101 protein-coding genes and 6 pseudogenes (2 of these 107 only partly in view) are annotated in these 114,563 nt (G+C 69.8%); 51 read left to right on the top strand and 56 right to left on the bottom strand.

The annotated features are described in order from the left end of the window. From ACFY3I_RS36630 to ACFY3I_RS36610, 5 genes are all read left to right on the top strand, one after another. Positions 1–609, top strand: the 3' portion of a protein-coding gene (locus tag ACFY3I_RS36630; protein ID WP_390865309.1) for an ROK family protein. Its footprint begins 330 nt before the window's first position; only the last 609 of its 939 coding nucleotides appear in the window; its start codon lies beyond the left edge, outside the window; the stop codon is at positions 607–609. A gap of 59 nt (positions 610–668) precedes the next feature. Continuing rightward, entirely contained in the window at positions 669–1,712 is a 1,044-nt protein-coding gene (locus tag ACFY3I_RS36625; protein ID WP_390865308.1) for a LacI family DNA-binding transcriptional regulator, read from the top strand. 131 nt (positions 1,713–1,843) lie between these two features. Then, positions 1,844–2,242, top strand: a complete 399-nt coding sequence (locus ACFY3I_RS36620; RefSeq protein ID WP_390865307.1) for a nuclear transport factor 2 family protein — start codon at positions 1,844–1,846, stop codon at positions 2,240–2,242. 442 nt (positions 2,243–2,684) lie between these two features. Beyond that, positions 2,685–3,095, top strand: a complete 411-nt coding sequence (locus ACFY3I_RS36615) for a hypothetical protein (protein WP_390865306.1) — start codon at positions 2,685–2,687, stop codon at positions 3,093–3,095. Between the two features lie 6 nt (positions 3,096–3,101). Then, a complete protein-coding gene (locus tag ACFY3I_RS36610; protein ID WP_390865305.1) occupies positions 3,102–4,046 on the top strand; it encodes a hypothetical protein in 945 nt (314 codons plus the stop codon). Positions 4,047–4,060: 14 nt separating this feature from the next. Here the strand turns inward: ACFY3I_RS36610 and ACFY3I_RS36605 are convergent, their stop codons facing one another. From ACFY3I_RS36605 to ACFY3I_RS36595, 3 genes are all read right to left on the bottom strand, one after another. Further along, positions 4,061–7,432: a CHAT domain-containing protein gene (locus tag ACFY3I_RS36605; RefSeq protein ID WP_390865304.1), complete on the bottom strand. Its 3,372-nt coding sequence runs from the start codon at positions 7,430–7,432 to the stop codon at positions 4,061–4,063. Between the two features lie 5 nt (positions 7,433–7,437). Then, entirely contained in the window at positions 7,438–7,998 is a 561-nt protein-coding gene (locus ACFY3I_RS36600) for a hypothetical protein (protein WP_390865303.1), read from the bottom strand. Between the two features lie 313 nt (positions 7,999–8,311). Beyond that, positions 8,312–9,931: an FAD-binding oxidoreductase gene (locus tag ACFY3I_RS36595; protein WP_390865302.1), complete on the bottom strand. Its 1,620-nt coding sequence runs from the start codon at positions 9,929–9,931 to the stop codon at positions 8,312–8,314. Between the two features lie 65 nt (positions 9,932–9,996). Between ACFY3I_RS36595 and ACFY3I_RS36590 the strand changes: the two genes are divergently transcribed. Continuing rightward, a complete protein-coding gene (locus ACFY3I_RS36590) occupies positions 9,997–10,647 on the top strand; it encodes a TetR/AcrR family transcriptional regulator (RefSeq protein ID WP_390865301.1) in 651 nt (216 codons plus the stop codon). A 70-nt stretch (positions 10,648–10,717) separates the two neighbouring features. On the opposite strand, the gene ACFY3I_RS36585 is transcribed toward ACFY3I_RS36590, so the two are convergent. Continuing rightward, complete coding sequence (locus tag ACFY3I_RS36585; protein WP_390865300.1) at positions 10,718–12,802, bottom strand: SpoIIE family protein phosphatase; 2,085 nt, start codon at positions 12,800–12,802, stop codon at positions 10,718–10,720. Between the two features lie 1,698 nt (positions 12,803–14,500). Here ACFY3I_RS36585 and ACFY3I_RS36580 point away from each other — a divergent pair. The 8 genes and pseudogenes from ACFY3I_RS36580 to ACFY3I_RS36545 all read left to right on the top strand — a co-directional run. Beyond that, entirely contained in the window at positions 14,501–15,790 is a 1,290-nt protein-coding gene (locus tag ACFY3I_RS36580) for an MFS transporter (protein WP_390865299.1), read from the top strand. Beyond that, positions 15,729–19,487 (top strand): amino acid adenylation domain-containing protein, encoded by a 3,759-nt coding sequence (locus ACFY3I_RS36575; protein ID WP_390865298.1) that lies wholly within the window; start codon positions 15,729–15,731, stop codon positions 19,485–19,487. The genes ACFY3I_RS36580 and ACFY3I_RS36575 overlap by 62 nt, the downstream gene beginning before the upstream one ends. Before the next feature lie 53 nt (positions 19,488–19,540). Next, positions 19,541–24,562 carry an amino acid adenylation domain-containing protein gene (locus ACFY3I_RS36570; protein ID WP_390865297.1) on the top strand — a complete coding sequence of 1,674 codons (5,022 nt, stop codon included), beginning with the start codon at positions 19,541–19,543 and terminating at the stop codon, positions 24,560–24,562. A 1-nt stretch (position 24,563) separates the two neighbouring features. Next, positions 24,564–25,277, top strand: a complete 714-nt coding sequence (locus ACFY3I_RS36565; RefSeq protein WP_390865296.1) for a thioesterase II family protein — start codon at positions 24,564–24,566, stop codon at positions 25,275–25,277. Next, on the top strand, positions 25,274–26,143 hold the full coding sequence (locus tag ACFY3I_RS36560) for an SDR family oxidoreductase (protein WP_390865295.1): 870 nt from the start codon (positions 25,274–25,276) through the stop codon (positions 26,141–26,143). Before ACFY3I_RS36565 ends, ACFY3I_RS36560 begins: the two co-directional genes overlap by 4 nt. 32 nt (positions 26,144–26,175) lie before the next feature. Beyond that, positions 26,176–28,944 (top strand): amino acid adenylation domain-containing protein, encoded by a 2,769-nt coding sequence (locus ACFY3I_RS36555; RefSeq protein WP_390865294.1) that lies wholly within the window; start codon positions 26,176–26,178, stop codon positions 28,942–28,944. Further along, complete coding sequence (locus ACFY3I_RS36550; protein ID WP_390865293.1) at positions 28,941–30,152, top strand: acetyl-CoA carboxylase biotin carboxylase subunit family protein; 1,212 nt, start codon at positions 28,941–28,943, stop codon at positions 30,150–30,152. The genes ACFY3I_RS36555 and ACFY3I_RS36550 overlap by 4 nt, the downstream gene beginning before the upstream one ends. A gap of 190 nt (positions 30,153–30,342) precedes the next feature. After that, positions 30,343–30,480, top strand: a pseudogene (locus ACFY3I_RS36545) (fibronectin type III-like domain-contianing protein); the annotation flags it as partial. A gap of 38 nt (positions 30,481–30,518) precedes the next feature. On the opposite strand, the gene ACFY3I_RS36540 reads toward ACFY3I_RS36545, so the two are convergent. After that, positions 30,519–31,706, bottom strand: a complete 1,188-nt coding sequence (locus ACFY3I_RS36540) for a fumarylacetoacetate hydrolase family protein (protein ID WP_390865292.1) — start codon at positions 31,704–31,706, stop codon at positions 30,519–30,521. A gap of 47 nt (positions 31,707–31,753) precedes the next feature. After that, positions 31,754–33,490 (bottom strand): IlvD/Edd family dehydratase, encoded by a 1,737-nt coding sequence (locus ACFY3I_RS36535; RefSeq protein WP_390865291.1) that lies wholly within the window; start codon positions 33,488–33,490, stop codon positions 31,754–31,756. Positions 33,491–33,593: 103 nt separating this feature from the next. Between ACFY3I_RS36535 and ACFY3I_RS36530 the strand changes: the two genes are divergently transcribed. The 4 genes from ACFY3I_RS36530 (at position 33,594) to ACFY3I_RS36515 (ending at position 36,129) form a co-directional block, all read left to right on the top strand. Next, positions 33,594–34,349 (top strand): FadR/GntR family transcriptional regulator, encoded by a 756-nt coding sequence (locus ACFY3I_RS36530; protein ID WP_390865290.1) that lies wholly within the window; start codon positions 33,594–33,596, stop codon positions 34,347–34,349. 161 nt (positions 34,350–34,510) lie between these two features. Further along, positions 34,511–35,200 (top strand): HAD family hydrolase, encoded by a 690-nt coding sequence (locus ACFY3I_RS36525; protein ID WP_390865289.1) that lies wholly within the window; start codon positions 34,511–34,513, stop codon positions 35,198–35,200. 13 nt (positions 35,201–35,213) lie between these two features. Then, on the top strand, positions 35,214–35,498 hold the full coding sequence (locus tag ACFY3I_RS36520) for a hypothetical protein (RefSeq protein WP_390865288.1): 285 nt from the start codon (positions 35,214–35,216) through the stop codon (positions 35,496–35,498). A 151-nt stretch (positions 35,499–35,649) separates the two neighbouring features. Further along, positions 35,650–36,129 carry a PLD nuclease N-terminal domain-containing protein gene (locus ACFY3I_RS36515; RefSeq protein ID WP_390865287.1) on the top strand — a complete coding sequence of 160 codons (480 nt, stop codon included), beginning with the start codon at positions 35,650–35,652 and terminating at the stop codon, positions 36,127–36,129. Positions 36,130–36,227: 98 nt separating this feature from the next. On the opposite strand, the gene ACFY3I_RS36510 is transcribed toward ACFY3I_RS36515, so the two are convergent. Both ACFY3I_RS36510 and ACFY3I_RS36505 read right to left on the bottom strand, forming a co-directional pair. Beyond that, positions 36,228–36,584, bottom strand: coding sequence for a hypothetical protein (locus tag ACFY3I_RS36510; protein WP_390865286.1), 357 nt, complete (start codon positions 36,582–36,584; stop codon positions 36,228–36,230). Positions 36,585–36,600: 16 nt separating this feature from the next. Further along, complete coding sequence (locus ACFY3I_RS36505; protein WP_390865285.1) at positions 36,601–38,418, bottom strand: helix-turn-helix domain-containing protein; 1,818 nt, start codon at positions 38,416–38,418, stop codon at positions 36,601–36,603. Positions 38,419–38,588: 170 nt separating this feature from the next. Here ACFY3I_RS36505 and ACFY3I_RS36500 point away from each other — a divergent pair, with 170 nt between their 5' ends. Then, positions 38,589–39,971 (top strand): MFS transporter, encoded by a 1,383-nt coding sequence (locus ACFY3I_RS36500; protein WP_390865284.1) that lies wholly within the window; start codon positions 38,589–38,591, stop codon positions 39,969–39,971. Between the two features lie 115 nt (positions 39,972–40,086). After that, positions 40,087–41,559 (top strand): AMP-binding protein, encoded by a 1,473-nt coding sequence (locus ACFY3I_RS36495; protein ID WP_390865283.1) that lies wholly within the window; start codon positions 40,087–40,089, stop codon positions 41,557–41,559. Between the two features lie 110 nt (positions 41,560–41,669). On the opposite strand, the gene ACFY3I_RS36490 is transcribed toward ACFY3I_RS36495, so the two are convergent. The 3 genes from ACFY3I_RS36490 to ACFY3I_RS36480 form a co-directional block, all read right to left on the bottom strand. Next, a complete protein-coding gene (locus tag ACFY3I_RS36490) occupies positions 41,670–42,242 on the bottom strand; it encodes a GNAT family N-acetyltransferase (RefSeq protein WP_390865282.1) in 573 nt (190 codons plus the stop codon). A 125-nt stretch (positions 42,243–42,367) separates the two neighbouring features. After that, positions 42,368–43,189: a transferase gene (locus tag ACFY3I_RS36485; protein WP_390865281.1), complete on the bottom strand. Its 822-nt coding sequence runs from the start codon at positions 43,187–43,189 to the stop codon at positions 42,368–42,370. Continuing rightward, positions 43,186–44,451, bottom strand: coding sequence for a glycosyltransferase family 4 protein (locus ACFY3I_RS36480; RefSeq protein WP_390865280.1), 1,266 nt, complete (start codon positions 44,449–44,451; stop codon positions 43,186–43,188). The genes ACFY3I_RS36485 and ACFY3I_RS36480 overlap by 4 nt, the downstream gene beginning before the upstream one ends. A 415-nt stretch (positions 44,452–44,866) precedes the next feature. Between ACFY3I_RS36480 and ACFY3I_RS36475 the strand changes: the two genes are divergently transcribed. Both ACFY3I_RS36475 and ACFY3I_RS36470 read left to right on the top strand, forming a co-directional pair. Beyond that, entirely contained in the window at positions 44,867–46,885 is a 2,019-nt protein-coding gene (locus tag ACFY3I_RS36475) for an RICIN domain-containing protein (protein WP_390865279.1), read from the top strand. A 298-nt stretch (positions 46,886–47,183) separates the two neighbouring features. Beyond that, positions 47,184–48,101 carry an endo-beta-N-acetylglucosaminidase H gene (locus ACFY3I_RS36470; RefSeq protein ID WP_390865278.1) on the top strand — a complete coding sequence of 306 codons (918 nt, stop codon included), beginning with the start codon at positions 47,184–47,186 and terminating at the stop codon, positions 48,099–48,101. Between the two features lie 264 nt (positions 48,102–48,365). On the opposite strand, the gene ACFY3I_RS36465 is transcribed toward ACFY3I_RS36470, so the two are convergent. Beyond that, positions 48,366–49,244 carry an aldo/keto reductase family oxidoreductase gene (locus ACFY3I_RS36465; RefSeq protein WP_390865277.1) on the bottom strand — a complete coding sequence of 293 codons (879 nt, stop codon included), beginning with the start codon at positions 49,242–49,244 and terminating at the stop codon, positions 48,366–48,368. 131 nt (positions 49,245–49,375) lie between these two features. Between ACFY3I_RS36465 and ACFY3I_RS36460 the strand changes: the two genes are divergently transcribed. Further along, positions 49,376–49,789 carry a winged helix-turn-helix transcriptional regulator gene (locus ACFY3I_RS36460; protein WP_390865276.1) on the top strand — a complete coding sequence of 138 codons (414 nt, stop codon included), beginning with the start codon at positions 49,376–49,378 and terminating at the stop codon, positions 49,787–49,789. Between the two features lie 207 nt (positions 49,790–49,996). Further along, entirely contained in the window at positions 49,997–50,182 is a 186-nt protein-coding gene (locus ACFY3I_RS36455; protein ID WP_390865275.1) for a hypothetical protein, read from the top strand. A 178-nt stretch (positions 50,183–50,360) separates the two neighbouring features. Here ACFY3I_RS36455 and ACFY3I_RS36450 read toward each other — a convergent pair whose 3' ends face one another. Next, on the bottom strand, positions 50,361–50,705 hold the full coding sequence (locus tag ACFY3I_RS36450) for a hypothetical protein (RefSeq protein ID WP_390865274.1): 345 nt from the start codon (positions 50,703–50,705) through the stop codon (positions 50,361–50,363). Positions 50,706–51,040: 335 nt separating this feature from the next. On the opposite strand from ACFY3I_RS36450, the gene ACFY3I_RS36445 reads away from it, so the two are divergent. After that, positions 51,041–51,511 carry a peptidoglycan-binding protein gene (locus tag ACFY3I_RS36445; RefSeq protein ID WP_390865273.1) on the top strand — a complete coding sequence of 157 codons (471 nt, stop codon included), beginning with the start codon at positions 51,041–51,043 and terminating at the stop codon, positions 51,509–51,511. Positions 51,512–51,796: 285 nt separating this feature from the next. Here the strand turns inward: ACFY3I_RS36445 and ACFY3I_RS36440 are convergent, their stop codons facing one another. Then, positions 51,797–52,300 carry an NUDIX hydrolase gene (locus ACFY3I_RS36440; protein ID WP_390865331.1) on the bottom strand — a complete coding sequence of 168 codons (504 nt, stop codon included), beginning with the start codon at positions 52,298–52,300 and terminating at the stop codon, positions 51,797–51,799. 694 nt (positions 52,301–52,994) lie between these two features. Here ACFY3I_RS36440 and ACFY3I_RS36435 point away from each other — a divergent pair. The 4 genes from ACFY3I_RS36435 (at position 52,995) to ACFY3I_RS36420 (ending at position 55,150) form a co-directional block, all read left to right on the top strand. Beyond that, positions 52,995–53,135: a hypothetical protein gene (locus ACFY3I_RS36435; protein WP_390865272.1), complete on the top strand. Its 141-nt coding sequence runs from the start codon at positions 52,995–52,997 to the stop codon at positions 53,133–53,135. A gap of 223 nt (positions 53,136–53,358) precedes the next feature. Further along, entirely contained in the window at positions 53,359–54,120 is a 762-nt protein-coding gene (locus tag ACFY3I_RS36430) for a hypothetical protein (protein WP_390865271.1), read from the top strand. Positions 54,121–54,391: 271 nt separating this feature from the next. After that, the gene (locus ACFY3I_RS36425; protein ID WP_365292392.1) at positions 54,392–54,523 is read left to right on the top strand and encodes a hypothetical protein; all 132 of its coding nucleotides are present in this window, start codon (positions 54,392–54,394) and stop codon (positions 54,521–54,523) included. A 48-nt stretch (positions 54,524–54,571) separates the two neighbouring features. Next, the gene (locus tag ACFY3I_RS36420; RefSeq protein ID WP_390865270.1) at positions 54,572–55,150 is read left to right on the top strand and encodes a suppressor of fused domain protein; all 579 of its coding nucleotides are present in this window, start codon (positions 54,572–54,574) and stop codon (positions 55,148–55,150) included. An 84-nt stretch (positions 55,151–55,234) separates the two neighbouring features. Here the strand turns inward: ACFY3I_RS36420 and ACFY3I_RS36415 are convergent, their stop codons facing one another. Genes ACFY3I_RS36415 through ACFY3I_RS36395 form a run of 5 tightly spaced genes read right to left on the bottom strand, consistent with a single transcriptional unit; the run spans position 55,235 to position 60,388 of the window. After that, positions 55,235–56,095 (bottom strand): STM4011 family radical SAM protein, encoded by an 861-nt coding sequence (locus ACFY3I_RS36415; RefSeq protein ID WP_390865269.1) that lies wholly within the window; start codon positions 56,093–56,095, stop codon positions 55,235–55,237. Positions 56,096–56,105: 10 nt separating this feature from the next. Beyond that, entirely contained in the window at positions 56,106–57,443 is a 1,338-nt protein-coding gene (locus ACFY3I_RS36410; RefSeq protein WP_390865268.1) for an STM4012 family radical SAM protein, read from the bottom strand. Continuing rightward, the gene (locus tag ACFY3I_RS36405; RefSeq protein ID WP_390865330.1) at positions 57,440–58,255 is read right to left on the bottom strand and encodes an STM4013/SEN3800 family hydrolase; all 816 of its coding nucleotides are present in this window, start codon (positions 58,253–58,255) and stop codon (positions 57,440–57,442) included. Before ACFY3I_RS36405 ends, ACFY3I_RS36410 begins: the two co-directional genes overlap by 4 nt. 7 nt (positions 58,256–58,262) lie before the next feature. Then, positions 58,263–59,432: an STM4014 family protein gene (locus ACFY3I_RS36400; protein WP_390865267.1), complete on the bottom strand. Its 1,170-nt coding sequence runs from the start codon at positions 59,430–59,432 to the stop codon at positions 58,263–58,265. After that, positions 59,429–60,388, bottom strand: coding sequence for an STM4015 family protein (locus ACFY3I_RS36395; protein ID WP_390865266.1), 960 nt, complete (start codon positions 60,386–60,388; stop codon positions 59,429–59,431). Before ACFY3I_RS36395 ends, ACFY3I_RS36400 begins: the two co-directional genes overlap by 4 nt. Positions 60,389–60,789: 401 nt before the next feature. On the opposite strand from ACFY3I_RS36395, the gene ACFY3I_RS36390 reads away from it, so the two are divergent. From ACFY3I_RS36390 to ACFY3I_RS36375, 4 genes and pseudogenes are all read left to right on the top strand, one after another. Next, a complete protein-coding gene (locus ACFY3I_RS36390) occupies positions 60,790–62,076 on the top strand; it encodes an MFS transporter (protein WP_390865265.1) in 1,287 nt (428 codons plus the stop codon). Between the two features lie 274 nt (positions 62,077–62,350). Beyond that, positions 62,351–63,142 carry an enoyl-CoA hydratase/isomerase family protein gene (locus ACFY3I_RS36385; protein WP_390865264.1) on the top strand — a complete coding sequence of 264 codons (792 nt, stop codon included), beginning with the start codon at positions 62,351–62,353 and terminating at the stop codon, positions 63,140–63,142. A 125-nt stretch (positions 63,143–63,267) separates the two neighbouring features. Next, positions 63,268–63,684 (top strand): annotated as a pseudogene (locus ACFY3I_RS36380) (MIP/aquaporin family protein); the annotation flags it as partial. Next, positions 63,684–63,824, top strand: coding sequence for a hypothetical protein (locus ACFY3I_RS36375; RefSeq protein ID WP_390865263.1), 141 nt, complete (start codon positions 63,684–63,686; stop codon positions 63,822–63,824). The pseudogene ACFY3I_RS36380 and the gene ACFY3I_RS36375, both read left to right, overlap by 1 nt. Before the next feature lie 97 nt (positions 63,825–63,921). On the opposite strand, the gene ACFY3I_RS36370 is transcribed toward ACFY3I_RS36375, so the two are convergent. The 4 genes and pseudogenes from ACFY3I_RS36370 to ACFY3I_RS36355 form a co-directional block, all read right to left on the bottom strand. Next, positions 63,922–64,629: a lysophospholipid acyltransferase family protein gene (locus ACFY3I_RS36370; protein WP_390865329.1), complete on the bottom strand. Its 708-nt coding sequence runs from the start codon at positions 64,627–64,629 to the stop codon at positions 63,922–63,924. 291 nt (positions 64,630–64,920) lie between these two features. Beyond that, positions 64,921–65,565, bottom strand: a complete 645-nt coding sequence (locus ACFY3I_RS36365; protein ID WP_390865262.1) for a DsbA family oxidoreductase — start codon at positions 65,563–65,565, stop codon at positions 64,921–64,923. An 82-nt stretch (positions 65,566–65,647) separates the two neighbouring features. After that, positions 65,648–65,791 carry a Bax inhibitor-1/YccA family protein gene (locus ACFY3I_RS36360; RefSeq protein WP_390865261.1) on the bottom strand — a complete coding sequence of 48 codons (144 nt, stop codon included), beginning with the start codon at positions 65,789–65,791 and terminating at the stop codon, positions 65,648–65,650. A gap of 13 nt (positions 65,792–65,804) precedes the next feature. Further along, positions 65,805–66,173, bottom strand: a pseudogene (locus ACFY3I_RS36355) (Bax inhibitor-1/YccA family protein); the annotation flags it as partial. Between the two features lie 487 nt (positions 66,174–66,660). Here ACFY3I_RS36355 and ACFY3I_RS36350 point away from each other — a divergent pair. After that, the gene (locus tag ACFY3I_RS36350) at positions 66,661–67,278 is read left to right on the top strand and encodes a TetR/AcrR family transcriptional regulator (RefSeq protein WP_390865260.1); all 618 of its coding nucleotides are present in this window, start codon (positions 66,661–66,663) and stop codon (positions 67,276–67,278) included. 40 nt (positions 67,279–67,318) lie between these two features. Here the strand turns inward: ACFY3I_RS36350 and ACFY3I_RS36345 are convergent, their stop codons facing one another. Then, complete coding sequence (locus tag ACFY3I_RS36345) at positions 67,319–68,164, bottom strand: prephenate dehydratase (RefSeq protein ID WP_365292368.1); 846 nt, start codon at positions 68,162–68,164, stop codon at positions 67,319–67,321. Between the two features lie 675 nt (positions 68,165–68,839). Between ACFY3I_RS36345 and ACFY3I_RS36340 the strand changes: the two genes are divergently transcribed. Next, positions 68,840–69,010, top strand: coding sequence for a hypothetical protein (locus ACFY3I_RS36340; RefSeq protein WP_390865332.1), 171 nt, complete (start codon positions 68,840–68,842; stop codon positions 69,008–69,010). 124 nt (positions 69,011–69,134) lie between these two features. Here ACFY3I_RS36340 and ACFY3I_RS36335 read toward each other — a convergent pair. Together ACFY3I_RS36335 and ACFY3I_RS36330 are read right to left on the bottom strand one after the other, a co-directional pair. Then, positions 69,135–69,416, bottom strand: a pseudogene (locus ACFY3I_RS36335) (RNA polymerase sigma factor); the annotation flags it as partial. Between the two features lie 335 nt (positions 69,417–69,751). Further along, complete coding sequence (locus ACFY3I_RS36330) at positions 69,752–70,150, bottom strand: 6-pyruvoyl tetrahydropterin synthase family protein (protein WP_390865259.1); 399 nt, start codon at positions 70,148–70,150, stop codon at positions 69,752–69,754. A gap of 354 nt (positions 70,151–70,504) precedes the next feature. On the opposite strand from ACFY3I_RS36330, the gene ACFY3I_RS36325 reads away from it, so the two are divergent. Next, the gene (locus ACFY3I_RS36325) at positions 70,505–71,050 is read left to right on the top strand and encodes a hypothetical protein (RefSeq protein ID WP_390865258.1); all 546 of its coding nucleotides are present in this window, start codon (positions 70,505–70,507) and stop codon (positions 71,048–71,050) included. 278 nt (positions 71,051–71,328) lie between these two features. Here the strand turns inward: ACFY3I_RS36325 and ACFY3I_RS36320 are convergent, their stop codons facing one another. Together ACFY3I_RS36320 and ACFY3I_RS36315 are read right to left on the bottom strand one after the other, a co-directional pair. Further along, complete coding sequence (locus ACFY3I_RS36320; RefSeq protein ID WP_390865257.1) at positions 71,329–72,105, bottom strand: alpha/beta fold hydrolase; 777 nt, start codon at positions 72,103–72,105, stop codon at positions 71,329–71,331. A 170-nt stretch (positions 72,106–72,275) separates the two neighbouring features. Next, positions 72,276–72,698: pseudogene (locus tag ACFY3I_RS36315) on the bottom strand (alpha/beta fold hydrolase); the annotation flags it as partial. 77 nt (positions 72,699–72,775) lie between these two features. Between ACFY3I_RS36315 and ACFY3I_RS36310 the strand changes: the two are divergent. Beyond that, complete coding sequence (locus ACFY3I_RS36310; protein WP_390865256.1) at positions 72,776–73,381, top strand: serine hydrolase; 606 nt, start codon at positions 72,776–72,778, stop codon at positions 73,379–73,381. Between the two features lie 73 nt (positions 73,382–73,454). Here ACFY3I_RS36310 and ACFY3I_RS36305 read toward each other — a convergent pair whose 3' ends face one another. Further along, positions 73,455–74,198, bottom strand: a complete 744-nt coding sequence (locus tag ACFY3I_RS36305; protein ID WP_390865255.1) for a TetR/AcrR family transcriptional regulator — start codon at positions 74,196–74,198, stop codon at positions 73,455–73,457. Positions 74,199–74,319: 121 nt separating this feature from the next. On the opposite strand from ACFY3I_RS36305, the gene ACFY3I_RS36300 reads away from it, so the two are divergent. Next, positions 74,320–74,760, top strand: coding sequence for a GMC oxidoreductase (locus ACFY3I_RS36300; RefSeq protein ID WP_390865254.1), 441 nt, complete (start codon positions 74,320–74,322; stop codon positions 74,758–74,760). Between the two features lie 96 nt (positions 74,761–74,856). Here the strand turns inward: ACFY3I_RS36300 and ACFY3I_RS36295 are convergent, their stop codons facing one another. The 4 genes from ACFY3I_RS36295 to ACFY3I_RS36280 form a co-directional block, all read right to left on the bottom strand. Further along, complete coding sequence (locus ACFY3I_RS36295) at positions 74,857–75,168, bottom strand: hypothetical protein (protein ID WP_390865253.1); 312 nt, start codon at positions 75,166–75,168, stop codon at positions 74,857–74,859. A gap of 131 nt (positions 75,169–75,299) precedes the next feature. Next, positions 75,300–75,620 carry a hypothetical protein gene (locus ACFY3I_RS36290; RefSeq protein ID WP_390865252.1) on the bottom strand — a complete coding sequence of 107 codons (321 nt, stop codon included), beginning with the start codon at positions 75,618–75,620 and terminating at the stop codon, positions 75,300–75,302. A 219-nt stretch (positions 75,621–75,839) separates the two neighbouring features. Further along, positions 75,840–77,780, bottom strand: a complete 1,941-nt coding sequence (locus ACFY3I_RS36285; protein WP_390865251.1) for an N-acetylmuramoyl-L-alanine amidase — start codon at positions 77,778–77,780, stop codon at positions 75,840–75,842. A 505-nt stretch (positions 77,781–78,285) separates the two neighbouring features. After that, the gene (locus tag ACFY3I_RS36280; RefSeq protein ID WP_390865250.1) at positions 78,286–78,459 is read right to left on the bottom strand and encodes a hypothetical protein; all 174 of its coding nucleotides are present in this window, start codon (positions 78,457–78,459) and stop codon (positions 78,286–78,288) included. A 96-nt stretch (positions 78,460–78,555) separates the two neighbouring features. Between ACFY3I_RS36280 and ACFY3I_RS36275 the strand changes: the two genes are divergently transcribed. After that, positions 78,556–80,508 (top strand): LamG-like jellyroll fold domain-containing protein, encoded by a 1,953-nt coding sequence (locus ACFY3I_RS36275; protein WP_390865249.1) that lies wholly within the window; start codon positions 78,556–78,558, stop codon positions 80,506–80,508. A gap of 371 nt (positions 80,509–80,879) precedes the next feature. Here ACFY3I_RS36275 and ACFY3I_RS36270 read toward each other — a convergent pair whose 3' ends face one another. From ACFY3I_RS36270 to ACFY3I_RS36220, 11 genes are all read right to left on the bottom strand, one after another. Beyond that, complete coding sequence (locus ACFY3I_RS36270; protein WP_390865248.1) at positions 80,880–82,025, bottom strand: glycosyltransferase; 1,146 nt, start codon at positions 82,023–82,025, stop codon at positions 80,880–80,882. 402 nt (positions 82,026–82,427) lie between these two features. Next, positions 82,428–82,913 (bottom strand): DUF427 domain-containing protein, encoded by a 486-nt coding sequence (locus ACFY3I_RS36265; RefSeq protein WP_390865247.1) that lies wholly within the window; start codon positions 82,911–82,913, stop codon positions 82,428–82,430. Between the two features lie 193 nt (positions 82,914–83,106). After that, complete coding sequence (locus ACFY3I_RS36260; RefSeq protein WP_390865246.1) at positions 83,107–83,832, bottom strand: class I SAM-dependent methyltransferase; 726 nt, start codon at positions 83,830–83,832, stop codon at positions 83,107–83,109. Between the two features lie 34 nt (positions 83,833–83,866). Further along, positions 83,867–85,237: an MFS transporter gene (locus ACFY3I_RS36255; RefSeq protein ID WP_390865245.1), complete on the bottom strand. Its 1,371-nt coding sequence runs from the start codon at positions 85,235–85,237 to the stop codon at positions 83,867–83,869. After that, a complete protein-coding gene (locus ACFY3I_RS36250; RefSeq protein WP_390865244.1) occupies positions 85,234–85,842 on the bottom strand; it encodes an ArsR/SmtB family transcription factor in 609 nt (202 codons plus the stop codon). Before ACFY3I_RS36250 ends, ACFY3I_RS36255 begins: the two co-directional genes overlap by 4 nt. Positions 85,843–86,116: 274 nt before the next feature. Then, positions 86,117–86,998, bottom strand: coding sequence for an SDR family oxidoreductase (locus tag ACFY3I_RS36245; RefSeq protein WP_390865243.1), 882 nt, complete (start codon positions 86,996–86,998; stop codon positions 86,117–86,119). 852 nt (positions 86,999–87,850) lie between these two features. Next, positions 87,851–88,792 carry an NADP-dependent oxidoreductase gene (locus ACFY3I_RS36240; RefSeq protein WP_390865242.1) on the bottom strand — a complete coding sequence of 314 codons (942 nt, stop codon included), beginning with the start codon at positions 88,790–88,792 and terminating at the stop codon, positions 87,851–87,853. Positions 88,793–89,046: 254 nt separating this feature from the next. Continuing rightward, positions 89,047–89,946 carry an NADP-dependent oxidoreductase gene (locus ACFY3I_RS36235; protein WP_390865241.1) on the bottom strand — a complete coding sequence of 300 codons (900 nt, stop codon included), beginning with the start codon at positions 89,944–89,946 and terminating at the stop codon, positions 89,047–89,049. A gap of 416 nt (positions 89,947–90,362) precedes the next feature. Further along, positions 90,363–91,010 carry a nitroreductase family protein gene (locus ACFY3I_RS36230; protein WP_390865240.1) on the bottom strand — a complete coding sequence of 216 codons (648 nt, stop codon included), beginning with the start codon at positions 91,008–91,010 and terminating at the stop codon, positions 90,363–90,365. A gap of 59 nt (positions 91,011–91,069) precedes the next feature. Then, on the bottom strand, positions 91,070–91,894 hold the full coding sequence (locus ACFY3I_RS36225; protein ID WP_390865239.1) for an isocitrate lyase/phosphoenolpyruvate mutase family protein: 825 nt from the start codon (positions 91,892–91,894) through the stop codon (positions 91,070–91,072). A 232-nt stretch (positions 91,895–92,126) separates the two neighbouring features. After that, complete coding sequence (locus tag ACFY3I_RS36220) at positions 92,127–92,681, bottom strand: carboxymuconolactone decarboxylase family protein (RefSeq protein WP_390865238.1); 555 nt, start codon at positions 92,679–92,681, stop codon at positions 92,127–92,129. Positions 92,682–93,078: 397 nt separating this feature from the next. Here ACFY3I_RS36220 and ACFY3I_RS36215 point away from each other — a divergent pair, with 397 nt between their 5' ends. The 4 genes from ACFY3I_RS36215 (at position 93,079) to ACFY3I_RS36200 (ending at position 96,094) form a co-directional block, all read left to right on the top strand. Next, the gene (locus ACFY3I_RS36215; protein WP_390865237.1) at positions 93,079–93,588 is read left to right on the top strand and encodes a hypothetical protein; all 510 of its coding nucleotides are present in this window, start codon (positions 93,079–93,081) and stop codon (positions 93,586–93,588) included. 23 nt (positions 93,589–93,611) lie between these two features. After that, positions 93,612–94,229: a TetR/AcrR family transcriptional regulator gene (locus tag ACFY3I_RS36210; RefSeq protein ID WP_390865236.1), complete on the top strand. Its 618-nt coding sequence runs from the start codon at positions 93,612–93,614 to the stop codon at positions 94,227–94,229. Positions 94,230–94,351: 122 nt separating this feature from the next. Beyond that, positions 94,352–95,023 carry a TetR/AcrR family transcriptional regulator gene (locus tag ACFY3I_RS36205; RefSeq protein ID WP_390865235.1) on the top strand — a complete coding sequence of 224 codons (672 nt, stop codon included), beginning with the start codon at positions 94,352–94,354 and terminating at the stop codon, positions 95,021–95,023. A gap of 693 nt (positions 95,024–95,716) precedes the next feature. Then, positions 95,717–96,094 (top strand): MmcQ/YjbR family DNA-binding protein, encoded by a 378-nt coding sequence (locus ACFY3I_RS36200; RefSeq protein WP_390865234.1) that lies wholly within the window; start codon positions 95,717–95,719, stop codon positions 96,092–96,094. Between the two features lie 91 nt (positions 96,095–96,185). On the opposite strand, the gene ACFY3I_RS36195 is transcribed toward ACFY3I_RS36200, so the two are convergent. Further along, on the bottom strand, positions 96,186–96,626 hold the full coding sequence (locus ACFY3I_RS36195) for a GNAT family N-acetyltransferase (RefSeq protein ID WP_390865233.1): 441 nt from the start codon (positions 96,624–96,626) through the stop codon (positions 96,186–96,188). A 465-nt stretch (positions 96,627–97,091) separates the two neighbouring features. Between ACFY3I_RS36195 and ACFY3I_RS36190 the strand changes: the two genes are divergently transcribed. Then, positions 97,092–98,348, top strand: a complete 1,257-nt coding sequence (locus ACFY3I_RS36190) for an MFS transporter (protein ID WP_390865232.1) — start codon at positions 97,092–97,094, stop codon at positions 98,346–98,348. Between the two features lie 298 nt (positions 98,349–98,646). Here ACFY3I_RS36190 and ACFY3I_RS36185 read toward each other — a convergent pair whose 3' ends face one another. From ACFY3I_RS36185 to sigJ, 4 genes are all read right to left on the bottom strand, one after another. Continuing rightward, positions 98,647–99,105 carry a carboxymuconolactone decarboxylase family protein gene (locus ACFY3I_RS36185; protein WP_390865231.1) on the bottom strand — a complete coding sequence of 153 codons (459 nt, stop codon included), beginning with the start codon at positions 99,103–99,105 and terminating at the stop codon, positions 98,647–98,649. 126 nt (positions 99,106–99,231) lie between these two features. Further along, the gene (locus tag ACFY3I_RS36180) at positions 99,232–99,696 is read right to left on the bottom strand and encodes a cupin domain-containing protein (RefSeq protein ID WP_390865230.1); all 465 of its coding nucleotides are present in this window, start codon (positions 99,694–99,696) and stop codon (positions 99,232–99,234) included. A 13-nt stretch (positions 99,697–99,709) separates the two neighbouring features. Then, on the bottom strand, positions 99,710–100,630 hold the full coding sequence (locus ACFY3I_RS36175) for an NADP-dependent oxidoreductase (protein ID WP_390865229.1): 921 nt from the start codon (positions 100,628–100,630) through the stop codon (positions 99,710–99,712). 191 nt (positions 100,631–100,821) lie between these two features. Then, complete coding sequence (gene sigJ, locus ACFY3I_RS36170) at positions 100,822–101,712, bottom strand: RNA polymerase sigma factor SigJ (RefSeq protein WP_390865228.1); 891 nt, start codon at positions 101,710–101,712, stop codon at positions 100,822–100,824. Between the two features lie 741 nt (positions 101,713–102,453). Between sigJ and ACFY3I_RS36165 the strand changes: the two genes are divergently transcribed. Further along, complete coding sequence (locus tag ACFY3I_RS36165) at positions 102,454–103,119, top strand: hypothetical protein (RefSeq protein WP_390865227.1); 666 nt, start codon at positions 102,454–102,456, stop codon at positions 103,117–103,119. 229 nt (positions 103,120–103,348) lie between these two features. On the opposite strand, the gene ACFY3I_RS36160 is transcribed toward ACFY3I_RS36165, so the two are convergent. Next, entirely contained in the window at positions 103,349–104,230 is an 882-nt protein-coding gene (locus tag ACFY3I_RS36160; protein ID WP_390865226.1) for an NADP-dependent oxidoreductase, read from the bottom strand. A gap of 148 nt (positions 104,231–104,378) precedes the next feature. Then, complete coding sequence (locus ACFY3I_RS36155) at positions 104,379–104,774, bottom strand: MerR family transcriptional regulator (RefSeq protein ID WP_390865225.1); 396 nt, start codon at positions 104,772–104,774, stop codon at positions 104,379–104,381. A 684-nt stretch (positions 104,775–105,458) separates the two neighbouring features. Here ACFY3I_RS36155 and ACFY3I_RS36150 point away from each other — a divergent pair. Further along, positions 105,459–106,172, top strand: coding sequence for an SDR family oxidoreductase (locus ACFY3I_RS36150; RefSeq protein ID WP_390865224.1), 714 nt, complete (start codon positions 105,459–105,461; stop codon positions 106,170–106,172). A gap of 256 nt (positions 106,173–106,428) precedes the next feature. Here ACFY3I_RS36150 and ACFY3I_RS36145 read toward each other — a convergent pair whose 3' ends face one another. Both ACFY3I_RS36145 and ACFY3I_RS36140 read right to left on the bottom strand, forming a co-directional pair. Then, positions 106,429–106,830 (bottom strand): hypothetical protein, encoded by a 402-nt coding sequence (locus ACFY3I_RS36145; RefSeq protein ID WP_390865223.1) that lies wholly within the window; start codon positions 106,828–106,830, stop codon positions 106,429–106,431. Positions 106,831–106,955: 125 nt separating this feature from the next. Then, complete coding sequence (locus ACFY3I_RS36140) at positions 106,956–107,156, bottom strand: hypothetical protein (protein ID WP_390865222.1); 201 nt, start codon at positions 107,154–107,156, stop codon at positions 106,956–106,958. Positions 107,157–107,227: 71 nt separating this feature from the next. On the opposite strand from ACFY3I_RS36140, the pseudogene ACFY3I_RS36135 reads away from it, so the two are divergent. After that, positions 107,228–107,528 (top strand): annotated as a pseudogene (locus ACFY3I_RS36135) (transposase family protein); the annotation flags it as partial. A 299-nt stretch (positions 107,529–107,827) separates the two neighbouring features. On the opposite strand, the gene ACFY3I_RS36130 reads toward ACFY3I_RS36135, so the two are convergent. After that, positions 107,828–108,241, bottom strand: a complete 414-nt coding sequence (locus tag ACFY3I_RS36130) for a hypothetical protein (RefSeq protein WP_390865221.1) — start codon at positions 108,239–108,241, stop codon at positions 107,828–107,830. A gap of 130 nt (positions 108,242–108,371) precedes the next feature. Between ACFY3I_RS36130 and ACFY3I_RS36125 the strand changes: the two genes are divergently transcribed. Then, positions 108,372–109,220 (top strand): SDR family oxidoreductase, encoded by an 849-nt coding sequence (locus ACFY3I_RS36125; RefSeq protein ID WP_390865220.1) that lies wholly within the window; start codon positions 108,372–108,374, stop codon positions 109,218–109,220. A 185-nt stretch (positions 109,221–109,405) separates the two neighbouring features. On the opposite strand, the gene wrbA is transcribed toward ACFY3I_RS36125, so the two are convergent. Beyond that, the gene (gene wrbA / locus ACFY3I_RS36120) at positions 109,406–110,008 is read right to left on the bottom strand and encodes an NAD(P)H:quinone oxidoreductase (RefSeq protein WP_390865219.1); all 603 of its coding nucleotides are present in this window, start codon (positions 110,006–110,008) and stop codon (positions 109,406–109,408) included. 555 nt (positions 110,009–110,563) lie between these two features. Between wrbA and ACFY3I_RS36115 the strand changes: the two genes are divergently transcribed. Next, positions 110,564–111,775 (top strand): alkaline phosphatase, encoded by a 1,212-nt coding sequence (locus tag ACFY3I_RS36115; RefSeq protein ID WP_390865328.1) that lies wholly within the window; start codon positions 110,564–110,566, stop codon positions 111,773–111,775. 312 nt (positions 111,776–112,087) lie between these two features. On the opposite strand, the gene ACFY3I_RS36110 is transcribed toward ACFY3I_RS36115, so the two are convergent. Continuing rightward, on the bottom strand, positions 112,088–112,705 hold the full coding sequence (locus tag ACFY3I_RS36110; protein ID WP_390865218.1) for an NUDIX hydrolase: 618 nt from the start codon (positions 112,703–112,705) through the stop codon (positions 112,088–112,090). 345 nt (positions 112,706–113,050) lie between these two features. On the opposite strand from ACFY3I_RS36110, the gene ACFY3I_RS36105 reads away from it, so the two are divergent. Together ACFY3I_RS36105 and ACFY3I_RS36100 are read left to right on the top strand one after the other, a co-directional pair. Continuing rightward, positions 113,051–113,515, top strand: a complete 465-nt coding sequence (locus tag ACFY3I_RS36105) for a hypothetical protein (protein ID WP_390865327.1) — start codon at positions 113,051–113,053, stop codon at positions 113,513–113,515. A gap of 807 nt (positions 113,516–114,322) precedes the next feature. Beyond that, positions 114,323–114,563, top strand: partial view of an FG-GAP repeat domain-containing protein gene (locus ACFY3I_RS36100; RefSeq protein WP_390865217.1) — the beginning only. 2,882 nt of this gene lie beyond the right edge of the window; only the first 241 of its 3,123 coding nucleotides appear in the window; its start codon is at positions 114,323–114,325; its stop codon lies beyond the right edge, outside the window.

Genomic DNA, 114,563 nt, shown 5'->3' with positions numbered 1-114,563 from the left:
CGGTTGGGCCGCAGGGCCGAGCGCCTGCGCTTCCTCAACGACGCCGACGCATTCGCGATCGGCGAACACCACGCGGGTTCCGCGGCAGGGCACGAGCGCGTGGTGTGCCTGACGCTGGGCACCGGTGTGGGCTCCTCGTTCCTGCGGAACGGCCGGCCCGTGCACGACGGCACGCAGGTGCCTCCCGGCGGTCACGTGCACCGTCTGACCACGGGCGGCCGGCCGCTGGAGGATCTCGCCTCCCGCCGTGCCATACGCACCCACTACGCAGGCCTCGCGAGTCTTCCGATGGAGCGCGACCTGCCGGACGTCCATGAGATCGCCGCGCTCGCGAAGGGGGGCAACTCCGCAGCTCGGGAGGCTTTCCGCTACGCTTTCGCGAGTCTTGGCGAGGTACTGGCCCCGTGGATCGACCGCTTCGCGGCCACCGCCGTGGTGATCGGCGGTTCCATGGCCCAGTCGTGGGACCTGATCCAGCCTCCGCTGTCCGCCGGACTCGTCCGGACCGGCGGGATCGGTGTGCGTGTGCTGCCGGCCGGGCGGCCGGCAGAGGCACCGCTGATCGGTGCCGCCCGGTGGGCGCAGGGCACGGCCGGTACCGCGCTTTGAGGTCCGGCGGGGTCCGAGGCCCGAAAGCCGCGACCGGGGACGCAGGAAGGGGAGGGGACATGAACGCTCGCCGCGGCGGCGGGCCGACGATGCAGGACGTCGGTGATCTCGCGCAGGTCAGCGCCATGACGGTCTCGCGGGTGCTCAAGAAGGACCCCCGGGTCTCCGCCGCCACCCGCGAACGCGTCTTCGCTGCCGTCGACCGTCTCGGCTACCGCCTCAACGAGACCGCGCGCAGCCTGCGGCTCGGCGGCAGCGGCATGATCGGCCTGGTCGTCACCAACCTCGCCAACCCCTTCTACTCTCGACTCGCGCTCGGGGTGCAGGAAGTCCTCACCGCACACGGCTACCGGATGCTGCTGAGCAACAGCGGCGAACAGGCCGAGCTGGAACCGGGTCTCGTCAACGGTTTCATCGAGCACCGGGTCGAGGGCCTGATCGTCGTCCCCGCAGGCAGTCGGCAGCGGCATCTGGCCGACGCTATGCGCCATGTGCCCGTCGTCCTCGCCGCGCGGCCGCCTGCCGGACTCGACACCGACTGCGTGCTGGTCGACGACTTCCACGGTGCCCGCGAGGCCGTCGCCTGCCTCCTGGCGGAGGGACACACCCGCATCGCCTTCCTCGGTAATCCACCGGCCCTGTACACGGGGGCCGAGCGGCTGCGCGGGTTCTGGGCGGCCCACGAAGAAGTCTCGGTGGATCCCGACAGCGCCCTGGTACGGCAGGGCCTCGTCGACGCCGCGACCGCCGAGCGGGCGACCCTGGAACTCCTCGGCCTTCCGGACGGCCCCACAGCACTGTTCTGCGCGAACAACCGCATCACCCAGGGCGCGATCAGGGCCCTCTACAAGGCCGGTGCCCGTCTTCCCCTGGCCGGCTTCGACGACTTCGACCTCTCCGACGTCGTCGGTCTCCCGCTGACACTCGTCTCGTACGACGCCGACGACATCGGCCGACAAGCCGCGCAGATCCTCATCGACCGCCTCACCCGTCAGGACACCGAGACCCCCGCGTCCCGGCGCGTCACCGTCCCGACGCGCCTGATGCGCTACGGCCCGCAATCTGACGGACGCTCCGGCAGGAGGCCCACGCCGTCGGACTGACAGCGTGCGTCGTCGCAGCGGACACGGTGGAAACCCTCTCCGGCAACGGCCTGGTCGCCACCACCACGGCCCCTACAACACCGTCTGGGGGCCTCGGCATCACCCTCTTCTCGCGGTGTTACCGTCGCGCCATGTCCAAGATCGAGATTGACGCGATAGCCGCCGAGTTCTTCGGAGCCTTCGACAACCGCGGCGGCAAGGCCGCGGACGTGGCCCGGATCCGCCGGTTGTTCATTCCGGGTGGCGTGATCGTGCTGACCGGGCCGAACTACACGGTCTACACCGTGGACGAGTTCATCGAGCCGCGTGAACGCCTCCTCGCCGACGGCCGGTTGGTCGACTTCTCGGAGTGGGAGACCTCCGCGCGAACCGAGATCGCGGGCGACATCGCGTCGCGCTTCGGCGAGTACCGGAAGGCCGGCGTCCTGGACGGCGAGCCGTTCGAGGGCGGCGGCACCAAGACCATCCAGTTCGTCCGCACCCCGGAGGGCTGGCGGATCGCGGCGTTCTCCTGGTACGACCAGCTCTGAGGGTCCGCAGATCGCGGCGGTCCAAGGAGCGTGGGCGGGGACGTGACGCACTCAGCGAAGCGTGATCAAGTCGGCCGCTCCGGAGGACACTGCATGGTTGTCGCTTGTGGAGCGGTCGCGGCTGATGCCGGATCCGCGTCGGCGTCGGCGTCGGCGCCGAGTGGTGCCTCACCCGTTCGTGGCGGTACTGCTGGTCGTCCCTGGCGCACGCACTCGTACGGCTGTCGGCCAGTGGTGGGCCAACGCACCGCAGCACGCCCATGCTCCCGCCGCCCACCTGCGGGCCGCGATGTTATGCGCCCGGTGGCTCGTCCGAGGTCACCGCAGGTGTGCAGCGCCGTTCCCGCGGGCCCGGGGAACCGGCGATCACCCCACGCGGCTCGACGGCAACTGTCACACTTGCGTCGGGCACGTAGAAGGTTCCGGCCGGGGGAGGCGGATCATGGAGCACCACCGCTCGTGGGCGGCGCTCGCCAGGGAAACAATCGGGATGCTGCCGACGCTCGTCGGTGCGGACGCTTCCCGGATCGCGGCGGACATCCAGCGCGCGATCGCCGCCTCGTCCCGACCCGGCGGAGCCGAGGAACTGCGTCGGGCCCTGTACGCCGACGTCCGGGTCCGCACCTGGATCCAGTCGCGTCCCGACCCGTATGAGGAACGGAGCACGGTTCCGGGCGGCAGCGGGTACGAGGGGCTCGCGGGTAAGGGGTTCGCCTCCGCCGTGCCGGCCCCTCGGTACGTGTGCAAGACCCCCGGGTGCACGAGCACCGACACCTGGATACGCGGGTTCATGGGCGAACCGGTGCCGCGCTGTTCCGTGTGCACCCGCGTGCTGAGCCGCGAGACACAGTGAGGCGAGGTGCCGACCTTCTGGAGCGCGGCCGCCGGCAAGCTCGTCGAGCGCTGGCTGGCCACCGGGCTGGCAGCGGCGGTGTACTGGCTGCTCATGGCGCTGGCCTGGGCCGGTGGACAGCCGCACCCCAGGCAGGCCCTGGCGGACCGGCTCGACGCCGTGGGCACGATGCGACCCGGCGAACAGATCACGCTACTGCTGGTGGCACTGATCGCACTCGCCGGTTCCGGTGCCCTCATGCGGCAACTGACGCTTCCCGCCCTGCGTCTCATGGAGGGGTACTGGCCCCGGTTCCTGTCCGGGGTGAGCGGGTGGCTGCGACAGCGGCACAACAGACGCCGTGCCGCCGATGCCGCCGCGTGGAGGCCGCTCCAGACGCGTCTTGAGGGAGGTCCGTCGGCCGCCGGCCGGCCTCCGCTCAGCGCACAGGAACGCGCCGACCACGCCAGGCTGGAGGCCCGGCTGCGGTGGAGCCCGCGCGAGCCGGCGCTGACCATGCCGACGCGCGTGGGGAACATTCTGCGCTCGGCGGAGGCCGAGCCGCAGCACAAGTACGGCCTGGACTCGGTGCTGCTGTGGCCGCATCTGTGGACCCTGCTCCCCGAGACCCTCCAACGTGATCTCGCCGTCGCCCGGAACCGGCTGGACGCCACGGTCGCGGCCGGCCTGTGGGCGGTGCTCGTGCTGCCCGCGGTGTACTGGACACCGTGGGCCCTGTCCGCCCTGCTCTTCGTCGTCGGCGCCTGGGGATGGTGGCTCCCGCGTGCCTGCCAGGACTACGCGGTCCTGCTCCAGGTCGCCTTCGACCTGCACCGTCAGCAGCTGTACCGCGCACTGCGTCATCCGCTCCCCGCGACCGCGGCGGACGAACCGCTCACCGGCCTACGGCTGACGGCCCACGTGTACCGCGGCTCCGACGACCCCACGCTGGTGTTCGACCAGGGCAGCTGATCCGGCCCCGGCCCCTACGGCCCGAAGTGCACGAAGGGCGCCCACGCGTACGGCTGGGGATGGACTCGGCGTGTCTCCCGGACCGCGAGGTGCAGACCGAGCGCGGGGTCGAAGGCACTGCCGTGCAGGGCCGCCAGCCGGTGGAACTCCGTCGCCACGGCAGCGGAGACGCCGTCGCGTACGGTCCACCGGGTGCCGACGACGTGCGGGAAACCCACCGCCTGCAGCAATCCGGCCAGATGCGTGTGCTCGTCCGCCAGCGCGAGGTGGCCCACCGCGGTCTGGCAGGCCGACAGGAAGGCCAGCTGCGCCTTGCCCAGGGACAGATCTCCCAGGTCGGACAGTCCGAGGCGGGCTCCGCAACCGTAGTCGTGGGGCACCAGACTCGCGCTGTCGGCGATCTCGATGTTCTGGGTGCCGTGTCCGGCGAAGTGGAACCATGCGTGCCGCGGGATCTCCTGGAGGATCCGCTCCTTCGTGGCCTCGGCCCCGAACAGCACGGTGCAGCCGGGGCGATGCCCCTTGATCCCGGCGACCTCGCACGGTACCTGGGGCAGGACGGCGGTGCCGGGGGTTTCCGGCGCCACCACGAGAAGGTCCCCGGCACCCCCTCGTACGGCATCGGCCCGCCGGGCGGCCGTGGCCAGGGCTCGTAGGGTGGGAGCGTACGAGGAGACCACCCGGTCGACGGCGCTCGCGCCCGTCGACCCGTCGTACATCGAGCGGTGCTCGCCTGCCGCGTGCAGCGGCAGGAAGGACATCAGTCCGGTCGGGCACCACCAGATCCTCGGCCAGCGCGCGCCCACGGCCGGCGGCCCGGTCAGACCGAGGGCGTCGAGCACCGGACGTACGGTCGTGTTCCACAGCCAGCGCAGAACGCTCGGAACCGCGACATGCTGAGCCTTGTACAGATCCTCGGGCGGGCACGCGGGATCCTGGGCGCGCTGGACGCCCCAGAGGAAGGTGCCGGTCTGGCGGACGAGGGTGGCGTGGTCGAGTCCCGGCAGCGGAACGACCGTGACCGCCCCGTCGCGCACGAGCAGCGCGTCGCACCGGAGTCTGCCGGTGTTCACGACGACCACGGTACGGCCGTTCGCGGCCGCGGGCCACGAGTCGCGCGACGGGCCGCCGCGCGGGGCGGGAAGCAGGAGGCCGCGGCCCGTCTCCAGCAGTTCGAGGGCGCGTACGGGGTCGCCGGCGCCCAGCGCACTGGCGGCGGCGTCCGCGGCGAGACCGAAGAAGGCACCGATGTGGCGCTCTTGCGCGTCCCGGCCGCTCCGCGGCGCCGCGACGGCGGACAGCAGCTCGATCCCCCGTGCGTATGCGCGCTCGGCGGCGGCCCAGTCACCGGCGGTGGCGTGCAGGCGCCCCAACTGCGCGGCGGCGGAGGCCCGGCTGCCGGGCGTGTGGCCGTCGGCGGCCTCGACGACCGACCGCAGCAGGCCGACGGCTTCCGCGTGCGGGCCAGGCCTGCCATCGGCGGCGGCCCGCAGGGCGAGGCAACGTGCCAACGCGCAGGCGACGGTCGCAGAGGTATGCCGGCCGGGGAACTCCCGGCTGTACGCGGCCCGTAGCAGGTCCTCCGCCTCAGTGAGGCGGTCGTCCGTGTCCGGCTCGTTCCCGCCAGGCTGCTCGTGCTCCTCCAGGAGGGTCAACGCCAGGTTGAACGAGGCGAGTTCGCCGGTCCGACTGTTCGCCGGGGCGGCGGCGAGGATCTCCCGGAAGATGCGGCGCGCCCTGCGCAGTGCCTGTGGGCGGTCGCCACCGTCGTGGCCGCGGACGACCAGGGCGAGGTTGTTGAGCGCGAGTTGCTGGTCCGGCCCAGGCGGCAGGGCTTCGACCGCCGCCTCCAGCACGGCCGTGGTCTCAGCGTACGCCCGGTTGCGACGGTCGGTTCCGATGACGAGTGCGGCCTGGAGCATCAGCCCGTTGCCGAGATGGAGCAGGACGACACCGCGCATTCTGCTGCCCGGCGGTGACACTTCCTCCGCCTGCCGAAGCTGTTCGACGGCCTCGGCCAGGTCGGTGGGGTCGCCGGTCAGCTCGTAGCGTGCGATCAGGATGCGTCCCAGGCTGTTCAGCAGATCGGGGACGACCGTGCCGGTCACGGCCGCGCCGTCGACGGCCTGGCGGGCGTGTTCGAAGGCCTGTTGCAGGACGGACTCGTCGCCGGTGGCGAGGTGGCGCTCGTAGAGAGTGTCCGCGAGGTCGCTCTGGTGAGCGGTACGACCGGAGTGGCCCGCCGGCAACGTCCCGACGGCCGCGGCGAGGGCCTCCTGCGCGGCGTCGAGGCCGGCCGTGGTCCCGGTGTGCCGGGCACGCAGCATGAGCAGTCTGCCGTAGGTCGCGAGGACCGCCTCGCGACCGTCCTGCTCGGGGATCCCGGTGACCGCGATGCGCGCGCTGTCGATCGCTTCGTCGAGCACGTCGAGGTCGTGCCCGTAGACGTAGTGGTCGGCGAGGACGTTCGCCGCGGTCGAGTGGACGTAGGGCGCCGCGGCACTCCGCGGAAGCAGCGCACGGATCGCCTCCCGGCAGGTGGCCGCCGCCTCCGCCAGGCGGTTGTCCCCACCGGCCGAGGTACGGGTACGGAGGATGTCCGCGCGCTGGGTCAGGAGCCGGGTGCGCTGCGGATCCCCGGCCACGACCCTGCGCAGCGCCTCCGCGTTCGCCTCCTCCGCTGCGTCCAGGTCCCGGAGGTCGCCCGTCGCGTCGTAACAGTCGAGGTGGGCGGTGCAGAGGTTGTGGGCATGCGTGTGGCCGAACAGGTCCTCGGCGGGACCGGCGGCCACGGCCTCCGTGAGGACCGCGACCGCCTTGTCCAGGCGCCACGTCTCCCCGGGATCGAAGGCGTACCTGCGCCGAAGTGCGGTGCCGAGCAGCCCGAGAGCGTCGTGTCGTCGCGTCCCGTTCCGGGGCCACTCGTCGAGCGCCCCGGTCAGCAGTTCGGCCGCCTGGTCGAGCGGGGCGGGGCTCACGGACGCCGCACCGCTGTCGAGCAGCTGCTCGGCGTCGGCCACTGCCCGCGACACCCGGTGAATGGCGTCGTGGGCGGGTGCGTCCAGCATGGCGAGTACGTGCGCCACGTGCGTGGGCACCTCCCGTGGCAGCACCCGAACGACCTTGCCGAACAGTCTGAGGGCCAACTGTGCGTCCTCGCCCGCCAGTTCCTCGACGGCGAGGGCCCGGTACTCGTAGAGCCAGGCGACCGCGACGACGCCCTCGGGGGTGGGTCGCCCGGAAACGGCCCGTGCGGCCTCCGCCGTCGCCTCCTCGGCGAGAACGGCTGCCGTCTCCCCCGCGCAGAAGCGTGCCAGCCGCTCGTGCACCCGGGCGAGCGCCGTGACCGGATCGAGCACCCCGTCGTGCCGGGACGGATCGGACATGGCGTTCAGTCCTTCATCTCCCACATTCCGAAGGGCAGTTCGTCCCCGAATCGCCACAGCCTGCTGTCCGGTCCGGTCAGCATCCGCTCCAGGTCGGGTATCCAGTCGCGCAGTGCCTGATGCGTCGACGGGCGCCACGCCCACAGGAAGTCGATCATGTCGTCGGTGACCAGCTCCAGCTTCTGGTCGTCACCGCCACCCCCGCGGAAGCGGTTCATGAACCGTTCCCGCGCCGCCGCGTCACCCGTCTGCTGGAACCACCCGACGGCGTTCACCGTCAGCATCTGGCTCACGTACTCGACCAGTGCGAGCAGGTTCTGCGGCGTCGGCTCCTTCCCCACCGCGAACAGCACCCCGTGATAGAAGTCGGGGAACAGCGGCGGGATGTCGCGGTGCACGGTCCCGCGCGGCGTGACGGCGGGCGCGATGTCCTCTTCGTCGATGTCCGGGTAGTAGTGCCCCGCGGTCCGCCCATGGTGGCCTGGTGCCGACGACATCAACTTGCGTACGACAGCCACCACGAGCCACACCAGTCCGATGACAACGAGCAGCACAAGGAAATCCATCGCCTGTCCCCCTGATGCGACGAATACGGTTCACTCACTATGAGGCACTACGTCCCCCTGACGTACACCACTTCGACGTAATTGCCCCTGCTTCCCGGAATCCCACGAGGACAGTCGCCCTCGACCGAGCAGCGTGCGGCCACCCCCGGGTCAGCCCCGACGAACACCGACACCGCACCGCTCAACTCGCGCCCGTCGCATGATCAATAACCATGCACCCACCATCACGGGGGAAGGCCCGTCAGGTTCCGGCACGACCAGCGGCCCGCATCGGGGCGGGCACTGGCTGTCGTACTGCGACGGCAGCGCCGGGTCAGGGGCGGGGGCGGTTCAAGGGGTCGATGACGGCGCCGGGATTGAGGATTCCCGCCGGGTCGAGTACGGCCTTGCCGGCCTGCAGGGCCGAGGCGAAGAGATCGGGGCGCTGCTGGTCGTACCACGGCCGGTGGTCACGGCCCACGGCGTGATGATGGGTGATGGTGGCTCCGGTGGACATCAGCGCCTGGGACACCGCTGCCTTGATCTCGTCCCACTGCTCCACGGTCTTGCCCCACTGGCCCGCGGCGTAGATCCCGAAGTACGGGGCAGGACCGTCCGGGTAGACGTGAGTGAAACGGCAGGTCACGACGCCCATGGCACCAACCTGGCGCATGGCGTCCTGAGCCGCGTCGTTGACGGCAGCGCGCAGGCAGTCGAAGCGGTCCCACGTGCAGGCCGTCTCGAAGGTCTCCACGATCATCCCCTGCGCGGCCAGCGCGTCACGCAGATACGGCATCCGCACGAAGGACGAGCGCCAGGTGTCGGCAGCCCCGGTGCGCGCGGCCTGATCGGCGCTGTCGGTGTAACGCGGCGACTCGTTCAGGGTGCCGCCGTGGTCGCGGCAGAGTTCGAGCGCGCGTTCCATCCCGACGTTGACGGGGTGGTCGGCCGATTCGAAGCCGAGCACCAGGACAGCGGTCGAGGAGCCCGCGTTGATCAGTGCCTCCATGGGGTCCAGGAGCCGGCAGTTGGCGGGGTTCAGCCCGGACTGGGACAGGGCCCGCACCGCCTGGACACCGTTGTCGTATTCCGCGAAGCCCACCGAAGCGCCTGCCCTCCACCGGGGCCGGTCCTGAAGGCGGACCCAAGCCTGGGTGATGACACCGAGTGATCCCTCCGAGCCCAGGAACAGCCGGTCGGGGGACGGTCCTGCGCCCGAGCCCGGCAGTCGGCGGGTGCTGACGACACCTGAGGGAGTGATGACCCTCAGCGACTCGGTGAGATCGTCGATGTGGGTGAGGTGCGTCGCGAAGTGACCGCCGGCCCGGGTGGCCAGCCAGCCGCCGAGGGTGGAGAACTCGAAGGATTGCGGGAAGAAGCGGAGGGTGTACCCCCTGGGTTTCAGCTGCTGCTCCAAGTGCGGGCCGAAGATCCCAGCCTGAACGAGTGCGGCGCGGCTGCCCGTGTCGACTTCGAGGACCTGGTTCATCGAGGTGAGGTCCAGGCTGACCACCCCGGCATAGCCGCCACCCACACGTGGTTCGACACCTCCCACCACGGAGGAGCCGCCGCCGAAGGGTATGACAGCGATGCCGGCGTCACTGCACCAGTCCAGCACATGCCCGACCTCGCCCTCCGAGGTCGGGCGCACGACGAGGTCGGGCACATGGGGCAGCCTGCCGAGCAGCGCCCGGACCACGTCTCGAAACGCCTGTCCATGACTGTGGGCGAGCCGGTCGCGAACGTCCGCCGAGACGATCGACGCGAGCGCGGCCGGCGCCTCGACCCGGCTCGCACCCACTCCGAAAGACTCGATCGGGGGTGCTTCGTGCACGGTCAGGTCCGCGCCCGGCAGCAAGTGCGCGGTGCGCCGGTCGAGTTCCTCACGCTCGTGCCCCCTCACCGCGTCCTCGACGTTTCCCCAGCCCCACCACGAACGCGTCTTGCCGCTCACGGCCGCACCACCTATCTGAACGTCAGGTAAGTTACCTCGCGGTCACCTTGGCATAGGGTGGGACCATGAGCAAGCAGGCGAGTGCCACGCGCGGTGTGGGCACGAAGGGGATGCCGCGCAAGGACCGGGAGCGGTTGATCCTGGATGCGGCGGCGGAGGAGTTCGGCAAGAAGGGCTACGCGCTCGGCTCGACCGCCGACGTCGCGGCACGGGCAGGCATCACCAAGCCGATGATCTACGAGTACTTCGGGTCCAAGGACGGTCTCTACCTGACCTGCCTGGAACGCGCCGGCTCCCGCCTCGTCGCCGCCGTGAAGTCCGCGCAGGACGGTCCGTCCGACTTCACGCGTGCCGCGCGCACACTGGACGCCATCTTCCGGGCCCTTGAGTCGCGCATGCACGACTGGGGACTCGTCTACGATCCGACACTTCCGTCCGACGGCTCCCTCCATGAGGCGGCGGCGGCGCACCGGCGAGAACTCAACCGTCTGGGAGCGGTCGGCGTGGGCGAATTCCTCGAACGCACTCAGGCCGACGAACCGCTCGACGCCGATCTCGCCACGCACCTTTGGTACGGAACCGTCAGTGCGGCGGTCGCCTGGTGGCGGCACCATCCCGAGCAGAGCGCCCACGAGATGACCTCGCGCTTCGAGCGGATCTTCGCGGCGTTGTACTCGCCGAGATCGAAAACGCCGGTCCCAGCCGGAGAATCGTGAGGCAGGCGCAGGGCTCAACCGCCGGAGAGTGGGTACGACATCTCGGCGGGCCAGTTCGACCCCCGTGATGTCACTCCTCACGGTGTTTCGCGGGGAGCGGGATCTCGGCCCAGATGATCTTTCCGTCGTGTCGCTGCCGTGTGCCCCAGCGCTCGGCCAACTGCGCGACGATGAACAGTCCGCGGCCGCCCTCGTCGAAGGTCCGGGCCCGGCGAAGATGCGGTTCGGTGCTGCTGCCGTCGGACACCTCGCAGATCAGGGTGTCGTTCCGGATCAGGCGCAGCTGCACCGGGCCGCCGCCGTAGCGGATGGCGTTGGTGACCAGTTCACTGACGATGACCTCGGTGGTGAAGGCCAGTTCCTCCAGGTCCCAGTCGGTGAGCCGGGAGGCGGCGAGGTCGCGGGCGTGGGAGACGCCGGCGAGATCGCCCGGCAGATCCCAGGTGGCCGCGTTCGAGACATCGAGTTCCTTCGTGCGGGCGACGAGGAGCGCGATGTCGTCACGGGGGTGCTCGTCGACCAGGGTGTCCAGGACGTAGTCGCACCTGTCCTCCAGGGATGCGACCGGTTCGGAGAGCACCTTCTTCAGCCGCGTGAGTCCGTCGTCCAGACTCACGCCGGGATGTTCGATGAGGCCGTCGGTGTACATGACGAGCACACTGCCCGCGGGCAGGTCCAGTTCCGTCGCCTCGAAGGGGAGGCCGCCCACGCCCAGCGGGGGGCCCACCGGAATGTCGAGGTACTCGGCCTCGGATCCCGGACTGATCACCGCGGGGGGCGGGTGTCCGGCGCGGGCGGCTGTGCAAGTGCGAGTGAGGGGGTCGTAGATCATGTACAGGCAGCTCGCGGCGACCACGTTGATCCCCACCGCGCCTTCGTGGTGGGCGTCCTGCGCATCGCGGGTCTCCGCCTGGAGCCGGAGGACGACGTCGTCGAGGCGGGTGAGGAGTTCGCCGGGTGGCAGGTCGATGTCGGCGAGCGTGCGGACCGCGGCGCGCAGGCGCCCCATCGTCGCCGATGCGTGGATCCCGTGGCCCACCACGTCACCCACGACCAAGGCGACGCGGGCGCCGGAGAGCGGGATCACGTCGAACCAGTCGCCGCCCACGCCCGCCCGGGTGTCCGCGGGCAGGTAGCGGGTGGCCGCTTCGACCGCGGGCTGCTTCGGGACGGCCGATGGCAGGAGGCTCCGCTGCAGTGCCAGCGACGTCTGGCGTTCACGGGTGTAGCGGCGGGCGTTGTCCATGCACACCGCGGCCCTGGCGCCGATCTCTTCGGCCAGGAGCACGTCGGCGGCGTCGAAAGGAGCACGCTCCCGCGAGCGGGTGAGGAGTGCGATCCCGAGAGTGACTCCGCGTGCCCGGAGGGGGATCGCCAGCGCGGAGTACGGTGCTTCGGCGTCGGCTCCGGCGATGTCCATGGGCCAGTCGGTACTGCCGGCACTGCCGGTGGACTGCACGCATGTGGGTGTGCCGGTCGTCAGGCTGAGGGCTTGTGCCGAACCGGCGCGGTAGGTGACGTCCACGCCCGGTCCGACCGCTTCCGAAGGCAGCGCCGGGCCCGGCAGCAGCGCGGTGCGTCGCAGGGTGACGGGACCCGCGTGCGCGTCCGCATCGGGTTCCTCACCTCGGAGAACGGTCTCGAAGAGGTCGACGGCGGCGTGGTCGGCGAAGCGGTGCACCGCCACCTCGGCCAGTTCCTCGGCGGTACGGGCCACGTCGAGGGTGGTGCCGACGCGGCTGCCGGCCTCTCTGATCACGGCGAGCCGTTCCCGGGCGATCATCAGCCGGCCGAAGCGCCGTTGCCCCGAGATCCGGAGGTGACAGACGACGACGCCGATGCCCAGCGCTGCCGCCATCGCGGTGATGACGGTGATCTGGCTGGCGTGGCCGATGTCCTGCATGAGGATCCCGTAGACGCCGACGGCCGCGGCCAGATTGACGGCGCCCACGATCACGGTCTGCGGCAGCGTCAGCAATGCGCTGGCCGCGACAGTGATCAGCATCGCGTACTCGGCCAGGCCCATGACCTCCAGGTGAGCGGCGGTCAGGACCAGCCGAACGCCCCAGACCAGCACCACGCTCAGCAGCAGTACCGCGAAAGTTCTGCTCGGTCGCAGGGCCGCCGTGCTCTTGAGCGAGGCCGCCGCGGGCATCCCGTGAGCCGTGTGAGGGGGTGACACGGTCGGTCGCCGAGTCCCGTCGGTGACGGGTTTCCGGGACCGTCCCTCGGCGCGTGATGGTCTCTCCCCGGCGGCCGGCGACGACATGATCACAGCTTCCCGGCACGGACTGTCATCGTCCATCGCCGCCTCCTTGCAGATCCCCCACTCATAAACACTTACAAACAGGTACTTTCCGGACAACAGGTGACCTGCGTCACCGATTCCCTCGGCGAGCAGGGATGTTTTCCAGCAGGCGGGACAACGGCAACGGGATCTGCCCGAAGGACACGCGCTCGGACGGCCGTCGCGGGAGCGTGGCACCCCCGGCCCCCGGAGGACGCACGGCCGCTCTCGGCTTGGGTCCGGGCGGTCGACGAGCGGCAGTCGATCACTGCCGCCCTCCGCGCGCATGATCTGCCGGCCGGACAGAACACCACCGAAGGCGCTACCTCTTCGGGAAAAGCAAACACCGTCGCGCGTGAACCCCGGCCGCCGGTCCGGCCCGCACCCGCACCCCTTCGTCACACAGGGTGACCAACGGTAGCCTCCTCGCCCGGCCGGTGTCCTCATGCGTGAGCCAGGCCGGACCGCGCGTCGGAACGGGGCCCCCGTCCGCCGGCCGTCCGGCCGGGAGCGCGCGGGCGGTAGGCGTGCGGGTTCGGCGCGGACAGGGAGCACCGATGAACAGCCGTCCTGGCCGGTGCCGGACGCCGGACGCAGCGCGCTGCCGCGGGCGCCCCCGCCGGCCTCCGTGCGCCGCCGCCGGCCTCCGTGCGCCGCCGCTCCGTGCTCCGCCACCGCCGCACCCCGCCCCTCCGCGCCCGTATCGGCGCTCCGGTCGCGAGGGGGCGGAGCGCGGCACCGTCACGGAAAAGCACTGGACCTTTCCCGGGTAAAGTGTTCGCCTCACCCTTCACTCACGCGACAGCGTGAAGGCCGGATCCGTCCCGGGGCTTCGCCGGAAAAGCCCTCCCGTGCGTTTCCCCGGTCGTGACGGGGACCGATTTTTCGGTCGGGCGTCGTGACTGTGGGGCGTCCGCGGCGGATACTCGCGGACACTGTCCGGCCGTTCACCGGCGAGCCGGTTTGACGGATGGCATCCCCCATCGATTGGTGATTCTAAATCGGGACTCGCCGTGCCGGCCGCGGCGGTTGGCGCACGGAAGGCCGACTCTCCCTCTTTCGAACGGTCGGCGGCCTGGAATCACTACGCTTCCGGGTGCCCGATTTCACCTCGTAGTTCAGTACATGCACCGCCCAGGAGGCCTCGGCTGCGACAGGTTCCGGCAACAATGGCCAGTTCACGACGGGTCTTCGAGTGGCTGTCGAGAAAGGTTCCAGCCAAATGGGGCGCCCCGTAAAATAAGCTTGACGCGCCCCGGAAGCGATGTTAGAAAAAGCGACGGAAAATCTGCCGCCTCTGGTAGCGGCGGAAGAGAAGTGGGGGGGCACTTCCTGGGGGGACGTGTACGGGGGCTTCCGGTATTCACTGCCGGATCACGCATGAATGTGCAGCTCAATCATTTTGGCGCCGGTTTCTCTGTTGTTTCTCGGTGCGGTCGTCGAACCCGACGACGGGCCTGAGAAAGGGCGCTTTTCCTTCGCACACCCGAAGCGGTTCTCGGCGTGCTCCGCACGCCCGCCCGCTTCCTTCGCCTGCCATTTTCGGCCTACTGAACGGTGTGGAACGTGAAAGCATATCTGGCCATCCTGCGCATCGGTGACTACCGACTGCTCTGGTCGGCCCTCGTCCTGAATCTTCTCGGGGACGGCGCCACCTATGCCGCCCTCGCGTGGATCACGCTGGAGAAAGCGGGGGCTGCCGGGCTCGGCGTCCTCGGTGTGTGCCTCACCCTCCCGGTGATCCTGGGCGGGGCCTTCGTCGGACCGCTGCTCGACCGGTTCTCCCGGCGCAAGCTCTTCATCTACGACTCGGTGTTCCGCGGTTTCGTCGTCGCCTCCATCCCCCTGCTCGCGGCGATGGACTCGCTCCACACCTGGAACCTCTACGCAGTGGCGCTGGTCTACGGGCTACTCAAGATCATCCCGCTGGCGGGTACCCCCGCCGTGCTGCCCGAGCTGGTCCCCGAGGACAAGCTCCAGGCAGCCTCGGGCCTGGAGTCCACGGCGATGGGCGCCGCCAACGTCGTCGGCCCGGCCATCGGCGCGGCCCTGATCGCCGCCTTCGGCGCTCCCTACGTGCTGGTCCTGGACGCCGTGACGTACCTGGTCTTCGCCTTCCTGATCAGCCGCATCAAGGCCCCCATGGACCGGCCCGAACCGGTGGCGACGTCCGACGCCGCGGAAGCCAGGCCCGGTTGGGCCCCGGTGTTCCGGCTGATCGTGCGCGACCGCTTCCTCCTCGTGCTCACGCTGTCCTTCGGCGCCTTCAACGTCTCGGCGGGCGCACTGATCGTGGCCCTCCCCTGGCTCGCGAAGTTCCAGTTCGACAGCGGCCCGGGCATCCTCGGTCTGATGCTGGCCGTCATGGCCGCCGGCGAGCTCATCGGCTCCCTCGTCTCGGGCGCGGCGCAGACCTCCGAGCGGCAGATGCTCCGCATCGGCGTCCTCCAGCTCCTCTCCGGAGCCGTACTGTTCCTGCTCCTGCCGAGCGCGCTGCCGTGGATCCTGCTCGGTCTCGCGCTGAACGGCATCCTCTCCGCGCCGATGACGGTGCTCGGCGGCGTGGTCCGCATGACCCGGGTGCCCAACGCGATGCGCGGCCGGGCCATGACGCTGATGCGTACGGTGATGGCCGGCGCCCTGCCCGCGGGTTCCGCGCTCGGCGGCGTGCTCCTGAGCGGCAGCCACTACAACGCCCTCATCCTGGTGGTCGCCGCGCTCGCCGCGGCTCCCGGCGTGCTCACCGTCCTGCTCTTCCGCCGCACCCCGTTCCGGCTGGGGGTGACAGCAGCCGATGACCAGCGCGCCCAGCGGGGCCCCGACCTCGACTCCGATGCCGTCCACGCCACTTCCTGAACCTCCGGCCGGCGCGGACGGTGACGCCGTACTCCTGGTCACCGACCGTCCCCGCACCCGGGATTCGGCGTCCGGCGCCTTTCGTACCCTGCGCGTTCCGGGCGCGGGCGGACCGGCGGCCCTCGCGGCCCTCGCCGTCCTGCTCCACCGGCACACCGGGCAGCTCCGCCTGCTGCTCGACGTCGGCACCGCCCGGGACGGCGCGGGTTCGCTGACCCTGACCGTGGACCCGGACGAGCCCGTCGCCGCGCTGCTCGCCAGGACGGAACGGGCGCGTCCGCAAGGACCGCCCACCGGCACGGCCGTGCGGTACGCGGACACCTCGGGCCCCGTGCCCGACGGGTTACCCGAGCTGGTCCTGACGCGTGACGGCGAGGACCTGCTCCTCGGGTACCGCGCCTCGCTCTTCGAGGACGCCACGGCGGTCCGACTGGCAGGACAACTGCGCTTGATCCAGCAGCTCCTGACGGATCATCCGACGGCTCGCACCGGGGACGTGGAGCTGCTCGCCGAGGGCGAGCGGGACCAGGTCGTCGGCTCCTTCAACGACACCGCGCGCCCCTATCCCGACACGGCCACGATCCACGGCCTGTTCGCCGAGCAGGTCCGGCTGACCCCGGGGGCCGTCGCCATCAGCTGGCGCACCGAGCAGTTGACGTACCGTCAGTTGGACTTGCTCTCGGACGAACTGGCCCGGCGCGTCGTGGCCGCCGGGGCGGCCCCCGGCGACCGGGTGGCGCTGCGCACCGCACGCACCCCCGACTTCGTGGTCGGCGCCCTGGCCGTCCTCAAGGCGGGCTGCGCGTACCTGCCGCTGGAGCCCGGCCATCCGGCCGAACGCACCGCCTGGCTGCTCGCGGACTCCTCCGTACGCGTCCTGGTCGCGACCGGTGACCTGACGGCGGACCTGGCCTTCGAGGGGACGGTCCTCTCCCCCGGGCCGGAGCCGGCGGACGAGAGCGCCGCCGTCGGTCCGGTCGCCGTCACGGCGGCCGCTCACGACCTCGCCTACGTGTGCTACACCTCGGGCACCACCGGGAAACCCAAGGGCGTCGAGGTCGTCCACCGCAACGTGGTGCGGCTGGTGAAGGGCGCGGACTACGTGCGCCTCGGACCGGACGTCAGGATCCTGCCCACGGGTTCGATCGCCTTCGACGCGAACACCTTCGAGATGTGGGGAGCCCTGCTCAACGGCGGTTCCCTGCGCCTCGTGGACACGGACACCGTGCTCGAGGCGGCCTCCCTCGGAAGGGAGTTGGCCGAGCACCGCATCACCACGATGTGGCTCACCTCGCCCCTGTTCAACCAGCTGGTGGAGCAGGACGCGAGCATCTTCGGCCCGCTGCGCGAACTGGTGGTGGGCGGCGACGCCCTGTCGTCCGCGCACATCGGGAAGGTGATGGACGCCTGCCCCGGGGTGACCCTGGTCAACGGCTACGGTCCGACGGAGAACACCACGTTCTCCGTGACGCACCGGCTGGACCGGTCCGACCTCGGACGCATCCCGATCGGACGCCCGATCGCCAACTCCACGGCGTACGTCCTGGACGAGCGGGGCCGCCCGTGCCCCGTCGGGGTGCCCGGCGAGCTCTGCCTCGGCGGAGCCGGGGTCGCCCGGGGCTACCTGGGGCGTCCGGAGCTGACGGCCGAACGCTTCGTGCCCGATCCCTTCGGCCCCGAGGGGTCCCGGCTCTACCGCAGTGGCGACCTGGCGCGCTGGCGGCCCGACGGCGTGATCGAGTTCCTGGGCCGGCGCGACCACCAGGTCAAGGTGCGCGGCTTCCGGGTCGAACCCGCCGAGGTGGAGGCCGCCCTGCTCGCCCACCCCGACGTGGCCGAGGCCGTCGTCGTGGCGCGGTCCAGGCCGGGCCGGGGCGACAAGTACCTGTGCGGCTACTACACCGGTCCGCGCGCGCCGGAGCCCGGTGTTCTGCGGGACCTGCTCGCGGCGGAGCTGCCGGAGCACATGGTCCCGTCGTACCTGGTGCCGCTGACCGTGCTGCCGCTCAACCACACCGGCAAGGTGGACAGGTCCAGGCTGCCCGACCCCGACGGCGCGCACCTGCTGGCACGCTCGGCCTACGTCGCCCCCTCGACCGAGGACGAGCGGACGGTGGTCGAGGTCGCCGAACGGGCCCTCGGGATCAGCGGCATCGGCGTCCACCACGACCTGCGGGACCTCGGCGCGGACTCGCTCACGGCGACCCTGATAGCGGTGGGCGTGCGGGAACGACTCGGCCGGCACTTGCCGGCCGGCGCGGTCCTGCGCGCCGGTACGGCCGCCCGGCTCGCCGAACTGCTGCGGGAGGCCGGGCCCGGCCCCGGCCACCTCGTCCCCGTCGCGCCCGAGCGGGAGACCTACCCGCTGACCCCGCAACAGCGCCAGGTCTACTTCGAGCAGGCCAAGGACCCCGGCGCGGTGCACTACAACGTGCCGCTCAGTCTCGACCTGCCCGCCGGCACGGATCCCGAGCGGCTCGCCCGGGCCCTGTCCGGGCTGGCCGAGTGCCAGGAGGCGCTGCGCACGCGCTTCGTCGTCGAGGGCCGTGAGGTACGCCAGCGCGTGGAGCCGGGCGTCGACGCCGAGGTACGGGTGCTGGACGAACCCCCCGGCCCCGTCGAGGAGTTCGTGCGCCCCTTCGACCTGGAGCGCGGCCCGCTGTGGCGGGCGGACGTGCACCGCACCCCGTCCGGGGTGACCCTGCGCATGGACCTGCACCACATCGTGGTGGACGGGTTCTCGCTCGCACCGCTCCTGGAGGATCTGGCCGCACTCTACGCGGGTGGATCCCCCCGGCCGCCGACACCCCGCTACCGGGACTACGCGGTGTGGCTGACCGGTCCGGCCGGGACCGCCCTGCGGGAGGCCCAGCAGCCCCACTGGCAGAAGGTCTTCGGGGCGCCCCTGGACCGGACGGACCTGCCCACGGACACCGCCCGGCCTGCCCTGCGCGAACTCGTCGGCGATGTCCTCGAGTTCGAGATCGGCACCGAACTCACCGCGGGACTGCGCCGGCTGGGCCGGGAGCACGAGGTCACGCTCTTCGCCGTCCTCGCCTCCGCCTACGGCGCGCTGCTCGCCGCGCTCAAGGGGACCAGGGACGTCACCCTCGGCACACCCGTGTCGGGCCGCACGGCCCCCGGACTCCACCGCACGGTGGGCATGTTCGCCAACACGGTGGTCCTGCGCGGCACCGCCGAGCCGGACCTGCCCTTCGGCACCTTCCTGCGCCGCCTCGCCGATGCCGCCGAGGACGCCTTCGCCCACCAGGACTTCCCCTTCGAGGACCTGGTCGCCCAAACGGCGCCGGAGCGCGACTACAGCCGCACCCCGCTCTTCGACGCGCTCGTCGCGCTGCACAGCGGGCGTTATCTCACGGCCGACTTCCAGGGCGCCAGGGTCCCCCTGCGCCTGGAACACACCGGACAGGCCGTGTTCGACCTCGACCTGCAGATCCACGAGGCAGCCGGCTCACTGCGCGTGGCCTGGCGGTACGCCTCCGGGCTGCTGCGCCGGGACACCGTGGGCGCCTGGCGGGACGACTTCGTCCGCCTGCTGCACGCGGTCGTCGCCGACCCCACCACCACGCTCGGCACCCTCTTGCCCGCACTCGTCCGCGCGCCGGCGACCCCGGCGCCGGCGCCCGGCCCCGTTCTCGACCTCGATCACGACCTCGACTTCGACTTCGACTTCTGACGGTTCACGGACACGATCACCGACGGTTCACAGCTCAGTGCAGGAGAAACCCCATGCCACTGCTCGACCCCGAGGTAAACCACTCCGACGCGTCCCCGCAGGCCGCCCACTGGCGATCCCGGTTGGCCTCGCTCACCCAGGTGCCCGGCTTCCCGGCCGACCTCCGTCCCCGCCCGGCCGAGGACGGGCAGGGACGCCCGGCGCACGGCACCCACAGCGTGCGCCTCGGTACGACGCTCACCGAGCGGCTCGACCGGATCAGCCGCGGCCGGCCGGAGCAGCTCTCCCTCGTCCTCGTCTCCGCCCTGGCGGCCCTGGTCGGCCGGTACACCGGCGAGGAGGAGGCGACGATCGCACAGCCGACGCGCGGTGCCGCGCCCGGGTTCGCGGGCGGCCCGCTGCCGCTGCGCGTCGCCACCGGCGGATCCCTGCGGGAACTGCTCGGCCGGGTGGCCGCCTCCGTCCGCGAGGCCGAGGAGCACCAGGACTGCGCGGTGGCCGCCCTGGCCGCCGAGCTGGGCCACACCGACGCCTTCGCCACCGCGGTGACGCTCGACGGGTTCCACGACGCTCCCGACACCTCCGGCGACGGCGTCCGCCTCACCGTCTCCCGTGACGCCACGGAACTGGTCGTGACGCTCTCCTACGACACCGCCCGCTACGCCGGGGCCTCGATCGAGCGCATCGGAGCGCACTACGCCCTGCTCCTGGAGCGGGCCGCAACCTCGCCCGACACGGCCGTGGGCGAGCTCGACCTGCGGACCGCCGAGGACGAGGCCGTCGTCGCGGCGGCCAACGCGACCGAGCACCTCTTCGACACGGAGGCCACCCTGCACGGCCTGTTCGCCGCGCAGGCCGCCCGGACCCCGGACGCACCCGCCCTGCTGAGCGACGACCGGACGGTGACGTACGCCGAACTGGACGCGCTCTCCAACCGGTTGGCCCGCACCCTGCGGGAACGCGGGGTCGGCCGGGACTCGATCGTCGCGCTGGTCGCCGAGCGGTCGCCCGAGATGATCACGGCGATCCTGGCCGTGCTCAAGGCCGGCGGCGCCTACCTGCCGGTCGACCCGTCGTACCCGCAGGCCCGCATCGACTACCTGCTCTCCGACAGCGCCGCCCGGCTCGTGCTCCACCAGGCCCGGTTCGCCTCGCTCCTCGGTGCCACGCCCGGCCTCGACCTGGACGACGAGGCGTCGTACGCGGCGGACGGTTCGGCCCCGGAGGCGGTGTCCGGCGCGGGTGACGTGGCCTACGTCATCTACACCTCGGGCTCGACCGGGCGTCCCAAGGGCGTCCTGGTGGAGCACCGCGGCGCGGTCAACCGGCTCGACTGGATGCAGCGCGCGTACCCCATCGGCCCCGACGACGTGGTGCTCCAGAAGACGTCGATCTCCTTCGACGTGTCGGTGTGGGAGCTGTTCTGGTGGTCGTTCACCGGAGCGGCGCTCGCCCTGCCCGCGCCCGGCGTGGAGAAGGACCCGGCCGCGCTCGTCGCCGCCCTGGAACGGCACCGGGTCACCACCACGCACTTCGTCCCCTCGATGCTGACGATGTTCCTCGGGTACCTGGCCCGGTTCGGTGACGGCGCGGACCTGGGTGTCCTGCGCCAGGTCTTCGCGAGCGGCGAGGCCCTCGGCACCCAGCAGGCCGTCAGATTCGGTGAACTCCTGCCCGGCGCACGGCTGGTCAACCTGTACGGACCGACCGAGGCGACCGTCGACGTCACGCACCAGCCCGTCGAGGGGCTCGGCGACCGGGCACGGCTGCCCATCGGCCGCCCGATCGACAACATCAGGCTGTACGTGCTCGACGCGGACGGACGCCAGACACCGGTCGGCGTCCCTGGCGAACTCCACGTCGCGGGCGTGGGTCTGGCGCGCGGCTACCTGGGCCGCCCCGAGCTGACCGCCGAGAAGTTCGTCTCCGGCGAGGCGGTGCGCGCGGCGACGGGCGAGGACCGGCTGTACCGCACGGGCGACCGGGCGCGGTGGCTGCCCGACGGCACCGTCGACTACCTGGGCCGGGTCGACCTCCAGGTGAAGGTGCGCGGGTTCCGCGTGGAGCCGGGCGAGATCGAGGAGCGGCTGCGCACCCACGACGCGGTGCGGGACGCGGCGGTCGTGGCCGTCGACGACGGATGGCAGACGTCGCTGCGCGGATTCGCCGTCCTGGACGGTGAGGTGTCCGAGGCGCGGCTCAAGGAGCACGTGCGCGCCGCGCTGCCCGAGTACATGGTGCCGGGCCGGATCGTGTCCGTGGCCGAGCTGCCGCTGACCCCGAATGGCAAGCTGGACCGGGCCGCGCTGCGCCGTCCCGAGGCGCTGCGCAAACAGGCCCCGGCGCACGTCGCCCCGCGCAACGAGCGGGAGCGGACCCTCGCGGAGATCTGGAAGGAGGTGCTGGGCCGGGAGAAGGTCGGCGTGCACGACAACTTCTTCTCCCTGGGCGGCAATTCGATCCACTTCGTGTCGGTGCTCGCCAAGTCCCGTGCGGCGGGGCTCGACTTCACCTTCCAGCAGTTGTTCAGGCACCAGACGATCGCGCTGCTCGCCGAGTCGATCGCGGCGGAGGAGGAGTCTGCGACGGTCGCCGAGGACGTCGCCGCGCGGGGCGCGTTCCGGCCGTTCGAACTGGTCTCCGAGGCGGACCGGGCGTTGCTGCCCGACGACGCGGAGGACGCGTACCCGCTGTCGATGCTCCAGGCGGGCCTGATCTTCCAGACGGAGATCACGGGCGGTCTCGGCCAGTACCACGACGTGCTGAGCTACTCGATCACGGGTGCCTTCGACGCGGAGGCGTTCACGGAGGCCGTGCGGCTGCTGACGCTGCGCCACCCGATCCTGCGGACGACGTACCACCTGAGGGGATTCGGGGAGTTCCTGCAGATCGTGCACCGGGACGTCCCGTCGCCACTGACCGTCGCCGACCTGCGTCACCTCGACGGCGCCGGACAGGAGGCCTGGCACGAGGACTGGCTGGCGCGCGAGAAGGCCCGCCGGTTCGTGTGGGAGGAGGGCGGCCTGGTCACCCTGCACGTCCAGGTGCTCGGCGACGAGCTGTACCGGTACACCGTCAGCCAGCACAACTCGGCCCTGGACGGCTGGTCGATCTCGCTGCTGCACACGCAGCTCTTCGAGCTGTACCACCAGGTGCGCGAGGGCCGGGAAACGGCGCGGCCGGCGGTCGACAACCACCTGCGCAACTTCGTCGGCCTGGAGACGGAGGCGCTGCGGTCGCCGGCGTCACGGGACTTCTGGCTGGGGGTGATGGAGGACGCGACGCCCGCCGACGTCCCGCCGAAGGCGGACGCGGTCGCGACCGACGACTTCCAGGTCGTGCTGCGGGACGTACCGCTGCCCGCGGGGCTCACCGAGCGCGTGGAGGCGACGGCCGACGCCCTGTCGGTGCCGTTCAAGGACGTGCTGCTGGCCGCGCACATGAAGGTGCTGAGCCTCGTGTCGGGCCAGGACAAGGTGATGACCGGTTACGAGCACAGCGGCCGGCCGGAACTGCCGGGCGCGGAGACGACGCTCGGCCTGCACCTCAACACCGTCCCGTTCCAGGTCGATCTGAGCGGGGGCAGCTGGGCGGACCTGATCCGCAGGGTCTACCGCGCGGAGCTGGACCTCCTGCCGCACCGCCGTTACCCGATGGCGAAGATGAAGCAGGACCTCTCCACCCAGCGCACGCTGTTCGAGACGACGTTCAACTTCACGCACTTCTACCTGCTGAAGAACCTCCAGCAGCTGCCCGAGTTCTCGCTGCTGGGCATGCGGGTCGACTCGGAGACGGAGTTCCCCTTCCGTACGGAGTTCTCGCGGCACTTCTTCGACGACGAGATGCAGCTCTGCCTGCACTACCACACGCATCTGTACGACGAGGAGCAGATCGACCGCATCGGCGGCTACTTCGTCCGCGTCCTCGAACTGATGGCGAGCGAGCCCGACGCGCCGCACGCCGCCAGGCGGCTGCTGGCCGACGAGGACCTGGCGCTGCTCGGCCGTGACCGGGTCGACGGGGCGGACGTCGTCGCGCGGGTGCCCGGCGGCACGGCCACCGAGGCCACCGTCGCCCGGATCCGGGAGGCCTGGCAGGGCGTCCTCGGGCTCACGGCCGAGGACATCGGCACGGACGGCGACTTCTTCGCGCTCGGCGGCAACTCCCTGTCGGCACTGCGGGTCGTCCTCGAACTCGACGGCCTTGTCACGCTGTCCGACCTGACCCGGGTCCCCCGGCTCGCCGAACTCGCCGCCCTCGTCGAGGGACGGGACCGCGAGGAGGCCGAGGAGGAGCTGCTGCACCTGCTCACCTCGAAGGCCGAGGGCGCCAGGGCGGCCGTGGTGTGCGTGCCGTACCCCTGCGGGCACCCGGTGAACTTCAAGCCGCTCGCCGAGCAGATCGAGAAGCTCGACCCGTCGCTGGTGGTGTACGGCCTGGAGCCGCCGGGTCACGACCCGAGCCGGCCGGGCGAGTTCACCGACGTCCTGGAAACGGTGACGCGGACGGTGGACGAGATCGAGCGGAAGGCCGACCTGCCGCTGATCCTGTGGGGGCACTGCGGTGGCGCCGCCGTCACGGTGGAGCTGGCCCGTGTCCTGGAGGAGCGGGGCTTCGACCTGCGGCACGTGTTCATCGGGTCCAAGTTGCTGCCGCCCGCCAAGGACATGCAGGAGTCGATCGACATGATCGAGACCTGGACGGACGAGGAGATCATCTCGTACATGGTCGAGGAGACCGGCTACTCCGAGCTGGACGGCCTCGACCGGCGCTACACGTCCTTCATGGGCGACCTGTTCCGGCACGACGTGTGCGGGGGCTACCGCTACTTCATCGGCGTGACCGAGGAGGAGCCGGACTGGCGCATCGAGGCGCCCTTCACGGTCGTCGTCGCCGACGACGACAAGGGCCTCGCGCACGCCGCCGGGGAGTACCGCTGCTGGGAGCGCGTCGCGCAGGACGTGAGCTTCCGGGAACTGGCGGGCGGCGCGCACTACTTCGTGCGCGGGAACCCCGCCGGCACCGGCGAACTGATCGCGCGGGCGTGGGCGTCCGCCGCCGAGTTGGAGGACTGACATGCAGATCCCCGTCCTGTGCTTCCCGTTCGCGGGCGCCGGAGCCTCCGCGTTCCGCCGCTGCCAGGAGTACGGCAGCGACACCGTCCTGATCACCCCTGTCCAACTCCCGGGCCGTGAGGAGCGGTTCGGAGAGCCGCTGTACACGGACGTGGTGTCCGCCGTCGACGACCTGCTGCCCACCGTCCTGGACCAGGTGGCGGGCAGCCCGGCCGTCGCCCTGTTCGGGCACAGCCTCGGCGCGGTCATGGCCTACGAGATGACCCACCGCATCAGCGCGCTCGGCGGTCCCGAGGTCGTCAAGCTCTTCGTCAGCGGCTCGCCCGGACCGTGGACGCGGCGCGAGACCCGTGCCACCGGCCTGACCGACGAGGCGTTCCTCCAGCAGGTCAGGGAGTTCGCCGGGTACACGCACCCGGCCCTGGAACACCCCGACCTGCGGGAGATGCTGCTGCCTCCGCTGCGCGCCGACGTGGAGATGCACGAGAACTACCTCGCCCCGTCCGAGGTTCCGCTGGACATACCGATCGTCTCCATCCGGGGCGAGGTGGACGAACTGGTGGACCGGGCCCAGGCCGCGGAGTGGGACGCGGCGACCACGGCCGGCTGCCGCCAGGTCGAACTCCCGGGCGGCCACATGTACCTGGTCGACTCCCCCGCCGGCCTGGTCCGCCTCCTCGACGAGGAACTGGCCGCCCAGGGGGTGGGCCGGTGAACGCCGTGCGCACCGGGCCGGTGAACTCCGTGCGCACGGCCGCCCCGCTCACGGGCAAGGTGGCACTGGTCACGGGCGCGGCCCGTGGCATCGGCCGGGCGTGCGCGCTGGCGTACGCCCGGGCCGGGGCGGACCTGCTGCTGACCGACATAGGTGACGACCTCGACGGCGTCCCCTACCCGCTCGGTACGCGGAGCCAGTTGGCGTACACCGCCCGGATGTGCCGGGAGGAGGGCGGCACGGTGTCGACCGCCACGGCGGACGTGCGCGATCTGGAGGCCGTGCGCGCCGTGGTGGAGGGCGCCCTCGACCGGTTCGGCCGCATCGACGTCCTGCTCAACAACGCCGGGATAGCGGCTCCTTCGGGCAAGACGGTCCACGACATCACGCCCGACGAGTGGGACCTGATGCTCGACGTCGACGTCTCGGGCGCCTGGCGGATGATCCGGGCCGTGGGTGCTGCGATGACGGTCCAGCGCGCGGGCAGTGTCATCAACGTGGCGTCCACGGCGGGCCTGGTCGGCTACCGGCACTTCGCCGGGTACGTCACCGCGAAGCACGCCCTGGTGGGCCTGACCAAGGCGGCGGCCCTGGACCTCGCGCCGTTCGGGGTACGGGTGAACGCGTTGTGTCCCGGCTCGGTGCGCGACGACGACGCGGCCGAGGGCCGGATGCTCACGGAGATAGCCCGGTCCCTGGAGGTACCGGTCCACGAGCACGAGGAGACCTTCGTGGCGGCGCAGCCCATGAACCGGCTGATCGAGCCGGAGGACGTGGCCGGTGCCGCGGTGTGGCTCGGCTCGGACGGCTCGCGCCAGGTGACCGGTTCCACGGTCACCGTCGACGGAGGGTTCACGAGCCGGTGAGCGCCCGTGAGGAGTACCCGGAGGGGAAGACGATGAACGACACGGGACGACTGTGCCAGGCGGTCGCGCTGCGGGTGCACACGGGTGCCGACCCCGAGCGGCTGCGCCGGAACCTGGCGCTCGCCGCCGAGGGCGCGCGCCTGTGGGTCGAGGACGTGCCCTCGGGAGCGGACTCCGGGACCGCCGCGCACCACCGCGAGCGGGAACTGTCGCGGCCGGCCGATCCGCGCACCGGACCCGGGCTGCGCACGGTCCTGCTGCGGTACGAGGACGGGGCGGCGGACCTGGTCGTGGTGGCGCACCGGGCCGCGCTCGCCGATCCGTACGACCTGGTGCGGGCGCTGCTCATGGAGCCGGTGCGGCCGGACGCCGTACCGCGGGAGCACGGCGAGCGGCTGCGCACCGCGCTCACCGGGCTCGACCGCGCCGAGGCACCGGAGTGGGGGCTCGGCACCCGGGGCGCCACCACGACGGGGCTGCACCGCTTCTCGGTCCCGGGCGACGGCGGCGCACCCGCGTCTGTCACGCTCAGGGCCGCACTGGGCCTGGTCCTCGCGCGCTGCACGGCCGACGCCGAGGTCACGCTCGGAGTGGACGCCGAGCGGGCGCTGACCTTCACGGTCGACGGGTCCGCGACGGTGGCCCGGTACCTGGAGCAGGTGGACCGGGCGGTGCCCGCGACCGGCCGGACGCCGCTGGCCGGCCTGACCGTCACCGAGGCGCCCGAGGCGCTGACCGGCGAGGGCGTCAAGGCCGAGCCGCTGACCCACCTGCCGTTCCTGGACCCGGTGCACCCGTTGTCGGTGCACGTGTCCGACGACGGGTCCACGGTCCTGGGCGGAGTGGTCCGCTACCGTCACTCCGCGTTCGCGGACGCCTCGGTCGCGTGGCTGACCGGCATGCTGGTCACGGCGTACCGGGCACTGACCGGCGCGGCCCCCGGGACCCGGGTCGGCGACATACCCCTCTTCGACGAGGAGCGGCTGCGCGACCTGGCCGTGCTCGGCGGCCTGGGCCGCGCGCCCGAGGCCCCGGACGAGCGCATCGAGCAGGTCGTACGCGCCCGGTCCCGGAGTACACCGGACGCGCCCGCCGTGACCTTCGGACGAAAGGAGTTGACATACCGTCAACTCATTGAACGGGGCGACGAGTACGCCGCCGCACTGCGTGACCTCGGGGTAGTACCGGGCGCCCGGGTCGGCGTCTGTCTGGAGCGGTCGCTCGACCTGGTCGTGGTGTTGCTCGCGGTGCTCACCTGCGGCGCCACGTACGTGCCGATGGACCCGGCCTATCCGGCGGACCGTCTCGCCTACACCTGCGAGGACGCCGAACTCGCGCTGGTCGTCACGGAGTCGGGGACCTTCCCGCGGCGGGACGGCGTACGGACGGTTCGGCCCGACGAACTCGCGGGGAACGGCCGGGGGCCGTTCGAGCCGGCCGACCTCCCGGCCGACGCGGCCGCCTACGTCATCTACACCTCCGGCTCCACCGGCCGCCCCAAAGGCGTCGTGGTCCCGCACCGCAACGTCGGCGCGCTGATGCACGCCACGCGGGACGACTTCGGGTTCGGCGGCGGCGACACCTGGACGCTCTTCCACTCCAGCGCCTTCGACTTCTCGGTGTGGGAGATCTGGGGCTGCCTGATGACGGGCGGGCGGCTGGTCGTCGTGCCCTACTGGGCCTCGCGCGACCCGGCCGAGTTCGCGGCGCTGCTCGCCGCCGAGCAGGTGACGGTGCTCAGCCAGACACCGAGCGCCTTCGCCCAGCTCATGACCGTCGACCGGGAGACGCGGGTCTCCGACTCGGTGCGCCTGGTCGTCTTCGGCGGAGAGCCGCTCGACACGCGGCCGTTGCGCTTCTGGTTCGACCGGCACCCCGAGTGGGCGTGCCGCCTGGTCAACATGTTCGGGATCACCGAGACGACCGTGCACGTCACCGCGCAGACCGTCACCCGCCGCGAGGCGCTGACGGGTTCGCGCTCGGTCGGCCCCGCCCTGCCCGGCTGGCACCTGTACGTCCTCGACCCCGAAGGCCGCGAAGTACCGCCCGGAGTCGCCGGCGAGATCTACGTGGGCGGTCTGGGGGTGGCCGGGAAGTACCTCAACCGCCCGGAGCTGACCTCCCGGCGCTTCCTGCCCGACCCGCACGCGTCCGGCCCGATGTACCGCAGCGGCGACCGCGGGCGGCTGCTGCCCGACGGACGTCTGGAGCACCTCGGACGCCTCGACAGCCAGGTGAAGCTGCGCGGCTTCCGCATCGAGCTGGACGAGATCAGGGCGCGCCTGCTGGACGCGCCGGACGTGGGGGCCGCCGCGGTGGTCCTGAGGCAGGCGGCCGACACTGCGGACACGGCGGCCGCCCGTCTCGACGGGTACGTCGTCTTCCGCGACGGGGTCGAGGGCGACACCGCGGAGGTGCGGCAGCACGCGGCGCGCTTCCTGCCCGAGCACATGGTGCCGTCCACGCTCACCGCGCTGCCCGCGCTCCCCCTCACGCCCAACGGCAAGGTGGACACGGCACGTCTGCCCGAACCGCTGACCCACGGACCGGACGAGGAACCGCCGCCCGAGGGCGACGACACCGAGTCCCGGCTGCGTTCGGTGTGGGAGAGGGTCTTCGGCTTCCGGGTCGGCGCGGACGACGACTTCTTCGCGCTCGGCGGCAACTCCCTCCTGGGCGTACGGCTGTTGGTGGCGCTGCGGTCGGCAGGGCTGCCCTCGTTCCCGCTGCCGCAGCTGTACCTCCACCGGACCGTGCGCACGCTCGCCGCGCACCTCGACGGAGCGGCGGCCCGGCCATGACGCTGCTGCTGGTCGGCGCGGGCTCGCAGGCCTACCGCGAGTACCTGCTGCGTTCCGTCGCGAAGGAGTACGAGGTCCATCTCCTTGCGGAGCGCGCTCCGTTGTGGGAGGAGCCCTACCTGAGCGGGCACACGGTCGTGGACACCACGGATGTCACGGCCATGGCCGAGGCGGTGCGCGGGCTCCCGTACGAGGGAGTGATGACCTGGGACGACACCCGGGTCGTCCACACCGCCGAACTGGCGCGACTGCTCGGACTGCCGGGCAGCCCGCCCGAGGCGACGCTGCGCTGCCGCGACAAGTGGGCCACCCGCGAGGCACTGCGCGGGGCCGGGGTGCCGCAGGCCCGGTCCGAGCTGGTCAGGTCGCTGCCCCAGGCGCGGGCCGCGGCCGCCCTCGTCGGCTACCCGCTCGTCCTCAAACCCCGTGCGCTGAACGCGAGCACGGGCGTGGTGAAGGTCGACGAACCCGCCCTGCTCTCCGCTCGGTTCCGCCTGGCGCGCGGGGCGACCGCTTCGGGCGCGGTGGAGGTGGCACCGGGGGACGTCCTGGTCGAGCAGTACCTGGACGGCCCCGAGATCAGCGTCGACGCCGCCTGGTACGAGGGACGGATGCACCCCGCCTTCGTGGCGCGCAAGGAGTGCGGGTTCCCGCCGTACTTCGAGGAGACGGGACACCTGGTAGACGCCGGGGACCCGCTGCTCACCGATCCGGCCGTGCTCGACGTGGTGGCCGCCGCGCACGCGGCGGTCGGCTTCACCACCGGCTGGACGCACACGGAGCTGCGGCTCACGGCGGAGGGCCCGAAGGTCGTCGAGATCAACGCGCGGATCGGCGGGGACCGCATCCCCGACATCGGTCGCCTCGCGCTCGGCGTCGACGCGGCGCTCGTCGCGGCACGGGTGGCCTGCGGGACGCCGCCGGACGTACGGCCGGACCGGCACGGCGTCGCGGCCGTGCGTTTCCACTATCCGCGGGCGGACTGCATCGCGCGCGAGGTCGTCATCGACACGCCCGCCCTGCCCGCCCCGGTGGACACGGCCCTGGCCATCGCGTTGCCCGGCCAGGAACTGCGCCTGCCGCCGAACGGCCACGTGTCCAGCCGCTACGCGCTGGTCACCGCGGTCGGCACGACGGACGAGGAGTGCCGCTCCGCCCTGGACAAGGCGTCGACGGCCGTACGCCTGGAGGTGCTGCGCACCCTGTGATCCGGGGTCCGGCCGGGAAGGATCCCCCTCCCCGGCCGGGCCCCCACACCGCCCCTCGCCTCCCACGACGCCGGCTCGGAGCCGGTCCTCGCGCTTCCGCCGGAGAGGCGGTTGACCGCCCGGTCCCAGTGGCGACGACTGGTGCTGAAGGACAGGCGGCGCTGCTGGGCGATGGGCGCGCTGCCCGACACGGGTGGACCCCGAACCGGGCGCCGCACGGCGTCTGCGTGTCACGGTCCCGGCCGACCTCGCCTCCTTCACGGGACGCGACGGGCGACGGATCGTCGAACCGGGCGAGCTGGAAATGCGGTTGGCCGCTTCCAGCGCCGCCGGGCCCGCGTCGCCGGACGGGAATCCGACGTTCCGTCACAGCACTCCGCGCCGGGCGAGGTTGCGCATCAGGGCTCCGACGCCGTATGTCCACGGCGCGGCCCGCTCGCTGGCGGTGACGGTGTTGACCAGGGCGCCGAGTCTCGGGCTGGAGATCCGTACCAGGTCGCCGTACTCGTGGGTGAAGCCCGCGCCCGGCGCCTGCCGGTCCTCGGTGGGAGCGAACAGCGTTCCGGTGAAGAGCGCGAAGCCGTCCGGATACTGGTGGTGCGGACCATGTGTCGCGGCCACCAGGTCCAGCACGTCGCGGCTGATCTCCCGCATGGAGCTCCTGCCGTGCAACACGTATCCGTCCGTCCCCTCGACCCGCAGGTCGACGTCGAGACCGCGTACGGCTTCGAGGTCGAAGCCGTCGTCGAGCAGACGGACGAAGGGGCCGATCGCGCACGAGGCGTTGTTGTCCTTGGCACGGGACAGCAGCAGGGCACTGCGTCCCTCCACGTCGCGAAGATTGACGTCGTTGCCGAGTGCGGCTCCGCGGATCCGGCCGCGTGAGTCCGCGACCAGGACGACCTCGGGCTCGGGGTTGTTCCACACCGAGGTGCCGAGCACCCCGATGTACGCCCCGGTACCGACCGCGGACAGTACAGGGGCCTTGGTGAACACTTCCGGGTCCGGTCCGATCCCGACCTCCAGGTACTGCGACCACAGTCCCTCGGAGACCAGCACCTCCTTGGCCTTGTCCGCTTCCGGAGACCCGGGACGGACGCCTTCGAGCGTGCCGCCCACCACCTCGCCGACGCGAGCCCGGATCTCGGCGGCCTGAGCCGGATCGCCGCCCGCGCGTTCCTCGATGACGCGTTCCAGCAGGCTCCGGGCGAAGGTGACGCCGGCCGCTTTGATCACCTGCAGATCGACCGGCGCGAGCAGATGCGGAACGTCACGGCGGCCGACCGGTGCCCCGAGCAGGTCGTCCAGGCGCCAGACGTGTCGGCCCTCGGCATCGCGGACGACCGCCGCCGCGTCGTCGCGTTCCATGAGGTCCGAGACGGTGGGTACAACGGCCGTCAGGTCGACCACCCGCTCGCCCCGGACCGCGGCCACGCACGGTCCGTCCCACTCGGGGTGATGGACGCGCGCGACGAGCGCGGCTCGGTCGGCGTCCTCCGGCAGTACGGAGCGGGCGGTCAGGACCGGCCGCGGATGCGCTGTTTCCGATTCCACGATGAACGCTCCCCTGGATTCGAGGTGTGAGGCGACCGGACCGGTGCTCAGTGGGAGTCGCGGGGGACCTCGTATCCGCGGTTGCCCCGCAGGAACCCCAAGTCCGCGCCCTCGTGGGCCTGTTCCACGTTCTGGGTGTAGAGCCAGGTGTAGCCGCCGGTGTACCGCTCGGCCGGCGCGCGCCACGCCAGCCGGCGGCGCGTGAGCTCGGCGTCGTCCACGTCCAGGTGCAGGGTGCGGCTCGGGACGTCGAGAACGACGAAGTCCCCGTCGTGCACCAGGGCGAGCGGCCCGCCGACGGCGGCCTCGGGCGACACGTGCAGTACCACCGTCCCGTACCCGGTGCCGCTCATCCGTCCGTCGCAGACGCGCACCATGTCCGTGACGCCGGCCTTCAGGAGCTTCGCTGGGAGCGGGACGTTGGAGACCTCGGGCATGCCGGGGTAACCCTTGGGGCCCGCGTAGCGGATGACGATCACGGTGTTCTCGTCGATGTCGAGTTCGGGATCGTCGACCACCTCGTGGTATGCCTCCGGGGTGTCGAAGACGCGTGCGGGTCCCCGATGGATGAGCAGGTGCGGGGACGCGGCGGACTGCTTGATCACGGCACCGTCCGGGCACAGGTTGCCCCTGAGGACGGCGATACCGGTGCCGGGCGGCTGGAAAGGGGCGTCGAGGCCGGTGATGACGTCGGAGTCCGTGCGTTCGGCGTTCTCCGTGTTCTCGGCGACGGTGCGGCCGGTGACCGTGATCGGTTCGCCGTGCAGCAGTCCGCCGCGCAGCAGCTCGGCCATGACCACGGGCAGTCCGCCCGCGTAGCAGAAGTCCTCCATGAGGTACTTGCCACTGGGCATCAGGTTGACCAGGGTCGGCACCTCCCGGACGAGTTCGTCGAAGTCCCGCAGGCCCAGTCCGACACCGACACGCCCAGCGATGGCCGTGAGATGGATGACGGCGTTCGTGGAGCCGCCGATGGCCGCGTTGACCCGGACGGCGTTCTCGAACGCCTCCCGGGTCAGAATCCGCGAGGGGCGCAGGCCCTCCTCCACCATGCGGACGATGCGCTGCCCGGCTGCCTGCGCGGTCTCCATCCGACGTGCGTCGACCGCCGGCCAGGCCGCGGACCCCGGCAGTTGCATGCCGAGCGCCTCGGCCAGACAGGCCATCGTCGACGCGGTCCCCATCGTCATGCAGTGCCCGTGGGAACGCGCCATGCACCCTTCCGCGAAGAAGCACTCCTCCGCGGTCATCCGGCCGGCTTTGAACTCCTCCTCGAACTTCCACACGTGCGTGCCGGATCCCACGTCCTGCCCACGGAACTTCCCGTTGAGCATCGGTCCGCCGGTGACCATGACGGCGGGCAGGTCGACGCTCGCGGCGCCCATGAGCATGGCGGGTGTCGTCTTGTCACAGCCTGACAGCAGCACCACACCGTCCAGGGGGTTGGCCCGGATCAGTTCCTCGACCTCCATCGCCATGAGGTTGCGATAGAGCATGGCGGTGGGCCGCATGAGAGTCTCGCCCGTGGCCATGGTCGGGAACTGGAGAGGCAGCCCACCCGCTTGCCACACTCCCCTCTTGACCGCTTCCGCGACCTGGGTCAGATGGGTGTTGCACGGTGCGAGCTCGGAGGCGCTCGTCGCGATACCGATGACGGGACGCCCGTCGAGCACCTCGTGACCGAGTCCTTGGTTGCGCATCCAGGAGCGGTACACCATGCCGCTGCGACCCTGTGCGCCGAACCATGCCTGGCTCCGGCTGCCGGCTCCTCGACCGTCGGTCATGCACACACTCCCGTGGCTGTGACGTGGTCCTCTTCAGGTCGGGCCATGGGGGTGGGGACCCGCAGGCCCTACCCTGTCAGGCAATCATTGAATGATTCGATGAATGGCGTCCAGGGGGTCGGCGGACATCGTGGTGGAGTTCCCGACGACGCACCAGCGTGTGGTCGACCAACTCGGGCGACGGATCGTGGGCGGCGGATGGAAGCCCGGCGACACACTGCCGGTCGAGGACGCGCTGGCCGCCGAGGCCGGCGTCAGCCGAGGGGTCCTGCGCGAGGCGGTCAAGGCACTGGTGGCGAAGGGGATACTGCACGTGCGCCCGCGTACGGGTACACGCGTGCTGCCCCCGAGGCAGTGGAACCACCTGGACCGGGACGTGCTGCGCTGGAAACAGGCCGAGAACGCCACGGCTCTGCTGCGTGACACGGGCGAGCTTCGCCGGGTCGTCGAACCGGAAGCGGCCCGGCTCGCCGCCGGCCGGGCCACGCCCGACGATGTCCGAGCCCTGTACGACCATGTGGCGGCCATGGAGGCCGCGGCGGCGGAGCCCGGCGGCAGGGGGTACATCGAGGCCGATATCGCCTTTCACCAAGCCCTGCTCGACGCCAGCGGCAACCCTCTCCTCGGCTCACTGGGCCGGGCTGTCGACGTCGCGCTGGAACACAGCTTCCTCGTCAGCACCCGGACCCCCGGAGCGGTGGAAGCATCGTTGCCAGGCCACCGGGCCATCGTTCAAGCCGTCGAGGCCCGGGACGGCGCGGCCGCGGCGGCCGCCGTACTGGCTCTCATCGAGGCAGCGGACAGGGACATCGCGCAGAGCCCGGCCAAGGGATCCGCCGCCAGCCGGCACGACACCTGATCGGCGTGCGGGCCGCGACGCGTGGAACGCGGGTCCCGGGTCCTGGCTCCTGGCTCGGCGGGGTGAACCGGCACCGTTGTCCAGATCTCGCCGTAGGGGCGGTGGGGTGGACCGGCCGTGGGGCTTGCGGTCGGTTCACCGTCGCGGCCAGGATCGGCGGCATGATCAAGGGTGTGATGTTCGACTTCTCCGGGACCCTCTTCCGGATCGAATCGGCCGCGCAGTGGCTGCGCGCGGTGGCGACGAAGGGCGGTTCAGACGTGCCCGAGGGCCAACTCGCCGCTTGTGTCAGCCGGCTGGAAGAGTTCGGAGCTCAGCCCGGAGGGGTCCCTCCGCGCACAGTGCCACCCCATCTGGAGGCACTGTGGCGGGAGCGCGACCTGACCGCCGAACAACACCGCGCCGCCTTCACAGCCCTTACCCGGGAAGCGGGACTGCCCGCGGCTGACCTGGCCGAGGCCCTGTACGAACGTTCCCAGACGCCGGGTGCATGGCTGCCTTATCCCGACACCGAGGAAACCCTCCGCGCCCTGCGCGCGCGAGGCATCCCGGTCGCCGTCGTCAGCAACATCGGCTGGGACATGCGCCCTGTGTTCCGCGCCCACGGCGTCGATGCCCTCGTGGACGCCTACTTCCTCTCCTTCGAGCGCGGGGTGAAGAAGCCCGATCCCCGGATCTTCCAGATGGCGTGCGACGAGCTCGCAGTGGCGCCCGGCGATGCCCTCATGGTGGGAGACGAGCCTTTCGCGGATGTCGGCGCTGCCACGCTGGGCTGCCGGGTCCACCTGGTCGACCCCCTGCCCGTGGACCGGCGTCCCAGCGCACTGACCGAGGTGCTCCAACTCCTCTGACCTGGCCGGAAGGGTGACTCTCGGTGAGATCTCCAGGGCCGCCACCGTGGTCAAGGGTTCACGGCTGGTGGAGGGCGACGTGGTGTTCGCCCGGATCGTCAGCGCGGGTGTCGGAGTGGTCCACAGTCGCGTCGGCATGCTCCTGCCGGGCGAGGAGCAGCCCCCGTCGACGCGCATCTCCATGCAGCTCTTCGTCACGGTGTGGCGGGACGACCGGTGGGTGGTCGTGGCCCTGGAGAACGCGCGACTGCTCTCGCTGGAGAGCATGGCCGCCCTGGAGTCCCTGACCGTCGAGTGACGGCGCGTCTACTCATGAGAAGTTGCGGCGTTACGCGGTGTGCACGCCGGTCCTAGTCGCGCTCCTGAGTGGCGGCGACGACGGGCCCGTCACCGTCGTCCTTCCCCCGCCTCGGCAGCCTCCGCCCTGCGCGGAACGCGACGCGGCTCTGGTGGGCTGGCTGGACCATGGCGCGCGGCCGGATCGAGTCGTCATGGTCAACAACGGCAACGACACGACGGTGGAGTGGGGGCTGCGGGAGGCGGGCTCGGCCGCCCTATCGGTTTCCGCGCAGTCCCATCCCGCTGAACATCCAGAGGTGCACTTCATGGCTTCGCCACCCCACCCCGTGCCGGAACGGTCCCGCACCGTCACCACCCCCCACGTCGAGCCGCACGTGGACGGGTCCGCCCTGGCTTGCGAGGGGGACCCGATGACGACGCTGTTGGTCGGCGCGATCTACGTGATGGTCGGGGTCCTGTACATCTATGCCTTGGGTGACTGCGTCAGGACCCCAGCGGCCCGCATGCGAATGCTGCCGAAAGCAGGATGGCTGATCATCATGATCCTGTTCCCCATCCTGGGTGCCATAGCGTGGCGCAACCTGGGCAAGCGGGCCGCCCCGGCCGAAGGCCGGCCGACCACCTCCTGAGCTACAGGACCGCCCGCCGGACGCGGTCTGCGGCGAACTCTCAGCCGGACGCGGCGGTGGTGGGACGCCGTGCAGCCCGTCGGCCAGGCGCCGGAAAACTAAGCACAGGTGTGCGGCGGGGTCGCGGAAACGGTGACCTGGGCGGTCCAGGACCCGGGTTCCCGAGGCGGATCCCAGGTGACGTCGACGCGTTCTTCGTGAAAGTCGCGTGCGAGGCCCATCACCATGGCTGCCGCGGCGGCCATTGCCTCGGCTGGGCCGGCGTCGGGCGGAACGTCGGCGAGGCGCCCGCAGACCATCCCGCCGTCCACGGTGAGGACACTATGGCGCCAGCCTTCCGGCGTCGCGAGCAGGACGATGCTCTTCGGCTTGCCGAAGGAAGGCCGCTTCTTCTCCCGCGTTCGTCTCACCATGGGGCCATCCAACCTCGTCGGCTTGCTGACGGTGCCGCTCACCCTCCCCCGACACCACTCACTTGGCCAGCCGCCTCAACTGGTGCAGCCGCAGGGCGAGATGGACGCGCAGTCCCCGGTCGCCGGCGCGCCAGTCCTCTCCCAGGATCGCCCCGATGCGGTCCAGTCGCTTCAACAGGGTGTTCGTGTGTATGTGGAGGGCGTGGGCGGTGCGGCTGAGGTTGCCGGAATGGGTGAAGAAGGCGGCGGCGGTGGTCACGAGGTCCGTGGCGCGGCGACGGTCGTAGTCGAGGAGGGGGCCGAGGGTGTCGGCGATGAAGTCCCGCAGTTCGTGGGCGCGTCGGGGGTCGAAGACCAGGGCGTACATGGCGAAGTGACGGGTGGTGGCGCCTCGGTCGGTGTCACCGAGGGAGCGCATGACGTCGAGGCAGCGTTGGGCGAGGGTGAAGGAGCGCGACCGGTCGTGGCCCGTGACACGGTCGACGACCACGAGGGTCGGGGAGCCCAGGCGGTGACGGAGCCGGTGGTGCAGCGCCTCGGCAGCCGTCTCCGGGTCGTCGGTGTGCAACAGCATCGTCCCCCGGCCCAGGTATTCGCCCGCGAGTCCGGACCACTCGGCTGAGGCGGCGTGCAGTGCGCGGACGACGTCGGCGGCGGGGCGTCCGGGGCAGTCGGCCGCCACGAGAACGTCCAGGCGGTCCACGTCGACGCCACGGGCGAGCGCGCGGTCGCGCAGGGTCGGGTGGACCGGGTGGAGCGGGGGGTGGGACAGGAGTTCGGTGAGCAGTTCGCCCCGCACCCGCTCCTCCGCCTCGACGCGGGCCTCGCGCATGAGCACGAGCAGGCCCGTGATCTGCGCGGAGCGCTCCAGCATCCGGACGTCCGCCGAGTCCGTGGCCGCCTGCCGCCGCAGGGACAGGGAGCCGAGGTGGCTGCCGTCGGCCTGGATGGCCGCCACGCTGAGGACCGTACCGTCGTCGCCGCGGCCGTGGACGCACCGGCCGGTCCGCCGGGCCTCCTCCAGCAACTCCCTTTCCAGTGGCGGGTCGACGTCTGGCGTCGCCGCTCCGGGGCATCGGCTCGCGACGACCTTGTCGTCCCGGTCCCGTATCGTGACCGCACCGCCCAGGTGGTCCACGAGCGACTGCGCGATGTCGCCGGGTCCGCCGCCCGTCAGCACGACGTGGGTCAGCGCCTCGTGCACCGCCGCGGCCAGTTCCATGGTGGCGACCTGGCCCTCGATGACGCGGTAGGCGTCCCGCAGCCGGCGCAGTGCCACCCGGCTCTCCTCGTAGAGCCGGGCGTTGTGCAGGGCGATGGCGGCGTGGTCGGCGAAGGCGCTGAGGAGGGCCACCTCGTCGTTCGGGAAGGGGCGTTCGGTGCGGTCGGCGGCGAAGAGGACACCGATCACCCGGTCGCCGACCAGGAGCGGCACCCCGAGGAGCGCCACGAGCCCTTCGTCACCGACGAGCTGGTCGAAGCCCGAGTTGTGGTTGATGCCTTCGGCTGCGCGGTAGTCGCTGACCCAGTAGGGGGCCCTGGTCTCGATCACCCGTCCGCCCAGGCCGGCCCCCGGGGGCATCTGCGCGGACGAGAACTCCGCCGAGATGGTGCCCGCGGACGCCCTGAGTCTGAGGTTGCCGTCGGCGTCCAGGAGCGACAGGTACGCGAAGTCGCTGCCGATCAGCTCGTGTGCCTGCCGGACGATCGACGGGAGCACCACGTCGACCTCCCCGAGCACGGCCAGCGAACGGGCCGTCGCGTACAGGCTGGTCAACTCGCGCTCGCGGCGCAGACGGTAAGCGGCCAGTTCGTGGTGTTCGACGTTTCCGCCCTGATCGCTGGCACCCTGCGCGTCGGAGTCGGTGCGTGGCATCGGTCCGGCCTCCAGGAGAAGCGAACAGGTGGAGGTTTCCTCCACCGCGTGAGCGCCAGGAGTGTATCCCCGTCCCATCCTGCAGAGCGCTTGCTCAGCTCTAGTCTCGCCGCACGACACAGAGCTGTGGCGCAGGTCGCAGCCCTACCGAGAACCGAGGGATGCCTCCCATGGCCTCTTCCGCGCAGGCCCCCATCCAGGGCGACAGCTCCGGCGCCGCCACCGCCTCCGGACGCCGCACCGGCTGGCGACTGCTCGTAGCCGGACTGATCGGCAGCTCGATCGAGTGGTACGACTTCTTCCTGTACGGTACGGCGGCGGCCCTGGTCTTCCCGCACGTCTTCTTCCCGCACTCCTCCGCCTTCGTGGGCACCCTGCTGTCCTTCAGCACCTTCTGGGCGGGGTTCGTGGCCAGGCCGCTCGGCGGCCTCCTCGCCGGTCACTTCGGTGACAGGTACGGCCGCAAGCCCACGGTCGTCGTCTGCCTGACGGGCATGGCCGTGGCGACGTTCCTCATCGGCTGTCTGCCGAGCGCCGCGAAGGTCGGCACCCTCGCCCCGGTTCTGCTGGTGCTGCTGCGGTTCGTGCAGGGCGCGGCCGCGGGCGGCCAGTGGGGCGGTATCGCGCTCCTTCTCACGGAGTCGGCCCACCCCAAACGCCGCGGCTTCGCCGGCACCTTCGGCCAGACGAGCGTCCCGGTGGCGGTCATCATCGTGAACCTGATCTTCACCACGACCGGCAACGTCGTGTCGAGCGACGCGTTCCTGCGCTGGGGGTGGCGCATTCCGTTCCTGCTCAGCGCGGTCATGTTCCCCGTCGTGCTGCACATCCAGCGCAAGGTCGAGGACACCCCGGACTTCCGCGAGCTGCAGGAGGCGGCCGGCAGCGCGCAGGCACGGGTGGTCCGGGCACCGGTCGCGGAGGCCGTCCGCCGCAACTGGCGTGTGATCCTGCTCGGTTGCGGCACGCTGTCCGCCACGAACAGCCTCTTCTACGTGAGTATCACCGGCCTGCTCAGCTACGGCACCACGACGCTGCACATGGAGCGCGACTCGCTGCTGACCGCCACGCTGCTCAGCTCGGCCCTCATGGCGGGCATACTCCCCTACGCGGGCCATCTGTCGGACCGCTACGGCCGGCGCAGGCTCATCCTCGTCGGCGGACTCGGCGTAGCGGCCTGGGCGTTCCCGTACTTCGCGCTGGTTGACACGGCGTCGGCCCCGCTGGTCTTCGTCGCCGTCTCCGTCGGATTCCTCTTCCAGGGGCTCACCTACGCCCCGATGGCCGCGTACCTCGGCGAGCTGTTCGCCCCCGACGTCCGCTATTCCGGTGCCTCCTTCGCGTACCAGTTGTCCGCCATCGCCGTCAGTGGCAGTACGCCGGTCCTGATGACCACCGTGATCGCCAAGACCGGAACGACCACCCTGGTCGCGGTCTACATCGCGCTCATGGGTCTGATCACCTTCGTCAGCGCGTGGTTCCTGCCCGAGACGAACCCGGCGGAGGTACGGGCCGATCCGGAGAAGCTGCCCGGAACCCAGCTGTACGCCTGACCGGTCGGCCGGAGACTCTCCGGCCGACCCGGATACGCTCGGCTTCCCATATGTATCTAGATGTCCCGTATGTTGTCCGCGTTCCTTCTGCTCCCGGCCACGAGGAGAGATCGTCATGTTCACCCCCCGACCGGGATTCCCCCTCGGTGACATCCCCAAGGCGTACGCGGCGGACTGCCCCGAGGTCGTGGCGGTCCGCTCCGGGGAGGACCGGCTGACCTGGGCCGAGCTGTGCCGGGTGAGCGGCGAGATCGCCCGGGGGCTGGCGCAGTCGGGCGTGACGAAGGGGCGGATCGTCCCGCTCGTGCTGCCGAACGGCGTGGACGTCGTCGCCGCGGCCTTCGCCTGCCTGACACTGGGTGCCGTACCGCAGCCGCTGTCGACGCGGCTCGCGCCGCCCGAGGAGGAGGCGATCCTCACGCTGTCCGACCCGGCGGTGGTCGTCGGCCTCGATCCGGGCGCACCGATGGGGAACGGCCGGTTCAGGGCGACCACGGTCGCGGAACTTCGCCGTCGGGGCGCCGGGGGCGCCGACCTCGTGACCGAGGTGGGTCCCTCGTGGAAGGCGCCCACCTCGGGTGGCTCGACCGGCAGGCCGAAGATCATCCTGTCGGGGGCCGAGGGGGCGTTCAACCCCTTCGACATGGAGGCGTGGGGTCTGCGGCCCGGCGAGCAGTCCCTCGTCACCGCGCCGGTGCACCACAACGCGCCCTTCTCCACGGCCATGACGACTCTGTTCAACGGCGGCACGGCCACCCTTCTGGAGCGATTCGACGCCGAACGGGTGCTGGCCGAGATCGAGAGGCACCGGATCACCTGGGTGTATCTGGTGCCGACGATGATGCGACGCATCCTGGCCCTGCCCGAGCAGACCCGCGACCGCTACGACCTCTCCTCGCTGGTCTCGGTGTGGCACTGCGCCGAACCGTGCCCGCCGGCGACCAAGCAGGCGTGGATCGACTGGCTCGGACCGGACCGGATCTGGGAGCTGTACGCCGGGACCGAGGCCCAGGCGGGCTGCATCATCTCCGGTACCGAGTGGCTGGCGCACCGGGGTTCGGTGGGCCGCCCCACCTGGGGCGAGATCAAGATCATGGGCCTCGACGGCACACCGGTGGACCAGTCCGGGGTGGCCGGTGAGATCTTCATGCGCGTAACGGAGGGCAAGCCGCCCGCCTTCCACTACATCGGCGCCGAGACGGAGGAGCGGGACGGCTGGTCGACCCTCGGCGACATCGGCGAGTTCGACGCGGACGGCTATCTCTACCTCCACGACCGCCGCTCGGACATGCTCCTGGTCGGCGGGGTCAACGTCTATCCCGCCGAGATCGAGGCCGCGCTCACCGAGCACCCGCACGTCCTGTCCGGCGCGGTCATCGGCCTGCCGGACCCGGACCGCGGCAACCGCGTCCACGCCATCGTCCAGATCGAGGAAGGCCATCCGACGACGGCCGAGGAGATCGACGCGTTCCTGGCCACCCGCCTGTCACCCCACAAACGGCCACGGTCCATCGAACTGGTCACGACTCCCCTGCGGAGCGCGGCGGGCAAACTGCGGCGCTCCGCACTACGCGCCGAGCGCCTGTAGACGCCGACTTCGGCCCATCGCCGACGCACGCAGGCTGCGGCCGCGCAGCCGGAGCGAGCCACGGTGACCTCGCCGGACGAAATGGACTGGTACGCGCGCGGGCCTCGGTTCTATCGGCCCTGCGTCGGCGTGCTCGTCGGGTGCCACTCGCGGCGGAGGAGGCCGAAGACCCAGGAGTCGGAGACGTCGCCGTTGACGACGCAGTCCTCGCGGAGCGTGCCTTCGCGGACGAACCCGAGCTTCTCCAGGACCCGGGCGGACCCCACGTTGCGGGTGTCGGTCTCGGCCTGGACGCGGTTCAGGTCCAGGGTGTCGAACGCCCACCGCAGGACGGCGTGCGCGGTCTCCGTGGCGTAGCCGTTGCCCCAAGCGGCGGCCTCGAAGACGTAGCCCAGGGACGCGCTGCGGTAGGCAGGGTTCCATCCGGTCAGGCCGCACCAGCCGATGAACGCGCCGCCGGAGACGCGGTCGACGGCCAACCGTGCTCCCGTGCCTTCCTCCTCGATCGTCCGGCAGGTTTCGATGAACCGCTGGGCGCGGGCCGGTTCGGTCCACGGCGGAGAGTCCCAGTAACGCAGAACGTGGGCGCTGCTGTGCAGCGCGTACAGCGGCGCCGCGTCGGCGCCGGTGAACGGCCGCAGCCGCAGGCGAGCAGTGTGCAGTACCGGGGTGGGCAAGGCCATGCGCAGCATCCTGCCGCGTCACGCTCGCCCCGGCCATCCGTTTGTTCACCCGGACGGTGGCACGCGCGTACGTCACGGCCGCGCCGAACGCGCCGCACGGCTCGACGTCGTCTCGCACCCACCGGTCAGGCCCTGTCCGCCCGCACGGAAAGATCGTTGTCGACCGTGTAGAAGGGCCGCACTTCCGCGCCGCCGATCACGGCCGCGGGGAGAACGAAGACGTTCTTACGCTCCGCGACGTCGTCGAGGAGACGGCCGATCCGCACGGAGGTCTCGCCGTCGACCGCGATGAACAGGTCCCAGACACGCTTCCCGGGACCGGCGTCAGCGGCCAACTCCCCGTAATCAACGGTGAAGGAGAACCCACGGCCGTCCTTGTCGGTCACCGGCTCGACGGTCCGCCCGGTGCCTCCGCCTCCCCGCACGCGCAGCCGCACGGCCGGGGCCTCGCCGAAGGCGGCGCCGTGCAGCCGTGCCCTGACGGTCATCGAGCGGTCCGTGACATGGACGCCCTCGACCTCCGCGTGGGCGGTGCGCAGCCACGCCCGCAGCCCCAGGTAGCCGTCCTTGGTGACGTACGGGACACGTACGGCGACCGGTGACGGCCTCGCGCGCAGGTGGCCGTCGACGAGGGTCCGTAGGTCCCGCAGTCCGGGGCGCAGTCGTTGCCGTGGCGCGCCGGGTTCGGGGATCAGGTAGACGTCCCACCGGCCCTCGGCGAGCGCGGGCTCCGGTTCCAGGACCGCACGCGGTCGGCCGTCCGCCGCCGGTTCCAGGTCGAGGGTGCGCAGGACCTTTTCGGGCTCCCCCTTCTCGGGGCGCAGTCGCAACAGCAGACCGCCCGCGGCCGACGGTGCCCGCAGCGCGAAGGTGAGGCGGCCGTCCGCGTCGGCCGTGCAGTCGGTGCGGAGGTCGGTCATGGTCGTCGTGGCCTGTCCGGTGGTCATCGGTTTCTCCTCCGTACCGTGTGCAGCGCGCCGGACGCCACGGCGTACGCGGCGTCGCGTGCGGCGAAGCCCTCGCTGACCAGGGCTCGTCGCATCCGTCCGCCTCCCGCCGCCGCCCTTCGCCCCGACCCGCGCGCGGCCACCGCCTCGTCGATCAGTTCCTCGGCCTGCGCCACGACCGGCACCGGGCCGAACCGTCGCGCGTTCTCCAGCGCCCTGCGGCCCATCTGCCGGCGCCGCTCGTCGTCCTGTACGAGTTCCAGCAGCGCGGCGCTCAACGCCTCGCGGTCTCCGACAGGGACGAGCCGGCCGTCGGTGCCGTCCTCGATGATCTCGCCGGGCCCGTACGGGCAGTCGGTGCTGACGACCGGCAGACCGCACCGCATCGCCTCCACGATGGTCATGCCGAACGCTTCGAAGTTCGCCGCGTTCGCGCCGATCGAGCCCTTGACCCACTCCGCCTCCATGGGCGCGGCCGCTCCCATCAGGAAGGCGTGGTCGCTCAGGCCGAGGTCCTCGATGAGCTGCCGCAGCCGCGCCTGTTCCCCGCCCTTGCCGTAGATGCGCAGCCGCCAGTCCGGGTGGGCGGCGGCGACCGGAGCGAACGCCTCGACGAGGAGGTCGTAGCGCTTCACCGGAACCAGTCGGCCGGCGGCGACGATCAGTTTCGCGGTGCCGTCCGCCGCGGGCAGCAGGGGGTCGGGGACGCTGTTCGGGAGGGCCTGCACTCGTACGCCGGGCAGGTGCATCTTGCGCCGGTAGGAAACGGCGTCCGCCTCGGTGACCGTCGTCAGCACGTCGAGCCGGCGGTAGGCCCGGCGCAGCGCGGTGCGCAGCCGGGGCGAGTGGCTGTCGAGGGTGAGGTGCTCCTGGCCGATGCGGACGACGTGCTCCGGCGCCTGGCGCGCGAGGTGCACGTTGAGCCCCGGCCGGGTGCCGATGACGACCTCGGCGTCGGTCTGCGCCAGGTAGTCGCCGATCCGCAGGTCGGTCAGTTCGCTGTACTGCCCGTAGCGGATTTCGGCGGCGGGGAACACCCGCGCCGGTTCGCGATGCAGAGGATGTTCCTTCTCGTGTCTCAGGTCCACCAGCGGCCTCAGCGACACACGCGGGTCCAGGGCGAAGTCCGGGCGTTCACGGTGCCGCAGGACCGAGACGATCTCCACCTCGTGCCGGTCGGCGAGTGCCTGGGCCAGGTTGAACGTGGTGGCGATCGTGCCTCCGATGCCGTAGGCGTTGTGGAGCAGAAAGGAGATCCTCATGGCGGACTAGACCTCACCGGGGGTCGATTCGTTGCCCCCGGTTATCTGTCTGTTGCCTCGCAGGTCATGTTCTGAACAGACACAACATCAGAACGCCGGGCATACAGGGCAGCCACCCACTGCGCCCCGCGCCCTCCCCCGCCCCGACCATCGAGCCCGCCGCACCACACCTGATGCGTCGTTGGGACGCATGGGTTGACGCTCCTTCGGCACCCCTCTAAGTTCACGGCTTGTAAAAAGATGTGAATCCCCTGCTTCACCCAACTGATCGTCCAGCACAGTCGCGTCAACCTCCCGCCTTCGGTACGCCCCGCTCGCTCCAGCACCCGCACCGCAACGCCCGGCGTCGGACGACCACGTCCCACCGGCTCACACCGAGCGGCAGGCGACATCCCCCACCCGATCAGGAGTTCCCGTGCCTCTGAGACACCCCCACTGGTGGCGACCGCGCTCCCGGACCGCCACTCACGTGGTGCGCAGCCGTCGGGCCACGCTCGCACTGACGGCGACGGCGGTCGGCGCGCTGCTCGCACCCGTCGCTCTGACCACAGTGAACGCACCGTCGGCCCAGGCGGCCGGCGCTCCCGTTCAGGTGTACTTCAGCTCGGAGTCGACCGCCTCGGGATTCGGTCCGGCCAACGCGAACTGGTTCACCAACCCGGCGACGGGACTCGCCTCGACCCGGTACCAGTTGTCGCGGCAGTCCGACCTCACCGCGGTCTCCGCCTCGGGCACGGCCACCATCACCGCCGACACGGGCACTCGTTACCAGTCCGTCCTCGGCGTCGGCTCCTCGCTGGAGGAGTCCACGATCTACAACCTGTCCCGGATGAGCGCGTCCGCGCGTACCGCGGCACTGCGCAAGCTCGTCGACCCGGTCAACGGCGCCGGGTTCAACATCGCCCGGATCCCGCTGGGTTCGAGCGACTTCACCTCGCGGCAGTTCTACACCTACGACGACGGCGCGGCCGACCCGAGCCTGTCGCGGTTCTCCATCCAGAAGGACATCGACTACAACATCATCTCGGTCCTCAAGGAAGCGAAGGCGATCAACCCCGACCTGCTGCTGTTCGGCAGCGTATGGAGCCCGCCGGCCTGGATGAAGAACAACAACAGCCTGATCGGCGGCACGCTTCCCGACGGGAACATCCCCGTACTCGCGACCTACTTGCGCAAGGCCGTCACCGCCTACGCAGGCCAGGGACTGCCGCTGTACGCCGTCACGATGCAGAACGAACCGCTGTTCTCGCCACCGGACTACCCGGGCATGACGCTCACCGCCGATCAGGAACGCAGGATCGCCACCGCGCTGCGCACCGAGCTGAACGGCAACGGCGCGTCGGCCACCAAGATCTGGGCCTTCGACCACAACTTCGGCGACGGCCCGACCTACACCGCCGGGGTCCTCGGCAATCCCGGCTCGCCCAGCAGCGCGTTCAGCTCGGTCGACGGCATCGCCTTCCACGACTACGGCGGCGATCCGACGTCCATGGGCCAGGTCAAGTCGAACTACCCGACCAAGGACGTGGCCATGACCGAGCGTGCCGTGTGGGGCACCGCCGGCGCGGACCGGATCGTCCAGTACTTCCGCAACCAGTCGATCATGTACCAGGACTGGGTCACCATGCTCGACCAGAACCGCAGCCCTGAGCAGTGGTCCGGGGCACCCGACCCGACCATGTTCATCCAGTCGCCGAGCAACCCGGACACGTACTGGGCGCTGCCCGAGTACTACATCGTCGCCCAGTTCTCGAAGTTCGTCGCACGCGGCGCCACCCGGGTCCAGACGAACAACGGCACCAGCGGCACCGTCACCAACGTCGCCTTCCTCAACCCCGACGGCAGCCTGGTGACCGTCGTGGTCAACCAGACGGCCTCCAGCCAGCCCGTCACGCTGCGCGCCAACGGCCGGCAGATCAGCAGCACGCTGCCCGCCAAGACGGTGGGCACGTACATCTGGCCCGACGTCGGCGGAGGGAGCACCGGGCCCATCGACCCCGCGAAGTGGTACACGGTCACCAACACCAACAGCGGCAAGTGCGTCGACGACACGGGGGGTTCGACCGCCAACGGCACCGCCGTGCAGCAGTGGACCTGTGTGTCCGGGAGCACCAACCAGCAGTGGCAGTTCCAGCCCACCGACAGCGGCTACTACAAGGTCGTCAGCCGCAACGCGGCCAACGCCGTCTGGGACGTCACCGGCGGGACCGGCGCCGGCAACGGAGCGAAGATCCAGCTCTGGGCCTACGGCGGCGGTACCAATCAGCAGTGGAAGCCGGTGCAGGGGGCAGGCGGCACGTACACCCTGACGCCACGCAGCAATCCCGCCCAGTGCCTTGACGTCACCGACGTGTCCACCACCGACGGCGCCCGGCTCCAGCAGTGGAGCTGCTCCGGCGGAGCTGCCCAGTCCTTCACGCTCACCTCTCAGTAGCCCGGACCGACGCTGCCCGGTGGCCGGCACCGCGAGTGCCGGCCGCCGCGGACAGCAACGGCCAGGGAGGATGCGGCCGGTTGGCCGCGTGCGGCGGGCGGCTGCGTTCAGGCCGGCGTCTGATCCGCGAGGAGTGGAACCTGATGTCTGCTGTACACGGGTTCAGTGAGTGGATGCAGTCATGAGGAGTTCCCGCATGATTCCAGGGATTCAGTCGCGGGAACGGAGGAATCCGGGGGGCTTTCTCGGCGCCCGCACACGGGTTGGGCGCCTCGATGTGATGGGAGACCGACCAACGATGTCCACTCCGATGCGGAGCAGAATACGGACGGCCGTGCTCGCGCTCTCGGCCATGACGGCCCTCGCCTTAGGCGCGACCGCCACGACCGGTGCGGCAGCGGCCCCCGCTGCCGCGAAGCAGGGCCCCACCTCGGTCGCGTACGTCGAGGTGAACAACAACAGCATGCTGAACGTCGGCAAGTACACCCTCGCCAACGGCGGCGGTAACGTCTTCGACGTCGCCGTGATCTTCGCGGCGAACATCAACTACGACACGAGCGCCAAGGCGGCGACCCTGTACTTCAACGAGAACGTGCAACACGTCCTCGACAACGCCGCCACGCAGATACGGCCGTTGCAGCAGAAGGGCATCAAGGTCGTCCTGTCCGTGCTCGGCAACCACCAGGGCGCGGGCTTCGCCAACTTCCCGTCCCAGCAGGCGGCTTCGACGTTCGCGAAACGACTGTCGGACACCGTGGCCAAGTACGGCCTCGACGGCATCGACTTCGACGACGAGTACGCCGAGTACGGCAACAACGGCACCGGCCAGCCCAACGCCAGCTCGTTCGTGTACCTGGTGTCGGCACTGCGCGCCAACATGCCGAGCAAGATCATCAGCCTCTACAACATCGGGCCGGCCGCGTCTCGCCTGTCCTACGGCGGCGTCGACATCTCCTCCAAGTTCGACTACGCCTGGAACCCGTACTACGGCACCTGGCAGGTCCCCGGCATCGCACTGCCCAAGTCGAAACTGTCGCCGGCGGCCGTCGAGATCGGCGGAACCTCACGAAGCACGGCGGCCAGCCTCGCCCGCCGCACGGTCAGCGAAGGGTACGGCGTCTACCTGACGTACAACCTCGACGGCGCCGATCGCACCGCCGACGTCACCGCGTTCACCAGGGAGCTGTACGGCAGTGACGCCCACTACACGCCGTAGGCCCACTGCGCTCTCCGGCATCCGGTGCCTCCGCGGGGCGTGCCGTATCCCGTAGGGCCGGGCCCCGGACAGACCGTGCCTTCGACAACGATGTCGAGGGCACGGTCGCCACCCACGCGGGTCGACGCGAGCCCCTACGGTACAGATCTCCGCCTGTACTACCCGGTGGGCGTCGCGCCCCGCCGCGCCCGATCGGTGCTGCCGGCCCAGCCGATGGACACTCCCGCCGCACCTGTGGCTCGACGCCGCCTCCAGGCATTCACCTCATGCGGAGTGGCCGATGCTGTCCAGCTCCGCCACGTCCTCGTCCGAGAGGGACAGTCCGGCACCAGCGATGTTCTCGTGCAGGTGCGCGGTCGACGAGGTGCCGGGGATGAGCAGGATGTTCGGCGAGCGTTGCATCAGCCAGGCCAGCGCGACCGCCATGGGCGTCGCCTGCAGTCGGCTCGCCACCCGCGAGAGGGCGTCGGACTGCAGCGGGGTGAAGCCTCCCAGGGGGAAGAACGGCACATAGGCGATGCCGTCGGCGGCGAGGTCGTCCACGAGGTTGTCGTCGTGGCGGTGGGCGAGGTTGTACATGTTCTGGACGCACATGATCGGGGCGATCCCGCGTGCCTCGGCGATCTGTTCCGCGGTGACGTTGCTGACGCCGAGGTGGCGGATCAGGCCCTCTCGCTGGAGGTCGACGAGCGTTTCGAATGCTTCGGTGATCGAACCGGGCTGGGGACCCTGAGCGTCGCCCATGCGCATGTTGACCAGGTCGAGAGTCTCGACTCCGAGCGATTCAAGGTTCTCGTGGACCTGCTTGCGCAGATCCTCGGGGCGCCGGGCCGTGGGCCAGCCGCCCTGCGCGTCACGGGTCGCGCCCACCTTGGTCGCGATGAGGAGCGATTCCGGATAGGGATGGAGTGCTTTGCGGATCAGCTCATTCGTGACGCGCGGTCCGTAGGCGTCACTGGTGTCGATATGGGTGATCCCCATGCTGACCGCCTCCCGCAGGACGGCGAGGGCGCCGTCCTGGTCGGCGGGCGGACCCATGACCCACGGGCCGGCGAGCTGCATCGCGCCATAGCCGAACCGCGTGACGGTCGAGTCGCCCAGTTGCCAGGTTCCGCCGGGAAGAGGTGTGGAGGACGTGGTCATCGTGATGCCTTTCACTGATTGCCGGGGGTGGTGTCTCCGCTCCCCTTGCACCAGCATTGGAGAGAAACTTTCCATCGGGAAGTAGGCACTCTGAAGTGCCTAACTAACCCAGAGGGTGCGAGGCGGGTTCAGTGTCGACAACGAAGCCGGACAAGAAGGCGGAGTACAACGCGTTCCTGGCGGTGTGCCCGAGCCGTCAGCTCCTCAGCCGGATCTCGGACAAGTGGGTCGTCCTGATCCTGTGCGCACTGGGTGGTGACGCGTCCGAACAGCCCGGCGCGTCACACGCCCCGAAGGCCATGCGCTTCTCCGAGCTCGCCCGGCTACTGGCAGGCGTCAGCCAGAAGATGCTGACCCAGACCCTGCGGGCCCTCGAACGCGACGGCTTGCTCACCCGCACGGTGACACCCACGGTCCCCGTCACCGTCACCTACGAACTGACTGACCTCGGCCTCTCACTTCACCACCTGACGCGCGGACTCAGGCAGTGGGCACAGACCCACATGGACGAGGTCCTCGCCAACCGAGACAAGCACGATGCATAGTTCCCTCACGTGTACGGCACCCTGACGCGGTGACAACTGACGGCTGATCCAACGAAACCGTCCACCGGGCGACGGGAAGCGGACCGCGCGGAGCGCCGTCAGAATCTGCAGAAGATCGGCTGTTCCCAATGCGGCGCGTCGATCGACACCGAGTGGTGGGCCGACCTACTCGAAGCTCACTGCGACGACGGCTTCGCGACCCTCGCCGTGGTGGTCCCCTGCTGCGGCGCCGCGACCTCGCTGGACGCGCTGGAGTACGACTGGCCCTGTGGCTTTGCCCGATTCGAGATCGCCATCTGGAACCCGGGGCGCGCATGGTTCAGCGACGAGGAACTGACCGCCATCGGGGACGCACTCGGACATCCAGTGCAGCAGGTCAGGGCCCACATCTGACGCACGTCAAGATGTCACCTCGGCCGAGCCGCCGGAGGAGTTCAGCGGCGGAGCTGGGCGATCACGAACGCGGCGCTTGCTGGCGCTCACCCTCCGGCCGCCTGCGCGAGCAGTGGGACCCGCGGATCAGCCCCGCGCTGAAGACCCTCGCCGCCGTGGGCACATGGGTGTACGGCGCCTACAGCATGTCCGACCCGGCAACGGCCATCCGAGCCGGCATCCGGATCGACGGCTCCCGCATCTCGGTCAAGATGCCCACCTGCCCCACGGACAAAGTGGACATGGTCGAGGTGTACGACAGCGACTCCGAAAAGCTGCTGTGGCAGGCGAGCGGCCCGAAGACCCTGGAGGGCTCAAGTGACCAAGGGCGTGGGCCGACACCGACTCCCGGACCAAAGTCACCGAGCACGGCATGCACCACGGAATCGATGTCGAGGTCGTCCAACGCGAGCCTGGCGTTGAAGGGTTCAAAGTGATTCCCCGACACTGTGTCGTCGAGCCGGCTTTCGGCCGGCTGATGCATCACCGCTTTCTCGCGCGCAACTACGAGATCCACTCCCAACCGGAGCGACACCCAAACCTCGAACCAAACAACCCCGCCAAGACAGAACACTTTTTAACGGACTTGATGTCGACTCGCCGGTTATCTCCATTTACCTCCGAATTAGCCGCCGCTACGAGCGCCATCCCCCGCTACCTCCCCGCCTTTCTCGGACCGGCAGCCGCCCTCCTCCGTCGCGAAAGGTTCCTCGAAATGATCACGCAGGACAGGACATAAGAGCAATGCAACCCTCCAGCATTTTGATCTGCCATAGTGATGTGGTCACGACAAAAATTCACAAGGCAAAAGGAGGGAACATGCAATTCCGTTCTAGAAAAATCAAGCTCGCCGCAGCCGTGGTCGGTGCACTCACCACCGCCAGCACCCTCGGTCTTGGCGCCACGTCAGCCTCCGCTGCCGAGGTCCACTGCGGCTCTTTCACCTGGGTGCAGGCGGGAGGGTCGGTGTCCGACGGGTCCTATTACATCCACAAGCCGTCGACGGGCGCGAACTCGGGAAACTACAACTGCGTCGTGGCCCGAGGGGACCACAACTACGCCGTACTGGCCCTGCAGGAGACCCTGATCACCTGCTACTCGCAGAACATCCAGGCGGATATGGACTTCGGCCCCGCCACCGAGCAGGCGGTAAAGAACGCCCAGACAATAATCAACGGGCGGTGGAACGCGGGGCTGAGCGTGGACGGCCGCTTCGGCCCCCTCACCAGCTCCTGGTTCTCCTTCAAGCAATACAAGCAGGACGGCACCCACACAAACGGCTGCTACTGAAACCACGGCCGGAACGTTCAGAACCTACTTACAACCCCCGGACCGGCGGGGTCGGCAGCCCGGTCGATATAGGCGGGACCAAGCCGAGTTGGCAGCCATCAACCTAAGAACCATCAAAGCCGGATCGGTCCGCTGACCGAATGCACCGGCCTCCGGGGCGCGGTCCCCACAGCGACCGCGCCCCGGAGCAACACAAGCCCCGCTCTCAAGCGACTCCTCGAAGACCTCACCGAGCACCTGACCAAGGAGATCGAAAGACGCCGCACCTGAGCGGGATGGGCCGGGTCAGGACCGCGCGGTCCGGAACGCCAGATACCGGCGGAAGGCTTCCTGGCTGTCGGGGGTGAAGCGCCACTTGACCAACGCCGACCGCAACTCCGGCTCGCTCAGCCAGCCATACCAGGCGACCTCATCGGGATCTGGGACCACGACGTCCCGCACCACGGCCTCGTGCACGCCGAGCCAGTGAGGGCTCAAACCGGTGCGGTTGAGGAACGTGAAGAGCAGTCGTGGCAGCACACGAATACCCAACTCCTCGGCCAGTTCCCTGGCGGCGGCCTGTTCGTAGGACTCGCCGACATTCGCTGCGCCACCGACCTCGACCTCATAGAACCCGGGGAAGCGCGATACATGTTCCGACCGCCGGTGGACGAGGATCCGCCCACGCTCATCACGACACACCGTCACGGCGACCCGGTGCAGCCAACCCTCCCGAACGGCCTGCCGGCGACTGACCACAGCCCCTAACACTCGATCTTGATCGTCGACACGCTCCACCAGTTCATCCAGCTCATCCACGAACCACACTCTGGCAGAGCCCACCGACAACGCCCCTTCTCCGAGCCCGCAGGGGTGATGGCGAGATCTGGATCAGGCTCTGACCGCGTTTCCGTGAAGGACCTTAGCGGCCCGTACGGAGCGTTCCGATGTTCTCCTTCCGGGGTGATCCGGGACGCATCCGAACACGCTCGCCGTACCTGGGGCAGCATCACCGCCTCGGCATCGCGGCGAACACGGCGTCGGTTACCCACACCTACCGCCTGGACACAGCTGTCCGATCACTTCACAACTTGCAGAAAATAGCGAAGAGTCAGCATTCGTGCCATCCCGTCCCTACTCTATGGAGAAGTCCGAGTCGACCTTGGGGGTGGTCGTGCAGGAGCCGACTTATGGTGCCGATGATGCGAGACCCGGCCAGCTCACCTGTCTGAACGACGGGTGTCACCGGTTCCGGCGTCGAGAACGCGGGCGGCTGTGCAGCTCCTGCGCACGCCGCACCAGGCAGCGTCCGCGCCCGGACTTGTTCGAGACACTCGGGTACGAGCGCTCGGTGGATCAGCCTCCCGCACCCGCGGCTCGACGGTCCGGGACGCCGGGCCCCGACCGGCTGCAACCGACACCAGCGGCTCTCACGACCGCCTTGGCCGTGGTGTCGGTCATCGTGTTCTGGCTCTGGTTGGGTCCGGGCGCCGGAATAACGATCTTGGTCATCTCGCCCTTGTGGGTCGCCAACGTGCTGCTCGGCGGTGGGTACGACGAGTCGCCCCTGTACGTCTTCGGCCGAGTGTCCCGTTTCCGGACATCTCCCGGCAGGTTCCTCACGGGGGACTACGACCGCCGCTGACGAGAACAGAGCGGCGGCATCCCATCCGGCTCGGCATTGATATACGCCGAACAATTAAGCGAATCATCGCATAGTCACATTTAGGTGAAGGGCAACACCATGCCGCCGCATTTGTGAAAAATAGGGTTTTGGGTTCTTCATCTACGGCATGCGCGACGGGAAGACTTCCGCCCTTCCCGCCGACGACATGCCGCGTGCGAGACATCGGGGGAAAGTTATGCAAGTGCAGGAGCTGGCGGCCGAGGCCGTCCGCGTTCTGGCGTCGGGCCTCGCTTCGGCGGCCGATGGCGGGGCGCATCTCGTTCAGGGGGCGGCGACCGGGTTGTTGTCCAATCTCGTCGAGGAGCGACTTCGCGAGACCGGGCACACCCAGGAATGGACGGACTTCACTCGCAGTCCGGCGAACAACTCCCTGATCGAGTACCTGCTACGACAGGAGGCCGCTCGGGACGCCGACTTCCGGCTCGCCCTCGGAGACACGGTGCGGGCAGCCAAGTCCGAGGTGGTCAACGGCACCCAGGTACGGTCGATCAATATCGGCGGGGACGGTGACGCGCAGATCGGAGACCGCCGGGACACCTTCGGGGACAACAACCGAGTGGTCACCGGCAGCGGCTCGTACCACGAGGGCGATGTCACCCACAACCACGACGGCGACACCTACGAGAGTCACGACGACCGTCCAGTGGGTCGGTACTTGATGATCGCCCTGCTCGTTCTGGGACTGATGTTCCTCGCCTTCAAGGTGGTCCCGGACATGATCGGCGGAGGGGCGGGGAGCAGCCTTTCCGCATCGTCCAGCTGCGAGGAATTCCTGGCCGCCGACGAACCCACCGAGCAGCAGGCGATGGTGGAAATCGCGACGGGCAAGGGGCTCGGCGGGTTCGGTAGTCCGCTGGCTCTGCCGGCCATCCGGTACGAGTGCAGCTCTCACCCCACCGAGGCCCTCGGCACCGTGATCGAGCAGTACAAGGGGCAGTTCTGACCGCGTAGAGAAGAGCGGGAACGGCACCGCCAGGGCGATCCGAACCGGACGGCCCGGTTCGGACGGCCCGCCATGGCGCTGCCAGGAATTCCACCCACCCCGGTCTACCGAACCGGCCGGCGGACCGAATCCTCTCCGACGGTCGATTCGGAGACTCAGAACAAGAAACACGAGGAAGACAATGATTGGCCGCTACATCAACGCCTCCTGCTACGCCATCAGCGGAGTCGTCATCCTGGCCCTCGAGATCTCAAAGGGCTGGGATGCCAAAGTGACGCTCATAGCGCTCGCGGCTGTCGCGTACGGGAGTTACATCGGGCTGACGAGGCGGTCCTACTGGATCAGTCCATACGCCTACGTCATTCCGGTCCTGGCCATCTGCTACGCGCTCTTCGCCGGCTAGGTCCGTAAGCGTCAGACGGGACCCATCGGGGTCTGGGATGATTCCGCGGTGAGTGCTGCAAGGCTGCCGGCCGCCGAGGCCGTCGAATCACACATCAGGGCGTTCTTCATGGGGCATACCGTCGAGGTCGTCGACTACGACCTCGGGTCGGACCGTCGAGAGGTACTGCCCGATCTGCGAGTTCTCGTTGTGGAGCCCGGACCCCGCAGCGACAGCTGGGCCTATGTGACGGCCGGATGCTGGGCCTCGATGGAGGAGCACGGGCGCGGACTTGAGTTCGTCATGACCGCACACGTCCGCGACCAGCGATTCATCGAGCTCATGGCGATGACCGCCTACTACCACTGCGGGGGTCGTCAACTCGACCTGGAGCACAGCATGCCGATCGGTGAACCGTGGGTACCGGGTTCGACCTGCGATCACTTGCTGATCAGCCTGCCGTACCTCCACGGCCCCGACCTCGAACACTGCCCGCTGCCTGAGGGGCACGCCCGCATCCTGTGGACCCTGCCGGTGACCACCGCCGAGATCGAGTTCCGCAGGCGTCACGGGCACGACGCGTTGGAGCAGCTCTTCGACGAGGCGGAGATCATCCCCACCGATCCCTTCCGGGCATCCGTCGCCTGAACTCCAGGTCTCCGACGGTCGCCGCTCGTGACGTGTGAGGGACCCGGCACAGCGAGAACGAGCATGGTTGCGGCGGGAGTTTCCCTACCCGGGAGCGGCCGGCGGGGACGCCGGGACGCGCTCCAGGACACCGCCCGCGAAAACGTCGTACAGCGGCAGCGTCTCCAGATGGACGTAGCCGATGTGGCAGTCGCAGAGGGCCAGCGGGCAGGACCGGGGGCGCAACGCGGCACGGTAGGACCCGTCGTAGAGGTTGCCGAGCGGGGCCGGGACGAAGTGGCAGCGGCGGACCGTGCCCGCCCCGTCGACGGAGACCACCGACTCGCCGGTCCGGCACGGCAGTCCGGCGCTGGCGTGCGGGGTCCGGCTGTAGCGGAACAGCGGGTCGAGGTCCGTCCAGAGGGCGGCCTCCGCGTCCGTGTAGGTGTGGCCCTCGGCCGCGTTGACCCAGAGGTAGACATGGTCCGGGAGGTCCGCGCGCAGGCGTCGGGCCGGTTCCAGGTGGTCCGCGAGGCCGACGATCCCCACGCTGTACCGGATGCCGCGTGCGGCCAGGTCCCGGCACTTGGCGAGGAACCGGTCGTAGGGCGTCTGGCCCGGGTGGTACGTGCACCACAGGGCGAGCGTGCCGGGGTCGGCGTCGGTGAGCCAGTCGGTGCGGCAGCTCAGGTTGGTCTGGATCGCCACCCGGCGCACGTGCGGTCGGTGGGACAGTTCCACGAGGGCCCGCCGGTACCAGGAGCGGACCAGCCCCTCGCCCCAGGGAGTGAACAGGATCGACAGGCGGTCCTCGGTCTGTGCCCCGGCCCACTCCGTGAAGCGTTCCAACGCGGCCCGGTCCGAGCGTAGTTGCTCGGTGGAGTCGCGCCGCTTGGCGAACGGGCAGTACGGGCAGTCGTAGTCGCAGGAGGCGAGCGGGCCGCGGTAGAGCAAGGTCAGGTCCATGGTCGCGCGGTCACTTCCGCTCGTAGGCGGCCATGGCCGCCCGGACCGCGGGGGAGAACAGCTCGGGGCCGATCGCGTCCGAGTGCGCGAGGCCTTCCGGGGTGAGGCGCAGTACGGTGCCGTCGTCGGCGAGCCAGCCTCGGTCCGCGAACCGGTCCAGCTCCGCGCTGAAGTGCGCGTCCGGCGCGGTGCCGAACCGGGCCCGGTAGTCGTCGTGGCGCAGTCCGTCCGCCTGGAGGAGGGACTGGAGCAGGTGCCGGCGCTTTGCCTCGTCCGCGTCGACGCGGCGGCCGATCTCGGCCCTTGCGAAGTCCCCGGCCGGACGGGAGACGTAGTCGTCGATGATCCCGCGTATCTCGTGCATGTCCACGGCGTAGTCGAAGGAGTAGTGGAGGTCCCTGGTGTACGACCGGGCGCCGCAGCCCAGCCCGATCATGCCGTCGGTCTGGCAGGCGTAGTCGTCGGCGCCCTGCGGCGGGGCGTCGGCGCGCCGGAACATCCGCATCGACTGCTGGGTGTAGCCGTGCGCGCGGAGGTGGTCGCGGCCCGTCCGGTACAGACGCAGCCGCTGCTCGTCCCAGGCCGGGTCGTCGTCCGTGCGGGCGCGGCGGCCGAGACCGGTGAGGGGGCGGACGTACAGCGGGTAGAGGTAGAGCTCCTCCGGGCGCCAGGCGAGGGCCGCGTCCAGGGAGCGCAGCCAGGTCTCCTCGGTCTGGCCGTCGATGCCGTAGATGAGGTCTATGTTCAGGACCGGGATGCCGGCCTCGCGGACCCGGGACAGGGCTTCCTCCACGTCCGCGCGGCGCTGCGGCCGTACGGCCGCCCGTGCCTCGGAGTCGACGAAGCTCTGCACGCCCAGGCTGAGCCGGGTGGTGCCGCGCTCGGCGAGGACGGTGAGCCGGTCGGCGGTCGCGGTGGCGGGCGAGGCCTCCACGGAGAGCGGTACGGCCTTCAGGTCGGCGCCCATCCGGTGCTCGGCGATGTCGCAGAGCCTGCTCAGCTCGGCGGCCGTCAGGAAGGTGGGGGTGCCGCCGCCGAAGGCCGCCGTCGCGAACCGTACCGGGCCGCTGTCGCCGAGCGCTTCGCGTACGGCTCCCGCCTGGCGTTCCAGGGCGTCGAGATAGGCGCCGGTCAGGCCGTCGGGGGCGCCGATCCGGGTGAAGAGGTTGCAGAAGCCGCAGCGGACCTCGCAGAACGGGATGTGGAGGTAGAGGGAGAGCGTGTCCTTCGGCTCGTCCGCCCACAGGTCGCGCAGCGCGGGGCGGTCGGGCAGCGGACGGTAGGCGGTCTTGTGCGGGTAGGCGTAGACGTAGCTCTGGTAGGGGCGCGACGTGGCCGCGGTGGTCATCGGGCGGCCTCCGCCGGTTCGAGGAAGAAGTGGGCGTACGGCACGGTCCACACGGACTCGTGGCCGAGGCGGTGGCCGGTGTAGCCGTCGTCGCCGTAGGCGGTGCCGTGGTCGGAGCAGACGATCGCGAAGCAGCGGCGACGGCTGCTCGCGGCGGCGAACAGCCGGCCGATGTGCCGGTCGACGTACTCCAGGGCGGCGGAGTGGGTGGCCCGGCTGTCGCCTGCCTCCCGGGTGGCGCCGGGCAGGTGGAACCAGTTCGGCTGGTGCAGCGCGGAGACGTTGACGAAGAGGAACAGGCGCTGCTCGTACGGGAGTTCGCTCACGATCCGTTCCGCGCGGGCGATCTGGTTCTCGAACGAGGCGGGTGAGGTGACGCCGAACTCCGGCTCCCAGTGCGCCTCGTCGAACAGGCCGGGCAGTACCGAGCCCAGCGGGCCCTGCCGGTTGAAGAAGCCGACGCCGCCGACGCACACCGTGCGATAGCCGGCCTTCGCGAGGCCGGAGACCAGGTCGGGGGTGTCGTAGACGAAGGTGCCGGGGGCGGTGGTCTCGCTGCCCGCGAAGCTCGCCGCGAACAGCCGGGGGTGCGGGCCGGGCGTGGCAGGTGTCGGCAGGAACCCGGCGAAGATGGCCTGGTGGGAGGCGTAGGTGAAGCTGCCCGGGGCGTGCCGCTTCTCCCAGACGCCGTCGGGGAGATGACGGGAGAGGTGGGGCAGGCGGCCCACGGCGGCGAGTTCGGCCGCCACGTCGTGGCGCAGGGTGTCGAGGGTGACGAGGAGGATGTCGTGGCTTCCGACGACCTCGTTCATGTCCGGCTCAGCGGCCGGGGCGGGCGAGGGCATGGGGTGTTTCCTTCTGCGGGTGGGGCTGTGTGCTGGGGTGGTGGCGGCGCAGTGCGGCCGTCACCTGGGCGGCGTAGGTGTCCTGGCCCTCCGCGCCGCTGCCGGGCAGTCCGGTGAGCCGGGGCAGGAGGTCGCCGAAGGCGTTCACCTCGCCGACCGCGGCGCGCCGCCAGCCGGTGGCCGGCAGCAGGTCGACGCCGACGCACAGGGTGTGCGGGAAGCAGGCGGCGGCCCGCTCGCAGACGCCGAGCACGTCGGACCACCGGGCGCCGGCCGCCGTCACCGCGGCCTTCGCATCGTCCAGGTCGCCGCGGCGGCCGCCGAGGTGGAGGTTGGTGAGCGGCGAGCGGCTGGTGCGCACGACCGCGTGGGTGGCGCGGCCGGCGACCACGACGACCCGCAGGTCGGCGATGCGCCCTTGCTGGGAGGCCTTGGGCAGCCACCGCTCCAGGTGCAGTCCGTCCGGCGCGAGCGCGTCCACGATCGCCGCGATGTCCGCCTCCGAGGTGTAGCGGCGGACCTTGAGGGAGTTGTGGAGCGTGCCGTCGGACGCGCGCTCCACCGAGGTGGTCGCCCGGATCCGGCCGCCGCCCGCCGACTCCACCGCCAGTACGCCGGAGGCGGATGAGCCGTGCGCGGGCTTCACGAACAGCCGGTGCATCCGGTGCTCGCGCATCAGCGCCCGCACGTCGTCCCAGCCGCGCACCGGAGCCACGCCGGGGCCCGAGGTGGGCGACCCGGGCACCGGCACCCCGGCCGCGTCCAGCACGGCGTGGCAGCGGCGCTTGTCGAAGAGCACGGCCAGTTCCTCCGGGCCGTCGAGCCGCAGACCACCGCGCAGGGTGGACAGGGCGGCGACGAACCCGGCGTACCAGCGGGCCGACCCCGCCACCCGGGTCGGCTCCCCGGGACCCCGCAGCATCCGGTCGACGTCGGCGTCCTCACCGGGCGAGTCGATCCGGACGATCTCCCCTGCGGCGAACTCCGCTCCCCCGGACCGCAGTACGTCCGCCCAGGCCACCACCCGCGGTGCGGGCAGCCCGGCCGTGCGGACGGCGTCCGCGAACAGGGTGACGCGGCGGTTGCCGGGGTTGCCGACGACCGCGAACCGCGCGCCGGCGGCCGGCGCGGGGATGCCGGTCACTCGCCCACGGCGACGTACCGCCACACCGTGCCGTCGTCGTCCTTGTACTCGTCCGCGTCGTCGCGGTCGAGGTCGACCTCGACGCCGGCCGGCTCCAGGGCGCCGCGTACTCGGTCGCGCAGCGGTTCGGTCAGGTAGTTGTGGTGGAGGTCGAGCTTCTTCAGGTGGGTGAGCGGTCCGCCGTCCAGCAGCGCGGTGGCGCCCTCGTCGGTCAGGACGCCCATCGACAGGTCCAGCACCTCCAGCCGGCCGAGCACCGCGGAGCCGGCGACCGCGGCAACCACCTGGTCCTGGATCTCGCTGTTGCGCAGGGCCAGCCGGCGCAGGCTCGGCAGCCGGGTGCCGGACAGGATGCCCTCCAGGTCGGACACCGCGCTGTCGCCGCCGTAGTCGGGGGTGCCCAGCCACAGGTCGAGGTCGGTGAGGGCGGGCAGGTCGCAGGCGCTCACCCCGCGCACCACCTGGGCGGGCAGGCCGCCGCTCTCCATGGTGAGGCGGCGCAGCGCGGTGTGGCGCAGGCCGGTGAAGACCAGGCCCGAACCGCCGCGCACCCCGAACTCCTCCAGTTCGGGGAAGGCTTCGAGCAGCGGGGTGACGTCGGTCTGGTTGATCCAGGAGATCTCGCACTCCTCCATCACCATGTCGCCGAGGAACAGCCCGCGCAGTGCGGGCAGCCGGTCCCGGGCGGCGAGCAGCGCCTCCACGATCCGGGTCGGCGAGGTGTCGTACGCCTCCTGCCAGGCGCCGACGATCAGCGCCCGCACCTCGGTGGTGTCGACGGTGTCGAGGAAGCGGGCGAACGCGTCCGCCCAGTCCTCGTCCGCGTCGTAGACGTCACTGGTGATCCGCCAGGCGACCGAACCGGCGTCCGGCAGGCTGTCGGTCGGGGCACCGGGACCGGGGAAGGTGCGGGCGGGCAGCCGACAGAACCTGGCGAGGTGGTCGTTGATGGTCATGCGGCCGCTCCTGGGACGGAAAAGGGTGCGCTCGGTGGTGATCTCGCATCGCAGTTCTACCAAGCCGCTCTGACAACGCGGTGCGCGGCCCGGTGCGCGGCCCGATGCGCGGCACAGTGGTGCGGCCGTGCCGCCGCCGCAGTGCGAGGGCGACGGGAGGCAGGCAGTCGGCAGGTGTGCCGACCGTCACCGAACGCCTCGCGTTCCGGCGGGTGTTCGGGCAGAGGCGGCCGTCGTACAGCAGGACCCGCTGCTCGATGTCCTGTACCAGGTCTCTGGCGCCCCGCGGGACGACACCCGGAACGGGTCCTGTCCTGGAAAAATTCAGGTGACCGGTCAAAACGGCACTGCTTACCATCGGGCGCTGCGATTCCCGTCTTCTGCCCCTGATCGGTCATAGCGTGAAGTCCCTGATTCCTGGTGTGCTCCGTGACGAGCCGCAGTTCGCTCACCTGTTCATCGGGCAGTCACTGTCGGTGTTGGGAGATCGCGTGTCGTTCGTCGCCGTTCCCTTCGCCGTTCTCTCGGTGAGCGGATCCGCCTCCGACGTGGGACTGGTGACGGCCGCGGGGCTGTTGCCCACGCTGTTGTTCACCCTCGCGGGCGGTGTGTGGGCGGACCGCTTCCAGCGGCACCGCATCATGCTGGTCTCGGACGTGGTGCGGTGCGCGGTGCAGGGCCTCATCGCGATACTGCTGCTGGCCGGCGTCGCCGAGGTTCCGCACCTTGTTGCACTCATGATCGTGTTCGGTACGGCGGACGCGTTCTTCATGCCGGCCGCCACGGGGTTGATGCCGCTGGTCGTCGGGGCTGACCGGCTGCGGGAAGCCAACGCGTTGCGCGGATTCGTCCAGTCCTCAGGGCTGGTAGTCGGTCCGGCCTTGGCCGGGGGCCTGGTCGCGTTGGCCGGCCCTGGCACGGCCTTGGCCCTGGACGCCCTGACTTTTGCGGCCAGTGCCGCGACCCTGGCTCGGCTGAGACCTCGCAGCATGACGCCGGGGACCGTGCAATCCTCCTCTCGGGGAACGTTCCTCGGGGAACTTCGCGCGGGCTGGGAGCAGGTGCGCAGCCGGACGTGGGTGTGGTCGGGCATGGGCGCCATGGCGGTCTACCACGTTGTCGTACTGCCATCGGTGTTCGTGCTGGGGCCTGTGCTGGCCGATGGCGAGTGGGGAGGTGCGGCAAGCTGGTCGGTCGTGACCGTGGGCTTCGGTATCGGCTCCATCGTCGGAGATGTCTGCGCCTACCGTCTCAAGGTGAAGCGGCCGATGACACTCGCCGCCGCGGCGCTCGCCGTGAGTTCCTGTCAGGCGGTCGTCATCGGATCCGGCGCCGGGCTCGTCTGGATAACGGTCCTTGAAGGGGTCACCGGCGTCGCCGTCTCCCTCTTCTTCGTCACCTGGGAGACCGCGCTGCAGACACATGTGCCCGAAGCCGCCCTCTCTCGCGTCAGCTCCTACGACTACCTGCTGTCGGCGGGACTCATGCCGGTGGGTCTCGCGCTCGCCGGTCCGGCGTCCGATTCGTTCGGCGTGCGGCCCACGCTGTACGCGATGACGGTCATCGGGGTCCCCGCCGCCCTCGCCCTTCTCCTTGTTCCAGCCGTACGACGACTCCCGGCCACTTCCGGCACCGACACCGGCACCGGCGGCAGCGGCCACTACCCCTCAGAAGTCAGCCTGCCGTAACGGCCCTCGACCCCCCCGTGGAACACCGAGGGCCGCATCGCCGTGGGAGCACGAACCGCCGAAAGCGGCATGACCGCCGACGGCTGCCCGGCGCCGACGACTGTCGGAAGAGCCGTGCCACGGCGAACCTCCGGGGGCATGCCCGCCACCCGGGCTATCGGCGCCCGGCCGCAAGGCGTGCCTGGCGGGCCGCCTCAGGGTGCCGGGTTAGCGTCCGGACCATGGCCTCTCCGACCGGTTCGCCCTGACCGAGCACTCCCCCACCTTCTGGCGGGTGACGTTCGACAACCCTCCGGTCAACCTCGTCGACCGGGCGTTCACCGCCGAGTTGAACGACGTCTTCACGCGCGCCGAGGACGAAGGCGTCGCGGTCATGGTCTTCGACAGCGCCGACCCCGAGTTCTACCTGGCCCACTACGATCTGTCCGCGAAGGACGAACTGGAGCATGTCCTCGCCCATCCCGAGGAGGTCCATCCCTTCACGGCGCTGCTGACCAGGCTGACCAAGCTCCCCCTCGCGACGATCTCCTCCGTCAGGGGTATCGCGCGGGGTGCCGGCAGCGAGTTCCTGCTCGCCACCGACATGCGCTTCGCCAGCCGGGAGAAGGCCGTCATCGGTCAGTTCGAGATCGGCATGAGCGCCATCGCGGGCGGCGGTCCCGCGACCCGCCTGCCCGGACTGGTGGGGCGGGGCCGGACGTTCGAGATCCTCTACGGCGGCCTCGACCTGGACGGTGCGCGGGCCGAGCAGTACGGGTACGTGAACCGGGCCTTCCCCGACGCCGAACTCGACGGCTTCGTGGATGCGTTGGCGTCGCGCATCGCCTCCTTCGACCTGCAGACCATCAAGGACGTCAAACACTTCGTCAACGTCGCCACGCTGCGACCGGACGCGGAGTTCAAGGATCAGATGGACGCCTTCTGGGCCGCGGCGAACCGTCCGGCGCAGCAGCACGTCGCGCAACAGCTCTTCGCGGCGGGACTTCAGCAGCGCATCGACGTCGAACGCGAACTCCCGCACTGGGTGACGCGGTTCCAGTACCGCCCCGGCTCCGAGCAGCAGTAGACGACCGCCCAACGGTCGTGGCCGACGGCGGCACGTCCTCTGGCCCGACACGTCACCCAGGAGCCACGATGGCACTCGAGATTCCTCCCTTGGTGCGCCCTTCCCGGTTCCGGCGCCGGGTCTGACTGCTCGGTGAGTGTCTCGCCGAGTTCCTCGGCGTGTTCGTCCTCGTCTCCTTCGGCTGCGGAGTGGCGGCCATGGCGGTGGCGGCGCTGCCGGGTTCGGGCCGGACCGCGGGAGCCACGACGAGTTTCGTGGGGGTCGGCGACTGGGTCATGCCCGTGCTCGGCTGGGGCCTGGCCGTCACCTTCGGCATCTACGTGGCGGGCGGTGTCAGCGGCGCGCACCTCAATCCCGCGGTCACCCTCGCTTTCGCGGTGCGGCGGCGGTTCCCCTGGCGCAAGGTCGTGCCCTACGTCGCCGCGCAGGTGGTCGGCGCGTTCGCCGGGGCCGTGCTGGTGTACGCGGTCCACCACGACGCGATCACCGCGCTGGACCAGGCGATGACGGGGCCGAAGACCAACGGCCACTCGTCGGCGGCGTGATCGGAGTCCTGGTCTACGACCTCCCCATCGGTGACGTCCTGCACCTGCGGACCCAGGTGTCCATGCCCCCGGAGATCGGCTGCACCCGCCCGGTGACCAGCGCCCACAACGTGGTGCCCAGCGGTTCACTGCCCTAGAGAGGGGTGGCGAGGGCGGCGTGACCGCCCTCGCCGTCGCCTGTTCTGGCCTACTCCGTGAGGTGCCCGGCCGGGGCCGTGCCGACCGGCCCGTAGATCACCGGGCAGGTTCGTGTGCCGTGCGGCTCACCGTGCGGGGGGCCGCGGGGGGTTCTTCGTCACGTATCTCCGCGAGGAGAACCGTGATGGCGCGCATGATGTCCTCGGTCGCTTCCCTGAGCACGTCCGGGGTGAGCGGCTTGCCGGCGTGCCGGCTCAGGTCCACGGCCGGTCCGGCGACCACATGCACGGGCTGACGGGGTATCAGCCGTACCCGCCGGTCGCCGCGGCCGCCACGCGCGTAGGGCGGCACGATCCGGTGGGCGCCCCACTGCGCGACCGGGATGACCGGTGCTCCCGTCGTCAACGCTATGCGCGCCGCGCCCGTCTTGGCGGCCATCGGCCACATCTCCGGGTCCCTGGTGACGGTGCCCTCGGGGTAGACGGCCACGCACTCCCCCCTGTTCACGGCGTCCACCGCCGCCCGCAGCGCCGTCGCCGCGTCGGCGGTCCCTCGGTGGACCGGGATCTGCCCGGTCCTGCGCAGCATCATGCCGACGAAGGGGACACGGAACAGGGAGGCCTTCGCGAGCAGCCGGGGCGGGCGTCCGCTGCTGTACTGGAAGTGGCCGTAGGTGAGTGGGTCGAGATAGGAGATGTGGTTCACCGCGGTGACGAACCCACCCTCGGCGGGCATGTGTTCGTGCCCGCGCCACCGGCGCCTGACGAGCACGAACAACACCGGTCTCACGATGGCGGCCGCCATGCGGTACCAGACGTCGTAGGGATTGTGCTTCTTGCCCGGCACCCCGGGTCCTCCTTTGTCCTCGCCGCTGTCTTTGCGGCAGCCCTCTCGGCACGCTCCGGCCGCTTCCTACCGGCGGCCTTCGGTGCGCGGGGATCCCGGTGGCCCCGGCCGGATGTCTCACCGGTCGCGGCCGATTTCGCCGGTCAATATACTTGATTGTGCAATATTTGGGAGAGCGCGTCGCCTGTCGCCGGGGCGGTCGGCCGCGCCCGGGGGACGACCGCCCGGTGAGACGGCCGTACCGTACCCCTAAGCGGCCGCTCGGTCCTGCCAGGCCTGTTCGAGGGTTCGGGTGAACGTCTCCGAGGACTGCGCGCCGTTCACGCCGTACCGCCGGTCCAGCACGAAGAAGGGCACCCCGGTGACGCCCAGGTCGGCCGCCGCCTGCTCGTCGGCCCGGACGTCCAAGGCGTACGCAACCGGATCGTCGAGCACCGCGCGCGCCTCCTCCTCGTCCAGGCCGGCCTCCACAGCGAGACCGAGCTGCGTCCGCCGGTCGTACACCGAGCGTTCCTCCGCGAAGTTCGCCTTGAAGGCGAGATCCAGCAACTCGGCCTGCAGGCCCTTGGTCTTGGCGAAGTGTATGAGCCGGTGCAGGTCGAAGGTGTTCCCGAAGACACGCCCGCCGATCCGGAACCCGAGGCCCACCGCGCGCGCCATGGCCGCGGCCTGCTCCTCCCTCTCGATCTGCTGCTCACGGGTGCGTCCGTACTGTGCCGCGACCGCGTCGATGATCGGCACACTGCCGTTCTCCGCCTGGGGGTTCAGTTCGAACGACCGGTGGACGACCTCCACCTGCTCCCGGTGCGGGAAGGCCGCGAGACCTTCTTCGAAGCGCCCCTTGGCGACGTAACACCAGGGGCAGGCGATGTCGGCCCAGATCTCCACGCGCATGTGCAACCTCTTTCCTCGGACGGATGACTGGTGAAGATATGATAGACGACCGACCGTCTACTTGAACGGTCTCCACGTAGAGTTACACCAGCGTCAGCGTCAGGCCCAGGGCCGCGGCCCATGCCTGTCGCCGGGGTGCTCCGCGGTTGAGCCCGTCCTCGATCCGGCCGAAATGGAGTGAGCGAAGGCACCGCCAGCGCGACGCCCGCGACCCCGGAGAGGACACCTCCGGCGACGTTGTGGAATCCCAGCCCCTCGGCACCGAGGGACGGCGAGAGCAGCACGTCGGCCACGGTCAGCAGAAGCAGCGCCATGGCTGCCGCGCAGAAGAAGCCGTACCGCCGCCGGGCCACCCGTATCCACCGCAGCGCGTAGGCCACCAGCACACCCGCGAACGCGGTCACCGTGCCCAGGACGAACTGGACGAACACACCGGTCGAGGCGTGCAACGACACCGTGTTGGACAGCACTCCGAGGAGAACGCCCACGGCCACCGCGTGCGTCAGGGTCAGGGCGCGCGACGGGACGACTCTGCGGCACTGGACCAGGACCAGGAGGCCCACAACCGAGCCCGCGCCGGTACGCGCGACGACGCCTTTCAGGGTCATCAGGTCGGCGACGAGTTCCGGCAGGGGCGCCGATCCCGGGCGGCCACCGAAGCCGCCGTCCTGACGGCCGCAGATCCCGTGCCGTACGACGACGGCGTCGGTCTGCTGCAGCCCGGCCGCCGTCTTTCGGCCGCCCTGCCGCTCGAACCGACGGATCGAGAGCACTGGGTTGGTGCTGTTCAACTCGGACCTTCCGACGGTGGAACCCCACGTCCGGCAGCTCGGCGGATCCGCTGCCCGGCTCGGGCCCGATGCCGAACGGCCGGCTCGAAGCCCCTCCCGGTGGCGGATCCCTCCTCCCCTGCCCCGGGCGGCCCGGGGTCGACGCGGGAGGTGCGGCACCGTCGTGGAGGAGACGTGTGCGCACTCCCCCGAGGTTCACTTCGGATGCCGGCGGTCAGTCCGGTCGCGCCCCGCCCGTGGCGGGCCTCGGCGAGCGGGCCGCGAGGGCTCGGGGCCGCTAGTCGGTCGGTCGTATACTTTTGGCATGGGACGGACGAGTGACGCCAAGCACAAGATCCTCACCGCGGCTCGGACGCTGATCGAGCAGCGTGGATACTCGGCTCTCGGCGTGGCCGAGATCTGCAAGGCGGCAGGCGTCCCGAAGGGCAGCTTCTACTACTTCTTCGAGTCGAAGGAAACGCTCGCCCTCGCCGTGATCGACGAGCAGTGGGCCACGGAACGCCTCGACTGGGAGGCCGTCCTGAACGGCGACGCCGAGCCCCTGCAGCGGCTGCGGCAGTTGTTCGAAGGCATGCGGACACGTCAGCAGGCCGGCCAGGAGGGCTGCGGCTGGGTCCTCGGCTGCATGTTCGGAAACCTCTCCCTGGAGATGAGCACCCAGGTCGACGCCGTACGCCGGCGCCTGCAGAGCATCTTCGAGACGCAGGTGGACCTGGTCACCGCGGTCGTCACCGAGGCGCAGCAGCGGGATGAGGTGACGGCGTCCGACGCGAGCGGTGTCGCCCGTTCCATGGTCGCGCAGGCCGAGGGCCAGGTGCTGTTCGCCAAGCTGCACAACGACCCGGCCCAGCTCAGCACGCTCTGGCCCAACTGCAGCGCCCTGCTCGGTGTGCGGGATCACCCGTCGCAGGCGCAGTCCTGACCTGACGCAGCCCCTGCCGCGGGACAGCCGGCCTCGCCCGTCAGCCCTGGCGTTCGCTCAACCGGTGGGCGTGCGCGGGGTACACCCCGAGGATGCGTACTTCGTCCGAGAAGAACCGCAGCTCCTGGAGGGCGAGTTCGACCCGGGGCTCGTCGGGGTGTCCTTCGATCTCGGCGTAGAACCGGCTCGCGTTCAGCCCGGCACCGATCTGGTAGCTCTCGATCTTGGTGAGGTTGACGGCGCCGCTCGCGAATCCGCCGAGTGCCTTGTACAGCGCGCTGGGGATGTTGCGCACGTTGAAGAACAGGCTCGTCATCGTCGGTTCCGCCGTGAGCGGCAGCGGCGCGGCCTCCCGGGAGAGCACGACGAACCGGGTCGTGTTGTCGGGGTCGTCCTCGACTCCGGACCGGAGCACGTCGAGGCCGAACAGTTCCGCGGCGGCGGGCGGGGCGAGAGCCGCGTGCCGGGGGTCGTTCAGCTCCGCCACCTCACGAGCCGCCCCGGCCGTGTCGTCGCACACCAGGGTGCGCCAGCCGCCCTCCCGCAGCACCTTCCGGCACTGCCCGAGCGCGTGCACGTGGCTGCGGACGAACTCCACCTGGTCGGGTGTGGTCCCGGGCACCCCCATCAGGTCGAACCGGATCGCCAGGAAGTACTCGGCGATGATGAACAGCCCCGACTCCGGTAGCAGATGGTGCACGTCCGCGACCCGTCCGGCCGCGGAGTTGTCCACGGGGATCACCGCGACGTCGGCGGCGTCCAGGGTGACGGCGTCAAGGGCCTGTTCGAAACCGGTGAAGGGCAGCTCCCGGCCCGCCGGATACAACCGGCGCGCCACGGTCGAGGAGTTGGACCCGGGTTCCCCCTGGTATGCGACGGTCGTCACCGTGTCTGAGCCTTCCGCGTATGAATGTCGCTGGGGTACGCCGTGGGCTGCCCGGCGAACCTCGTGCACTGCAGTATGGGCGATCCTTTCCCGGCGGAGCGGACCCGTGGGTGCCCATCTCAAGGGTCGGACGGGGCAGGTGGGGGTACGGAGCGCGCGAACACACCGGATGAGGTCTTGGCGGACCGGTGGCACGGTGTCGGCTGCTGTCCCCCTACGGGGAACCGGGAAAGCACCGGCCGCACCACGGGGTCTCCGGAGCACCAGTCGCGTCACGGAGACTCCGACGCTTCGGCGGCGCCACGGAGCCCCCGGCGGCCTCACCGTCGTCCGTCGACGTGACGACACCCGTCGCGGGTGCGGCTGGCGTGCGTGACCCAGGTCGTTGGGATGCGGTTGCCGGGCGGTGAACACCGCTGTCGTCCACGGCCACAGAGGTGGACTGCCGAGCACCCTCTCGCACAGGCGGCCCGGGCGACGTCCTCGGCGGCGGTGAGAAGTCGCAGCTGTGAGAAGTCGCACGCCGTCATACGTGTGCTCAGCCGGGGTGCCCGTACGTGTGACCTGAGGACGGCGCGGGCGCGGCTCCGGCGAGCGGGCACGACACGCGAGCACGGCAGTGCGCACCCACGTACGGAACGCAGATCCCCCGTCCGCCGCACGGACGACGCGGGCGTGCTGCGACAGGAGTTCAGCGGACGCGCCGACGCCTTCGCGTGGACAACCGCCGAGCGGAACCTGCTGCCGGTCCTGGCCCAGGACCGGCGCCACGATCCGTACGGCGAGACGCTCCGGCAGCAGCTGACGTCGGCACTGGAGATGACCCCGCGACGGCACGGCCGCTAGGTCGCGAGAGGCCGCACACCGGCGACACGCCTCGGCTAGGCGAGCGCCTCGGCGGGGACGTGCCGCGGAGTCTGCGCAGGGCGTTGTGCTGGCGTGACTTAACCGTGCCCGCCGGTATGCCGAGGATGTCGGCCGTCTCCTTGATCGTGCGGTCACAGAGGTAGAGATGGACGAGGACCGCCCGGTGCTCCGGCGACAGCCTGTTCAGCGTGGGCTTGGCCACCATGATGTGGTGCACCGCCTCCATGTGCTCGGTCCCCGAAGGCGGATCGTGGTACGTGCCGCCCACGACCTCCTTGCGCCGGTGCGGTTTGCGCACCCAGTCGACCACCAGGTGACGGGTGACGGTGAAGAGCCAGCCCTCACCGAACCCTCCGTCCCGAGCAGGCGGTCCATGTTCCGCCATGCCCGGATGATCGTCTCCTGCACGATGTCCTCGGCGAGCCCCCGGTCCCCCAGCATCCGCTCCGCGTACGAGACCAACCCGTCCCGATACTCCCTCATGATGACCCCGAGAAGATCCGAACAGGTTGTTGTCGTGGGGGGCGTTGCCATCGTTCTCCGAGCCGTCCTGGTTCTCTGTCATACGTGGTGATACGAGGCGGGAAACAACCTCGGCCCGCGCACTGTAGACAGACAGGAGTTTCCGAAGACTGCCGTACTTGTGACGCCGACGTGCCGCGGAAGCGCCGTCCGGGACGGCACCGCCTCACACGGAGCGCACGTCACACGACGCGCACGTCACACGGAGCGTTCGAAACTGGCCCAGGCGACGTGCGACTCGTGCAGGGTGACCGCGACCTGCGAGATGCCGAGCGCGTTCTTCCCGAGCGCACCCTGGTGGATACGGTCGACCAGACGGTCGGCGATCAGTGCCGCGAGGTATTCCGTGGAGGTGTTGACCCCCTTGAACTCCTCCTTGTCGTCGAGATTACGGTAGTTGAGGTCGTCGATCGCCGAACGGAGCTCGGTGCCGGCCAGACCCATGTCGACGACGATGTTGTCGTCGTCCAGCTCGCTGCGTCGGAACGTGGCGTCCACGAGGAACGTAGCCCCGTGCAGCCGCTGAGCGGGCCCGAAGACCTCGCCCTGGAAACTGTGCGCGATCATCATGTGATCACGGACGGTGATGCTGAACATCGGATCTCTCCCCTGACTGTGAAAACCGCCGCACGCCGTACGGGACGGGCGGCGGTGGCTCCGCTTGGATACGTGCGCGGGTGCGTTCCGGGGTAGGGCGCACGCGTCACGACGGCCGCCGGACGGAAACACATGTGAATCGTGATCCGCGCAGCGGACCGACACGGCCCCGCCCGGATGACGAGCAACACCGGCGCAGGGCAAGGAGCATACCCGTCGCGTGTGCCCCTCGGCTCACACCTCTCCCGTGCATGTGAGCTGCCATGTCGGCGGGCTGTCAGGACGAGGGCCGCGCATATCCCCACCGATCTGGATAGCATGCGCAGCGTGATTGATGAGAGGGAGTGAACGGTAGTGACCAGCCAGTCAGCCGGCACGCTCCGATCGCGGTATGCGGAACAGGCCGCGTCGGATCTCGAGGAGAATCGCCAACGGCAGCGGGAACTCATCGAGGAGATCTCGAAGCTGCAGCAGGAGGAGTCCCTGCTGGTGGACATTCTGACTCTCGCCGAACGCTACGAGAACCCGTCGGACGCGTCGCGCCCGGCCGTGCAGGCGCAGAGCCGGTCCGCGCCACGCAAGCAGCGGCGTTCACCCGCCGCCGCCCACGCCAGGGGCCAGGTCACGGGCACATCGTCCGAGGTGAAGGGCAAGGCGCACCAGCCCCTGCTCGTAGATCTCCTGATCGAGCTGCTCGGCGACCACGGCGAGCCCTGCCTGGCCAGGGAGCTGCGAGAGGAGTTCCTGCAGAAGCACCCCGACCGGGCGCCGACACCCCAGGTCGTACGGAACACGCTCGAGTCGCTGGTGGCCAAGGGCCGGGTCCAGCGGCACCGGCAGCGGCGCTCCGTGATGTACACCCTCAGCCAGCCCGGGGAGAGCGGGATCTCCGGCGCATAGCCTGCCGTGTGTTCCCCCGGACGATCATCTTTAATTTTCTGCGCAACCAAAAGTGGACCGGCCACTTGTTCGGTTTCGCTGTTCGGCGTGGAGAAACACCACGGACGGGACGGATGACAGCGACCAGGCGTTTCCGCTGCGCACACGGCTGATCCATTTTAGTTGCGCCTACAACTACAAGGCGCATGGAAAATACCATCGTCTCCAAGGCGGCACTGTCGAGCCCGGGACCCTGCGTATGCCCGCACTCCCCACACGCATCGCGGAACCCGGAAGGTTCACGCCCTTCCGACGCCCGGGAGGGAGCGGTCGGCCCTGACGTCGTGGGCGATCGTCTCGAGGACGAAGTCGTGCACCATCCGGCTGAAGCGGCCCGGTTCCTCGATGTGCGCCACTTCGGATCCGGCGGTCCGCAGTCGCGACCCCGGGACGGCCTCGTGCAGCTCCCGTGCCCGGCGGTACGCGTCGCCGGACGTGTTCCGTCCCGTGATGACCAGCGTCGGGAGCCTCACCGCCGCCAACCCCGGTGGAACACCGGCGCGCAGCGGGCGCAGGTCCTCGTCCAGCCCCGAGATGTACGCGGCCCGCCGCCCGCCGTCCGGGAGGCCCTGTTCGGGACCGGGTTCCGGCGTTCCTTCGTAGAGGATGACGCCCGCCAGGCGCTCCGGCCGCTGCAGGGCGTGGTGGGCGGCCACCAGTGCTCCGTCGGCGTGTCCGAGAAGATGGACCATCCCCGTGGACAGACGGTTGATGAGGACCTGCAGGAAGCGGCTGTAACGGTCGCGGGTGTAGCCGTGCGGATGCGAGGGCAGACGTCCCGATCCGCCGGTGCCGATGGGCTCGACGTAGACCATGGTCAGGTGGCGTTCCAAGGCGGGGACCCGCAGGTGGTCCCAGAACAGGCCGGGTCCTCCGGGATGGACGACGCACACCGGTCCGGTCCCGTGCACGTGATAGCGCTGCGTGATGCCGCCCAGCCGGAAGGAGTGTTCGCCCGGTGCGAGCGGACCGGCGACGGCGGACGGAGGATCCGTTGGGGCCACTGGGGTTGGCATGAAACCTCCGCATCGTGAAGTCGTGCCTCTGCCAACGACACGGATCTCCGGGGGGCCAAAGGTTCGTTCACGGGTGTGTGAGTCACGTCATGCCCCGCCCGCGCCACCGCAACGCCCCGCACCGCAACGCCCCGCACCGCACGAATGCCGGATGCCGACCTGCCGTCCGGTTACGCTCCGGCGGCCCGCTCGTGCTGATGCGGCGCAGGGCCTGCGTCTCCGCCGTCCCGGCGCACGCCCGACCAGAAGCCGATCAGGGCACCGGCCGTCTCGGCGGGACGCTGGAGGTTCGGCGAATGCCCGGTGCCGGCCAGCACGGTCCGGTGGGCTCGCAGCCGGATGGCCATGTCCTCCGGCTGCGCCGCCGTCCAGGTGTCGTCCTCGTCGCCGGAGATGACGTGTTTGGGCAGCGAGGTGAGGGCATGATGAAGGGCCGGTCCGGGTAGCCGTGCGCCACCCCGGAACCGGCAGGGGAGGGCGGCCGCGGCGCGGCGGCGGCCGGGCACGCGCCGGCCGGATGCCAGGCCCCGGACACCGTTCGGAACAGACCCCCAGGAGAGCTGAGTGACCGCTGGCCTCCACGCCCCCGGCCTCCGCTGCCCCGCCCGCCGGCGCCCGGAACCTCGCGGGGCCCCTCGCTCCCGTCACGTCGCAGCTCGGGGGCGGCGGCATGTCGGTCGCGCTCCTGGACGAGCGGACCCGGAAGTGGGCCGCCGACGACAGGCGGGAACTCACCGCCCGCGAACACGACCTGGCCACCGCCATGGTGGAGAACAGCGACAACGACGCCACCAGCACCCTGTGGGCCACCATCGGGCGGGCCGGCGGTCTGGACAAGGCGAACGAACGTCTCGGCCTGAAGCAGACCAAGGGCGGTGAAGGCACCGTATGGGGCCTGACCCAGACCACCGCCGCGGACCAGGTCCGCCTGCTGCAGGACGTGTTCGGGAGCGTCTCGCCGCTCGACGCCGCTTCCCGGGCCACCGTGCGGCACTTGATGTCCCACATCGCGACGGACCAGGACTGGGGCGTGTCGGCGGCGGCGGACACCGGCACGTCCACCGCCCTCAAGAACGGCTGGCTGCAAAGGAGCCAGACCTCGTTGTGGGACGTCAACAGCATCGGCCGGATAGAGAAGAACGGCCGGATCTTCTACGTGGCCGTGCTGATGAACGGCGCCGACACGGAGCAGCACGGCATCGGTCTCGTGGAGCAGGCGGCACGGGCCGCGGTCACGTCGTTCGCCAAGTCCCTCGACCGGGGCGCCACTCCGTGATCCTGTGGCGGACCGCCGACGGGCCCGCCCCGGTCCGGTGAGAGACGACGGGCGCGGAGACGGTGGTCCGGGGTCAGCCGGTGGCCGTCCCCGTGTCGGCCAGCCGGTTGAGCAGTTCCAGGAGGAGCAGCTTCTCGCCGGGACTGAGCGGGAGTTCCGCGTCGTCGGCGAGGGTGGCGCGCAGCGCCATGGCGGGACCGGCCGCCTTGCCCGGCGTCCCGGTGATCTCCGGTTCGGCGGCGGATGCGGTGATGGCGTCGAGGACCATGTCGCGGGACACCTGGGCCGTACCCGGGTCGCGTTGCTCGGGCGGAGTGCTGATGAGGGTGGAGACCACGCCGACGCCTGCCGCGTGCATCACGGCCGTGGCCCGCTCGACGGTCATGCGCAGACGACCGGTCACGGCGACGCGCGTGATCATGCGCTGCAGTTCGGCGACGGCCTTGCGACCGGCGCGGGACAGCCCTCCCGAGCGCGAAGGTCCGAAGACCAGGGCGTAGTAGGCGGGCTGCATCAGCCCGAACTCGACGTGCAGGTCCCAGGCGGCTCGCAGGTCGGCCACCGGGTCGTCGCTCTGGGGCAGCCGGCTCTTGGACCGGAGATACCGCTCGAAGCCGTAGTCGGCCAGCGCCTCCAGCAAGCCGTCCTTGTCCTTGAAGACCCTGAAGATCGTCGGCGGGAAGACGTCGGCGCGCGCCGCCACCGCCCGCACGGACATGGCTTCGAGGCCGTCCTTCTCCAGTACGTCCGCAGCGGCCAGGACGATCTTGCGCGTCAGCGCCTCCGGGTTGCGGTCGTCCATCATGTCCACGCTCATGAATCAACGGTACCAAATCCACCGAACCATCGGTTTGAACCAGTGTTACGCTCAAAGCGCGACCACTGATTCACCAAGGGACGGACCGGCCGGCAACGGTTTCACCATCGGCGTCTCCCCCATGCGCCCGGCGAGCCGTGGCACGCTGCGCATCACCTCGGCGGATCCGTACGCGCCGCCGCTGATCGACCCGAACTACTTCGCCGCGGAGGAGGACCTGCGGGTGGTGCTGTCCGGGATCAAGGCGGCACGCGGAATCGCCTGGTCGCCCGCCCTCGCGGAGTGGGGCATCGAAGAGGTGAGCCCCGGACTCAACGCGGTGGACGCGCGGTCGCTCAGCGACTTCGCCCGTCGGCACTTCGGCTCGTACTGCCATCCTGTCGGCACCTGCATGATGGGCGAGGACGAGGTGTCCGTCGTGGACTCCGCGTTGCGCGTCCACGGGCTGGACGGGCTGCGTGTCGCCGACGCGTCCGTGATCCCGTCCATTCCCTCCAGCAACACCAACGCCACCGTGTACGCGATCGCCGAGCGGGCCGCCGACCTACTGCGCGGGCGCTGACCCGCCGCACCGGCAGCCCCTGGGGGACACACTCACCCCGCGATGGAGGTCCGGAAGTGGTGACGACGGGCACGGGAGTCGCGTCAAGCCGGTCGGTCAGATGCCGGCGAAGGCGGACATGAGTGTGTCCGTGCGGAGCTGAAGCTCAGGTGTCTCAGCTCCGGTGACGCTGACAGAGACCTCCTCGCCGCCGACGGCTCGCGCGAGGGCAACCTGCACGGTCGCGTTCGTGCCGACCACGGCATACCTGTACCAGCTGCCGGATACCTCGTCGTCGGTCTCCTGGACGCCGGCTTCGATGGCCTGCCAGTCGGTTTCGTCGAAGTCGTATCCGACGTAGCGGGACAGCAGCTCGAGGAAGGCTCGCAGGTTGCGGCTCCAGATCCATCCGGCGATCGGGTCGGACACGCGTCACCTCTCTCCATGAGGCGCACAGCATGACAGACGCGGTTCGCCTCGGGCAGCACGGCGAACTGGAGCACGCACCCGGCCGGCCACCACCGCACGGGCGCGCGGCGGGCCGGCCGGTCCGCGGCAGGTCAGGCGATCTCGGAGTCGATTCCGGTGATCACTGCGGGGCCGAGCGGCACGCCGTCCGCGTCGAGCCCGGCGTCCCGCAGCGCGGTGTCCGCGAGCCGCCTCGCCTCGCGCTCCGCGTCGGCGTTGCTGTCGGCTTCCACGGTGAGCCGGAGAGCGAAGGTGTTGTCGTCGTTGACGGCGAGCACGTCCAGGTCCTCGGCGCTGCCCATTCTGGTGCCGTGCGGATCCGCGGGCCGCAGCGCCCGCCCAAGCCGCTGCCGGGCCGCGTCGTCGACGCCGGCGGTGAACGTACCGGGCACGGTGATCACGTAGGTGGTCATGACGATCCTTCCGTCGGGTGCCACACCGCCTACCCCGAATCACGGCAAGGAGTACGTCCGTACCCCCGGGCGGCCTTGTCCGCGCGGCAAGCTGTCTCGTGAATGAGCCGACAGGCCCTCCGAGTCGCCTTCCAGTCCCGCCGAGTCACCGACATGCCGGTGGGGTGGAGCGGGTCCGGGACCCGCTCCACCCCACCGCTGCCGAGGGCGCGGGGACTGTCAGCCCGTTGCCCCGTCCTCCCAGTGATGCACCGCGGTGATCGCGGTGACGTCGCCGGAGTACACGAGGGCCACGCGGTGGTTGAACTGGATCGTGTACATCGTCTTCGCACCGGTCACGACCGTGCCGCTGGTCTTGAAGTAGTCGACCGTCGCGAACGGCGCCTGGGTGGCGACGTACGCCTGACCGGCGGGAATGCCGTACCCGCTGATGGGGGCCTGCGCCGAGGCGCCCAGACCGGCCGGGTACTCCGAAGCGTCCGGGTAGCTCGTCCCGTAGACGGACACCGGTCCGGTGCCGGCGGCCTTGATGACCTTCACGCCGTAGACCTGCTTGGTGTTCCGGCCGTCGGGGTTGTAGAACCACACCTCGGCGCCGCTGTACCAGATGGCGGTCCAGTCGCCCTGCTCATCGGCGACGACGAACTGCTGGCCTGCCTGCGCGGTACTGCCCCAGTCGCTGATCTCGTCGGTGCCCGCGGCCGTGCCGTGGATCGCCTGGTCCCCGAAGAGCGGGGCCGACGCGTCCGGGGCGGTGCGCAGGTAGACGAAGTTCGACTTCTGGTCCCGCTCCGTGCAGGAGGGGGTCGCACCGGTCGGGTCGTCGGCCGGGCACACCCGGACCGTCTGCACGTTGGTGTCGAAGACGGGGTCGATGGTGACGACCGAGCCCACGGGAGCGGTGGCGCGTATCCCGCTGAGCGGCGCGCCGACCAGCTTCATGAAGTGGTCCCAGTCCCAGCTGGGACCCGGGTCCCAGTGCTGGTTGCGGACGCCGGACAGGCTCGGCCCCGCGACGTCGTCGTGGCCCAGGATGTGCTGGCGGTCCAGCGGTATGTCGAACCGGTGGGCCAGGTACTGCACGAGGTAGGCCGTGGACTGGTACTGGGCTTCCGTGTACCAGGTGGCGCCCTGCGCGGCGTAGCCCTCGTGTTCGATGCCTACGGAGTGCAGGTTCGTGGAGTAGTCGCCCGCCTGGAAGGCGATGTCCTTCGTGGGCACCATCTGCGTCACCGCGCCGTCCGAGGACCGCATGACGTAGTTCGTCGACACGCCGTTGGCCGGGTTGGCCAGACTGGCGACGCCGGAGTCGTACGTGCCTTCCAGGTCGTGGATGACGATGGTGTCGATCTTGATGCCGTTGGCCGGGCGGTTGGAGACCTGCAGTCCCGCCTGGGAACCGGGCACGAAGGTGCACGGCACGGCCGGCGGACACTCGGTGTCGGCGGTCGCCGCGTTCTTCAGATGGAGCCGGTCCACCTGGGCGAGAGCGGGGTTCACCGAGGGGGTCGCGGCGAGCCGGACCCGCTGGCCGTCCTTGGTGGTGACGCCCTTGCCGCTGCGCATGGTGGAGAACACGCGGTCCGCGAAGACCTTGGCGTCCTGCTTGTGCGACGCCTGGCTGTAGCGCGCGACGGCGCCGTACCACCGGGACGCGTCCTTTGGAGCGCCGCCGACGACTTGCTTCTCGTAGGAGGCCAGCAGGGCCGCGCCGCCCCGGATGTTCGCCGCGGGATCCTTGCGCAGCTCGTCCTCGGACAGACCGGTCAGCTTGGCGGCGGCCTGCAGCGTGTGCAACGCCGGGTTCGCGGCCATCGACTTCAGGTCGCTGCGCCCGACCGCGCCCGCGTCGCCCGTGGCCATCATGGCCGGGGTCACGTCGGTGAGGTGCATGGGCCCGTAGCCGCCGTCCGCACTGACCTGCGCCCCGTGCGACTCCCAGGCGGACTCCTGGTAGGCCAGACCGAGCAGGACGCTCGTCGGAACGTGGTACTCGGCGGCCGCCGAGGTGAAGTCCTGCTGGCGTGTGTCGAGAGAGCTGTTCGCGGTGCCGCCGGTGTCGGCCAGCGCGGTGAGTGGCTGAACGGCCAGGCCGCCCGCGGCCAGCGTGCCGACCGCGATGGCGACGAACACTCTCCGCCGCGTTTTCCTCTTGTGCAACGTGCTTGATCCTTTGTCGGAACTCAGAAGTTGAAAGTGGTTGAGCGCACCGCTGATCAGGTCGCCGGCAAGGAGCACGTGTGCCGGAGCCCTCGACGGCCGGTCGGGACAACTGACCGGCCACCTGCCGGTGAACCTGTTCCAACGCGTGCGGCCCACCCGGACAAGGAGTCCGGAAGGCCGTCGTCGAAGATCAAGGGACGAGGCACCCGCACCGGCCTCGTTGCCGGGCGCGCGCCCCATGACCGAGGCACCCCGCGGCAAAGCCGCCACGGGAAATTTGATTGACGATGCAATCATCATATGTGGTTGATGCACGGAAATACGTAGCCGGACAGCTACGAAAGTGTGAAGGTGTTGAGGGGGTATGCCGCGCCGGAACAGCCCGGCAGCCGCCACTGACCACGACTCCCACGGCGACGGGTTCTTCGTTGCTCACGAGGGATCCCTCTTCACGGGAGCGCGGACGGTTGGAGACCTCTCGCCACCTCGGCGGCATCCACGCTCACTTGAGCTGAAGGCGGCTCATCGCGCAGGCGCGGCCATGGTCGACGCCCGTCGAGGCCGCCCGATCCAGCACCCGCCGTCGCCCAGGATGCCGCAAGCGGGCCGCCACCGCGCCTTCATCGGAAAAACGCTCCCCGGTCACCACATGACCTGAGCGTTCGACAGTCGCCAAGTGCCTGACGGTCGATGGCCATCTCTCGTCCGCCCGGCCCGCCGAGCATCTGTCTAGCTTGTTCATTGCATGATCAAACACTCTGAAAGAGCTTTCATGTGCACTGATGGTGACAACCACACCCACGACTCGACCGGTCACAGCCGTCGAGGATTTCTGCGCAACGCGGCCCTCGCCGGTGCTGGGGCGGCGGTGACGGGGACCGGTGCGTCCGTGCTCGGTGCGTCGCCCGCTCTCGCCGCGGAGGCGGTCAAGCCCGGCAAGGTCGGGAAGTGGAATCCGGATCCGACGTCCCTCCAGTTCACCCTCGCCGTCATGCCGGACACCCAGTTCATGTACTGGGGCAGCCAGGACAGCGTGGACCGGACTCCGCAGGAGGAGTCTTTCCGCTACATCATCAACAACAGCGGGAACCCCGATCTCAACATCGTGTTCATGGCCCACCTCGGTGACATGACCCAGGACGCCGACCCGTCGTCGTTCGAGCAGGTCGACAAGGCGTTCGCACTGCTGGACGCGCACGGCGCCGCCTACAGCGTCGTCGCGGGCAACCACGACCTGAGCGGCGATGACACCCGCGGCGACACGACGTACCTCCAGACCATGGGCCCTAGCAGGTTCAGGCACTCGAAGACGTTCGCGGGCGCGGACAAGACCGGGTACAACACCGCGCACATCTTCCAGGCGGCCGGCCGCTCCTGGCTGCTGCTGGCCCTGGACTGGCGCACCACCGACCAGGGCTTCGCGTGGGCCGACGAGGTCATCAAGGCCCACCCGAAGATGCCCGTGATCCTCACGACGCACGACATGGTGTGGTCGAACTACGATGACAACGTTTTCCCGTACGAGTCCGGGGACCCGGAGGACAACGCCGGCCTCTCCGACCACGGCCAGACGGTCTGGGACAAGCTGGTCGAGGACAACGACCAGGTGTTCCTGACCGTCAACGGCCACTACTGGCCGCCGGCCCGCACCACCAAGAAGAACGCCGCCGGCAACGACGTGCACCTGCACATCGCCAACTACCAGAACCGGTACTTCGGCGGCGGCGGCATGATCCGCCTGTACCACTTCGACCTGGCCCGCAACACGATCGACGTCGAGACGATCAACCCCTGGATCCTCGCCCAGGAACCCGAGTCCCGCAACGCGCTGGCGGCCGAACTCGCCCGGGTGAGCGGCCCGGTCGACAACTTCTCGGTGCCGATCGACTTCGAGAAGCGATTCTCCGGATTCGACCCGATTCCGGTGCGACCGGCGCGACCGGCCTCCCGAGAGCTGGTGAAGGGCACGCTGGCGTACTGGCGCTTCGACGGCCAGGGCGCGCCCGGTACGGCCCTCTCCGAGGGGCAGCGGATCCGCGACCTGTCCGGCAAGGGCAACGACCTGACCGTGGTGAGCGTGCCCGGGACCGCGGCCGACGCGCTGACCTGGTCGGCCGACCACCACCCCGACCAGCCCGGCCACGCCAGCCTGCAGTTCGCCGGCGGACGCAACCCCGTGCACGGCGCGTACCTGACCACCGGTGCGACGGCCCCCCTGAACTCCGAGACGTTCCGGCGTGGTTACACGATCGAGGCGTTCGTCAGGATGCCGCTGGACTGGGACGCCGGGAAGAACGGCAACGCCTCGTTCCTCAGCCGCCGGGGCTCCGCCGGGGCCGCGGGCAAGCACGGCAAGAACACCGACCCCAACGAGCCGCTGGCCCAGTTCGCCATCACCAACAACGGCCGCGAGCCGCAGTTCAACCACTACCCGACGAACGACACCTACCCGACGACCAACTGGGGTCACGGCCTGGTGGAGCTCAAGTGGTGGCACCTGGCGGTGGTCAACGACGGCCGCTTCACGCGTCTGTACGTCGAGGGTGCGCCGGTCGTCGACAACCCGAACAGACTCTCGGTCGGCCTCACCTCGCTCGGACTGCCCTGGCTGGTAGGCGGCCACGAGTACGCCGGTGCCGTCGACGTCGTCTTCCACGGCAACCTCGGTGACATCCGCATCGTCGACCGACCGCTCGCCGCGAAGGAGTTCCTGACGGCCAAGTAGGAACAGGCCGGCGCCCTCGGCCCACCTCGACGGGCCGAGGGCGCGCCGACACACGACCGGCCGGTGACCACGAAGTCGGGCACCGGCCGGTCAGGGGTGTCACAGGAGCGGAAGCCGGCCGGCGCCGGCGGCCCTGTTCGGGCGGCCGCCGGGGCGGAGCGGAGCACGGAATCCGGGAGCCCCACGGCCTCGCGACGTGCGCCTACGAGCAGACTGCGGCCCCACCCTTCCTCACCACCGCCCGAAGGCGAATGTCGGCCCCTTGGTAGGTCTTTGCAGGGCGGAAGCCGCGCACCGCTCGCACGGCTCACCCTTCCCCTGCACGGACAGAAACCGGTGTGACGAGCGGTGCGGATCCCACCTGCCGTCGGTCAGCGGACCGAGGCGACGAGCTGGTCGGCGACCTCCCCCGCTGAGGGCATCGCGGCGATCTCGTCACGCAGTCGGTGAGCGGCGGCCGTGAAGGTGGGCTCGGCCAGGAGCCGTTCGACCGCGACGGTGACGGCTTCCGGAGTGGTCTCGTCCCCCATCGGCAGGGCCAGTCCGGCTCCCGCCGCCTCGATGCGGGCCGCCTGACGCTGCTGGCCGGGCATGCCCGGCACCACTGCCGCGGGAATGCCGCGTGCCGCCGCGCCGAACGTGGTGCCGGAACCTCCGTGGTGCACGACGGCCGATACTCCTTCGAGCAACTCCGCGGCGGGCAGGAAGGTGACCAGCTCGACCCGGTCCGGGTCCAGCCCGGTGCTGTCGATGGGCACGCCGCCCGAGGCCGTCGCCACGAGGTCGACGTCCAGAGAGCTGAGTGACCTGAGCACGGAGCCGAGCCGATCCGGTGCGTTCATGGCGGTGCTGAAGCTGACCAGAACCCGAGGCCGACCGGAGAGCGCTGCGCGCGGCGCGGGGGACGACCCCGCGGGGGCCCGATGGGGTTCGGGCCGCAGCGCCATGCGGTTGAGGCGCGGCAGTTCACCACCGCGTTGGAGGGAGGGTGGACACAGGTCAAGCAGCCACTGGCCCGAAGGCGCGTGGGCCGGTGCCTCGAGGCCGTGCTCGAGATAGCGGGCGTGCGCGGTCGCGGCCAGCGCTACGAGAAGTTCTGGTTCCAGCGTCGGGTCGATGGCCATCACCGCGGACGGGACCTTCAATGCCGCGGCGACGAGTGGTCCTACGAAGTCACAGTGCTCCGAAACGATGAAGTCGGGCGCCCACGCGCGCGCACCGGCGAGTGCCTCGCCCGCGCCGAGATCGATCCGGGCTCCGGCGAAGAACTCCGCGGCGCCATCCGGAGATCCGTTCCTCAGCCAGTCCGTGCCGAGGCGACGGATCACCTCGGCGACCGCGGTCTCCGTTGTCGGGCCCGCGGAGATCAGAGCGAAACCATGGGGTTCGACGGAGGATTCCAGATGCCCGGCCGTGACAAAGGCGACGGTGTGACCCCGCTCGCGCAAGGCCCGCGCCAGCGGGAGCATCGGCAGCAGATGACCCAGCAGCGGGTTGGAGAACATGAGGACGCGCATGGCTTGACACTACAACACTACTTGTCGCGTCAATCACCTTGGGTGTTAGCCGCGAGGGTGGCGGGAGCGACAGATACGTGTGAGGGAGAGGAGGATCCAGGTGTGCCTCCACACCTGGTCGGCGCTACCTGCCCGACTGCGGTTGCGCCGCCTGGAGGGCTGTCCCGGCCGTCCCACTCCAGGTACCGGGCGGGACGCCCCCGGGTCTCGGGAGGGAGGGTCAGCGGCCGCCCTCGACTCCCCCCACCACCACGGCGGGCCCGCCACTGCGACAAGCGCTGCTGGGCGGAGGGGGCGACCCGGCAGTACCGCTCGCTTCTCGACGACCCGTGACATTACCGAGGCCGGAGCGTACCGCTCGGGCTACCGCCACCGGTCGTCAGAACTGCGCATCGGAGCGGCTCACCAGCCGTGGGTGTGGCCGCCGCCTTTGAACGGCCCCTTGACCTCGGGGGTGATCCAGCCGCCGTAGAAATCGCCCTCCTGCGGCAGTACAGTGCAACCGCCGACGGTACAGCGGTCGACTCTCCCGGCGTAGAAGGCGACATGGCCGATGAGCAGCTCGTAGGGAGGACGGGGCGCCGGGTAGCTCCAGGCCGCGAGCGGGCGGATGTCGGTGCCGACGACGACGTCCCAGTACTCGGCGCTGCCCTTCCACTCGCACCAGCTGCGCCGTGGGGCCGCACGCAGCAGGTCGGTACGGACGTCGTCCGGCGGCACGTAGAAGACCGGCGGGTGGCTGGTCTCCAGGATCTTCAGCGCCTTGGTGGTGTCGGCCACGACATCCCCGCCGCATTCGACGGTGATCCGCCGCGTCTCGCGCAGCAGGGCGGGTGGACGCGGATAGTCCCACACCGACTCCGTGGCCGGCATCTGGTGTCCGGACATGGCGGGCCTCCTCGAATCACGTGAGCGGTTCACTCTGTCTTCCGCGCGGACCGCCGTCGCGGATGAGGCCGGGGCGCACGAAGGGGGCGGCCTTCGGCGGTGGCGGTCACTGCGCGCCCATGCGGAAAGCCGAGGCCACCCGGGAGCGTCACCCTGCCGGGTAGGTACGAGAGGGCGCATGGATCACCGAAGGTCACAGGCGTCGCGCCAGGAAGACGAACTCCCTTCCTGGGCGGTCGGGCGCATCGCGAATGCCGTCCACCACGTATCCGTGCGCGTCCAAGTCCTTCTCGACCTCGTCCCGCTCTCGAAAGCGCAGCGTCGAATCCGATGTCAGCACCTGGCCGTCCACAGCAAACCTGTAGGTCGAGCGGAACGTCACCAGAGGCCCGCTCACCTCAATCAGCTGAACCCAGCTCTCGACGGAGCCGACGCCTGGAATCTCTGCTACGCGGTAGGACTCCTCGCGGGTCCACTCCTCCCAAGCGCGTCTGGACGGATCACGCGTTTCGAAGATCAGGCGCCCGCCAGGCCGCAGCGCCTCGTGGGCACCGCGGAGAGTCTTCTGCCACGTCTGCGGGTCAGCGATGGCCTGGGCGACGTTTCCTGTCATCGTCGCAAGGTCAACCTGCAGCGGTGGAAGGTTTGTCGCATCGCCGCAGATCCACCGCACTTGTCCACTTCCCGGTTTGGTCCGGGCGACGTCGATGGACGCCTGGGCGGGATCCACGCCTACGACCTCGATCCCGCGCTCGACCAGGAGAAGCGCGAACACCCCCGTGCCGCAACCGATGTCCAGTACTCGTCGAGTCCCGAACTCGTCTGCCATTCTCAGATACGCATTGAGGTCGCTGCGGTCGGGGTCGAGTGGATCGTAGACCGCGGCGAGTCGTGGATGCGCGAAGCAGTCGTCAGCCATGCGGCCGAACGTATGCAGAGCTGGGTCCGAACGGCTACCCGGTTTCGCGACGGTCCCGGAACACCTTGCCTCGTGCAGCTGGTTGCACAGATGGAGCTGTGGTGGTGCGTGGCCGCGCGTCCGAGTCGCTCTCCGGAGCCGCTGCCTGGTCCGCATCCAGGGAGCGGATGCGTGGAATCGGCGAGGGCAGCAACCAGAGCGGGGACAGCGCTCCGCCTACTGCCCCGATGAGGAGGGTTGCCCGGAGGCCGATGAGCGTGGCGAGGAAGCCGCCAAGGACGGCGCCCACAGGGCGTAGGCCGTAATTGATCGTGCTGTACGCACCGGCGACTCGACTGCGCATGCCATCCGGGATCACGTTCGCCTGTAAGGAGTTGAGGTTGACGTCGAACAGCATGACGCCGACTCCGGAGAGGAACTCGGCCACAGCCAAGGCTCCGGCACGAGCCCACAAGGGGCCGCCCGCAGCAGCGGCGACGGCGATCGGTGCCGGGAACAGCACGGCGCCCACGACGATGCTGCGGCCCACACCGAGTCTCCGCGAGAACTTCGGTGCGACTACCGCGCCAACAAGCGAACCGGAGGCGCCGATCCCGAACGCAAAACCGATGGCTCCTGCGGTCAGTCCGAGGTTTCGGCTGGCAAACAACACGATCAGCCCGCTGCCTGCGACGAAGGTGAAGAAGTTGACGGTCGCCGCGCATCCCAGGCTCGCCCGCAGCACCGGGTGGCGGGTGACGAAACCCAGTCCCTCCCTGATACGCCGAAGCAGCGAGGCGGCCGCTTGGTCGTGAGCTACTGGCGGTTCGCCGATCGATACCCGACCGACCAGAGCCGCGGACGCCATGAACGTCAAAGCGTCGACGGCGACGGCGACGGGAGCGGTCAACGCCTGGACCAGAGCGCCACCGATCGCCGGTCCGGCGACGTACGACGCGGAACGGCCGGCACTGAGCTTGCTGTTCGCGTCGACGTAGGACGAGCGAGGGACGAGGTGGGCGAAGAACGGCGGATAGGCGGTGTTGAACAGCAATCCGGCCGCACCCGTCAGCAAGGCCACGACATACAGCTGACCGAGCGTCACTGCCCCCAAAAGGTAGGAGGCTGGGAGAGATAGCAGCGCAGCCGCCCGCACCAGGTCGGCGAGAACCATCAGGCGCCGCTTGTGGACGCAATGGTCGACCCAGGCACCCAGGACGAGCGCGAGCAGGTTCGGGGTCCAGATGAGCGCGGTCAGCAACGCCACCTGACTGGCCGAAGCGTGCAACGCCCCCACCGCGGTCAGTGGCAGAGCCAGTTCGGTGATCCGGTCGCCGAACTGCGAGATCGACTGGCCGGCCCAGAAACGACGAAACGGCCGATCACGCCACAGCGATACGGGTAAGGACTGGTCTGCAGCGCTCATGGCGTACCGCCGGTCTGATCCTCGGCACACTCCGGCAGGGCGTAACGCAGCAACCGGACAGCACGACCGTCGGCCGGACGCGCGCCCTTGTCGCGCATCACGTAGGGCGCGAGAATGTGCTCGATCGCGTCTTCGATGGTGGCGAGTTCGTCGGCGGAGACGACGACGCGGGTGTTGGCCAGCCCTGCAAGGCGTCGCCACACCGGTTCAAGCTTGGGTTCGACCTCTGCAGCCCACCGGTTCGGCAGGTCTCCCGAGCGCAGGAACATCTCGCGGGACAGAACCCGCGCAGCCGACCTGCCTTCCTCGTCGTCCGGATCCTCTGGTGCCTCGAATCGGAAGCCTCGCGCCGCCGCCTCCCACCGCCTCTGGCGACGGTCCGGCCCAGGCTCGGCATCACGGACCAGCCCGAAGCTCGCCAGGTGCCGCAGATGCCAGCTGGTCACGGATGGGGTTGCTCCCACGTCGGGTGCGAGTTGCGTCGCCGTCGCCGGCCCGTGCCGCTGCAGGCGTTCGAGGATCGCCAGCCGCACCGGGTGCGCAAGCGCCCGCATCGCCTGCGGATCAGTGATCTCGATGTCGCCCAGACGATTACCAGAATCCATAACGTGAGAGGCTCCTCTCACATATCGTGAGAGTCAAGTCTCACAACTCCGGTGCCAGGCAGCCGCCTGATGCGCGCGTCCCGCCGGAGCAGGTGCGATCAGGTGGTGGCGGTGGGCTGTGGGCGGGCTTTGATGCGGGTGAGGCGGCAGGAGTCGCTGTGGGTCTCGATGATGTCGCCGCTTAGAATGAGGCGGTCCACGATGCCTGCGTGGCGCCGGGGATCGGTGACTGCTGAGTGAGAGCGGATCCCCCGGGCCTGGCGGATCGTCCAGCCTACGCGGGATAGTCACCGGCCGAGAGGTCCTCGATCAGGCTCGGGTGGATGGGCTCCCAGTCGAACCGCTTCTGGGTCAGCGCACCCGAGGACGGCATGTCGAGGGCGAACAACTGACCTATGACACCGAAACTCTCCGGCGACGCCGCCTCCACCGGGACCGCGAGGACGTCGCCGATGGTCTCGGCCAGCGACCGCATGCTGTCTGCCTCGTCGGCAACCGCGTGCAGGACCGTACCGGGCGTGGCCTCCTCGAGTGCGATGCGGAACAGCCGGGCGGCGTCGAGCCGGTTGACCGCCGGCCAGCGTTGCGTGCCATCACCAACGTACTTCGACACGCCTGATTGCCGCGCGGCAGCAATGAGGGCCGAGCAGAAGCCGTAATGCGACGCGCGCTGATGCACGGAGCGCGGCAGCCGAACGACAGAGGAGCGGACGCCCTGATCGGCGAGGGCAAGCACCGCCTGTGAGTTGCGGCCGCGGCCGCCGACGGGTCCGTTGGTGGTGTCCGGGTCGTCCTCGGTGGACACGTGGCCCGGCATCATCGGCGTGAGGCCGGCATGCACGAACGGCTTGCCGCTGCCGCCGAGTGCGTCAGCGAGGGTTTGAATGGCCCGCGTTTCCGCGTCGATGCACGGCTCGAGGTTGCTCCAGTCGTTCCCGAAGGCCAGGTTGATGACGCCATCCGCCTGGGCGACGCCCGCCCGGAGGCTGTCCAGATCGCCGAGGTCGCCATGGAGCGGCGTCCCGCCGGCAGCGGAGACTGACGCAGCCGCGGTGTCGGAACGGACGAGTCCGAGGACCTCGTGACCGGCGGCGATGAGTTCGGGTACTACGACTGAGCCGATGCTGCCGTTGGCTCCGGTGACGAACACGCGCATGGGAGGCTCCATCTGACTGCTGCGACGGTGTGTCGCAGGAAGGAATTGACGAACGAGCCGTTTCGGCTGACATTGTTCGCCTCTGGCATTTTCCCGACGAGGCGACTGCGCTCGCCTGCCTCATTCGGCATTCCACCAACGCATACATGCTGTTATGCATCATGGCTCGCTGTGAAGGTACCGCTCCGATGAGCGTAGGCCCTGCTACCGTCGCACGGACTTACGGCCTCGGGAACTCCGAGAGTTGTTCAGAGGAAAAGGTTACACTCGCGACGGGTGGAGACGGAATGCTGCAGCAGGATTCCTTACGGCCTCGGTCTCTACGAACTCGGCGTCTACGCTTGGATTCGCAGCAGTTGACTTGCAGAAGCCCTCATCAATCCGTCGACCTTCAGCCGGCCACGACAGGTGAATGAATCGGCGCAGCGAGATCCACGAGAAACTGAAAAATTACCACCCTCGATACAATCGGACCAGCGATGTTCGACGCTTCAGCGAATTTCTCACCGAAAATCCTCTCGCGCATTCCAGTGATCTCGGGCATTAGGCGGAGCCGTGTCAGGATCTGTCGCCGGACGGCGTCAATGACTGAATTCACGGCGCCGTCGCACCGTGCACGGCTGCAGCGAGTAATCGTTACTCGCTGACGATTCTGAGCAAGAAGACCTGTGTGCAGACACGTACCAGAAGCGTGAAGGCACCTGGGTGATACGTCTCAGCGTGCGCGATGCTTCCTGGCACCTGATCTGCTCGCAGGAGAGCCGCTCCTACCCCGGATGCGGACGCTCGGCCGGGGCTGTCCCGTGACGGCACCCCCGGCGCCTCGGCGTGGGTGCGGTGTCGTCCGCCGCCTCACTTCACGCGGATGATCGTCTTGCCGTTGACTTTCCGGGCCGGGTCGAAGGCGGCGACGGCGTCGTCGAGCTTGGCGACCTGGCCGATGTGCGTCCGCAGACGTCCCTCCCGTACCCGCCGGGCGATCTCCCCCAGTTGCGCGCGGTCGGATACGACAATGAAGTCGACCGCCAGGCCGTAGGCCGGACGCACCTCCGGCGGGCCGGTGACGGTCACGAATGTTCCTCCGGCTCGCACCAGCCGGGCCGACCGGGCGCCGATGTCGCCGCCGAACACGTCGAAGACGAGGTCGACTCCGCCGACGTCTTCCAGTGTGTCGTTGTCGAGGTCGATGAACTCGTGCGCGCCGAAGTCGAGTGCGCTCTGGCGGTGGGCGGCGCGTCCGGTGCCGATGACGTGGGCACCGGCCCCTCGCGCGAGCTGCGCCGCCATCGATCCGACCGCGCCGGCGGCGCCGTGCACGAGCACGCTCTGCCCCACCGAGAGGTGTCCGTGCTCGAAGAGCCCCTGCCAGGCGGTCAGGCCCGTCATCACGACACTCGCGGCGGCCGTGAAGTCGACGTCCGCGGGCAGCGGCGCGAGGTTCCGCGCCTCGACTACGACGTACTGCGCGAGGGTGCCGTCGCGGGTCCAGTCCGTGAGGCCGAACACGCGCTGCCCGACCGACAGCCCTGCCGTTCCGTAGCCGAGGGAGGAGACCACGCCTGCCACCTCGTGCCCGGGAATCGAGGGTGTGCGATCCCGACCGAGACGATCGACCCAGGTAGAGGGCCACTCCAGTTCGTCGCCGGTGAACCCGGACGCGTGCACCTCGACGACGACGTCGCCGTAGTTCGCGCCGTCCAGGCCGGCGAGTCGCGCCGTGTCCGGGTCGGGCCGTTCGGTGAGTGTCATCCCCGCGGTTCCGGCGGTGGGGTCCGTGACAACGATCGCCTTCATGAAGGTTTCCTTTCTGCGCGATACCTGTCTGGCTGCCGCAGTGACACACGCCGGGCGTCACAACGGGCCGTCGTGTCCGCCCCGATGGGCTCCGCCGACCGGCCGGGACGCCTGCCCAGGGCCGCGTACACGTCGATGAGCAACTCATTCGAGTGCGTGGCCGCCGAGCACCCGCTTCTCATTACCGCCCGGCACCGGGACGGCTTCGTTGCCCGCCGTGGCCCGGCACCGGAATCGGTCGGCGACCGGGATTGTCATGCCGGAATGAGGACGATCTTCTTTCCGCCGGCTCGTCCGGCGACCACCCGGGTGTATGCGGCCGGTCCCTCGCTCAGCGGCTGGGCCTCTGGCGCGAGTTGGAGGGTTCCGGCCGCGGCGCGCTCCGCCAGCTCGGCAAGCTGCGTGCCGTTGGGCTCGATGTAGAGGTCCCAGCTCGTGATGCCGCGTTCCTCCGGCGGCGCGTCCGAGGTCAGGGAGCACAGCCGGCCGCCGTCCCGCACCAGGGACAGCGCCGCGGCCGCCGTGCCGGCGGCGACGATGAGGGCGGCGTCGAATCCGCCGCGTACCGTGGCCGACCAGTTGGGGTCGTGGTAGTCGACGACCTCCGTCGCTCCCAGACCGAGCAGACGCTCCGTGGCGGCGGCGGATGCGGTCGCGGTCACCTCGACGCCCTGGGCCGCGGCGAGTTGGACGGCCAGGGCTCCGGTGCCCCCGCCTCCGTTGGTGATCAGGAGTCGTCCGCCTCGGCCGAGGTTCAGCTTCTCCAAGGCTTGCAGCGCGGTGAGCCCGTTGACGGGCAGCGCCGCCGCGTTGACAGCGTCCAGTCCTGGCGGGCAGGCCGCCGCGTGATCCGCGTTGATCAGAACGCGTTCGGCCCAGAAGCCGCTTCCGCCGGGCAGCGGGGCCGCGTGCGCGAGCACGCGGTCGCCTACGGCAAAGCGGGTGACGCCCTCGCCGACGGCCAGCACCCTGCCCGCGCCCTCCACTCCCAGCGCCGCCGGGAGGCACAGCCCCACGTCCCAGCTGGCGTCGATTTCGAGTTCGTCCCAGGGGCCGACCCCGGCGGCCTCGACCGCGACCAGGATCTGGCCCGGCTCCGGGGATGCCGGGTCTGGCAGATCCAGCAGCGAGACTGCCGTTTCCGCCGTGGACACTCCGCATGCCTTCATCGTGGATCTTTGTCCTCTCACTCGGTAGTCCGGCCAGGAGGTTCCGACCGGATATTCAAATCCGGCAGCGGTGTCGAATACAGACATTCCGCACGCCATTACGGTAGATCTTTGTCCTCGCGCCCGGCTCGACCGACCGGCTCCTGATCCGGAGCGCCTCAGCCGGCAGGGCTCCCCCCGATGCCATCCGCGACGGCGGGAGCGGGGGCGGGGGCGGCATGATTGTCGTGGACACCTGACACCAGCAAACCGGTGCTGTACGGCTCGACGGCACGGCGGGCGTCGGTGAGCCCGTTGCCGAGGGCCGGCGGCGCCGGACGCCGGTCGGCCTCTCCGGGATGGTCGGCCCTACATTGACCGGGGACACCGGCTCCCGGCGGAGTTCCCGGTGCCGCGGTCGGCTAGACGAACGTGAAGAGCTGGTCCGTCTCGAAGCGGGAAATCGGGCTGCCGTAGGCCTTCGCCGGGTCGGGGTAGCCGAGGGCCAGCAGCACGGTCGTGGTGTGCCCGGTCTCGCGGATCTTGAACGCCTTGTCGACGCTGGTCGGATCGAACCCCTCGAGCGGCATGGCTTCGACGCCGAGCTCGGCAGCCGCCATCATGGTCAGGCCCATCGCGAGGTAGGTCTGCTTCTCCATCCAGTGGTTCAGGTCCTTGTATCCGTAGTTGCGCAGGTTGAGGAAGTCGCGGGTCATCGACTCCCACCGCGCCTGCTTCGCCGGGTCGGGGAACCGGCTGTCGGCCCGCTCCTTGTCGAACACCGCCTGGAGGTGGCCCTCGGGAAGATCCGCCCTGGTGGTCAGGATGACGGTGTGCGAGGCGTTCAGGATCTTCTCGCTGTTGTCCTGGAACCGTTCTCCGAGGTTGACCGCGAGACGCTCCTTACCCTCGGGCGTGGCGAGGACGTAGAAGTGGTTGGGCTGCACGTTCGTCGACGACGGCGTCGAGCGCAGGAAGCCCAGCAGCTGCTGCAGCGTCTCCTCCGGGATCGTCCTGCTGGGGTCGAAGTACCTGGTGAGGTGCTTGTTCATGAGCTTGCCGAGATCCATGTCATCCTGCCTTTGTGTAGTGATCGCTGATGAAATGTCAGTGGTTCGTGCTGGTGGGGTCAGTTCCTGCCGCGGGTGAGCAGTTCGCTGACGCGGGTGAAGTCCATGCCTGTCGTCGCCGAGGCGAGGTCGCCCGCGAGGAGTGCCTTCGCGGCCTCGTCGACCGCTTTCATCGCGTGGGTGTAGAGCAATGGGCCGAGGCTGATGCGTTTGACCCCGGCCTGCTGCAACTCGGTGACGGTGAGTACCTTGTCGGACGGAGACACCAGGACGTTGACCGGTGTCGGGGCGACCGCGGTGACGATCGCGACGAGTGCGTCGAGGTCGGGCGGGAACGGCGCGTAGACCACGTCCGCGCCCGCCTCGGCGAAGGCCGTCAGGCGCCGGATGGTGTCGTCGAGATCGGGGCGCCCCTGGATGAAGTTGTCGGTGCGGCCGGTGACGACGATGCGTCCCTTCGAGGCGGCAACAGCGCCGCGTACCCGGTCGACCGCGTCGTCGAAGTCACGGATCGGCTGTTCCGGATCGCCCGAGGTGTCCTCCACCCCGATGCCGGCCAGGCCGGCGTGCACGGCGGCCTCGACGGTCGCGGCGACGTCGTCCGCCGTGTCGCCGTATCCGTCCTCGAAGTCCCCGTTGACGGGCAGTCCCGTGAGGCGGGCGAGCAGCCGCGCGTGCGCGAGGTGCTCGTCGCGAGTGATCTCGTGACGCCCGTCGAGGCGGCCGAGCGTGGCGGCGATCGCCGCGGACGACGTGCCGATCGCCTCGAAGCCGGCATCGGCCAGCAACAGCGCCGAGAGGCCGTCCCATGCGTTGGGCATGACCAGGCCACCGTCACGGGTGTGCAGCGCCATGAATCGCTCGTAGATTTCGGAGCCCGGCATGTCGAGCCTTCCTGGTTGATCGTTGGGTCGGTGCGTGGATAGTCGGCGGCCGGGTGGCTTTCCCTGAGGCCGCTACAGCCTCAACGGACGACGTTGCAGCGGTCGTTGACGATGTCTGCGGACTCGACGGGGCGGGTTCGGCGCGCGGCCGTCGCCCACTCCCCCATCCGCTCCGGTACGGCGGTGGGTCTCACCGCGGGCCGCGCCGGGGGCCGGCTGATCGGGTGCGGGTTCACCGGGGCACGGTCGCTACGACCGGGTCGACGGCCGGGATGTCGAGGTCGGTCTGGTTGACGTTGTTGATGAAGTTGGTGAGCAGGAACCGCACCGCCACCGCGACGATCGCCAGGATCTGCGGGTCGGTGTAGCCGGCGTCCCGCACATCCGCGAGGTCGGCGTCGCTGACCTGTCCGCGGCTCTCGACCACCTGCCGGGCGAATCGGGCGGCCGCCGCACGCTGAGGATCGACCGAACTCCCGGCGCGTCCGAGCGCGATGTCCTCGCCCGACATGCCGCCGAACTCGGTCGCCACGTGGGTGTGCATCGCCAGGCAGTAACCGCAGCCGTTGGTCTGCGACACGGCCAGCGCGATGCTGTGCCGCGTCCTCGCGTCGAGGAACCGGGCAGGGGTGCCTTGCAGACTCGTGACCGCCTCAAGGACGGCCGGGTTCGACGCGAGGGTCCTGAACATGTTCGGGACGAAGTCCAGCTGCGCACCAACGCCGCCGAGGATCTGCTGGGCGCCGGCCGGCACATCCTCTGGGGCGGGGACGTTCAGTCGTGACATGGCGGATCGACCTCCGATCGGGGTGTGAACAGTCGTTGAGCCCGAGCCGGGCTCGCGGTGTTGTGGAGCTCGGCCGCGGCGCTTCGTGTGCCGGCCGCAACCTCGACTCGTGTGGGCTGCGCCTGGCCCTGGTGGCCTGCATGGAGGGGCGGCTCCGTCGGTGCCGAGTTCCGGATCTTTCTCCTACCTCGAACACCACACAGAAAGGACTATACAGACCAGAATTTTCAATGCAACCCCTCCCCGGAAGGGGTGTCGCCCAGGCGACCTCCCACGATGGGCCTCAGGCTGCCATGACCTGCAAAGTTGCAGCTGAAAGCCACCCAGTGGTCCGGTCAGGCAGAGCGGACGCCGACCGTCACGCACTTGTCTGGCTGGTCTAGATCGAGTGGAATGAGTGGACTATTTGGTCCATTATCAGAAGAGGCTCGACCAGAGCGGAGACAAGGCACCCCGGATGCCGCACCTCCGCCTCGCATCCGCCAATGAGGAGGTACTGGTCGCCATGGCCGTCACAGCACAGAGCCTCGACGCCGAAAGGCCCAGCCGTCTCGGCGTCCTCGCGCCACGTTCCCGCCCGGCACCCGATCGTCCGACCCCGTCCGTCGCCACGGCCGGACGCAACCGTGCCGTTGACCTTCGCCGGGGAGGCCCGGCGCACCTCACCGGCCGCAGGGGAACCGCGCCGAGTCCGGTGAGTGCGGAACCCCCCTATGCGGGGAAGGTCCGGACCCTGCTTGCAGGCAACGACATCCACGGCACCTGCGTGAAGCATCACAAGACCGCCTTCTCCCACTGGTCAGCCTTTATGGTCGTATTCGAGTCGGAATTGATCCTGCCCAGTCGCCGCCTGGGGATCGAGGCCACCGCGCTTGTGATGCGCTCCACGACCGACCAGCACGAGTGAGTAACGAGCCCGAGGGAGACACCATGCCCGCACCCGGCGACGCCCGCCGCACGCCACGCGGCTTGGAGACCCGTTCACGGATCGTTGATTCGGCGGCCAAGCTGTTCTATGTCAGGGGCGTCAACGCCACCACGCTCGACGACATCCGCCTGGCGAGCGGAACGAGCAAGTCGCAGTTGTACAACCACTTCAGGGACAAACGCGCGCTGATCCACGCCGTGATCGACGTGCAGTCGACGTTCGTCCTCGCCCGCGAGGAACAGCGCCTGCGCGGCGTGAAGACCCTCGCCGGCCTGCGCCGCTGGCGGGACGCCCTCGTCCAGGCCAACGCCCTGCAGGACGGCTCGTACGGGTGCGCGCTGGGCGCCATGTCGATCGAGCTGTCCGACCACGACGAGCAGTCCCGCCAGGCACTCAACGCATCGTTCGACGCCTGGCAGCGGATGCTCGTCGAAACACTGACCCGGCTCCGCGATCTCGGCGTGCTCACCGAGAACGCCGACCCGCGACGCCTTGGCACCGGCCTGCTCGCCGCGCTGCAGGGCGGCTACGTGCTCGCGCAGAACGCTCACAGCTCCGAGCCGATGGCCGTCGCGGTGGACATGGCCCTGGACCACATCGCCACCTTCGCTCGCGACTGAGCCTTCGCGGTCATCGGTGGCACCTTCGCGGTCAGCGGGGCCCCTTCCCGGGCCACCGCCGAAAGAGGACCTTGAGGTCCCTTTTCAATCCTGCTAGCCTGCGCAACGGTAATCTGGCCTGTGTGGCGGAACAGACGCGCGACAGAAACGACTCCCGGCTGACCGAGCGCGGGCGGGCGACTCGGGAGCGCATTTTGAGGGCTGCCGCCGACATGATGTACGTCAGGGGCGTGTCGTCCACGACCCTCGACGAGGTCAGGGCGGCCAGCGGAACGAGCAAATCCCAGCTCTACCGCCACTACCCCGACAAGGATGCGCTGGTGCGGGACGTTGTCGCATTGCAGGCAGCTGAGCTGCTCAAACGTCAGCAGCAGCTACTTCAGCGACTGAACTCCCTGCGCGGGTTGGAGCGGTGGCGGGACGTGCTGGTCGAGCACAACGCGCTCCGGAACGGGGCGTACGGCTGCCCGCTCGGATCGCTTGCCGGCGAGTTGGCCGATCAGGACGAGGAGGCGCGGCAGGCGCTCGCCCGGCACTTCGACACCTGGGAGGGACTGCTCGAGGCCGGGCTTGAGCGAATGAAGGACTCGGGAGTCCTCCGAGCCGACGCGGATGCCGAGGAACTGGCGACCGGACTCATGGCCGCCCTCCAGGGCGGCTACCTCCTCGCGCAGACGGCGCAGGACGTCAAGCCCATGAGGATCGCCCTGGACATGGCGATCGGCCACGTCAAGGCCTACGCCGCACCTGCCAAGGACGCCGGTCGGCCGGCGGGAGGCCCGGAAGGGCACTGAGCCGCCTCCGGACGGCCGGCACCGCGAAATCTACCTGTCTGCACATTCCGCACCCATGCACACCCCGGCGTCCGGTCGAAACGGCAGCCGCGTCTCCAATAAGTGGACTATTTAGTCCTCATGAAGGGATGAATTGGGGTACCTTGGCCAGAGAGCGGTCTCCTGCAGACTGCCCAGCAGCCGGCCCCCACAAGAATCTCCGAGGCGGTAAGCACCATGCACGTGGACATCTCGTCCCCAGTGACCGGTGCAGTCCGGGGATGCCGGCGGGGGGACGAAGCCGGAGCCGGCCGGCCAGGGCACCACGCTTTCCACGCTGCACTGTTGTTCTGGTCGGGCAACCCCGGTGCTCACCTCGGCACCGGCGGATCACGGACTGGGCGGCGAAGGCCCGCCGTCGGCCGCAGGGGGCGTTCACGCGCACGTCTGCCACCCCGGGCACGCACTACGACGCAGGATGACAGCTCCGTGGGGCTGCTCGACGAGGTCGCCTGTGGCGGGACCGACGGGACGACATAGACCTCAACAGGTCCGCGTCGGCGACGGCCAAGGCGAGGACTGCCCAGGCGGCCCCCCGTCTGCCGCCGAGCGAGCACCGCCCGACGTGAGGCGATGCGGGCTATACCACCTCTCAGCCTCGCACCGGCCGACCGGTCGGGCGCTGGTTCTCGACCGATACAGGAGTTGATCACCGTGGACGGACAGGAACTGCAGAAGACCGCGGGCGAGTGCACTGGGGATCTGCCCGGCGCCGACCTGGAGCAGCGCCCCGACTGGGATCTGTACAAGGTGGGAGGCAAGGTATTCATGCTCATGACCGACATGCCGGGGCACCCCGTCGTGATCCTCAAAGCCGATCCGGACGACGCGGCGACCCTACGTGAGCAGCACACGGACATCACCCCGGGCTATCACATGAACAAGAAGCACTGGATCACGGTGGAAGGCGGAGGCACCGTCGGCGAGGAACTGGTGAAGGAGCTCGTGATCGACTCCTACCGTCTCGTGGTCGGTGGACTTCCCAAGGCCCAGCAACCCGTGGATCCGCACACCTACGACCACCGGGCCTGATCCTCGTACCGGTCCCGCCCCTCGGCACCAGCGGCATAAGCGGGACAACACGGCGGCAGCAGGTCTTGGCGGTGATGTGATCCCACCTGGGCTAGGACCTGCGAACCCCTCCGCCGGCTCCCGGGTGCTGGGGATCGATGAGGTCCGCATACGCCGGGTTGTGCTCGACGAAGGTGCGCACAACCGGGCACGTGAGAGTGACGGTCTTCCCCTGCGCGCGTACATCGTCCAGGACCCGTCGGATCAGCTCGGTGGCGATACCTCGTTGACGGAACTCGGGGAACACCGAGGTGGCCAGCAGCACGAGCCGGTTTCCACCGGCGGCCTGATAGGTCAGTCCGGCCACCTCCGTACCCCCGGCCCTGGCCTCGTAGACACCGGCCTTCTCGTCCTTGACGACCTCGAAGTCAATTGCGGGAGCATGGGCATCGGCGTCGCCGGTTGCCGAGGCCGGAACCTCAACAGGGAGACCGGGACCTGCGCTGTCGGCGCCATCGACGGTGGAGCGGTTCGGCTCGGTCGGGTCACTCATGCGGTGTTCCTCTGCTCGTAGTGTCCGGGCCCGTCCAGTGGCCTAACGGCGTCTTCAGCGCCACGACCTGGCTAATGTTCGCTGGCCGACCAGCCGATCCAGCCGACTGCGGCGATCTCCGCGCGCCCCTGGGTCACAGCCGCTGCCAGCCTAGCCCAAAGAATGGACGGCAAGGTCCATATCTGGAGCAGCAGTAGGACTCTCGGCGGGGCGGCGGCAGTCACGATTTCTCAGGCCCCCGCCTGAACACTGAGCTGACCTACTGCGGCGTGACGCATTCTCACTCTGGACTATTCAGTCCCTCTATTGCATGATCGAAGGAAGCCTTGAACCTCCAGGCGCAGATCACTGCGGGGGCGCGGAAACGCGGCTCTGGGGAACCGGCAGCCGCCGAACCGACCGTGGCCGCCCACGCCGGAGGCCGACGCCGCGGCCCGGCTCAGGACGAGAAGAGGACACTGCTCGATGCGCAATGCGGCGTCAGCGCCCAACGAGGATCGTCACGGCCGTCCATCGCGGCTCGCGTTCCTGTCGGCATTACTCTCCCTGACGGCCGCGTTCGTCGCGGTGGGTTCGACGATTCCCCTGTTCAACGTCTACCGGGCCGAGGACGGGTTCACCAACGCGGGCATCTCGATGACGGTCGTCGCCTACTCCGCCGCCACCATCAGCACCCTGCTGGTCCTGGGGCGGCTCTCCAACCACGTGGGCCGGCGGCCCGCGGCCCTCGCCAGCCTCGGCCTGCTTCTGCTGGGCTGCCTGGTGCTGTTGAACGTGCACCACATAGACGTCCTGATCGGCGGCCGGCTCCTGATGGGGCTGGGTGCCGGGCTGGCCAGCAGCAGCCTCACCGCCTACGTCGTCGACACCGCGCCCGCCAAGCCGACCTGGCTGGCATCGGTGGCATCCAGCCAGACGGTCATGCTGGGCCTGGCCGTGGGCGCCATCGCCTCCGGGGCCCTGGTCCAGTTCGGACCCTGGCCACGCGACCTCGTCTACCTCATCTCCGCCGGTCTGCTCCTGGTCTCCACCGTGCTCATCGCCATCAGCCCGGACACCGTGGCGCCCGTCCCCGGCGCGTGGCGATCACTGCGTCCCACGGTCCGCGTGCCGGCCCGGGTCAGGCCTCTGCTCGCTGTCACGGCCGCCGTGCTCCTCTCCACCTGGGCCACCGGGGCGTTCTACCAGGCCTTCGTGCCCGCGCTGGTCGAAAATCAGCTCCGCACGCGCAGTCCACTCGTCCTGGGACTGGTGTTCGCCGCATACATGGCCCCCAGCGCTCTGGGGGCTCCCCTGAGCGGCCGGTTCGCGCCGGCGGGTGCGCAACGCATCGGCATGGCCGGCTTCTGCGCCGGCTGGACCGGCATCATCGCCGCGATCGCCACCGGGGCGCTGCCGTTGTTCATCGCCGCGACCATCGTCGCCGGGGCCGGTCAGGGCATCGCCATCAGCGGCACCACCCGTGGACTGCTGCATACCGGCAGCCAGGCCGACCGGGCACCCGTCTTCGCCGTGGTGTACCTCCTCAGCTACACCGGTGCGACCGTTCCGGGCCTCATCTCCGGCCAGCTGTCCCACAGCTTGTCACTACCGAAGATCGCGCTCGGCTACGGCGCCTCTGCCCTCGTTGCCACCTTGTTCACCGTCATGACGGCACGCAATCCGCAGACCGCGACGGGCCGCCACGAGGCGCCCGCACAGCGGACCGTGCCGTCATCCTGACGGCCTGCGACCCCGAGCGGGGCCGCCGCCATAGTCGGCCGATCCATCACGGTCGGCGTGCAAGGAACCTTCCGCGGTGCCGGGGGCAGAGGCCTAGCAGGTGCAACCGCTCATCACCGGCGACGGCGATGGCCCGAAGTGCTCCGCCTACCAGGCCTGGACGAGATGACGCGAGGCGGCGGGGACCGGCGCGGCTGACCGGCCCGTGCTTGTCGACGGCAACCCGCACGACACCTCGCACGACACCTTCCACCTCGACGTGGACAGCGGCTCGGCCTGACTCCCCCGGCCCTTGACGTCAGCTGCCGACCGGGTACCGGCTGGTGATCGCAACGCGGTTGAAGGCGTTCATCACGGTTGCCAGCCAGGAGACGGCCGAGACCTGGTCCGCGGTGAGTACGGCCGCGGCGGCTTGGTAGTCCTCGTCGCTGACGTGCCCGTCCGGCACCAGTGTGATCGCCTCGGTCAGGCGGAGGGCGGCGCGGTCGGTCGCGGAGAAGTAGCCGGTCTCCTCCCATCCGGGGAGCACGGCGATCCGGTCGGGATTCTCGCCCTTCTGGAGCGCGTCGCGGGTGTGCATGCGCAGGCAGAACGTGCAGCCGTTGATCTGGGAGGTACGGATCTTCAGCAGCTCCACCAGGAGCGGGTCGAGGCCCGCTGCGGCAGTGGCCTCTTCCACCTCTGTCGACAAGGCGATGAGGGCTTTGTAGGCGGCGGGGGTCTGCTTGCCGATGTTGACGCGCTGAGTGTCGGTCATGGTTCCTTCGGTTCGTTCGTGTGGCCTCGCGTCGCGCCTCGTGCGCGTCCTGACGGCCAGTGGGGTGTGGTGTTCGGACAAGAGCTGGATTCGGGCGGAGCATTGCCGACCGCCGCGTGTCCCGGGCTACGCTCTCGGGTCGTCGACCTTGAGCTTGTCCCCGGTGTCGGAGACGAAGACGACCAGCAGCTTGGCCCGTGCGGTGGAGCTGGTGTTCTCGGTGAGGACGTGGTGGGCCCCTGGCTGCTCGACCCAGTTCTCGCCCTGGTGGTAGGTGGTCACGGGCTTGCCTTCGAGCTGGCTGCGGACCGTGCCTTCCATGACGTAGGCGTAGACGAATGCCTGGCCGTGCCGGTGCGGTACGGCGCGCGCCGTGGGTGGGAAGTCGACGATCGCAGAGGTGAACGTCCTGCCCTTCACGTTCGGCAGGGCCTGCTGGAGAAGGGGGGTCAGGGATTCGCCGGGCAGCTTCGATGCCGTGGTGGCGGGCGGGGTCTCGGTGTGGGTGTGTTGAGCCGACGCGGTACAGCCGGTGATCCCGGCCAGGGTGGCGACGGCCAGGAGGCCGCCGGCGATCCGCAGGCTGATCATGAGGGGCTCCTGTTCACTCTTCGGTGACGCGGATGATCGTCTTGCCGGGGGTGCGCGAGCCGGAGGCGAATACGGCCGGGGCTTCGGCGAGTGGCCGCACGGCACCGACGATCGGCTTGAGCCGTCCGTCCCTCACACGCGCGGCCAGGTCGACGAGTCGCGCACGGTCGGGTTCGACCACGAAGAAGACGGCCCGCCCGTGCCTGGGCCGGAACTTGGGCGGCATGGCGATCGTGACGAGCGTGCCGCCCTCCCTGACCAGGGTGGCCGAGCGGTCGAGGATGTCCCCGCCGATCACGTCGAACACGACGTCGGCCTCGCCGGCGTCCTCCAGCTTCTCGTTCTGCAGGTCCAGGAAGGTGTGGACGCCCAGGGCGAGTGCCCGGTCCCGGTCCCGGGCCCTACCGGTGCCGATGACGCGGGCGCCGGCCTCACGGGCGAGCTGGACCGCGATCGAGCCGACCCCACCGGCGGCGCCGTGGATCAGGACGGTCTGGCCCGCGGTGAGGCGGCCGTGGTCGAACAGACCCTGCCAGGCGGTCAGCCCGGAGATCACCAGTGAGGCGGCCACGGAGTGGTCGAGGTCCGCGGGCAGCGGAGCGAGGTTGCGGGCTTCCACCGCGACGTACTCGGCGAGCGAGCCGTTGCGGGCCCAGTCGGCCAGGCCGAACACCCGCTGCCCGACTGTCAGGCCGGTGGTGCCGTACCCCAGCTCTACGACGACGCCCGACAGCTCGTGCCCGGGCACGCTCGGCGTCCGGTCGCGGCCCGCGCGATCCGACCACGTGGCCGGCCAGTCCAGCTCGCCAGGGGTGAACCCCGCCGCGTGCACCCGCACGACGACATCGTTCTCGGCCGCATGGGGGTAGGGCATGTCCGTCAGGGACAGCCCGGCAAGACCAGCGTCACGGTCTCGCACAGTGATGGCTTGCATACAGATCCTTACCGGGAGGGGCGACCCGACCCCGCAGCCCGTTCACACCGGGCTCACTGCGGTCATCGGGAGGATGCGGCAGGTGGATGCAGTGCGATTACGCATGATCGGTTCCACCTGCTCGCGCATTCCTTCGTCGCCTGTGTTGCTTTCTCATCAGGGAGACGAGGTAGCCCATCCGGGTGTGACAGTCAGACGCCCAGGAGTTTGTCGGGATTCATGACCCTGCGGTACGCGGTGATGAGACCGCCGGTGATCTGGACCGTGTCGACGGAGTAGACCCGGCCCTCGCGGTAGAACACCAGGGCAAGCTCGCCGCCGACCTCGGCGAGGTCGATGCGGTCCGGCTTCCACTGGTGTCCCACGCGCACCATGACCTCGGCGACGCGCTCGCCGCCGTGGATGAGTTTGCGCGCCGCGGAGATCTTGCCGCCGCCGTCGGTGACGTACACGGCATCCGGGTGCAGGAGCCTGACCAGGCCGGCCAGGTCTCCTGTTTCGTACGCGGAGCGAAAAACCGCGAGGACGCGTTCGCGTTCCGCCTTCGACGCATGCGGCACGGACTCCTTCGCCTTGGCCACCCGCCGCCGCGCCCTGGAGGCGAGCTGCCGGGCAGCCGGCACGGAGGCGTCCAGCACCTCGGCGATCTGGCCGAACTCAAGGCCGAAGACATCGTGCAGGACGAAAGCCACCCGCTCCGGCGGGGACAGCTCTTCCATGATCAGCAGCATCGCCGAACCGACGGACTCGTCGACGAGGACCGGCTGCGACGCGTCCGGCCCCGTCAGCAGCGGCTCGGGCAGCCACGGCCCGACATAGGTCTCCCGTCGGACCCGGGCGCTCTTGAGGATGTCGTACGACCGCCGCGCGGCCACCGTCACCAGCCAGGCCCGCACATCACCGATGTGCTGCAGATCCGCCCCGGCCGCCCGCAGCCACACATCCTGGGTCACGTCCTCGGCGTCGGCCACGCTGCCCAGCAGCCGGTAGGCCACACCGAAAACCGCGGGCCGGTGCCCCTCCCACCCGGCTCCGAGCGGATCCTCCTGCTCAGACCGTCCGAGCCCGTGCCCGTCACCCATACAGACCGCAACCTCCTCCAGCTGCCGAATCCAGCCTAACCATCCGCACTCGGGATCTTCGCAGACAGGCGTGAGGTACTCAGGGATCGTCCCGACCCGCCCGGCGTGCGGGCTGGACCTGACGGCAGCGAACCCTTCCGGCGGACCCGGCACGCCTGCCCGTGCCACGCCGCCTGGAAGTTGCACAGCCGCGGAGAGGACGACTTTCGCAAGATGGGCGGGACGGCATGCGTCCGCCCCACCATCCCGGCGGAGGCGGGCGACAGCCCAGACGGAGGACGACGGTCGTGCGCATTGCGTCGGGCGACCTGTTTCGGGAGGAAGGCGGAAGGTGCGCCCGGCGGACGCTTCATCGCTGGAGTCCTTCAGCCCCACGCAATCGATGAAAGCCGGGTGCGTGCCGGACACGTCGACTTGTTGGCCGTCGCGGATCAGGTACTCGATGCGGGACACCTGCTCGGGTTGCTCAAACGCCGCAGGATCGACGCCGCCCGCCCGCGGCCTCGCCGCCGGTGACCGCCGGAGCAAGTCCACTCCCGCGAATTCCGTCGGACTCGGCGCGAGTTGACGGGACCGGCACCCAGGACATCAGCGGTCCGTCGCGACCCTCCGGTGACGTACGCCGAAAGACTTCGGCCTGATTCCTGGCCGGATCCCGCCCTCCGGACGACCGGTACGTCACGGCTGGGTATCTCTCCGGCAGGCACGTCGGTGCACGCGGGGTGGGAGGAGCCGACCCGGGTGGCATGGAGGGGACCAGAGGCCGAGAAGGGACCGTCACGCCGTACCCGGCGGCGACTCGCGATCCGTGCACTGCGCGACCAAGGGCGTTACGGGCCCGGCCTGCGTGAGGTGCTGCCCGCGTTCGCGGCCGTCGCGGTGGTGGTGTGCGGGGCGGTGGCGGGCGTCGCGGAGGCCTACCGCGCGCTCGGGCCCGGCGTGCTCGTGGCGGCACTGGCACTCCTCGCCGTCGTCACCCCGGTCGCGATCCGGCACCACCGCCCGCTGGCCCGTCGCCGCCTGGGCCACTACACGCCCGAGGAACTCGCCGAACTGGACACGGACGGGCTCGCCCTGGCCGTCTCCCGGATGCTGCGCCGGGACGGCTGGACGGTCCTCCCGCCGCCCACCGGGCAGGACCGGCCACGGGTACGCGCGCGGAACGGCCGGGGCCACCGCATCGAAGTTGCCTTCCGTCCGGTGGCCGAGCCCCTGCCCGACGAAGAGCCGGCGCGGTCCGCCCGCCGGACGGGCACCTCCGTGCGGCTCGTGGTGCACCGGGGGACCTTCAGCCACCGTGACATCCAATGGGCGCGGCGCCAGGGCGACATCCACCTCATCGACGGCCCGTGCCTAAGAAGTTGGGCGCACGGCACACCCCTGCACCAGTTGACCGATGCCTCCTGAACCCCGGCCGCTCCAGGGACCGCAAGCCGGGCCGCGGCAACCGCTTGGCGCACCCTGCCAGAGTTGGAACGCACCGAGAAGGCGAGGCAAGTGAGCCATGACGGCTTGAAGCCGGGATCTTCGGCCGCGCAACTGACGGGCCTAATCCGGGCGGCGAAACTCGGCTTCACCGCCCGGAGGAGGCGGACCGGAGATCCCGTACACGCAGATCTGCGGTCCGTGCCGCTTCTCATGCCACCTTGATGACGACCTTGCCGGAGGTGTGACCGTTCTCGACGGCGGCGAGGGCGGCCGGGGCGTCGGAGAGCGGATGGACCGCGGTGATCACGGGTGCGAGGACTCCGTCGAGGGCCAGCCGTGCCGAACGCTCCAGGTTCTCGCGGTCGAGGCGACGCTCGACGAAACGCCCACCGATGTCGGGCACCGACATGTCACCCACAGCGATGACGTCGCGGGGGTTCCGGGCCAGCGGGGCGACCGTCCGCAGCGAGGTGCCTCCGACGAGGTCGACGATCCCGTCGAAGCCGTCCGGCACGAGCTCGCGTGCCGCGGCGGCGACGTCCTCGGCGGTGTAGTCGATGAACCGCACCCCGATGTCCTCGGCGTGCTCGCGTTTGGCGGTACTGCCGGTACCGATCACACGCAGCTCGCGCCCGACAGCCAGCCGGGCGACGGCGAGGCCGACCCCGCCCCCGACTCCGTTGACCAGAACCGTGGCACCGGCCTGGAGGCCGAGCTGGTCGAGCACGTCCACCGCGGTGGTCCCGGCCACGGGCAGCGTTGCCGCCGCGGTCGCGGACAGGCCCTCCGGAATGCGTGCGGTGTTCGGCGCGGACAGCACCGTCGTCTCGGCGTAGGTGCCGCCACCGGTGAGTGCGAAGCCGAAGACCGCGTCGCCCACCTCGAGCCCGTCGACGTTCTCGCCCCGGGCGAGAACGGTTCCGGCTGCCTCCATGCCCAGCACGCGGGGAAACGGACGCCCGCCGTCGAGCCCGTCGACCAGACCTGAGCGCAGAAGGTGGTCGAGGGGATTCACACCGGCCACGTCGACCCGGATCAGCACCTCGCCGCGACCGGGGACGGGATCGGGACGATCGAAGAACTCCTGCACCTCAGGCCCGCCATGCCTGCCGAAACCCCATGCCTGTCCCATCCTCTGCCGCCTCTCGCACGACCGACCCGGTGATTCCGGGCGTTGTCGCCATCCTCATTTCTGACATTGATGTGAGAGGCAACCCACTGAGATGCAGATCACAGCATCAGGCGGACTGTGCCACCGGTTCCGGGCCCGTGGACAGCTCCGCCCGGTGCCGGCTGTTGGCCCTGATCAGCACGTCCAGTGCATCCCGGGTCTCAGTCAGGTGCGCGATGTCGGCATTGATCCGGTCGCGTTCGCGCATCATCGCCGCGAACGTCTCCTCGGCGACGCCCAGGTCACCCGGGACGTCCACACACGGCAGCACAGTCGCGATCACCCGGCTGGACATACCCGCGTCGAACAGCTGCCGGATGAGCGACACGCGCGTGACCGCAGCATCGGAATAGTGACGCTGCCCCGCGCCGGAGCGCGAGCTGGTCAGCAAGCCCTGCTCTTCGTAGTACCGCAACGAGCGCGGACTCACGCCCGTGCGCCTGGACAATTCACCTATCCGCATCCTTCAGACCCTACGCCCGCGCCTGTCCCCGGTTCGGACCGCCGAATGAGGATGCTTGGCTGCCGGGGTGACGCGAAGGTCGGGCGAGTCAGGTCTTGACGGCGAGGGGCGTGATGCCAAGATCGACCTGCTGCCGCAGTCGGGCACAGCAGGATTGCGAATGGCCTCTCGAGGCCACTCGTCCCGCGCGACCGCCGGCATCTCTGCCGTTCGGCAGCCGACACGCAGGACACGGAAACGGCGACTAGCCTCGTTTGGCCCCGGTCGGCTGCGCCAGTGCTGCCGTCTGCCCGGTGCAGCACGTCCTGGCTGGGGAGTTCGCGACCTATCCGGTCAAGTGAGTCCAGGGTATGGGCGGTTGAACGGGTGATCTGAGGCATCCGTACCCGCACTCGCAGGCCGTTGGAAAACCGCGGAATTCGGTGCCGGGTTCGGTGTGGCCATCGGCACGGAACTGGTTCGTCATGTGAACCCGCCAGGGAGGCCGATCAGCCCAGCGACCGGTGGCGCCCCGTCGGGCCACCCACCTGCGCTCTGATCCGTTACCGCATGTTCGCGCTTCTCACGTGCAGTATCCGAGCTTCCCGTCCGGCAGTCCATTCCTGGCATCGCTAAGCGCTGGATCGCGTCGCTGTGCTTGCAGCCCTACGTTTGAGTAGGAGGTTCCTTTGAAGCGAGGGGCTCATGGAAATCAAGAACTCAGTAGCAATCGTCACCGGAGCGAACCGCGGGCTGGGCCGGATTTTCTCCCAGCAGCTGCTGGAGCGTGGAGCCGCGAAGGTGTACGCGGGGGCGCGCAATCCCTCATCGGTTGATCTTCCCGGAGTCGTCCCGATTGGGGTGGACGTCACCGATCCGGATTCCGTAAGGCAGGCTGCCGAGGAGGCGTCGGACGTCACCTTGCTGGTCAACAACGCCGGTGTCAGTACGCACACGGAGTTGGTGACCGGCGATATGGCGAACATCCGGCTGGAGATGGAGACGGCGTTCTTCGGCGCACTCTCCATGATCCGTGCTTTCGCCCCGGGAATGACGGCCAACGGCGGCGGCTCCGTGCTCAACGTGCTTTCGGTGCTGAGCTGGGTGCACTACCCGAAGTACGGTGCCTACTGTGCGTCCAAGGCCGCCGCGTGGGCCATGACCAATGTGGTGCGACAGGAACTCGCGCCCGCCGGCATCGACGTCACCGCGTTGCACGTGGGCTACATGGACACCGACATGGCCGACTACGTTCCCGACTCGGACAAGGTCGACCCCCATGAGGTTGCCCGGCTCGCCCTGGACGGGGTCGAGGAACGCGCCCTCGAAGTCCTGGCAGACGACAATTCCCGCAGGACGCGCGCCGCCCTCAGCGGTGACCTCACCCAGGTCTATCCCGGCCTACCCGCCCCCCGTTGACCTTCAAGGACGCGGAAGCCGTCCACGCCGACGCCCTGATTCGCTGCTCGAGGCAAGGCTACGACTCCAACCCCAACCGAGGAGTTACCCAAGCCCCCGAGCTCGCAGATCATCTCCCGCACACGCGCCCCGAGCATCAAGGGCCCGGCCAAGGTCCGCTACCCAGTTGAGCAGACCTTCGCCCTGCTCAACAGTTCAAATCCCTCGCCGTACGATGGCAACACCGAGCCGAACTCCACCACGCCTTCGTCTCCTGCTACACCTCACGCCACTCACCAAGAGGGCCGGCCACCCGCCTCTGCGTGAAGTCGCGCACCAGGTGCCACGCCCGATCGGGATCCAGGACAAAGTCGCCCGTGAACGCGGCGAGGTCGTCCATGATCGGGACTCCGACCTCGGCACCCGAGGGTACGGTGCCGTCCCCCGCGAGCAGAGACATCCGCTCGGTGTCACTCAGCAGGTGGACTACCGCGTGATCTTTTCGGAAGGCCAAGGTCAGCACCGGGAACTCCCTCTTCGACGAACGGACTTCCATGTAGCCCTGGCCCAGGGAACGCAGGTCGTTGAAGCGATCCGACAGATCCTTCACCTCCGTGCGTCTCTCAACCGGATCGAACAGTCCCGATTCCGGCGACGTCGCCACCCACACCACGCTCATCCGGTCCCGCTTCCCCATACAGCCAATCACCCACGATCCACGGCCACGCTCCCACGCCTCACCGCGACACGACTACTGGGGCTAAGGGCTGTCCCGTAACTGCCATCGACAGTCCGCGTGACGGTCTACGGACGGACGCACCGCGCCAACTCGCCGTACTTCATGCCGCTGGAGTAGAGAACCCCCTGGTGATTGCGACCCATGAACTTGATGCCTCGGGCACGCCGCTCCACATGGGTCAACCGGAGGACCTGGGTGCCCGACTCGATCAAGAACTCCAGGAGGTCGCCGGGCTGGAGGTCCTCGGCGAGGACATCGATTGTCATGGCGGGGATGGTACGGCGAAGGATGACTCGGAGGTGCCTGAGCAGACCGGCCACAATGGGATGATCTTGTTGTGGCTGGCGTGATCACGGCGTCGGAGTCGTCCTGGATAGCCCCATTCAGTGGACTGAGTCCGAGGCAGTTTGGGAAGCTGGTGACCGTTCTGCGGCGCCAGGGTGCGGACGCCGTCCGAAAGGGCCGGCCATGGAGTCTCTAGCTGGAGGACCGGGCCCTGCTGGTCTCGGCCTACTGGCGCACGAACCTGACCATGCGCCAACTCGCCCCGCTATTTGGGGTGTCCAAGTCGGCAGCAGACCGCATCATCGACCACCTCGGGCCGATGCTCGCACTTCAGCCCCGCAAGCGGTTCGCCATCGGTGCTCCCTCCTTGAGGCCGCAAGTTCCTGTGCCGAGCTCAAAGAGCCTGCCGGCGGACAGGCCACGGCTGCCTACCGGGGGCCTTGTCATTCCCCTATGCGATCAGGAGGAGCCAACCGCTCTGTCTGATCACGTGTTCGGGCCCGGGCAAATCCCGCAGGCTCACGGCCTCACCTTCAACGTCACCGTCACCGTCACCGAGACCGGCACCGACTACTGCCGCCCGCCGGCATGCGAGCGCCGGCAGAAGTGTCCGGTCAACTCACACCAAGGCCATCGGCTGCTTCACCAGCCCTCATGAGGATTCGGCCGACCGCCCATCAGGTCGAGTCGCGGCCTGCAACTCGTCGGGGGTCGGAGGTCCTGGGTCACGGACGGGACAGCCGACATCAGACGGCCAGGCGGGACGGAAGCGTTCGACCCATTCTGCGAAGTCGCGACGCAGGTAACGGGTATCGGCCGGCTTCAGACGGATCTGCCGGCGGCTGTCGGCCCACCAGATCTCGAACTCAGCGACGGTGCCCTCCGTCGGCCAGTCCTCACTCTGATCCGGAAGCAACGCAACATCGACGAAGCCTCCGACGGCCAGGCCGATATCCACGAAAATCCCGATCTCACCGGGCCGAGGAACGTTCACGACGGTGCCCTCGAAGACCTGCCCGAAGCGCAAGTCCCCGCGAATCCGCACCCAATCGGCATCCTCCACCACGAACGCATCATCGCACCTTCGCCCGGATCGCGAGGGACCGGACTTGGCCGGCAGAGTCCCGTGACGGAATACGGGATCGGTTCTGTCGCAGGTCCTGTCAACGATCGAGCGGCCCTATACGCTCCCGGGCATGAGGCTGCGGAGCACCCGCCCGGTGGAGTTCGGTTCGGCGCATGTGATCGTGACGGGCGGGTCAAGCGGCATCGGCCTGGGCACGGCCCGGCTGTTGGCGGGGCGCGGGGCGAAAGTGTCTCTGATCGCGCGGGGGCGGGAGCGGCTGGCGGACGCCGGGAAGGAGCTGTCGGCTGCCGTGCGGGTGGCCGACGTGTCCGACCAGGAGGCCGTCACGCGCGCCATCGGCGAACTGGAGAGCGAGCAGGGGCTCCCCTGCGACATCCTGATCACCTCGGCAGGGCTCGCCCGCCCCGGGCACTTCCTGGAACTGCCGGACGAAGTCTTCCGGCAGATGATGGAGGTCGACTACTTCGGCACGTTGTACGCGATCCGAGCCGTGGCTCCCGGCATGGTGGAACGCGGACACGGCAGCGTGGTGGCGGTCTCGTCCGCCGCAGGGCTGCTCGGGATTTACGGCTACAGCGCTTACGGACCGGCCAAGTTCGCCGTACGCGGGCTGATGGAGTCGATACGGGCCGAACTCACTCCGCACGACATTCACGTCGGTGTCGTATTTCCCCCGGACGTCGACACGCCGCAACTCCACGACGAGAACCGTTGGAAGCCGGAGGAGACCCGCGTGGTCGGCGGCACGCTCAAGCCGCTCACGGCCGAACGGGTCGCGGCGGCCATCGTGGACGGTATCGAGCGCCGGCGCTTCGTCACCTGCCCGGACGCGGGCACCCGGGCCCTGGCCCGCTTCGGCAGTGTGCTCTCGCCGTTGCTCAATCGCGAGTTCGACCGGAGGATCAGAGCGGTTCGCAGGTCACGCCTGGCGGGGACTCCGCGATCCGCCGACGGGTGATCGCGTAATCCCGCTCCCGGCACCTGTTTCCGAGCGCCCGGCACTCCGGACCCGGCGGGCTCACTGCTCCGTCCCTCCTCGCGGACCACACCACGACGACGTAGCCCCTCGACAGCGACTGCTCCTCCACGACCGGGCCCGCGATCGCCGAGGAACGGTGTCCTGAGTCCCGGACCGCGGCCGCGTCAGCCGCGCAGCCGTTCCGCGATCTGCGCAAGGTGCCTGCCCTGGTAGTCGGCCGCGGTCAGTGTCGCCTGGTCAGGGCCCTCCCCGCCGCCGCTCGGCCAACTGGTGCCGTAGGGGTTTCCGCCCGCCGCGTAGAGGAGCGGGTCCGTGTAGCCGGGCGGGACGATGATGCAGCCCCAGTGGTAGAAGACGTTGTTGAGGGACAGCAGCGTCGACTCCTGCCCGCCGTGCCGGTTCATCGCCGAGGTGAAACTGGTGGCCGGCTTGTTGTTGAACACCCCGGCCTGCCACAGACGACCGGTCCGGTCGATGAACTCCTTCAGCTGCGCCGCCACGTTCCCGAAGCGGGTCGGCGTTCCGAACGCGTACGCCGTCGCCCACTCGACATCCTCCAAGGTCGCCTCCTGTACGGCGTCCTTGGTGGCGTCGACGTGCGCGCGCCATGCCGGATTGGAGTCGATGGCCGTGTCGGGCGCGAGTTCACGCACGCGCCGCAGTCGTACTTCGGCTCCAGTTGCCGCGGCGCCGTCAGCCACCGCCCGGGCGAGTTGGTGGACGTTTCCCGTGGCGCTGTAATAGATCACCGCAACACGAACGCTCACTGTGGACTCCCGTCTCGGATGGACCACAAGTACGTTACGAGAACTTTGCAACTTCTGCCCGTTTTTGGCCGTGCCGGTCGCGCGCGTCGCGGCCACTCACGGACGCCGCCCGCCGCCCAGCCGACGGGGCGCGCAGGCAAGCGCATTTCGGGACCGCTGTGAGCGACGGGCTGTGCGCGATGGCGCCTTCGCCGGGAACCCTGGGGTAGCGGAGCTGTTCGGGGGGGCAGGCCTCTGCCAGGTTGCTGACCTGCGACGCCGACCGGATGAAGAGGTGCCGTCAGCGAATCCCGGGGCCTTCGGCGGGCAGGGGCGCGGAGTCGGTCCGCTTGTGACCTGTCCGGACAAGTTCGGGACCTGCGGCTTTACCTCCCGGTGAAGATCCCGTCGCGTACTGGTCATCCAGTCTTGGTCAACATCCTCCAAAAAGACCTTATGTTCAAGGTCAAGCAATGGGCAAGAACAGTAACGGAGGACGTTGTGTCCCTGGATGCTCGTAGGGCTCGGCGGTTCGCCGCCCCCGCAACCGCCGCGGTCGCCGCCGCGGTCGTGACGATGGTGGTCAACCCGACGACGGGCGCGTCGGCCTCGGCTCCGCACGCCTCGGCCAAGACGCCGACCGCCAAGAACGTCATCTTCATCAACGGCGACGGCATGGGCGCCGCCACCCGCCAGGCCGCCCGTCTGCACCTGGCCGGCATGAACGGCCAGCTCGCGATGGACAAGCTCCCCGCCTCGGGTCAGCTGACCACCGAGCCGGACGACCCGAAGGCCGTCGTCACCGACTCGGCCGCCGCGGCGACCGCGTGGGCCACGGGCGAGAAGACCTACAACGGCGCGATCAGCGTCGACGTCGACGGCAACCCGCTGGCCACCCTCGGCCAGCAGGCCAAGGCGGCCGGCAAGGCCACCGGCCTGGTCACCACCGCGCAGGTCACCGACGCCTCGCCGGCGGCGTTCTTCTCCAACACCGCCAACCGGTCGGCGCAGGACGAGATCGCCCGCCAGTACATCGAGGTCAGCAAGCCGGACGTCATCCTGGGCGGTGGCGAGGACTGGTGGCTGCCCGCGGGCAGCGCCGGCGCGTTCAAGGACCAGCCCGCCGAGGACCCGTCCGAGGCGAGCAAGGGCACCAAGGGCAACCTCATCGCCAAGGCCAAGAAGGCCGGCTACTCCTATGTCTCCAGCGCGGACCAGCTCGGCCGCGCCAAGAGCGGCAAGCTCCTCGGTCTCTTCGCCAACGAGGAGATGTTCCAGCAGCGCCCCGAGGGCCAGGGTGACGTATACAGCCCGGCGGTCGGCCTCTCCACCATGACCAGCAAGGCGCTGAGCACGCTGGACAAGAACAAAAAGGGCTTCTTCCTCATGGTGGAGGAAGAGGGCGTCGACGAGTTCGCCCACTCGAACAACGGCACCCGTGTCCTGCAGTCCATGCAGGAACTCGAGAAGGCCGTGGCCGTGGCCCGCGCCTACGTCGCCACCCACCCCGACACCCTGCTGGTCGTCACGGGCGACCACGAGACCGGCGGCCTGGCCGTCGAGGACTCGGACGCCACCGACGAGTCCGGCACCGGTATCTCCGCCGAGGACGGCCCGTTCAGCATCCGCGGCAGCGAGAAGAGCTTCTACATCGACTGGACCACGTCCGGCCACACCGGTGTCGACGTTCCGGTGACGGCGGCGGGCCCCCTGTCCGACCGCTTCACCGGCAAGCACGCCAACACCTACGTGTACGACGTGCTGCGCCAGGCCCTCACGCGCCACTGAACCAAGCACTGACGACGGAGCCCCGGGCCATCAGGCCCGGGGCTCCGCTGTCCTCACTTCCCGCGAGGGCGTCATCCTGAGTCCCTTGGACACCGGCCGCCAGGACTGGCCGCGTTCACCGCACTTCAACAAGGGCAATCACCGCAGCGCGGACCGTCCGGGAACCATGCGATGCGCTGTTCCGACCGGGGCCGACGCCGGCCGGGTACGGGCGACCGGTATCGCCGGTGCCGGCTGACAGGAGCCCATGCGCGTCCTTCCGACCGCGTCAACGGACAGGGAGTCGGCCTGCTGCGGACGGCCGGGGACGGCCTATCCGCTCTGCCGCACGGTTCGGGCATGCTGCAGCTTGCGGGTGAAGCGGTGCATGTGCGGGTCGAGGAACTCCTCCGGCTCCTCAAGGACCTGCTCGTCCGTCAACCATCGGATCGCATCGAACTCGCCCCGGTCCCAGGAGGTGACGGTGTCCACGCCGGCGTCGAGGACGTACCAGAGCGAGACGTCGGTGTGCACACCTGGCCCCCGTGTCCGGGTGACGGTCAGGAAGAACGGGAGTTCGCCGGTGACCGGCGATGCCACGGCCTCGATGCCCAGTTCCTCCTGGCATTCGCGGACCACCGCGGCCCACGGATCCTCCCCCGGCTCGACATGGCCGCCGGCGGGCAGCCACAGCCCCGCCCGGCGATGCGCTACGAGCAGTTGCCGGCCACGCGTCTCGTCGAGGACGACGAAGTAGCACACCAGATGCATCACAGGAACATCCGGCTTGCGCACCCGGTAGACCGGAGCCCCGCCCGCGATCCACTGCACCGCGGTCTCACACTGCCTGCGTTCCAGATCGTCCCAGGGCTCGATGCCACTGACCAACTCCACGAGCCGAGCGCGCTGTCCGTCGTCATCGTGGTGGAGCGGGATATCAGTTGAGGTCATCCGCGCATCCTGGCAGGAGCCACGGTCAGGGACCGTCGTTCCTTCCGGTGTCCACCTGCTCCAGCGACGGTTCGCGGCCTGCCCAAGTGGCCGGCCACAGCCGACATCCACGTCCCAACCTGCCCGCGTGCGCCAGGCGAGTCGGTCCACTGTCTCTCCGTGACGCACATGCCGAGACGCTCCTGACCGGATGTCACCGCCCCCGGGATCGGCCCGAAGTGCATGCTGACCGTGGCCACCTGGTACTCGCCCTAGGTCGAGAGTCGGAAGTGCTCTAGGTTGGCTGAGGTGAGTGCGCTTGCGCGGAGTTATCGATATGTCGGGCCGGCTGAGCTGAAGGCTGCGATCCGGCCTGGTGGCGGCGGGCAGCGTATCGGCTCCGCAGCCGACTTCGGTGGCTGGGTCGTGGAGCAACCGGCGGCGGAGCTGGCCGAACCGTTCACATTCGTGGTCGGTATGGATGGTGCGCTTCGGCTGGCGCCGCGGCGAAGTGAGCACGTGGCCTGTGCCGGCGGAGCCATGGTTCTGAGTGCCGGCGAGATCAGCTTCCTGCGCGAGGCAGACCGGTGGACCGTGAGCGAGGTCAGCAACCAGTCCACCGGGTACTGCCCGGACGTCAGCTCCTGGGCGGAGGTCGCCCGTGCTTTGGACGCTGTAGAGCTCCGGCGGCCTTCCGGCTTCACCCACGAGGTGGTGTTCCGACGGTGCCCCGACTGCCAGGAGCACAACATTGTGCGCGAGGACGACTTCGTCTGTGTCTTCTGCGGCAGCGATCTGCCCGCCGCCTGGAACGTGGATCCCACCGCGTGACGGCCAGGAGTCACAGCCGCTCGTTGATGGCAGCGACCAGGACGGTCGTCTCGTAGCGGACCGCGAGCTAGTCGTAGCGTGTGGCAACAGCGCGGTGTCTCTTGAGGCGGTTGATCCCGCACTCGACCGCATGGCGCCTGCGGTAGTCGGCCGGATCCAAGCCCGGCGGCCGGCCGCCGCGGGAGCCGAGCTTCTGGCGGTTGCGTGCCTGATCGGCCCTGTCCGGGATGGTGCCGCGGATCCTGCTTGCCCAGGTGGGTGCTGTACTTCCGGGGGGCATGACCCTTGTCCGCCCGCACGCGATCGGGGCGGACACGTGGCCGGCCCGGCCCAAGTCGGGGCACTCGCACGTACGCCAACACGGGTTCGAACTGCGGCGAGTCTCCGCGATGTACTGCGGTCACCACGATCGACGTGGGCTGCTGACCTTGCTCGACAGCCAGGTGCAGCTTGGTGGTGAACGCGCCGCGCGACCTTCCCAGCCCGTGATCACGGGACTTGGTGAACACGTCACCTGGAGACTCCTTCTACTGGTCGCCCTGCTCGCGGGCTCCGGCCGCAAGCAGGTGAGCTCGGCAGACCGTGAAGTCGACGCTCAGGTCCCATGTGATCGCACCCTTCGCATCGCCCAGAAACTGGAGCCTGGTGAAGTCCCGTCCGCACGGGCCCCATCAGGCCACCCCGTACCCGTAGCGGATGGTCGGCCTGCCCCTCTCACCTGCGAGAGCGTCCCCTTCTTTGCCAATCCTTGGTAAGATCCGGCCACTTGTGCGAGGGTACGGACCCTCGTAGGGGAGGGAATTTCACGTGGGCAGACACGCCCTGAGACGGGGCGGGCTGGCCGCCGCCGTCTCCTCGCTCGCGCTCGCCGTAGCGGCCGCGTCCGTCGTCGTCCTGTCGGAAGGGGGCGACTCCGCGGAAGCGGCCGGGTCCGGGTCCGGCACCACCGCGATCACGCTGGTCGACCCCAGCTCCAGCACACCACGCGCCGACCGTCCCTTCGTCGCGGGTGACACCGGCTTCCTGCACCGGCAGACCGGCAGGACCG

Origin of the sequence: Streptomyces sp. NPDC001068 (assembly GCF_042897315.1) — a bacterium.
Taxonomy (GTDB): Bacteria; Actinomycetota; Actinomycetes; order Streptomycetales; family Streptomycetaceae; genus Streptomyces.
This window is presented reverse-complemented; position numbering and strand designations above follow the sequence as displayed.

Bases quoted from the DNA above. Each gene is read 5' to 3' on its own strand.
- ACFY3I_RS36575 (WP_390865298.1), top strand. From the start codon at position 15,729: ATGACCAGCGCGCCCAGCGGGGCCCCGACCTCGACTCCGATGCCGTCC.
- ACFY3I_RS36370 (WP_390865329.1), bottom strand. From the start codon at position 64,629: ATGGCGGCCGCCATCGTGAGACCGGTGTTGTTCGTGCTCGTCAGGCGC.
- ACFY3I_RS36500 (WP_390865284.1), top strand. From the start codon at position 38,589: ATGGCCTCTTCCGCGCAGGCCCCCATCCAGGGCGACAGCTCCGGCGCC.
- ACFY3I_RS36310 (WP_390865256.1), top strand. From the start codon at position 72,776: ATGTCGGTCGCGCTCCTGGACGAGCGGACCCGGAAGTGGGCCGCCGAC.
- ACFY3I_RS36590 (WP_390865301.1), top strand. From the start codon at position 9,997: ATGAGCAAGCAGGCGAGTGCCACGCGCGGTGTGGGCACGAAGGGGATG.
- ACFY3I_RS36465 (WP_390865277.1), bottom strand. From the start codon at position 49,244: ATGACCACGTCCTCCACACCTCTTCCCGGCGGAACCTGGCAACTGGGC.
- ACFY3I_RS36115 (WP_390865328.1), top strand. From the start codon at position 110,564: ATGGTGGTCAACCCGACGACGGGCGCGTCGGCCTCGGCTCCGCACGCC.
- ACFY3I_RS36305 (WP_390865255.1), bottom strand. From the start codon at position 74,198: ATGAGCGTGGACATGATGGACGACCGCAACCCGGAGGCGCTGACGCGC.
- ACFY3I_RS36250 (WP_390865244.1), bottom strand. From the start codon at position 85,842: ATGGATTCTGGTAATCGTCTGGGCGACATCGAGATCACTGATCCGCAG.
- ACFY3I_RS36225 (WP_390865239.1), bottom strand. From the start codon at position 91,894: ATGCCGGGCTCCGAAATCTACGAGCGATTCATGGCGCTGCACACCCGT.
- ACFY3I_RS36615 (WP_390865306.1), top strand. From the start codon at position 2,685: ATGGAGCACCACCGCTCGTGGGCGGCGCTCGCCAGGGAAACAATCGGG.
- ACFY3I_RS36485 (WP_390865281.1), bottom strand. From the start codon at position 43,189: ATGACCACCGGACAGGCCACGACGACCATGACCGACCTCCGCACCGAC.
- ACFY3I_RS36550 (WP_390865293.1), top strand. From the start codon at position 28,941: ATGACGCTGCTGCTGGTCGGCGCGGGCTCGCAGGCCTACCGCGAGTAC.
- ACFY3I_RS36265 (WP_390865247.1), bottom strand. From the start codon at position 82,913: ATGTCCGGACACCAGATGCCGGCCACGGAGTCGGTGTGGGACTATCCG.
- ACFY3I_RS36570 (WP_390865297.1), top strand. From the start codon at position 19,541: ATGCCACTGCTCGACCCCGAGGTAAACCACTCCGACGCGTCCCCGCAG.
- ACFY3I_RS36180 (WP_390865230.1), bottom strand. From the start codon at position 99,696: ATGATCAGCCTGCGGATCGCCGGCGGCCTCCTGGCCGTCGCCACCCTG.
- ACFY3I_RS36185 (WP_390865231.1), bottom strand. From the start codon at position 99,105: ATGACCGACACTCAGCGCGTCAACATCGGCAAGCAGACCCCCGCCGCC.
- ACFY3I_RS36110 (WP_390865218.1), bottom strand. From the start codon at position 112,705: ATGACCTCAACTGATATCCCGCTCCACCACGATGACGACGGACAGCGC.
- ACFY3I_RS36505 (WP_390865285.1), bottom strand. From the start codon at position 38,418: ATGCCACGCACCGACTCCGACGCGCAGGGTGCCAGCGATCAGGGCGGA.
- ACFY3I_RS36585 (WP_390865300.1), bottom strand. From the start codon at position 12,802: ATGCCCGCGGCGGCCTCGCTCAAGAGCACGGCGGCCCTGCGACCGAGC.
- ACFY3I_RS36330 (WP_390865259.1), bottom strand. From the start codon at position 70,150: ATGTTCAGCATCACCGTCCGTGATCACATGATGATCGCGCACAGTTTC.
- ACFY3I_RS36240 (WP_390865242.1), bottom strand. From the start codon at position 88,792: ATGAAGGCGATCGTTGTCACGGACCCCACCGCCGGAACCGCGGGGATG.
- ACFY3I_RS36260 (WP_390865246.1), bottom strand. From the start codon at position 83,832: ATGGCTGACGACTGCTTCGCGCATCCACGACTCGCCGCGGTCTACGAT.
- ACFY3I_RS36365 (WP_390865262.1), bottom strand. From the start codon at position 65,565: ATGCGCGTGGAGATCTGGGCCGACATCGCCTGCCCCTGGTGTTACGTC.
- ACFY3I_RS36405 (WP_390865330.1), bottom strand. From the start codon at position 58,255: ATGAACGAGGTCGTCGGAAGCCACGACATCCTCCTCGTCACCCTCGAC.
- ACFY3I_RS36535 (WP_390865291.1), bottom strand. From the start codon at position 33,490: ATGACCGACGGTCGAGGAGCCGGCAGCCGGAGCCAGGCATGGTTCGGC.
- ACFY3I_RS36195 (WP_390865233.1), bottom strand. From the start codon at position 96,626: ATGAGTGACCCGACCGAGCCGAACCGCTCCACCGTCGATGGCGCCGAC.
- ACFY3I_RS36350 (WP_390865260.1), top strand. From the start codon at position 66,661: ATGGGACGGACGAGTGACGCCAAGCACAAGATCCTCACCGCGGCTCGG.
- ACFY3I_RS36320 (WP_390865257.1), bottom strand. From the start codon at position 72,105: ATGCCAACCCCAGTGGCCCCAACGGATCCTCCGTCCGCCGTCGCCGGT.
- ACFY3I_RS36565 (WP_390865296.1), top strand. From the start codon at position 24,564: ATGCAGATCCCCGTCCTGTGCTTCCCGTTCGCGGGCGCCGGAGCCTCC.
- ACFY3I_RS36410 (WP_390865268.1), bottom strand. From the start codon at position 57,443: ATGACCACCGCGGCCACGTCGCGCCCCTACCAGAGCTACGTCTACGCC.
- ACFY3I_RS36245 (WP_390865243.1), bottom strand. From the start codon at position 86,998: ATGCGCGTGTTCGTCACCGGAGCCAACGGCAGCATCGGCTCAGTCGTA.
- ACFY3I_RS36145 (WP_390865223.1), bottom strand. From the start codon at position 106,830: ATGAGCGTGGTGTGGGTGGCGACGTCGCCGGAATCGGGACTGTTCGAT.
- ACFY3I_RS36270 (WP_390865248.1), bottom strand. From the start codon at position 82,025: ATGCGCGTCCTCATGTTCTCCAACCCGCTGCTGGGTCATCTGCTGCCG.
- ACFY3I_RS36155 (WP_390865225.1), bottom strand. From the start codon at position 104,774: ATGCGGATAGGTGAATTGTCCAGGCGCACGGGCGTGAGTCCGCGCTCG.
- ACFY3I_RS36530 (WP_390865290.1), top strand. From the start codon at position 33,594: ATGGCGTCCAGGGGGTCGGCGGACATCGTGGTGGAGTTCCCGACGACG.
- ACFY3I_RS36290 (WP_390865252.1), bottom strand. From the start codon at position 75,620: ATGACCACCTACGTGATCACCGTGCCCGGTACGTTCACCGCCGGCGTC.
- ACFY3I_RS36230 (WP_390865240.1), bottom strand. From the start codon at position 91,010: ATGGATCTCGGCAAGCTCATGAACAAGCACCTCACCAGGTACTTCGAC.
- ACFY3I_RS36600 (WP_390865303.1), bottom strand. From the start codon at position 7,998: ATGGATTTCCTTGTGCTGCTCGTTGTCATCGGACTGGTGTGGCTCGTG.
- ACFY3I_RS36150 (WP_390865224.1), top strand. From the start codon at position 105,459: ATGGAAATCAAGAACTCAGTAGCAATCGTCACCGGAGCGAACCGCGGG.
- ACFY3I_RS36450 (WP_390865274.1), bottom strand. From the start codon at position 50,705: ATGCATCAGCCGGCCGAAAGCCGGCTCGACGACACAGTGTCGGGGAAT.
- ACFY3I_RS36140 (WP_390865222.1), bottom strand. From the start codon at position 107,156: ATGACAATCGATGTCCTCGCCGAGGACCTCCAGCCCGGCGACCTCCTG.
- ACFY3I_RS36175 (WP_390865229.1), bottom strand. From the start codon at position 100,630: ATGCAAGCCATCACTGTGCGAGACCGTGACGCTGGTCTTGCCGGGCTG.
- ACFY3I_RS36190 (WP_390865232.1), top strand. From the start codon at position 97,092: ATGCGCAATGCGGCGTCAGCGCCCAACGAGGATCGTCACGGCCGTCCA.
- ACFY3I_RS36125 (WP_390865220.1), top strand. From the start codon at position 108,372: ATGAGGCTGCGGAGCACCCGCCCGGTGGAGTTCGGTTCGGCGCATGTG.
- ACFY3I_RS36495 (WP_390865283.1), top strand. From the start codon at position 40,087: ATGTTCACCCCCCGACCGGGATTCCCCCTCGGTGACATCCCCAAGGCG.
- ACFY3I_RS36300 (WP_390865254.1), top strand. From the start codon at position 74,320: ATGCGCCCGGCGAGCCGTGGCACGCTGCGCATCACCTCGGCGGATCCG.
- ACFY3I_RS36220 (WP_390865238.1), bottom strand. From the start codon at position 92,681: ATGTCACGACTGAACGTCCCCGCCCCAGAGGATGTGCCGGCCGGCGCC.
- sigJ (WP_390865228.1), bottom strand. From the start codon at position 101,712: ATGGGTGACGGGCACGGGCTCGGACGGTCTGAGCAGGAGGATCCGCTC.
- ACFY3I_RS36470 (WP_390865278.1), top strand. From the start codon at position 47,184: ATGTCCACTCCGATGCGGAGCAGAATACGGACGGCCGTGCTCGCGCTC.
- ACFY3I_RS36620 (WP_390865307.1), top strand. From the start codon at position 1,844: ATGTCCAAGATCGAGATTGACGCGATAGCCGCCGAGTTCTTCGGAGCC.
- ACFY3I_RS36605 (WP_390865304.1), bottom strand. From the start codon at position 7,432: ATGTCCGATCCGTCCCGGCACGACGGGGTGCTCGATCCGGTCACGGCG.
- ACFY3I_RS36255 (WP_390865245.1), bottom strand. From the start codon at position 85,237: ATGAGCGCTGCAGACCAGTCCTTACCCGTATCGCTGTGGCGTGATCGG.
- ACFY3I_RS36395 (WP_390865266.1), bottom strand. From the start codon at position 60,388: ATGACCATCAACGACCACCTCGCCAGGTTCTGTCGGCTGCCCGCCCGC.
- ACFY3I_RS36445 (WP_390865273.1), top strand. From the start codon at position 51,041: ATGCAATTCCGTTCTAGAAAAATCAAGCTCGCCGCAGCCGTGGTCGGT.
- ACFY3I_RS36415 (WP_390865269.1), bottom strand. From the start codon at position 56,095: ATGGACCTGACCTTGCTCTACCGCGGCCCGCTCGCCTCCTGCGACTAC.
- ACFY3I_RS36625 (WP_390865308.1), top strand. From the start codon at position 669: ATGAACGCTCGCCGCGGCGGCGGGCCGACGATGCAGGACGTCGGTGAT.
- ACFY3I_RS36480 (WP_390865280.1), bottom strand. From the start codon at position 44,451: ATGAGGATCTCCTTTCTGCTCCACAACGCCTACGGCATCGGAGGCACG.
- ACFY3I_RS36210 (WP_390865236.1), top strand. From the start codon at position 93,612: ATGCCCGCACCCGGCGACGCCCGCCGCACGCCACGCGGCTTGGAGACC.
- ACFY3I_RS36275 (WP_390865249.1), top strand. From the start codon at position 78,556: ATGTGCACTGATGGTGACAACCACACCCACGACTCGACCGGTCACAGC.
- ACFY3I_RS36525 (WP_390865289.1), top strand. From the start codon at position 34,511: ATGATCAAGGGTGTGATGTTCGACTTCTCCGGGACCCTCTTCCGGATC.
- ACFY3I_RS36555 (WP_390865294.1), top strand. From the start codon at position 26,176: ATGAACGACACGGGACGACTGTGCCAGGCGGTCGCGCTGCGGGTGCAC.
- ACFY3I_RS36490 (WP_390865282.1), bottom strand. From the start codon at position 42,242: ATGGCCTTGCCCACCCCGGTACTGCACACTGCTCGCCTGCGGCTGCGG.